Source organism: Nonomuraea sp. NPDC005650 (assembly GCF_040605375.1).
Lineage (GTDB): Bacteria > Actinomycetota > Actinomycetes > Streptosporangiales > Streptosporangiaceae > Nonomuraea.
Window position 1 is genome coordinate 56,989 of record NZ_JBEXCR010000013.1, and the last position, 115,343, is coordinate 172,331.

At 71.1% G+C, this 115,343-nt stretch carries 97 protein-coding genes and 3 pseudogenes (1 of these 100 running past the window's edge); 49 read left to right on the forward strand and 51 right to left on the reverse strand.

Annotation, left to right across the window (positions count from 1 at the left end):
• Nucleotides 1-224: 224 nt before the first annotated feature.
• Together ABZS69_RS23035 and ABZS69_RS23040 are read right to left on the reverse strand one after the other, a co-directional pair.
• Nucleotides 225-650 carry a spore-associated protein A gene (locus tag ABZS69_RS23035; RefSeq protein WP_355375828.1) on the reverse strand — a complete coding sequence of 142 codons (426 nt, stop codon included), beginning with the start codon at nt 648-650 and terminating at the stop codon, nt 225-227.
• Nucleotides 651-863: 213 nt separating this feature from the next.
• The gene (locus ABZS69_RS23040; RefSeq protein WP_355375831.1) at nt 864-1,331 is read right to left on the reverse strand and encodes a peptidase inhibitor family I36 protein; all 468 of its coding nucleotides are present in this window, start codon (nt 1,329-1,331) and stop codon (nt 864-866) included.
• 210 nt (nt 1,332-1,541) lie between these two features.
• On the opposite strand from ABZS69_RS23040, the gene ABZS69_RS23045 reads away from it, so the two are divergent.
• On the forward strand, nt 1,542-2,543 hold the full coding sequence (locus ABZS69_RS23045) for a winged helix-turn-helix domain-containing protein (protein ID WP_355375834.1): 1,002 nt from the start codon (nt 1,542-1,544) through the stop codon (nt 2,541-2,543).
• 110 nt (nt 2,544-2,653) lie between these two features.
• Here the strand turns inward: ABZS69_RS23045 and ABZS69_RS23050 are convergent, their stop codons facing one another.
• Nucleotides 2,654-2,902, reverse strand: a complete 249-nt coding sequence (locus tag ABZS69_RS23050) for a helix-turn-helix transcriptional regulator (protein ID WP_355375837.1) — start codon at nt 2,900-2,902, stop codon at nt 2,654-2,656.
• Entirely contained in the window at nt 2,895-3,323 is a 429-nt protein-coding gene (locus tag ABZS69_RS23055; protein ID WP_355375840.1) for a GntR family transcriptional regulator, read from the reverse strand. Before ABZS69_RS23055 ends, ABZS69_RS23050 begins: the two co-directional genes overlap by 8 nt.
• Before the next feature lie 763 nt (nt 3,324-4,086).
• Between ABZS69_RS23055 and ABZS69_RS23060 the strand changes: the two are divergent.
• Nucleotides 4,087-4,404: pseudogene (locus ABZS69_RS23060) on the forward strand (methyltransferase domain-containing protein); the annotation flags it as partial.
• A gap of 13 nt (nt 4,405-4,417) precedes the next feature.
• Here the strand turns inward: ABZS69_RS23060 and ABZS69_RS23065 are convergent.
• A complete protein-coding gene (locus ABZS69_RS23065) occupies nt 4,418-5,446 on the reverse strand; it encodes an NAD-dependent epimerase (protein ID WP_355375843.1) in 1,029 nt (342 codons plus the stop codon).
• A gap of 88 nt (nt 5,447-5,534) precedes the next feature.
• On the opposite strand from ABZS69_RS23065, the gene ABZS69_RS23070 reads away from it, so the two are divergent.
• The 4 genes from ABZS69_RS23070 (at nt 5,535) to ABZS69_RS23085 (ending at nt 8,690) form a co-directional block, all read left to right on the forward strand.
• Nucleotides 5,535-6,377 (forward strand): hypothetical protein, encoded by an 843-nt coding sequence (locus tag ABZS69_RS23070; protein WP_355375846.1) that lies wholly within the window; start codon nt 5,535-5,537, stop codon nt 6,375-6,377.
• A 152-nt stretch (nt 6,378-6,529) separates the two neighbouring features.
• On the forward strand, nt 6,530-7,102 hold the full coding sequence (locus ABZS69_RS23075) for a GNAT family N-acetyltransferase (RefSeq protein ID WP_355375849.1): 573 nt from the start codon (nt 6,530-6,532) through the stop codon (nt 7,100-7,102).
• Nucleotides 7,103-7,260: 158 nt separating this feature from the next.
• The gene (locus ABZS69_RS23080; RefSeq protein ID WP_355375852.1) at nt 7,261-7,854 is read left to right on the forward strand and encodes a putative immunity protein; all 594 of its coding nucleotides are present in this window, start codon (nt 7,261-7,263) and stop codon (nt 7,852-7,854) included.
• Between the two features lie 23 nt (nt 7,855-7,877).
• Nucleotides 7,878-8,690 carry a class I SAM-dependent methyltransferase gene (locus ABZS69_RS23085; RefSeq protein WP_355375855.1) on the forward strand — a complete coding sequence of 271 codons (813 nt, stop codon included), beginning with the start codon at nt 7,878-7,880 and terminating at the stop codon, nt 8,688-8,690.
• A 51-nt stretch (nt 8,691-8,741) separates the two neighbouring features.
• On the opposite strand, the gene ABZS69_RS23090 is transcribed toward ABZS69_RS23085, so the two are convergent.
• The 4 genes from ABZS69_RS23090 to ABZS69_RS23105 all read right to left on the reverse strand — a co-directional run bounded on the left by ABZS69_RS23090 (nt 8,742) and on the right by ABZS69_RS23105 (nt 11,913).
• Nucleotides 8,742-9,890 (reverse strand): CU044_5270 family protein, encoded by a 1,149-nt coding sequence (locus ABZS69_RS23090; RefSeq protein WP_355375858.1) that lies wholly within the window; start codon nt 9,888-9,890, stop codon nt 8,742-8,744.
• Complete coding sequence (locus ABZS69_RS23095) at nt 9,883-10,434, reverse strand: RNA polymerase sigma factor (RefSeq protein WP_355375861.1); 552 nt, start codon at nt 10,432-10,434, stop codon at nt 9,883-9,885. Before ABZS69_RS23095 ends, ABZS69_RS23090 begins: the two co-directional genes overlap by 8 nt.
• A gap of 430 nt (nt 10,435-10,864) precedes the next feature.
• Nucleotides 10,865-11,248, reverse strand: a complete 384-nt coding sequence (locus ABZS69_RS23100; RefSeq protein WP_355375864.1) for a PPOX class F420-dependent oxidoreductase — start codon at nt 11,246-11,248, stop codon at nt 10,865-10,867.
• A 71-nt stretch (nt 11,249-11,319) separates the two neighbouring features.
• Complete coding sequence (locus ABZS69_RS23105) at nt 11,320-11,913, reverse strand: dihydrofolate reductase family protein (protein ID WP_355375867.1); 594 nt, start codon at nt 11,911-11,913, stop codon at nt 11,320-11,322.
• A gap of 90 nt (nt 11,914-12,003) precedes the next feature.
• On the opposite strand from ABZS69_RS23105, the gene ABZS69_RS23110 reads away from it, so the two are divergent.
• Complete coding sequence (locus ABZS69_RS23110; RefSeq protein ID WP_355375870.1) at nt 12,004-12,456, forward strand: helix-turn-helix domain-containing protein; 453 nt, start codon at nt 12,004-12,006, stop codon at nt 12,454-12,456.
• 165 nt (nt 12,457-12,621) lie between these two features.
• Here the strand turns inward: ABZS69_RS23110 and ABZS69_RS23115 are convergent, their stop codons facing one another.
• Nucleotides 12,622-12,747, reverse strand: coding sequence for a hypothetical protein (locus ABZS69_RS23115; RefSeq protein WP_355375873.1), 126 nt, complete (start codon nt 12,745-12,747; stop codon nt 12,622-12,624).
• 266 nt (nt 12,748-13,013) lie between these two features.
• Between ABZS69_RS23115 and ABZS69_RS23120 the strand changes: the two genes are divergently transcribed.
• Nucleotides 13,014-13,169, forward strand: coding sequence for a DUF6131 family protein (locus ABZS69_RS23120; protein WP_355375876.1), 156 nt, complete (start codon nt 13,014-13,016; stop codon nt 13,167-13,169).
• 277 nt (nt 13,170-13,446) lie between these two features.
• Nucleotides 13,447-14,010: a hemerythrin domain-containing protein gene (locus tag ABZS69_RS23125; RefSeq protein ID WP_355375879.1), complete on the forward strand. Its 564-nt coding sequence runs from the start codon at nt 13,447-13,449 to the stop codon at nt 14,008-14,010.
• Between the two features lie 223 nt (nt 14,011-14,233).
• On the opposite strand, the pseudogene ABZS69_RS23130 reads toward ABZS69_RS23125, so the two are convergent.
• Nucleotides 14,234-14,717, reverse strand: a pseudogene (locus tag ABZS69_RS23130) (ArsI/CadI family heavy metal resistance metalloenzyme).
• 84 nt (nt 14,718-14,801) lie between these two features.
• Here ABZS69_RS23130 and ABZS69_RS23135 point away from each other — a divergent pair.
• The 3 genes from ABZS69_RS23135 (at nt 14,802) to ABZS69_RS23145 (ending at nt 16,140) form a co-directional block, all read left to right on the forward strand.
• Nucleotides 14,802-15,185 carry a metalloregulator ArsR/SmtB family transcription factor gene (locus tag ABZS69_RS23135; RefSeq protein WP_355375882.1) on the forward strand — a complete coding sequence of 128 codons (384 nt, stop codon included), beginning with the start codon at nt 14,802-14,804 and terminating at the stop codon, nt 15,183-15,185.
• A gap of 215 nt (nt 15,186-15,400) precedes the next feature.
• Nucleotides 15,401-15,535, forward strand: coding sequence for a hypothetical protein (locus tag ABZS69_RS23140; RefSeq protein ID WP_355375885.1), 135 nt, complete (start codon nt 15,401-15,403; stop codon nt 15,533-15,535).
• 125 nt (nt 15,536-15,660) lie between these two features.
• Nucleotides 15,661-16,140 (forward strand): hypothetical protein, encoded by a 480-nt coding sequence (locus ABZS69_RS23145; protein ID WP_355375888.1) that lies wholly within the window; start codon nt 15,661-15,663, stop codon nt 16,138-16,140.
• Between the two features lie 16 nt (nt 16,141-16,156).
• Here ABZS69_RS23145 and ABZS69_RS23150 read toward each other — a convergent pair whose 3' ends face one another.
• The 3 genes from ABZS69_RS23150 to ABZS69_RS23160 form a co-directional block, all read right to left on the reverse strand.
• Nucleotides 16,157-16,300: a hypothetical protein gene (locus tag ABZS69_RS23150; RefSeq protein ID WP_355375891.1), complete on the reverse strand. Its 144-nt coding sequence runs from the start codon at nt 16,298-16,300 to the stop codon at nt 16,157-16,159.
• Nucleotides 16,301-16,539: 239 nt separating this feature from the next.
• Nucleotides 16,540-17,763 (reverse strand): SMI1/KNR4 family protein, encoded by a 1,224-nt coding sequence (locus ABZS69_RS23155; RefSeq protein WP_355375894.1) that lies wholly within the window; start codon nt 17,761-17,763, stop codon nt 16,540-16,542.
• A 179-nt stretch (nt 17,764-17,942) separates the two neighbouring features.
• Entirely contained in the window at nt 17,943-23,930 is a 5,988-nt protein-coding gene (locus ABZS69_RS23160) for an RHS repeat-associated core domain-containing protein (protein ID WP_355375897.1), read from the reverse strand.
• 349 nt (nt 23,931-24,279) lie between these two features.
• Here ABZS69_RS23160 and ABZS69_RS23165 point away from each other — a divergent pair, with 349 nt between their 5' ends.
• Nucleotides 24,280-24,723, forward strand: coding sequence for an ester cyclase (locus tag ABZS69_RS23165; protein WP_355375899.1), 444 nt, complete (start codon nt 24,280-24,282; stop codon nt 24,721-24,723).
• A 59-nt stretch (nt 24,724-24,782) separates the two neighbouring features.
• On the opposite strand, the gene ABZS69_RS23170 is transcribed toward ABZS69_RS23165, so the two are convergent.
• Nucleotides 24,783-25,436 (reverse strand): response regulator transcription factor, encoded by a 654-nt coding sequence (locus ABZS69_RS23170; protein WP_355375902.1) that lies wholly within the window; start codon nt 25,434-25,436, stop codon nt 24,783-24,785.
• Nucleotides 25,411-26,562 (reverse strand): histidine kinase, encoded by a 1,152-nt coding sequence (locus ABZS69_RS23175; RefSeq protein ID WP_355375905.1) that lies wholly within the window; start codon nt 26,560-26,562, stop codon nt 25,411-25,413. Before ABZS69_RS23175 ends, ABZS69_RS23170 begins: the two co-directional genes overlap by 26 nt.
• A gap of 168 nt (nt 26,563-26,730) precedes the next feature.
• Between ABZS69_RS23175 and ABZS69_RS23180 the strand changes: the two genes are divergently transcribed.
• Both ABZS69_RS23180 and ABZS69_RS23185 read left to right on the forward strand, forming a co-directional pair.
• Complete coding sequence (locus tag ABZS69_RS23180) at nt 26,731-28,590, forward strand: serine hydrolase domain-containing protein (RefSeq protein WP_355375908.1); 1,860 nt, start codon at nt 26,731-26,733, stop codon at nt 28,588-28,590.
• Between the two features lie 197 nt (nt 28,591-28,787).
• Nucleotides 28,788-30,617: an RICIN domain-containing protein gene (locus ABZS69_RS23185; protein ID WP_355375911.1), complete on the forward strand. Its 1,830-nt coding sequence runs from the start codon at nt 28,788-28,790 to the stop codon at nt 30,615-30,617.
• Between the two features lie 3 nt (nt 30,618-30,620).
• Here the strand turns inward: ABZS69_RS23185 and ABZS69_RS23190 are convergent, their stop codons facing one another.
• The 4 genes from ABZS69_RS23190 to ABZS69_RS23205 are packed head-to-tail and all read right to left on the reverse strand — an operon-like array spanning nt 30,621 to nt 35,299.
• Nucleotides 30,621-32,279, reverse strand: a complete 1,659-nt coding sequence (locus ABZS69_RS23190) for a hypothetical protein (RefSeq protein WP_355375914.1) — start codon at nt 32,277-32,279, stop codon at nt 30,621-30,623.
• Between the two features lie 17 nt (nt 32,280-32,296).
• A complete protein-coding gene (locus ABZS69_RS23195; protein WP_355375917.1) occupies nt 32,297-33,103 on the reverse strand; it encodes a carbohydrate ABC transporter permease in 807 nt (268 codons plus the stop codon).
• Entirely contained in the window at nt 33,100-34,041 is a 942-nt protein-coding gene (locus ABZS69_RS23200) for a sugar ABC transporter permease (RefSeq protein ID WP_355375920.1), read from the reverse strand. Before ABZS69_RS23200 ends, ABZS69_RS23195 begins: the two co-directional genes overlap by 4 nt.
• A 4-nt stretch (nt 34,042-34,045) precedes the next feature.
• Nucleotides 34,046-35,299, reverse strand: a complete 1,254-nt coding sequence (locus ABZS69_RS23205; protein ID WP_355375923.1) for an extracellular solute-binding protein — start codon at nt 35,297-35,299, stop codon at nt 34,046-34,048.
• 213 nt (nt 35,300-35,512) lie between these two features.
• Between ABZS69_RS23205 and ABZS69_RS23210 the strand changes: the two genes are divergently transcribed.
• A complete protein-coding gene (locus tag ABZS69_RS23210; RefSeq protein ID WP_355375926.1) occupies nt 35,513-36,529 on the forward strand; it encodes a LacI family DNA-binding transcriptional regulator in 1,017 nt (338 codons plus the stop codon).
• Nucleotides 36,530-36,684: 155 nt separating this feature from the next.
• Complete coding sequence (locus ABZS69_RS23215) at nt 36,685-40,290, forward strand: LamG-like jellyroll fold domain-containing protein (RefSeq protein WP_355375929.1); 3,606 nt, start codon at nt 36,685-36,687, stop codon at nt 40,288-40,290.
• Nucleotides 40,291-40,359: 69 nt separating this feature from the next.
• Here the strand turns inward: ABZS69_RS23215 and ABZS69_RS23220 are convergent, their stop codons facing one another.
• A complete protein-coding gene (locus tag ABZS69_RS23220; RefSeq protein WP_355375932.1) occupies nt 40,360-40,818 on the reverse strand; it encodes a LuxR C-terminal-related transcriptional regulator in 459 nt (152 codons plus the stop codon).
• Nucleotides 40,819-41,027: 209 nt separating this feature from the next.
• Between ABZS69_RS23220 and ABZS69_RS23225 the strand changes: the two genes are divergently transcribed.
• The 5 genes from ABZS69_RS23225 to ABZS69_RS23245 all read left to right on the forward strand — a co-directional run bounded on the left by ABZS69_RS23225 (nt 41,028) and on the right by ABZS69_RS23245 (nt 45,079).
• Complete coding sequence (locus ABZS69_RS23225; protein ID WP_355375935.1) at nt 41,028-41,405, forward strand: YbaB/EbfC family nucleoid-associated protein; 378 nt, start codon at nt 41,028-41,030, stop codon at nt 41,403-41,405.
• A gap of 39 nt (nt 41,406-41,444) precedes the next feature.
• A complete protein-coding gene (locus ABZS69_RS23230; RefSeq protein WP_355375938.1) occupies nt 41,445-41,786 on the forward strand; it encodes a hypothetical protein in 342 nt (113 codons plus the stop codon).
• Nucleotides 41,783-42,949 (forward strand): hypothetical protein, encoded by a 1,167-nt coding sequence (locus ABZS69_RS23235; RefSeq protein ID WP_355375941.1) that lies wholly within the window; start codon nt 41,783-41,785, stop codon nt 42,947-42,949. Before ABZS69_RS23230 ends, ABZS69_RS23235 begins: the two co-directional genes overlap by 4 nt.
• A 115-nt stretch (nt 42,950-43,064) precedes the next feature.
• A complete protein-coding gene (locus ABZS69_RS23240) occupies nt 43,065-44,156 on the forward strand; it encodes a winged helix DNA-binding domain-containing protein (RefSeq protein WP_355376398.1) in 1,092 nt (363 codons plus the stop codon).
• Between the two features lie 20 nt (nt 44,157-44,176).
• A complete protein-coding gene (locus ABZS69_RS23245) occupies nt 44,177-45,079 on the forward strand; it encodes a dihydrodipicolinate synthase family protein (protein ID WP_355375943.1) in 903 nt (300 codons plus the stop codon).
• A 15-nt stretch (nt 45,080-45,094) separates the two neighbouring features.
• Here the strand turns inward: ABZS69_RS23245 and ABZS69_RS23250 are convergent, their stop codons facing one another.
• Complete coding sequence (locus tag ABZS69_RS23250) at nt 45,095-45,982, reverse strand: LysR family transcriptional regulator (protein WP_355375946.1); 888 nt, start codon at nt 45,980-45,982, stop codon at nt 45,095-45,097.
• Entirely contained in the window at nt 45,979-46,674 is a 696-nt protein-coding gene (locus tag ABZS69_RS23255; RefSeq protein WP_355375949.1) for a hypothetical protein, read from the reverse strand. Before ABZS69_RS23255 ends, ABZS69_RS23250 begins: the two co-directional genes overlap by 4 nt.
• Nucleotides 46,675-46,832: 158 nt before the next feature.
• Here ABZS69_RS23255 and ABZS69_RS23260 point away from each other — a divergent pair, with 158 nt between their 5' ends.
• Nucleotides 46,833-47,159, forward strand: coding sequence for a hypothetical protein (locus ABZS69_RS23260; protein ID WP_355375952.1), 327 nt, complete (start codon nt 46,833-46,835; stop codon nt 47,157-47,159).
• 404 nt (nt 47,160-47,563) lie between these two features.
• Entirely contained in the window at nt 47,564-49,864 is a 2,301-nt protein-coding gene (locus ABZS69_RS23265) for a rhamnogalacturonan lyase (RefSeq protein ID WP_355375955.1), read from the forward strand.
• A 37-nt stretch (nt 49,865-49,901) separates the two neighbouring features.
• On the opposite strand, the pseudogene ABZS69_RS23270 reads toward ABZS69_RS23265, so the two are convergent.
• A pseudogene (locus ABZS69_RS23270) lies at nt 49,902-50,675 on the reverse strand (AraC family transcriptional regulator); the annotation flags it as partial.
• Nucleotides 50,676-50,761: 86 nt separating this feature from the next.
• On the opposite strand from ABZS69_RS23270, the gene ABZS69_RS23275 reads away from it, so the two are divergent.
• Both ABZS69_RS23275 and ABZS69_RS23280 read left to right on the forward strand, forming a co-directional pair.
• Nucleotides 50,762-52,132 (forward strand): pyridoxal-dependent decarboxylase, encoded by a 1,371-nt coding sequence (locus tag ABZS69_RS23275; RefSeq protein ID WP_355375958.1) that lies wholly within the window; start codon nt 50,762-50,764, stop codon nt 52,130-52,132.
• A gap of 94 nt (nt 52,133-52,226) precedes the next feature.
• On the forward strand, nt 52,227-52,511 hold the full coding sequence (locus ABZS69_RS23280; RefSeq protein WP_355375960.1) for a helix-turn-helix transcriptional regulator: 285 nt from the start codon (nt 52,227-52,229) through the stop codon (nt 52,509-52,511).
• 176 nt (nt 52,512-52,687) lie between these two features.
• Here the strand turns inward: ABZS69_RS23280 and ABZS69_RS23285 are convergent, their stop codons facing one another.
• Both ABZS69_RS23285 and ABZS69_RS23290 read right to left on the reverse strand, forming a co-directional pair.
• Nucleotides 52,688-54,064, reverse strand: a complete 1,377-nt coding sequence (locus ABZS69_RS23285; protein WP_355375963.1) for a HAMP domain-containing sensor histidine kinase — start codon at nt 54,062-54,064, stop codon at nt 52,688-52,690.
• A 542-nt stretch (nt 54,065-54,606) separates the two neighbouring features.
• Nucleotides 54,607-55,548: a LacI family DNA-binding transcriptional regulator gene (locus tag ABZS69_RS23290; protein WP_355375966.1), complete on the reverse strand. Its 942-nt coding sequence runs from the start codon at nt 55,546-55,548 to the stop codon at nt 54,607-54,609.
• 164 nt (nt 55,549-55,712) lie between these two features.
• Between ABZS69_RS23290 and ABZS69_RS23295 the strand changes: the two genes are divergently transcribed.
• Genes ABZS69_RS23295 through ABZS69_RS23315 form a run of 5 tightly spaced genes read left to right on the forward strand, consistent with a single transcriptional unit; the run spans nt 55,713 to nt 60,405 of the window.
• Nucleotides 55,713-56,504, forward strand: a complete 792-nt coding sequence (locus tag ABZS69_RS23295; RefSeq protein ID WP_355375968.1) for an ABC transporter permease — start codon at nt 55,713-55,715, stop codon at nt 56,502-56,504.
• On the forward strand, nt 56,501-57,292 hold the full coding sequence (locus tag ABZS69_RS23300) for an ABC transporter permease (RefSeq protein WP_355375971.1): 792 nt from the start codon (nt 56,501-56,503) through the stop codon (nt 57,290-57,292). The genes ABZS69_RS23295 and ABZS69_RS23300 overlap by 4 nt, the downstream gene beginning before the upstream one ends.
• On the forward strand, nt 57,289-58,266 hold the full coding sequence (locus ABZS69_RS23305) for an ABC transporter ATP-binding protein (RefSeq protein WP_355375974.1): 978 nt from the start codon (nt 57,289-57,291) through the stop codon (nt 58,264-58,266). The genes ABZS69_RS23300 and ABZS69_RS23305 overlap by 4 nt, the downstream gene beginning before the upstream one ends.
• Nucleotides 58,267-58,282: 16 nt before the next feature.
• Nucleotides 58,283-59,341, forward strand: coding sequence for a polyamine ABC transporter substrate-binding protein (locus tag ABZS69_RS23310; protein ID WP_355375977.1), 1,059 nt, complete (start codon nt 58,283-58,285; stop codon nt 59,339-59,341).
• Nucleotides 59,338-60,405, forward strand: coding sequence for a hypothetical protein (locus tag ABZS69_RS23315; RefSeq protein ID WP_355375980.1), 1,068 nt, complete (start codon nt 59,338-59,340; stop codon nt 60,403-60,405). The genes ABZS69_RS23310 and ABZS69_RS23315 overlap by 4 nt, the downstream gene beginning before the upstream one ends.
• A 7-nt stretch (nt 60,406-60,412) precedes the next feature.
• Here ABZS69_RS23315 and ABZS69_RS23320 read toward each other — a convergent pair whose 3' ends face one another.
• The 3 genes from ABZS69_RS23320 to ABZS69_RS23330 form a co-directional block, all read right to left on the reverse strand.
• Nucleotides 60,413-62,704 (reverse strand): polysaccharide lyase 8 family protein, encoded by a 2,292-nt coding sequence (locus ABZS69_RS23320; protein WP_355375982.1) that lies wholly within the window; start codon nt 62,702-62,704, stop codon nt 60,413-60,415.
• A gap of 92 nt (nt 62,705-62,796) precedes the next feature.
• Nucleotides 62,797-64,257 carry a class II fumarate hydratase gene (locus ABZS69_RS23325; RefSeq protein ID WP_355375985.1) on the reverse strand — a complete coding sequence of 487 codons (1,461 nt, stop codon included), beginning with the start codon at nt 64,255-64,257 and terminating at the stop codon, nt 62,797-62,799.
• Entirely contained in the window at nt 64,254-65,990 is a 1,737-nt protein-coding gene (locus ABZS69_RS23330) for an NAD-dependent malic enzyme (protein ID WP_355375988.1), read from the reverse strand. Before ABZS69_RS23330 ends, ABZS69_RS23325 begins: the two co-directional genes overlap by 4 nt.
• A gap of 199 nt (nt 65,991-66,189) precedes the next feature.
• Between ABZS69_RS23330 and ABZS69_RS23335 the strand changes: the two genes are divergently transcribed.
• On the forward strand, nt 66,190-66,798 hold the full coding sequence (locus ABZS69_RS23335; RefSeq protein WP_355375991.1) for an SAM-dependent methyltransferase: 609 nt from the start codon (nt 66,190-66,192) through the stop codon (nt 66,796-66,798).
• 12 nt (nt 66,799-66,810) lie between these two features.
• Here the strand turns inward: ABZS69_RS23335 and ABZS69_RS23340 are convergent, their stop codons facing one another.
• The 8 genes from ABZS69_RS23340 to ABZS69_RS23375 form a co-directional block, all read right to left on the reverse strand.
• On the reverse strand, nt 66,811-67,641 hold the full coding sequence (locus ABZS69_RS23340; protein ID WP_355375993.1) for a ChbG/HpnK family deacetylase: 831 nt from the start codon (nt 67,639-67,641) through the stop codon (nt 66,811-66,813).
• Nucleotides 67,638-69,029, reverse strand: coding sequence for an MFS transporter (locus tag ABZS69_RS23345; RefSeq protein WP_355375996.1), 1,392 nt, complete (start codon nt 69,027-69,029; stop codon nt 67,638-67,640). The genes ABZS69_RS23340 and ABZS69_RS23345 overlap by 4 nt, the downstream gene beginning before the upstream one ends.
• A 139-nt stretch (nt 69,030-69,168) precedes the next feature.
• The gene (locus ABZS69_RS23350; protein ID WP_355375999.1) at nt 69,169-69,666 is read right to left on the reverse strand and encodes a YbjN domain-containing protein; all 498 of its coding nucleotides are present in this window, start codon (nt 69,664-69,666) and stop codon (nt 69,169-69,171) included.
• A gap of 75 nt (nt 69,667-69,741) precedes the next feature.
• Complete coding sequence (locus ABZS69_RS23355) at nt 69,742-70,416, reverse strand: carbonic anhydrase (protein ID WP_355376002.1); 675 nt, start codon at nt 70,414-70,416, stop codon at nt 69,742-69,744.
• Nucleotides 70,417-70,494: 78 nt separating this feature from the next.
• Nucleotides 70,495-72,468, reverse strand: a complete 1,974-nt coding sequence (locus tag ABZS69_RS23360; RefSeq protein WP_355376005.1) for a potassium transporter Kup — start codon at nt 72,466-72,468, stop codon at nt 70,495-70,497.
• A 174-nt stretch (nt 72,469-72,642) separates the two neighbouring features.
• On the reverse strand, nt 72,643-72,903 hold the full coding sequence (locus tag ABZS69_RS23365; RefSeq protein ID WP_355376008.1) for an SAV_915 family protein: 261 nt from the start codon (nt 72,901-72,903) through the stop codon (nt 72,643-72,645).
• A 219-nt stretch (nt 72,904-73,122) separates the two neighbouring features.
• Entirely contained in the window at nt 73,123-73,596 is a 474-nt protein-coding gene (locus tag ABZS69_RS23370; RefSeq protein WP_355376011.1) for a hypothetical protein, read from the reverse strand.
• Nucleotides 73,593-75,386, reverse strand: coding sequence for an APC family permease (locus ABZS69_RS23375; protein ID WP_355376014.1), 1,794 nt, complete (start codon nt 75,384-75,386; stop codon nt 73,593-73,595). The genes ABZS69_RS23370 and ABZS69_RS23375 overlap by 4 nt, the downstream gene beginning before the upstream one ends.
• Nucleotides 75,387-75,769: 383 nt before the next feature.
• On the opposite strand from ABZS69_RS23375, the gene kdpF reads away from it, so the two are divergent.
• Genes kdpF through ABZS69_RS23405 form a run of 6 tightly spaced genes read left to right on the forward strand, consistent with a single transcriptional unit; the run spans nt 75,770 to nt 83,654 of the window.
• Nucleotides 75,770-75,859 carry a K(+)-transporting ATPase subunit F gene (kdpF, locus tag ABZS69_RS23380; protein ID WP_355376016.1) on the forward strand — a complete coding sequence of 30 codons (90 nt, stop codon included), beginning with the start codon at nt 75,770-75,772 and terminating at the stop codon, nt 75,857-75,859.
• Entirely contained in the window at nt 75,859-77,520 is a 1,662-nt protein-coding gene (gene kdpA, locus ABZS69_RS23385) for a potassium-transporting ATPase subunit KdpA (protein ID WP_355376018.1), read from the forward strand. Before kdpF ends, kdpA begins: the two co-directional genes overlap by 1 nt.
• A 1-nt stretch (nt 77,521) precedes the next feature.
• Complete coding sequence (kdpB, locus tag ABZS69_RS23390; protein WP_355376021.1) at nt 77,522-79,618, forward strand: potassium-transporting ATPase subunit KdpB; 2,097 nt, start codon at nt 77,522-77,524, stop codon at nt 79,616-79,618.
• 1 nt (nt 79,619) lies between these two features.
• Nucleotides 79,620-80,450, forward strand: coding sequence for a potassium-transporting ATPase subunit C (locus ABZS69_RS23395; protein WP_355376023.1), 831 nt, complete (start codon nt 79,620-79,622; stop codon nt 80,448-80,450).
• Nucleotide 80,451: 1 nt separating this feature from the next.
• Complete coding sequence (locus tag ABZS69_RS23400; RefSeq protein ID WP_355376027.1) at nt 80,452-82,989, forward strand: DUF4118 domain-containing protein; 2,538 nt, start codon at nt 80,452-80,454, stop codon at nt 82,987-82,989.
• Nucleotides 82,986-83,654: a response regulator gene (locus tag ABZS69_RS23405; RefSeq protein WP_355376030.1), complete on the forward strand. Its 669-nt coding sequence runs from the start codon at nt 82,986-82,988 to the stop codon at nt 83,652-83,654. The genes ABZS69_RS23400 and ABZS69_RS23405 overlap by 4 nt, the downstream gene beginning before the upstream one ends.
• A 48-nt stretch (nt 83,655-83,702) precedes the next feature.
• On the opposite strand, the gene ABZS69_RS23410 is transcribed toward ABZS69_RS23405, so the two are convergent.
• A complete protein-coding gene (locus ABZS69_RS23410) occupies nt 83,703-84,221 on the reverse strand; it encodes a helix-turn-helix transcriptional regulator (RefSeq protein WP_355376033.1) in 519 nt (172 codons plus the stop codon).
• Nucleotides 84,222-84,348: 127 nt separating this feature from the next.
• Here ABZS69_RS23410 and ABZS69_RS23415 point away from each other — a divergent pair, with 127 nt between their 5' ends.
• The gene (locus ABZS69_RS23415; protein ID WP_355376036.1) at nt 84,349-84,570 is read left to right on the forward strand and encodes a hypothetical protein; all 222 of its coding nucleotides are present in this window, start codon (nt 84,349-84,351) and stop codon (nt 84,568-84,570) included.
• Nucleotides 84,571-84,706: 136 nt separating this feature from the next.
• Here ABZS69_RS23415 and ABZS69_RS23420 read toward each other — a convergent pair whose 3' ends face one another.
• Nucleotides 84,707-86,194, reverse strand: coding sequence for an aldehyde dehydrogenase family protein (locus ABZS69_RS23420; protein ID WP_355376038.1), 1,488 nt, complete (start codon nt 86,192-86,194; stop codon nt 84,707-84,709).
• A 154-nt stretch (nt 86,195-86,348) separates the two neighbouring features.
• The gene (locus ABZS69_RS23425; protein ID WP_355376041.1) at nt 86,349-86,558 is read right to left on the reverse strand and encodes a TOBE domain-containing protein; all 210 of its coding nucleotides are present in this window, start codon (nt 86,556-86,558) and stop codon (nt 86,349-86,351) included.
• Nucleotides 86,559-86,765: 207 nt separating this feature from the next.
• On the opposite strand from ABZS69_RS23425, the gene ABZS69_RS23430 reads away from it, so the two are divergent.
• Nucleotides 86,766-87,956 carry an FAD-dependent oxidoreductase gene (locus ABZS69_RS23430; RefSeq protein ID WP_355376043.1) on the forward strand — a complete coding sequence of 397 codons (1,191 nt, stop codon included), beginning with the start codon at nt 86,766-86,768 and terminating at the stop codon, nt 87,954-87,956.
• 117 nt (nt 87,957-88,073) lie between these two features.
• Here the strand turns inward: ABZS69_RS23430 and ABZS69_RS23435 are convergent, their stop codons facing one another.
• Nucleotides 88,074-88,826 carry an FCD domain-containing protein gene (locus tag ABZS69_RS23435; protein ID WP_355376045.1) on the reverse strand — a complete coding sequence of 251 codons (753 nt, stop codon included), beginning with the start codon at nt 88,824-88,826 and terminating at the stop codon, nt 88,074-88,076.
• 170 nt (nt 88,827-88,996) lie between these two features.
• On the opposite strand from ABZS69_RS23435, the gene ABZS69_RS23440 reads away from it, so the two are divergent.
• The 6 genes from ABZS69_RS23440 to ABZS69_RS23465 are packed head-to-tail and all read left to right on the forward strand — an operon-like array spanning nt 88,997 to nt 94,982.
• Nucleotides 88,997-90,244, forward strand: a complete 1,248-nt coding sequence (locus ABZS69_RS23440) for a sugar ABC transporter substrate-binding protein (RefSeq protein WP_355376047.1) — start codon at nt 88,997-88,999, stop codon at nt 90,242-90,244.
• Between the two features lie 35 nt (nt 90,245-90,279).
• Nucleotides 90,280-91,224, forward strand: coding sequence for a sugar ABC transporter permease (locus ABZS69_RS23445; protein ID WP_355376050.1), 945 nt, complete (start codon nt 90,280-90,282; stop codon nt 91,222-91,224).
• On the forward strand, nt 91,221-92,036 hold the full coding sequence (locus ABZS69_RS23450; protein WP_355376053.1) for a carbohydrate ABC transporter permease: 816 nt from the start codon (nt 91,221-91,223) through the stop codon (nt 92,034-92,036). Before ABZS69_RS23445 ends, ABZS69_RS23450 begins: the two co-directional genes overlap by 4 nt.
• Nucleotides 92,037-92,041: 5 nt before the next feature.
• On the forward strand, nt 92,042-93,190 hold the full coding sequence (gene dgoD / locus ABZS69_RS23455; protein WP_355376056.1) for a galactonate dehydratase: 1,149 nt from the start codon (nt 92,042-92,044) through the stop codon (nt 93,188-93,190).
• A gap of 45 nt (nt 93,191-93,235) precedes the next feature.
• On the forward strand, nt 93,236-94,465 hold the full coding sequence (gene manD / locus ABZS69_RS23460; RefSeq protein ID WP_355376059.1) for a D-mannonate dehydratase ManD: 1,230 nt from the start codon (nt 93,236-93,238) through the stop codon (nt 94,463-94,465).
• Nucleotides 94,455-94,982 carry a gluconokinase gene (locus ABZS69_RS23465; RefSeq protein WP_355376062.1) on the forward strand — a complete coding sequence of 176 codons (528 nt, stop codon included), beginning with the start codon at nt 94,455-94,457 and terminating at the stop codon, nt 94,980-94,982. The genes manD and ABZS69_RS23465 overlap by 11 nt, the downstream gene beginning before the upstream one ends.
• Before the next feature lie 25 nt (nt 94,983-95,007).
• On the opposite strand, the gene ABZS69_RS23470 is transcribed toward ABZS69_RS23465, so the two are convergent.
• Together ABZS69_RS23470 and ABZS69_RS23475 are read right to left on the reverse strand one after the other, a co-directional pair.
• Nucleotides 95,008-96,297, reverse strand: a complete 1,290-nt coding sequence (locus tag ABZS69_RS23470) for a condensation domain-containing protein (protein WP_355376065.1) — start codon at nt 96,295-96,297, stop codon at nt 95,008-95,010.
• Nucleotides 96,298-96,304: 7 nt separating this feature from the next.
• Complete coding sequence (locus ABZS69_RS23475) at nt 96,305-97,723, reverse strand: condensation domain-containing protein (protein ID WP_355376068.1); 1,419 nt, start codon at nt 97,721-97,723, stop codon at nt 96,305-96,307.
• 328 nt (nt 97,724-98,051) lie between these two features.
• Between ABZS69_RS23475 and ABZS69_RS23480 the strand changes: the two genes are divergently transcribed.
• The 3 genes from ABZS69_RS23480 to ABZS69_RS23490 are packed head-to-tail and all read left to right on the forward strand — an operon-like array spanning nt 98,052 to nt 101,067.
• Nucleotides 98,052-98,969: a thiamine pyrophosphate-dependent dehydrogenase E1 component subunit alpha gene (locus ABZS69_RS23480; RefSeq protein WP_355376071.1), complete on the forward strand. Its 918-nt coding sequence runs from the start codon at nt 98,052-98,054 to the stop codon at nt 98,967-98,969.
• Nucleotides 98,970-98,974: 5 nt separating this feature from the next.
• Nucleotides 98,975-99,976 (forward strand): transketolase C-terminal domain-containing protein, encoded by a 1,002-nt coding sequence (locus tag ABZS69_RS23485; RefSeq protein ID WP_355376074.1) that lies wholly within the window; start codon nt 98,975-98,977, stop codon nt 99,974-99,976.
• Entirely contained in the window at nt 99,973-101,067 is a 1,095-nt protein-coding gene (locus tag ABZS69_RS23490; protein WP_355376076.1) for a 2-oxo acid dehydrogenase subunit E2, read from the forward strand. Before ABZS69_RS23485 ends, ABZS69_RS23490 begins: the two co-directional genes overlap by 4 nt.
• Here the strand turns inward: ABZS69_RS23490 and ABZS69_RS23495 are convergent.
• The 8 genes in view from ABZS69_RS23495 to ABZS69_RS23530 are tightly spaced (at most 15 nt apart) and all read right to left on the reverse strand, a layout consistent with a single transcriptional unit that may run on beyond the window.
• Entirely contained in the window at nt 101,057-104,077 is a 3,021-nt protein-coding gene (locus tag ABZS69_RS23495) for a condensation domain-containing protein (RefSeq protein WP_355376079.1), read from the reverse strand. The two genes, ABZS69_RS23490 and ABZS69_RS23495, sit on opposite strands and share 11 nt — an antisense overlap.
• On the reverse strand, nt 104,074-105,936 hold the full coding sequence (locus ABZS69_RS23500; protein ID WP_355376082.1) for an amino acid adenylation domain-containing protein: 1,863 nt from the start codon (nt 105,934-105,936) through the stop codon (nt 104,074-104,076). The genes ABZS69_RS23495 and ABZS69_RS23500 overlap by 4 nt, the downstream gene beginning before the upstream one ends.
• A 15-nt stretch (nt 105,937-105,951) precedes the next feature.
• Nucleotides 105,952-106,128 carry an MbtH family NRPS accessory protein gene (locus ABZS69_RS23505; RefSeq protein ID WP_355376085.1) on the reverse strand — a complete coding sequence of 59 codons (177 nt, stop codon included), beginning with the start codon at nt 106,126-106,128 and terminating at the stop codon, nt 105,952-105,954.
• On the reverse strand, nt 106,125-107,417 hold the full coding sequence (locus ABZS69_RS23510) for a condensation domain-containing protein (protein WP_355376088.1): 1,293 nt from the start codon (nt 107,415-107,417) through the stop codon (nt 106,125-106,127). Before ABZS69_RS23510 ends, ABZS69_RS23505 begins: the two co-directional genes overlap by 4 nt.
• The gene (locus tag ABZS69_RS23515) at nt 107,414-107,653 is read right to left on the reverse strand and encodes a phosphopantetheine-binding protein (RefSeq protein WP_355376091.1); all 240 of its coding nucleotides are present in this window, start codon (nt 107,651-107,653) and stop codon (nt 107,414-107,416) included. Before ABZS69_RS23515 ends, ABZS69_RS23510 begins: the two co-directional genes overlap by 4 nt.
• The gene (locus tag ABZS69_RS23520; RefSeq protein WP_355376094.1) at nt 107,647-109,155 is read right to left on the reverse strand and encodes a condensation domain-containing protein; all 1,509 of its coding nucleotides are present in this window, start codon (nt 109,153-109,155) and stop codon (nt 107,647-107,649) included. The genes ABZS69_RS23515 and ABZS69_RS23520 overlap by 7 nt, the downstream gene beginning before the upstream one ends.
• A complete protein-coding gene (locus ABZS69_RS23525; protein WP_355376097.1) occupies nt 109,152-110,714 on the reverse strand; it encodes an AMP-binding protein in 1,563 nt (520 codons plus the stop codon). The genes ABZS69_RS23520 and ABZS69_RS23525 overlap by 4 nt, the downstream gene beginning before the upstream one ends.
• Nucleotides 110,711-115,343: the 3' portion of an amino acid adenylation domain-containing protein gene (locus ABZS69_RS23530; RefSeq protein ID WP_355376099.1), read on the reverse strand. 731 nt of this gene lie beyond the right edge of the window; the window shows 4,633 of its 5,364 coding nt (coding positions 732-5,364); the start codon falls outside the window, past its right edge — the gene reads right to left on this strand; it ends in the stop codon at nt 110,711-110,713. The genes ABZS69_RS23525 and ABZS69_RS23530 overlap by 4 nt, the downstream gene beginning before the upstream one ends.

Sequence of the window (115,343 nt, forward strand, 5' to 3'; positions counted from 1 at the left end):
GACGTGGATAGTCATGAGCGCCGGGCCGGCGCCGCCGCCGTCGAGGACGCCGTCGAGGTCGTTGAGTAGACCCGAACCCTCTGAGGCAGACAGGCCCGTCGCGCGATGCTGCGCGGCGGGCCTGTCTTCATGCCCGGGAGTCAGGCATGGATGTGCTCAGCGACCTTCGCGGAGATGCCCTCCACGCTCCCTCTGGAGGGCACCCCGGTCTGGTCAGAAGAGGTTCAGCCGCAGTGCACGTTGTTGAGCTTGACGCTCGTCCACGCGGGGGAGATTCCTTCCACGTCAATACACCCGCCACGCGCCGAGACGTACACCGGGCCGGCGTAGTACTTGTATTCTTTGGCGTCGGTGACTTCCCCGCTGCCATCGCCTCTCGATATCGTGACGCCCTTCCAGCTCACGGTGTTGGCGTAGGGGCCGTCACCGTAGGTCAGGGCGCAGTTCTTTCCGGCGCTGGAGCTGTAGTACACCTCCAGAATGCCCGTACGGTAGCCGTACTTTTCGATGCCGATGCTGTAGACGCCGACCCTGGAGTAGCCGCTGCCGCAGGGTCCAGCCGCGCTGGCCGGAGCGGCGCCCGCCACCAGCGTGGTGGAGGCAGCCAGGGCCGCGCCGGCCAGGAGGGTCGCCAGCTTACGTGTGCGCACGAATATCCTTTCGATCGCCATTGATGCGATCATCGATATCAGTGGCTCACGACCGCCGCCCACGAGTCGGGCTCAATGTGACGGTTCGCACATTGTTACCTCTATGGTCTGTTTCGTGCCGATATGTGCTCGGCGGCCTTCGCCTGGAACGACTCCACGGTCTCCTCTCGCCGGCCTGCTCTCGAAGGAGAACGTCCGGCATCCCGGTTGAGGCTACGAATCGATGCAGATGCGGTCGGTCTTGTTATCGCTCGCGTTCAAGTTCACCCGTTCGCCGGGCGCGATGGTGATGAGGTGTTCCCAGTAGCCGACCCAGTTGTAGAGGTGGACGTAGGCGGTGCTGTGGCCGCGGTTGCGGACGGAGCTGATGTTGTCTTGAAGCCAGGACGGCAGGGGATGGTGGCAGCCGCCGGTTGGAGCTACCCACCTGGAGCCAGTTCCGTTGCGTTCCGTGTAGAAGCACGAGTAAGTCGCGTCGCACTCCCAAGATGCCGCCGCCTGCGCGGGCGTACTGGCGACGCATGAGGTGGCGGCCATGAGCAGACCTAAGACGATTGACGAGTAGCGGCGCATATTCGGGTGCCCTTCCTGTCTGATGCTGCGCTGTTCGACGGGGTGCTGATCTGGCACCAGCATCAGCGGAGCAGCACAGGCGCGTCCACGACCTTCGACCGCAGTCAAAACCCCCTGATCGCAGGCGTTCAGCCTGTGCCGTCACGCGCGTCTGCCGCGTCGGCGCTCCTTTACTGGGCCGACAACCGGGTGATCGTTCGACGTGCCGGCCGAGCTGCGCGGGGTCGCGCCTTGAGGAACGAACGGGCTGATCCGGCGATATTCCTGATGGGGAAGCGTCGGTCCTCAACGGGGAGGCCAGACAATCTTGGAGGGCGGATGCGCATTCATTTCACGCGCGCTGATCTAGCGCGCACGCATATCGCGGACGGGCCGGACGTGATGTGGGAGGTGGTCGGTAGTCTGCAGGCCCTGCAGGGCAGCAACGCAAGGCAGGCGTTCGGACTGTGGCGACGGCAGGTGCGCCACGACCTGCATCGCGCGGGCCTGGCGCGGCCGGTGCGCGGCTGGCTCTTCCCGGTCGCGCCTGATGCTGCTTACTATCCTGACCTGCTCACGCCTCCTGAGAGCGCGCTCGGTCTGGAGGAAGCCCTGGAAGCGATCCAGAACACCTCCCGGCGCCGATTACGCGAGGAGATCGCCCTGCTCGGCGGTGGGCCCGGCCATGGCGCCTGGCTGGACGACCTGCGCGCGGCCCGAACGGGTGCGCTGACCGAACTCGGCGACACCGTGCGCGCCTACCATCGACTCTCGGTAGGGCCGTACTGGCCGACCATCCGCGCCATTGTCGACAGTGACGTCGCCCGGCGCCGCCAAACCCTGCGCGAGGGCGGCGTGAACCGTCTGCTGGAAAGCTTCCGCCCGATGATGCGCTGGCGATTCCCCGTGCTGGAGATTCCTGAGCATCCCTCGGGCCGCGACATCCACCTGAACGGACGCGGGCTGCTGCTGATCCCCTCCTACTTCACTCACCGGCATCCGGCGACCATCTTCAACCCCGAACTGCCGCAGGCCGTCATCTACCCGGCGGACCACGTCCCATACGCAGGCCGGGCCCAGTCTGGGAGCGCTCTCGATCAGTTGCTCGGCGAGACCCGCGCCGCGGTGCTGCGGGCCATCGTCATCGGCGGTACGACGAGCGACCTGGCCCAGCGCGTCGGCGTGTCCCCGGCCACGATCAGTCATCACACCGGAATCCTGCGCGAGGCGGGACTGATCATCAGTCGGCGCGACGCCACCACGATGCTGCACACGCTGACCCCGCTGGGTAGGGCCCTTGTGGCCGGCCACGTACCGATGGGGTCGTCGAGACAACCGTAAAGATCACTGTGGCCGAAGGGGCGCTCCCCCATAAGGCATGGACGAGGTCGGTGATCGCTGTTTTCGACCAGCCCAAGACTCGTGACCTTCCGGTACGTGTGTCGGCCAGCTCACGGGCGGCTTCCCGCGCTCTGCCAGCGTGCGTCTTCGTTGGCGTCGTACAGGTCGAGCAACGACCTCACATCGCCGGGGGTGACGTAGCTGTTCTTCCCACATTCCAGCCGCGACAGCGCGGACGGCGTGACCCCGGTCTGCTCAGCGACCTGTGGTCCGGTCAGGCCCCGCTCCTCGCGTAGCTGAGAGAGGAGCATCCCCGGCTGGAGCCGTCGAACGGGTGGGCTGATCCGAGATTCAGGCATACGGACGATTCCTCCGCCGATCGTCCCTGGGCTGTAGATGCAATCTAGGCCCGGACCGGTAGCTTTTCATCGGCTGGTACGGCGATCTTGGCTCTTGCGCGGGGCCGGGGCCGGCGAACCGGCCCCGGCCGGGGAAGTGGTGGATGAGCCCTTCTTCGCGGAGTTTTCGCAGCGCGATGGTGTTGGTGATGGCGGCCAGCCCGTAGCGGTCCATCAGCTCCTGCTCCAGCGGGAGCGGGTCGCCGGGTTTGAGGCTGCCGGAGGTGATGGCGTCGCGCAGGTCCTGGACCAGGCGGCGGGACGGGGCCACGGGGGCGCTCGTCTTGTCGCCGGTCACGTACGTGCCCTTGGCGTGAACGCTCTGGACGCGGCCCTGCTCGCGCAGCAGCTTGATCGCGTCCCGCACAGTGTTGCGGCTCACCTGAAGCGGGCGCCGAGCTCCACCTCGGACGGCAGCTTGGCGCCTGGCTTCAACCTTCCCTTGTCGGCGGCGATGGCTGCGGCAACCAGGCCAAGGCGGCCAGGCACTACCAGCGGGTCAAAGCCCGGAGGATGCCACCGTCACAGCGGTGATGGTTGTCCCTCCGAACCCACGACCGCCATCCTTATCAGTAGTCGCCTGGTCGCTACAGGTCTTTCGCAGTTGAGTGCTGCTACTTCTCACCGACACTCCAGGCTGAGCCGGCCCCCGAGTGCTGTCGAAACCGACCGGCAAACGCTGCTGCTGGTCACCAGCAAAGCCACGCGACCGCAGCAGTGGCGAGGAGGATGCGACTTCCACGACGGAAATCGCACCCGCAACTCGTAGGCGCAACCGCCAACATTCCCCCGACCTTCGCCAGCTCTTTGTGCTCGGCCAGCCGCCGCTAGTAGTACCTGCCGGACGTCCAACACGCGGGTGCTCGGATGGGCGCGCTCCCGCTGGCTCGGCGCAACGTGGTGTGCCGAGCTGGGACTGTCGTGGGCGGCCCGCGTCGGCCGCCCACATCACGGCACCATGGTTCGGACCGACGACGACACGGGCGGCAAGATCATTCCGCGTGTACTCCGCAACCAACGGCACTCGCGGGCCACGGCTGACACACAGTGGCACACGCGGAGCGGCGTCGCGCAGACGTTACCCCTCGACCACGCCACCCGGCGCGCTCCGGGCAACTGCGCCTACGTGAAAAAGCGAGGGCCAGGACTTGCCGTTCCCCGACGGCTCGTTCGACCTGGTGGTCTCCAGCCTCGCCGTCCACCACATCCCCGCCGACGCGCGAGCGGAAGCGCTGCGTCAGATGTTCCGCGTGCTGCGGCCCGGCGGCCGCCTGCTCATCTCCGAGTTCCGCCCGCCGGCCAACCGCGTGGCCAGACACCTCATAGGCACCCTGAGCGGCCCGGCCATGCGGCGCGCCCCCCGCGACCTGCTCGGCACCCTGATCCCCGACGCCAGTTTCCGGGTGGAGGCCGAGGGCGACCTGCCCTACCTGCTCTACTTCGTCCGCGCCACGCGGCTGTAGAACTGGGGGAAGATCAACCCTCCCCGGCGGGCCGGGAATCCCATGCGGCCAGCACCCGGTGCTCCTTCTCGCCGGCGAGACCGAGCGGCGGGACGCCAGGTGCGGTCCGCACCGCGCCACCTGACCGCAACCACTCCCAGGTGTCCCGTACGGATTCGCCGAACGGGCGGGTACGCAGTCCTGCCGCTCTCGCCGAAGCGCCGGACACGGCCCAGAAACCGGCGGCGTCCGGCACGTCCGGGATCCACAGGGGAAGCTCCGCCCATGGTTGTACCCCTTGAGACAGCAGGAAGCCCTCGTCCATCCACACGGGAGTGGCCTCCGACACCGTCGCCCGCACGCAGTCGTCGACCAGCCGGCCCATCGTGGTGTTCGGCCCGTCCGGGACGACGTTGTGGATGCCGCCCGCCTGCGCCTCGACCTGGTCCAGCACGAATGCCGAGAGGTCACGCACGTCGATCAGCTGCAGGCCGCGCGCCGGGGCGCCGGGCGCGATCACCCGGCCGCCCTCGGCGATCCTGGTGAGCCACCACGGCAACTGTCCCAGGTTGTCGTACGGCCCCACGATCGACCCGGCGCGCGCGACCAGGCAGGCGCCAAGCCCGTAGGTCTGCTCGACCGCCAGTTCGCAGCCGCGTTTGTGAACGCGCAAGTTCTCCAGGTCCGCCGGGTCGCCGTCCTGGTCGGCCGCACCGGGCCAGGTCGCGGCCGACTCGTCCGTCGACGCGGTGTCCCAGGTCCGGTAGACGGCCGTGGTCGAGACGAACGCGTAGAAGGGGGCCGACCCGGCCGTCGCCCGCGCGGTGCGCAGGACGTGGGCCGGTATCAGGCCGCCCGGGTCGATGACCGCGTCGAACCCACGGCCGGCGAGCGGCCGGATGCCCTCGTCCGTGGACCTGTCGCCGCGAAGCGCCTCGACGCCGTCGACGTCCTTGCCGGTCAGCCCACGGTTGAAGGTGGTGACCTCGTGCCCCCTGCCGAGTGCGTCGCCCACGATGGCGCGGCCGACGAACGACGTTCCGCCGATGATTAACAGCTTCATGTTCCCACCCAGGTGATCGCCGTTGACAACAGATGTTGTCGCACGCATCATGGTGAGGTCGTAAACAAGTGTTGTCAAGGGAGTCGCCGTGGGGAGCGTGTCCGACGAGGTGACCACCGCCGTCGAGCAACTGGCGTGGAGAATGGCGCGGGAAATGCTGCAGCTCGAACCGGACGCAGGGCCTCGATCGGGCCTGCCGGACGCGGACGCGCGGCAGTTGTGGCTGGCCGCGCTGACCTCGTTGCTGGCGATCCGGGACAGCGCGGAGGTACTGGCGGCCTCCGCCGCGCTGTCCGCGGCACAGCGCGGCGCCGACTATCCCGCGATCGGCGACGCGGCCGGGATGACCAGGCAAGGCGCCCGGCGCAAGTGGCCGGGTCTGGCGGGGCTCAGCGACGAACGGCAGCGCAAGCTCCGATGGTGGAGCCGCCGCGGGGACCAGTTCACGCAGTGTGCCCGTGCCGTGCTGGCGACGTCGGGCGAAGGGCCGCGCCTGGCCATCCTCCGCGAACGGCTCGACGACATCGAGCAGGCGTCTCCTGCGCAGCGAATCGACGCGTTCGACCTGGCGCTGGTGGACGCGCACACGGTGGCGGTGAGCGCTCCCGCGCCTGCCGAGCCCATCGCGGAGCGCGCGAGCGGGCTGCTCGCCGCGTTGACCGCGGACGCGTATGCCGCCATGAGCAGCCATTCGGCCCTGGCGATCCGTGAGGACCTCGCCTGCGGGACGGCCGGCTGTCCTTCTGAGCCGATCGTGGAGCTGTGGCGCCCCGACTTCGGTCACCGGCCCGTACCGGCCTGCCGTGAGCACGCCGTGGAGGCCCTGGGGCAGCCGGGCACCAGGCTCGTGGCCGCGTACCAGCCGGACGTGGCGCTCTCGGTGTTCGCCGAAGCGCACCCGAACACTAGGAGGCGGCGAGGACGGCCATGATTGTCGAGGTGCAATTCTCTACAGAGAGCGTGACAGGTGGAGTTACGTCAGCTCGGGCCGTCAGCTGAGGCATCAGGATCTGCGGATGGGCGGGCAGCGGCATCGGGTGTTCGGTGCTCTGGCCGCCCTCATGACGAGGCAAGATCGTACGCATGACTTTGGCCATCCCCATGTTGCACACCGCCCGCCTGCGACTGCGACCCTTCACCGACGCCGACGCGGCCCCCCTCTTCGCGCTGCACAGCAGCACCTACGTGCTGCGCTACTGGGACTCCCCGCCGTGGAACGAACGGGCCCGCGCCGAGCGCTTCATCGCGGCCTGCCGGAAGATGGCGGACGAAGGCACCGGGGCGCGGGTGGCCATCGACCGTGTTTCTGACGGTGCCTTCATCGGCTGGTGCAGCCTGACCCTATGGAACCCGGACCATCGCAGCGCGCGGTTGGGCTACTGCCTCGACGATGCGGTGTGGGGCCACGGCTACGCGACGGAGGCCGCGCGCGCCTTGCTGCAGTGGGCGTTCGACTCACTGGACCTGAATCGAGTTCAGGCCGAGACCGATACGCGCAACGGGGCATCTGCCCGGGTCCTGGAGAAGATCGGATTCGTGCGTGAAGGTACGTTGCGGGAGGACTGCGTGGTGAACGGCGAGGTATCCGACTCGTGGGTGTTCGGGTTGCTCAGGCGAGAGTGGCGGCCGTCGGCCGTGCCGATCCCCGGCCACTGAGGCTTCCTCGACAGCGCCGCCGTAGGGCGAGCTCGATGGTCACAGGGAGTCTTTAAGGTCCATTATCACCAGTAAGCGGAAATATCGTCAAAAGTCTCCACTGAGGGTTCAACGATACGGTTGAAGGGATTGCGCCCCCTACATAGAAGGACGACTCCGTGACGATCGAACTCAGCCGGTCCGAACTCCGCGCAGTCACCGCCTACGCGGTGGCGTGCGCGCGGCCCGTACTGGCGATCTTCGAACGTGAACGCCCCGACGATCCGCGCCCACGAGCCGCGATCGACTCAGCGCAGGCGTTCGCGGACGGAGCCGAGCGGACCAAGGTGCTCCGTGACAACGCTTGGGCGGCGCACCGGGCGGCGCAGGAGACCCGCGACGCGGGACAGGCCGCGGCGAGCGACGCCGCGCGGGCGGCCGCCAACGCGTGCGGCGCGGCGTTCCTCCACCCCCTGGCAAAAGCCACCCAGGTCAAGCACATCCTCGGATCGGCCGCTCATGCCGCACGAGCAGCCGAGCTCTCCGCCGGAGACGATCCCACCGTCGCAGCCGACCACATCACGCGATCGCGGACCCTTGCCGATCCCGTCGTGACGGACGTCCTGAGGCGTTACCCGGCCGCCCCGCCCGGCGGTGGACGCGTCGGTGAGCTGATCCGCCGGCTGGATGCGTCGCTCCGGTGCACGGAGGGACGTCAGCCGCAGTCGGCAGGTGGCCGGCCCCCCGGCAGAAAATCAGACGACACCTCATGATCGGCGACAGTAGGGTGCTTGCTGTGCGGGACGAGGTCTACGACTACAACCAGGAACGCTGGGAAGCCCTCGTGGCGGCGGACGCCCTGTTCACCCGTCCCATGCTCGACCTGGACGCGGAGAAGGCCCGGGCTTACCTGGGCCTGGAGAGGCTGGGCGTCCCAGGCGACCTGGCGGGCCGGAAAGTGCTCTGCCTGGCGGGAGGGGGAGGCCAGCAGTCCGCGGCCTTCGCTCTGCTCGGAGCCGACGTGACGGTTCTCGACATCTCGTCCGGGCAGTTGGAGCGCGACCGCCTGGCCGCCGAGCACTACGGCGTCGACGTGCGCACGGTCCAGGGAGACATGCGGGACCTGTCGGCCCTGGATGGCGCTTCGTTCGACCTGGTCTGGCATCCGTACTCGCTGACGTTCGTCCCGGATTCCCGGGTCGTCTTCCGCGAGTTCGCGAAAGTCGTCGCAACAGGCGGCCACTATTACGTGATGTGCGCCAACCCGTTCTTCTCGGGGCTCACTCACGACTCGTGGAACGGGGAGGGCTACCCGCTCAAGCAGCCGTACACGGACGAGGCCGCGACCTCTTATCCCGACCAGCACTGGGTTTACGACCGGAAGCCGTCCGGCCACCAGATCTGCGAACCCAGGGAATACAGGCAGACGCTGAGCCGAATCGTCAACAGCCTCATTCAGGCGGGCTTCGTGCTGACCTACATTTCCGAAGTCCGAAACGGCCACCCCGATGCGGAACCGGGGAGCTGGGTGCACTTCACGTCGGTAGCCCCGCCGTGGCTGGAATTCGTCTGGCAGTTCCACCCCGGCATCCTCGAAAGGCGAGGGTGATTTACAGCGGCTTGGTAGGGGCGGCCGGAGGCGGGATGCCTCCGGCCGTGATCACGGGATGGGCCGGTCGCTGAGCTTGCAGCCGCGCGGCCGCTCCGGTCTGTCGCCGGTCCAGCCCGCCTCGGACGTCCATGCCGCGTAGTACAGGTACGTGCCCTTCGTGAGTCCTTCGGCGCTCTCGGCCGCGATCGCCGCATTTTGCGCCAGGACGGTACCGGTCCTGGGGTCGAGGATGGTGGTGTACCGCTCGGCCACCTCGTCGTCCGCGCCGAACTCGGCGGTGAATCCCTCGCTTTTGATGAAGGCGACCGCGAGGCCTGGACGCCCGAGCGGGTCGATGGTCGTTCCGCCTACCTTGGTGGTCGGCAGTCCGGCCAGGAGACGGAGGGCGGCCGCCCGTACCGCGGGGCTGACCGGCATCTCCAGCAGCACCGACGTACGAGACAGGAATTCTTCGAAGCTCTGGCGACCCGAGTCCGCCTGCCATTGGCCGCGCAGCTTCTCCCGCAGCCCGTCGACGTCGGCGGGCAGTGCCGCGAGGTCGGCCAACGTGAGGTCGCCCAACCGCCGGTCGCCGAACACGCCACCCGGCTCGACGGCACGCGTATACACGCACTTGGCGGGCTCGCTGCTCACCCGCATCTTCTTGCAGTCCTTGGCAGCCCTGCCCGGAGTGCATACCTGCTGGACCACCGACGGGGAGCCGGCCGCCTTCCAGCTGCGCTCGTCGGCGGGGGTGGCGGGACGCACGTACTCCTCTCGCCTCCGCACCTGGACAGGATTGCGTGGATCGCGAGGCTGCCAGAGGTCGATGCGGGAGCCGGACAGCACGTTGAACGACTCCTTCCCGGCCTTCACCCGAATCAGCGTGCTGTTGAGCAGCGGTCTGCGCCAGTACGCGCCGGTCTGGGCAGGGAGCCTGGCGACATCGTCCGCGAGCCGGAGCAGGGCGTCGTTGCCGCGGGCAGGAGTGATCACCGGTGCGGGAGCCGGCGTCAGGATCGACACCAAGGCGATGACGGCGGTGATGACGGCGACGGTCGCCACAGCCGTCCAACCCCAGAAGAGGTGGCGGCGCCGGACGCGCCGCACGGGCTCGTGCATGATCGCCAACAGCCGGGTGTGTGCCCTGTCGACCACCTCCGGGGAGGGCGGCGACGTCTTGGGGAGGGACCTGGCCAGCAGGTCGAACTCATCCATGATTGTCCTCCAGAGGGTTGACGTCGCCGAGCGCCTTACGGAGTTGTTTGCGGGCACGGTTGAGGCGGGACGCGACCGTGCCGGCCGGGATGTTCAGGGCGGTGGAGACCTCGGCGTGGCTGAGGCCGCCCAACGCGTGGAGCAGGACGACGTCGCGGTCCCTGCGGTTGAGCCCGGCCAGTGCTCCGGCCAGCCTGCCGGTCAGCTCGCTCGCCGCCACCCGCGTCAAGGTGGCGTCCTCGTGGCTGTGTTCCGGGCGCTCCGCCGTCCGGCTGAGTGCCTTCCACTTGCGCAGCTCGCTCCGGTGGTGCCGCGCGATGAGATGGGTGGCGATCCCGTACAGCCAGGGCCGCACCGCGCCGCGCGAGGCGTCGTAGCCTCCCCGGTACGCCGCCAGGAACACCTCGGCGGCCAGATCGTCGGCGAGGTCTTCGGATAACCGCCCGGCGATGTAACGATGGATTCCCGCGAAGTGCGCGGTGAAGATCTCCTCCCATTCGGCCCGGAGATCAGGCGGGTCGGTGAGGTCGGACGGTATGGCCATGCAGGCATCTCCGCTGGGGTCGAGTGAACGCAGAACACCTCTTGTTGCCCGAAGCCCCGCGGTGCTTTCACGCGACGGCCACCACGACCCGCTGTTCGGGAATGGAACGCCCTGCGCCTGCACGACGTCGCCTCCCGGCCGGTCGTAAGCAGAAGGCCCGGCGCCCCTGCCCCGCCTATCGTCCTGCGCATGCTCTGCGACCACGGCGAAACCGCCGGCTCCCGGCACAAGCGATTTCGGCCTCTCGCGGTAACCTCTTCGAGATCAGCTGAAGGGCGGATTCTCGCCTGAGCCTCCGCGGGCTGCTTGGCCAAGATGGCCGCCGTGGCGGGCGTGCGCGGCAGCTCGGCGCGGCGGTGGCGGGCGTGCGCGGTGTGATCGGCAGCGGTGTGATCGGCGAGCGTGAGGACGCGGCCGGCGGCGGGGCGGCTCAGCTCATGCCGACGGTCTGCCGCTCGGGCTCGACGACGGCGACGACTCGGTCCTGGTCTCGCGAATAGGGCTGGCCGATGTACTTCGTGGAGATCTGGTCGATGATCTCCCAGGCCGCGTCGCCTTCGAGCCATTCGATGACCCGGCCGCGGATGATGACGGGCTGGAACGGGTTGTCGGCGGGCGTCAAGGAGAGCGCCACCCGCGGGTCGCGGCGCAGGTTGCGGGCCTTGCGCGAGTGCGGACCTGTGAGGAAGACGATGTGGTCGCCGTGGGTGCCGACCCAGAGCGGGACGCTGTGGGGTGAGCCGTCCGGCAGGACGGTGGCAAGGTGGGCCAGCGCAGTGCTGTCGAGAACGCGGCGTACGTCGGGGTTGAGCATCTTCTTCTCCTGGCTGGGTTGTCGGTGAGCCATGCGACATGGTCGGCGGTCGGGCGGGCACCGCCAGAGGATCAGCGCTGGACCTCGTAGTGGAGGTGAGTCACGCCGGGTGCCGGGACGGCTTCGATCAGGCGCAGGCGTACGTGCTCGGGCAGCGACTGGAAGAAGGGGCGGCCGGCGCCGAGCAGGACGGGCACCTGGTGGAGGATCACCTCGTCGACGAGCCCCGCCTTCAGGGCCTCGGTCGCGATGCCGCCGCCCATGAGGCCGACGTCCTTGCCGTCGGCGGCCTGGCGAGCCGCCGCGATCGCGTCCTGGATGCCGGTGGTGATGAGGGTCTGGCGTTCGGTCAGCTCCGGCGCGGGCCGGTGGCTGAGGACGAACAGCCGGGCCGCCGGGTGGGGGCTGCCGCCGCCGAAGTGGTCGGAGTCCTCGTAAGTGTTGCGTCCCGCCACGATCGCGCCCACGCGTGCGGCGAGGGCGTCGAAGACGTGGGCGCTGGGCTTGCTGAGCCGGAACCCGTCGAACACCTGGCTGGGGGTGTCGCCGTCGAAGTACCAGTCGAAGAGGGTCGTTGCGTCGCCGAGTCCGTGGCCTGGGCCGGGGTTGCGGCCGGTGAGGTAGCCGTCGACCGATACCGCGTGGGCGCTGAGGACTTTGCTCATCTGCGCGATCCTTTCGGGGTTCCTTGAGGAGACTCCATGACCGTAACACTCGGAGTTCCGTAAGGGAACCCCAACGGGTAGACTGCCCCCATGCAACGCACGAACTTCGGGGACATGGCCTGCTCCATCGCCCGCACCCTCGACGTGATCGGAGAGCCCTGGTCACCGCTGATCCTGCGCGACATCTGGGCCGGCATGACCCGCTTCGACCAGCTCCAGGCCGATCTCGGGATCTCCCGCAAGGTGCTGACCGAGCGGCTTCACTACCTCGTCGACCAGGGCGTGCTCGAACGCCGCCCCTACGACAACCGGCCGCGTTACGAGTACCACCTGACGACCAAGGGTGCCGAGCTGGTCGATCTGCTCATGGTCATGGCCGGCTGGGGTGACAAGTGGCTGGCCGGCGAGGCCGGGCCGCCGGTGCTGTACCGCCATCACGCGTGCGGCGAGATCAGCCGGGTCGATCTACGCTGCGCCCACTGCGGCGAGCCGATGCACGCGGGCGACGTCGACCTGCTGCCGGGCCCAGGCGCAGCTGTCTGACCGAGGGGGCTCAGAGTTTCCCGGCAGCCTTGCCCGCCCCGGGGCGCCCACGGCAGTTGAGGCCGGGGACTGCGGAGATCCAGCCTGCCCGGATCCCCCGGCGGGCGGGGTGCGGCAGCTGTTCGCCGACAGTTGTGACCTTGTCGCGGCGGCAGGCGAGGTAGGTCAGAGGGTGATGGTGCCGCGGATGTAGCCGCCACGCGCGTCAGGATCGCGGCAGATCCACACCTGCCGCCATGGGAGCGGGATCATCGGAGCGCGAATCCTGGCCAGGACATGGGGATCTCGCACCTGACGACCGGTGGAGACGGTTCATGCGAGCGGTCTTTACGCGCCAAAAACGCCGGCCCGGCTCGGTCGCGGCGCCGGCCTGCTCGCCGCCTGCGGCGTGTACGGCATGAAGGCTGCAGGCCGGGCCGACCACGGCCGTCGCCTGGCGGCGCGCCTGCCTGCTCCCGCTCCTCGCCGTGAAAGCTCTACCGTACGGACCGTTTACCGCGAACACGTCGGGTAGCCGAACCGTGTAACAGATGTTCGATTCTTTCAGAGAGGACATCATGATCATCGTTGGGATCATCCTCCTGCTGCTGGGGTGGCTGCTCGGCATCTCGTTGCTGTACACGATCGGCATCATCCTCCTCGTCATCGGCCTGATCTTCCTCGTCCTGGGCTACGTCGGCCGTCCGGTCGGCGGCCGGAAACACTGGTTCTGACGGCCGGCGGTCCGAGGACGTCCGCGAGGTCCTCGGCCTGTGCCCGGTCTGCGAGGGATGCCGTGGCGACTGCCCGGTGAAGATGGATGGCGCTCTACGCGGACCCGCTCGCCGGCCGAGTTCCTCCTCGGTCGGGCGCCGCTGGTGATCCGCGTCCCCGGCCCTGTCGAAAGCCTTCCGCCGCAGACCTGATGGCTTTGTGCATGTTTCGGTTGCTGTCGGCGGGAACGGGGTTTGAGAGGCCCGTCGGTGCCGGCCACGACTGGGGGAGGCTGTCATGGGCACGCGGCAAGACGTGATCTCGGTCCTGGTCACCGATCATCGTGCGGTCGAGCAGATGTTCTCCGAGCTCGACGGTATGAGGGGCGAGATCGGTGAGGAGGCCAAGATACCGGCCGAGCAGGTGGTCATCGAGTTCGTCCGGCACTCTATCGCCGAGGAGGCGTACCTGTATCCGGCCGTGCGCGAGCACGTTCAGGGCGGCGGCAAGCTGGCTGATCAGGAGATCGCCGAGCACACGGACGCCGAACAGACCATGAGGCGGCTCGAGGGGCTGGAGCCCGGTGACGCCGGCTTCTGGCCTACCGTTGACCTGCTGATGAGCCAGATCCGTGCCCACGTCCGGGAAGAGGAGAACGATCTGTTCCCACGGCTGCGTGAGTCCTGCCCGCCCGAGGAACTGAGGGAGTTGGGAGCCAAGGTGGAGCGGGCCAAGAAGATCGCCCCCACCCGCCCACGTCCGGCCGCACCCGGCACCTCGCCGGCCGGCAAACTGACGGCGCTGAGGGCAGGGCTCGTGGATCGGATCCGCGATGCGCTGACCGGCCGCGGGCGCCTCTAGCCGGCAGACGGTCTCCGGCCCGGCGAGCCCCGCGACCGATGTCGGCACGCGGGCCCCGTCGACGCCACGTGATGCGAGGCGGCCGTTGACGCCACGTGGTGCGAGGCGGCCGTCGATGGGACGTGGTGCGAGGCATGGTTTGCGGACTATGGACCCTCCTGAGCACCTACTGAGAGCGCGCGACGCGCTCCACCGCACCCGCGCCCCCGCGAGCCGGGGCCTCTCAGCAGCAGGTCGACGTCCGGGGCTGCCCGGCGCCGGTCTCGACCAGGGACTGCTCCTCGACCGTCTGCGCCGCTGTGGTGCCGCAGGCCGGCCCGGTCTGCCTGGTCAGGGTGTCGGCGTCGGCCTTGACCACGTACACCTCCCCACGGCTCGGCTCCCGGGCCGGTGACCCAGACCTTGTCCTGCAGGGCGTAGCAGCAGGAGGTGTCGTTCTCCTCGAAGGTGACCAGCCCGGCGTCCTTGAGCCGCTGGGTGGCAGCGTTGACCTGAGCGGTGTCCTCGACCTCGACGCCGAGGTGGTCGATGCGGGTCGCCTCGTCCGCCTCCCCTTCGATGAGCACCAGCTTGAGCGGGGGCTCGGCGATGGCGGAGTTGGCGTAGCCGGGGCGGAGCTTGGCCGGTTCGACGCCGAACAGCTTGGAGTAGAAGGCGATCGAGCTCTCCAAGTCGGCGACGCGAAGGGCGAGCTGGACGCGTGACATGCCGGTCTCCCATCTGGTTGTTTCGATGAACATCTAATCAGCTCGAGTTTGCGCCCCTGCTTAGAAGTCTGTCAAATTAGACGTATGTCGAAGCAGGAGTTGCCACTGCTCACCTCCGAGTGCTGCACGCCACTGGTCGCCGAGCCGGTCGCGGAGGACGAGGCGGCCGAGTTGGCGCGGGTGTTCAAGGCTCTGGGCGACCCGATCCGGGTGCGGCTGCTGTCGCTGATCGGTGCGCACGAGGGTGGCCGCGTCACTGGTACGGGGGTGTGCGTGTGCGAGCTGACCGGCGCGTTCGCGGTGACCGCGCCGACGATCTCCCACCATCTCAAGGTGCTGCGTGAGGCCGGCCTGATCGACAGCGAACGGCGTGGCACCTGGGTCTACTACTGGATCATCCCGGCCGCGCTCAAGCGTCCGACCTGCATGCTCGCCCTGCCCGAGACGCTCACTGCGGACGCCGGGTGAGCCTGGCGCGCCGGGGCCGGCCGAGTTCGCCGACACCACAGCGCTGACCACCACAGCGCTGGTCACCACAGCGCTGGTCACCACAGCGCTGGTCACCACAGCGCTGGTCACCACGGCACCGCCTACTGGTTCAGCTCTTCGACGTCCTTCGCAAACCCGACGTTACGGTTGGCCGGGCCGTCACTCACACTTTCGCGGGGAGCCCGCCCACCTCGGTGCCCGGATTCATCGCCGCCCGACTGGTCGGGGTCGCGCTCGGCGCCCTGCTGCTGGCCGCCCTCTACCTGAACGTCAGTGCGCCCAGCCCTGGCCCCGTACACCAGGCAACCGCCGCCGACTTTGCTCGCTAGGAGAAACGTCGTCGGGTGTGCACGACGCCGGTCGCTCCCAGATGACCGACCGGGAAGGCCGGGCGCGGGACCGGTCCCGGGACGGGTGCGTTACGGTCGCGGCAGCCGACGATCTTGGAGGGGCCATGCCGGCCTGCTGGGCACGTTCCGCGCTGCTCGTACTGATCCCCGCCCTCGTGTCCTGCGGCGGCGGGCAGCCCGCCGCCGGACCTTCGCCTGCCGCTGCCCAGACCAGCGTGCCCGCCGCCCCCGAGTCGACCCCCACGACGACGACCCCATCGCCATCGGCGTTCTGCCTCGATCTGAACACCTTCAACGTGGCGCTGGTGATGTACGCCTCCACAGTGGGCAAGGCGATCGAGAACCAGCCGGTCGACTTCAAGGAGGCGCGCCGGCTCGCCGGGATCATCGCCGACTACGCGAAGTCGATGGAGCGCAGCGTGCCCCCCGACATCGCCGACGCCTTTCACAACCAGGTGAAGGCGGTTCGTGGGTCGTCGCGCAAGTTGTCCACCCGCAACAGGGTTTTCGAGATCGTCGACCCGATGTACAACGACAAGGCGGTGGCCGCGCGTAAGGCGCTCAGCGCGTACGAGTGCGACTGACGACTGCCGGGAGGGATCACGAAGGCGGGCGTCCTTCGGCGGGCGTCAGCGGGTCGTGGTCCGGCCGGGCGAAGAGGTGCTGAAGCTGCCGACGGCGGACGACGACGTTGCCGCCGTCGAACAGCGGGTACGCCGGTGCCTCCTGCAGCAGGCCCGCCAACGGGTGGGTGTCCGGGTAGCTCTCCGCCCGACCAGGCGCATCGCGTCGTACACCACTTGGACGGCCGTCTCCGAGGAGTAGACCTTGGTGGTGATGGCGAGCTCGGCACCGCGCCCGCCGGTGCGGGCGAAGCCGAGCGCCACCGCAAAAGCCGCCCGCGTCACGCCGACGAGTGCCGCCCCTTCGCCCGCTCCGCATCGCCCTCAGCGGACAGTTCGTGCCCTTCGAGGATCGCGGCGTTAGCTGCGCCGGAGGATGGAGGGGCTGAAGCCCTCGCCGTAGGCGCCCTCCAGCCACGCCGTCAGCCACGCGGCGAGGCTCAGGTGCTGAGGCAGCAGCGGCTCGCCCGGCACCGCTCCGGGCGCCACCGGATCCCAGACCCACATCGACCCGGCCGGATCGCGGCAGTCCACCAGGGACCAGATCGTGCTGCCCCAGTCGCACAGCCAGACCATGCCGTCGGGGACCAGGCGGCGCGGCGCGGTGGTGAACAGTTCGCGGCACTCGACGATGTCGGTGCCCAGCCGGGGGCCGGGCGCGTCGGGGACCCCGAGGACCGCGCCACCCGGGCCGAAGCCGCCGTTGGCCACCTCCAGGTACAGCCGCCGCAGGAGCGGGGGCAGCGGATGGCCGAGCGCCTCCTCGGCTTCGGCCACCGCGGCCAGGGGCGCGGGCGGCGGGAGGGCTGCGGTCTCCCGGATCCGTACGACGATCTCGTCGTCGGAAAGCGGCCGGCGGATCCCGTGATCACGCGGGACCTCGTCGGAAAGCGGCCGGCCGGGCCCGTGATCACGCGGGACGTCATCGGAAAGCGGCCCGCCGAGCCCGCGATCACGCGGGACCTCGTCGGAAAGCGGCCGGCCGGGCCCGTGATCACGCGGGACGTCATCGGAAAGCGGCCCGCCGAGCCCGCGATCACGCGGGACCTCGTCGGAAAGCAGCCGGCCATGCCCGGGATCGCGCGGGACGTCGTCGGGCAGCAGGCGGCGGGCGGCGACGGCGGTCAGGCCGCCCGTCTCGTAGGCGTTCTCCAGATTGCCGCCGAGCGAGGCGGCGAGCCATTCCGCGAGCGTCATGTTCTGGGGGAACAGCGACGGCTCGCCGCCGGGGTCCCAGACCCACATCGGGCCCGCCGGGTCCGTGCAGTCCACCAGGGACCAGGTGGCGCAGCCCCAGTCGAACAGCCACACCATCCCGGGGCGGCCCTCCGGCGGCTCAAGGGTCTCGTGGACCTCGACGATGTCGGCCCATTCGTCGTGGTGCTCGTACGCGCTACCGGAGACCCCGAGAACCCCGTCGCGCGGGCCGAAGCCGCCGTTGGCCACCTCCAGGTACAGCCGCCGCAGCAGCGGGGGCAGCGGATGGCCGATGGCCTCCTCCGCCGCCTTGACCGCCGCCGGCGTCGTCGGCGGGGACAGGCCGGGCTCCGCCCGGATCGCCGCGATCAGCTCGTCTTCGGTCACGTGTGCCATCCTGAAGTTCTCGGTGAGCGCAGGTCAAGGACGTCGGCGGCGCCCGGCCGCGATGCCCTCGGCCGGCCTGACGGCCGCCTCGACGATCTCGGCGGCGGCCCGGGCGAGGCCGGCCCGGCCGGCCGCGATGTCCTCGGCCTGCGGGCCGGCCCGCCGCCGACGGGATCGCCCTAGCGTCTGCCCTTGCCCGCGGTCCCCCGGAAGAAGCCGCCCCAGTAGGCCTGGGCCGCCACCCACGTGGCCGCGCCCCTTCCGACCACGCCCCTGAGCCTGCCGAGGTTCTCCGGCGTCAGTTGAGTGCCCTCGATCATGCCGTTGGAACCTTGACCGACCTTCTTGGCCGGGTCGCCGATGAACCTGTTGAGGTTGCCCTCGCACTTGGCGGAGCACACCCGGCTGCTGGAGAAGGCGCTGTGGACGTTGATGATCTTGCCGCCCAGATCCCGGACCTGGCGGCCGACGTCCGCCCGCACGTCGGCCGCGGCCCGTTCGGCGTGACCGTCCCTGGTGTCGCCGCCCTTGGGCACCTTGGGGGCCTGATAGATCGTCACGCCCATTTCCGTCAGCTTGTCCTGCAGCCCCTTCGGCAGGCCGCCCTGGCTGACGAACGCGATGACCCTGGACACCGTGCCGTGCCCCGTGTCCACGGTGACGCGCGACATGACCACCGTGAAGTCCGAGCGCTTGTTCGGGTTCTGGTTCAGGTAGCCCGCGAGCTCGCTCAGCGCGCCGCCGTAGAGGATGATGCCGGCCGCGTCGATGTCCTCGGGCCGCATGTTCTCGGGCGGGTAGGACAGCTCCGGGTCGTTGATCTTCTCGGTCGGTCCCGTGGTGGGCACGGTCGCCTTGGGCTGGTTCGCGTAGAAGGCCGCCCGGCCCCGGTCGTGGCAGGCCCGGGACGCCGCGTCGTCGGTGGGCCGGCAGCCGTGCGGGTCGTGGCCGTCCAGCTCGATCAGGTTGACGGGGTTGCCGGCCGCGAACGCGTAGCGGTTGCTGGTCCACGGGTCGATTTCGAGGGCCAGGTCGTCGAGGGCCCCGTTGTACATGTCACGGCTGAGGAACCGGTTCAGACCCGGGTCGTAGTCGCGGAAGCCCATGTCGTACCTGCCGGATGCGGCGTCCCAGCGTTGGGCGTTGAACCGGTAGGGGTTGTAGGGCTCCTTGGTCGGATCTTGCGGGTCGGGCCTGTCGATGCCCGTCGTCTCGGCGTCCTCGCTCTTTCCGTAGGCGCTGTAGCCGTAGGTCGCCCTGGTGTCGCCCGCGGCGTCGGTCAGGGTCTCGACGTCGCCGTGCGGGTTGTAGCCGTAGTAGGACTCCTCCCTGGCGCCGTTCTCGTCGTGCGTGGCCTGGGCCAGCCGCTCGCCCCACGGGCTGTGCCGGTAGGACTTCGCGATCTTCCCGGCGGTCTCCTCGTCGAGGACCTCGTCGGACAGGGCGAGATAGTTGAAGACCGTGGTCTTCTCCCCCGCGCCGCCCGCGTCCGTGGTCTTGGAGGCGGTCCGGTCGAGGGGGTCGTAGGCGAAGCGCGTGGTGGACGTCGACCCCGGGGCGGTCGTCTTGCGGTTCTCAACGACGTGGTCGAACCCGTCGTAGGTGTTGCGCTCGATGACCTGGCCGCCCGCCACGACGCTGCCGAGACGTCCGAACGGGTCGTAGTCGTACGACGCGGCGGCCCCCGCGGTGACGGCCTTGGCCAGCCGGTTCCGGTCGTAGTCGAACGTCGTGCGCGTGCCCTGCACGACCTGGTCGACGACGTTGCTGTTGGCGTCGTGGACGTAGGTCTCGGTGCCCGCGTTCTGGCCGGTCCTGACCAGCTTCGCGATCCGGTCGCGCGGGTCGTAGGTGTAATCGGCGGTCGTGGTGAGGTACGCCGAGTGGTCGTCGGCGTTCATCTTCCGGGTGACGTCCCGGCTGCGCTGGCCGTTGTCGTCGTACTCCAGCGTGTGCTCGGACACCACCGCGCCGCCGGGCTTCTTCTCCGTCTGCCGGAGCAGGCTGCCGTCGAGGTAGTACTCGTAGTCGACGGTGTTGCCGTTGCCCTTGACCTCGTGCAGCCGCTGGCCCCTTGCGGTGTAGGCGAACGTGGTGACCGTCGGGGCCAGGTCCGAGGCCGAACTGCCGTGCGTGATCTTCGAGGGGAGGTCGCGCACGTCGTACTCGAAGGTGGAGTACTCCTTGTCGTGCTGCTGGGTCACGGGCTGGCCGTTCTCGTCGTACGTGAACGAGATGGTGTTCTTCGTGGCCCCGTCGAGCCGCTCCTCAAGCTTGGCGACCTGGTTCAGCTCGTCGTAGGTGATCGCGTAGTCGTCGATCCTGGCACTGGAGCTGGAGTCGGTGATCGACGTGAGGTTGGCGTTCGCGTCGTAGTGGTAGGCGAACCGCCTGCTCTCGGCGTCGGTGTCGCCGGAGTTGTCCCGTACGAGCTTGACCGCGTCCGCCACGACCGTGGACCCGGCCGCCGCCTTGTCGGTCAACGTGACCGCGTGGGTGACGCCCGCGTCGAAGTCGTGGCGGCCGAGGCTGACCCACGTGCCGGGGTCGGCGCTCTGGTCGACCGTCTTGACCGCGGTCCCGGCCTTGTGGTCGATGAGGAACTCGGCGTCCGTGGCCGCGCCCTGGACCTCGGGGTGGCGGACGAAGACCTCGTAGCTGCCGGCCTGCGGGATGTTCAGCCCCCAACGGAACTGGGCTGTTCCGTCGCCCGCCGGTTTGGTGTGGAAGTCCTGGCCGTACAGACCCTCACCGGTGGTCTGGGCGGTCCACTCGCCGGACGGGCGCGCGCTGTTGAGGTCGGAGTTGTCGACCAGCACCGTGTGGGCGCCGACGGGCACGCCGTCGTCCGAGCGGGAGCGCAGCTTCCCGTCCGGGAAGTAGCCGGTCGTCATGGTGCGGCTGACCGACCCGCCCGCGCTCGTCAGCTTGTTCTCGATCTGCTGTCCGAGCGGGTTGTAGTCGTACGAGGCGGCGATGTCCCACGGGTCGGCGGAGGTCTTGATCCAGCCGTTGTCGTAGTGGGTGTAGACGGTGTCGTTGCGGACGGACTCCCCGCTGGACGGCGGCGCGCTGATCCTGGTCAGGTTGCCGACGGCGTCGTACGTCCGGATGGTCCGGTCGGGCCGGTTGTAGCGGGGGTCGTCCTTGTCGTACGGGGCGATCTCCTCCTTGACCCGGTTGAGCTCGTCGTACACGACCTGGTACACGAAGTCGTCGGGGTCGTCGGCGGTCGCCACGCCGCGTGGCGTGATCACCTTGGTCCGGTTGCCGACCTGGTCGTACTCGAACCGCATGGTCCGCCGGACGACCGTGCCGCCGTCGCTCCGGTACGGCGCGGCGGCCTCGACCGGCAGGCCCCGGGCGTCCAGGGTGACCGTGGTCGTGTTGCCGTCCTCATCGGTCGTCGACTTGACCAGCCCGTCCCGGTCGAACACGGTGGAGCGCGTCCTACCGGCGGCGTCGGTGGACCTGACGGCCCGGTGCGCCAGGTCGTAGAGGTACGCGGTGGTGAAGTCGGCCGGGTCGGGGGTCGCGTTCTTGCGCGCGTCCGTCACGGTCGTCACGTTGCCGACCGGGTCGTAGGCGTAGGCCAGGCGGTGGCCCTTGGCGTTGGCGACCGAGGTGAGCTGGTAGATCTCGTCGTAGCCGTAGGTGGTGGTGTAGTCCCCCGCCGCGGCCGTCAGGTTGCCCTTGGGCTCGGTCACGGTCCTGACGTTGCCGACCCGGTCGTAGGTGTAGGACGTCTTCCGCTCCGGGTCGCCCGGCTCGTCCTTCGGCTCCAGCAGGTGGGAGAGCTGGTCGGCGGCGTCGTAGGCGGCCGTCGCCACCGCGCCGTTGGGGGCGGTGATCCGGGTGGCGTTGTCGTTGGCGTCGTACTCGGGGGCGGGGGTGACGACGAACTGCCCCTCCGCCTGGTCCTTGGGGACCCGCTTCTCCAACGGGCGGGCGAAGACGTCGTACTCCTGCGACGTGGCCTTGCCGTTGGCGTCGACGACCTCGGTGACGTTGCCGCGCGCGTCGTACACGTACGCCGTGGCCTTGCCCAGCGGGTCGACGATCTCGCGGGGGTAGCCGCTGGGGTCGAAGCCGGCGTTGGTGACGGTGTGGCCGTTGGCGTCCTTGACGGTGAGCGGCTGGCCCCACGTGTCGTAGGTGTAGGTCGTGGTGTAGTCGCCGGCGGCCGGGGTCGTGGTGCCCGCCGGGTCGGTGGCGGTGGCGAGGTCCCCTTCGGGGGTGTAGGTGAAGGTCCAGGTGCGGCCCTCGGGGCTGCGCTTGGCGATGAGGTCGGCGACGTGGCCGTTCAGGCCGGTCTGGTACGTCAGCGTGATGCCGGGCCACCTGTTCTTGGTGACCTCGGCGTCCGCGATCTCCCGCGGATAGCCGGTCTTCGGGTCGTAGGACCAGGTGGAGGCCGCCCCGTCGGCCTCTTCGAGCCGGGTGACGTTGTTGTCGCCGTCCCAGGTGAGCTTCGTCGTCCGGGCCTTGGCGTCCGTGGTCCGGAGGGCGCGGCCCCTGCCGTCCAGGAGGTAGGTGGTGGAGCGCCGCTCCGCGTCCGTCACGACCGTGCGGACCTGCCGCCCGGTGTGGTCGTGGGAGTCGCCGTAGGCGAACGAGGTCGGCTGGCCGAGCCGGTCGGTGATGGTCTCGGCCGCGCCGATGAAGGCGTCCAACCGGGAGTGGTACTCCAGCCGGGTGGCCTTGCCGCGCGGATCGGTGACCTTGGTCAGGTCGTTCCCGTCGTAGGCGAACCTGAACTTCTTGGGCTGCTCCGAACCCGCCCCGTCGATCAGCTCGCCCAGCAGGCCCTTGTGGGTGTACGTGAAGGTCAGGGTGCGGCCGGAGATGTCCTTGATCGTCTTGACGTGGTCGATGATGAGCGGATTGAGGAGCTTGTCGCCGCTCTTCCGTTCCCACGTCCTGTCGTCGATGTAGTCGTACGCGTCGCCCTTGGCGTAGTAGTCGATCGTGAGCGTTTGCCGCCCGGTCGGGTCGGTCAACCGGCGCAGGAACTTGACCGGCCCCAGCAGGGTCTTGCGCACGTCGTAGCCGAGGGTCAGCTCGTTGCCGTTGTTGTCGGCGATCGAGCTCGGGTAGCCCTGGCAGTCGAAGAAGAACCTGGTGCGGTCGGGCGAGGTCATGACCCAGGCGCGGGGCTCCTCTTCCCAGAGATGACAGTCCTTCAGCCGTTGCAGGTACAGGTGCACGCCCGGGGGGTTGACGTACTCGTCGTCGGACTTGTCCCAGGTGCCCTTGTCGTCGAGCGTGAAGGTGTGCGTGGTCCCGTCGCCGTCCGTGAAGGCGACGGCCTGGGTGAGCAGGTGCGGGTCGAGGGTCGTACCCAGCCGGGTGAGCGAGGTGGCCTGCAGCGACCACCCGTGCCCGGCCCCCGCGTCGGAGAAGTCCTTGGAGTTGTAGGCCAGCCGGACGAACGTGCTCAGACCACGGGAGGGGTTGGAGAAGGCGTTGTACTGCCAGACCGCGTTCCCGGAGTACAGGTTGGTCAGCAGGGTCGACCCCGCGCCGGTGTTCACCCCGCCGTAGGAGTAGAACTTCTCCAGGCCGAGCTGGTCGCTCGTGGCGTCCTCCACCGAGAGCGGCTGCGCGAGGGCGGCCACCTTGGTCCCGTTCGTGTCCGCGTCGGCGCCGGAAAGCCAGGTTCCGCCGGTCCTGTTCCACAGATCCCAGGTCAGGAGGTAGTCGGTGCGCTGGTCGCCGTCGGCGGCGGCGGGTGGCGTCCGCACCCGGGCCTGCACGGTCACGGCGGCCTCCGGCGCGAGGTCCCCGGGTAAGGCCGTGTGGAGCTGCTCGACGGTGACCGGCGTGCCGTCCGGCCTGCTCCACCTGTACGACAGCACCCAGTCGGCCATGGCCCAGGTCGCCGTGGTGGTGTTGGTCAGCGTGACGGGGATGGCCTGGGTGGAATCGGGCGGCACGCGGCCGGGCGTCTCAGGGGCGTAGAACATGGTGCCGGGCGGGACCTCGGGACCCTGGGCGGCCCCCTTCCGCCCCCTCTCCAAGGCCCGGACCGGCACGACGCGGGGCTGCGGCAGGCCGTCCCCGGTGAGCCACGCCTTCGCCCGATCCCAGATGGTGCGTTCACTCTCGGGAATCCAGCCGCCGGTGGTCTGAGAAGAAGCGGCTGAAGCCTCGGGAATGAACGTCACGAGGAGCATGAGAACCAGAAAGCTCGCGAGGAGCCTCGATAAACGAACCACGACATTTCCCTTCCGACCGCCGTGATTGCGTGGCGACATGATCAGTCCGTTCGATGGGGACCTCACGCTCTCATGGGGAAAGCACGCAAAACAGGTCAACAACCGGACATTTACCGGACTTGTTGACAGCAAGGGGCCGGGTCGAATTCACATTCCAAGCGGGCCGGTAATTGGGGCGCCGAAAGCGGTTGTCAGAGGACGGCCTTGGCCCTTATCTCACGAGGTCATGACCTGCGGCTGACCTGCCCCTCGGTAGCCTGGATGGTCAAAACTACGACTCGACCCACTTAGAGGCCCCTTGTCCACCTTCTGGGAGCTCAAACACCAGCTCGCCGACGCGGTCAATGCCCACGACCTGCCGAGGGTGATGGCCTGCTACAGCCCGGACGCCGTCTACGTCTCGCCGGCGGGCGTCGCGGAAGGACATGACCAGATCGCGTGGCTCCACAAGCAGATTCTCGTGGCGTTCCCCGACTTCCACATGACGGCGTGGTACGAACTCGGCGACTGTGAGAACCCCGCCGTCACGGAATGGACGTACACCGGCACCCACACGGGCCCTTTCCTGCTGCCAGACGGGCGGGAGATCGCGGGAACGGGCCGCCGCATCACCGTCCGGGCCACCTGCGCCACGTTCGTCGAGAACGGGAAGATCGTCTCGCACCGCGAGTACTACGACCAACTGGAGCTGTACAGCCACCTCGGCTTCGGCTTGGTGGAGCTCGGCCAAGGCTCCGCGTAGCGGGCCGTCAGGCCCGGAGCCGCAGGGCCGTGGTCCCGCGTGTTCACGTGCGGAAAGGCTCAGTCCACCAGGCCCGCGCGGTAGGCCGCGATGGCCACTTGAACGCGGTTGGTGACGGCGAGCTTGTCGAACAGGTGGGAGATGTGGCTTTTGACCGTTGCCTCGCTCATGTGCAGGCCGGCCGCGATCTCGGTGTTGGAGCGGCCGAGCCCCACCTCGGTGAGCACCTCACGCTCGCGGCCGGTGAGGGTCTCCAGCCGGGCGAGCGCGTCGCGGCGGCGCCCGATGGGCGCGTCGGTGGTGACCCGGTGGATCAACCGCCGCGTCACCTGCGGGGACAGCATCGAGTCACCGCCGTGCGCGACGCGTACGGCCTGGATCAGGTCGTGCGGCGAGGTGTCCTTGAGGAGGAATCCGCAGGCCCCGGCCTCCAGCGCGGTGAAGACGTGCTCGTCGCTGTCGAACGTGGTGAGGATCACGACCGCGGGCGCACGGACGAGCCGGCGGATGGCCTCGGTGGCGGCCAGACCGTCGGTCCGCGGCATCCTGATGTCCATGAGGATGACGTCCGGCCCCAGGCGGTGAACGGCGTCGACCGCCTCGTCCCCGTCCGCGGCCTCCCCCACGATCTCCACGTCGGGTGCGGATTCGAGGATGAACCGCAGCCCGGCGCGGATCAGCGACTCGTCATCCACCAGCAGTGTCCTGATCATGTGTGTCCCTCGCGGACGCGTCCCACGGCAACCGGCCCTCAAGACGCCAGCCTCCCGCATCGTCGGGCGCGCTGCGAACCGATCCGCCGATCAGCCGGAACCGTTCTGCCAGGCCCACGAGACCGGCCCGCGCGCCGGAAGGGCGTACGGCGGGCCGGAGTGATCGCTCGTTGGTGACCGTGATCGTGACGCCGCCCTCCGGGCTCCCGGTCACCGAGACGGTGACGGGCGCTCCGGCGGCGTGCTTGTGCGCGTTGGTCAGCCCTTCCTGCACGAGCCGGTAGGCGGCCCTGGCCGTCGCCACCGGCAACGGGCCGAGGTCGCCGCGCAGCGTGACGGCGTTGCCGGCCGACGCCCAGGACTCCACCAATCGCCGCAGGTCGGGCAGGCTGTCGTCGTGTCCGGCCCGCAATACGCCCACGATCTTCCGCAGCTCTTCGAGGGCCTCCTGCGCGGTGCCCCTGATCAGCGCCGCCTCCCGCTCGATCCGGGCCGGTCCCGCGCCGGGGTTGACCTCCAGGCCGCCGGCGTGCAGCGAGATGAGGGTGACCTTGTGCGCGAGCACGTCGTGCATCTCCCGCGCGATCCGGCCGCGTTCGGCGGTCTTCGCCTGTTCGTCGCGCAGGTGCTGTTCGGCCTCGGCGCGCTCCGCGCGTTCCCGCAGTGATCTGGTGAGCTCGCGGCGGGTGGCGACGTACCCGCCCGTCACCAGCACGGCGGCGGTGGCGACCGTCGCGGGGACCAGCGCGTCCGCGCCCAACCTGCCGCTGTCGACCCACTGCTGTGCCAGGAATCCCGCCACGCCGATCACCGCCAGCGCCGCGAACCGCGAGCCCAGCCGCGATCCCGCGCCGGAGAACAGGCCGATCAGCAACGGCCCGGGGTTGCCCGACAGCGCGTACGCGCCCGCCCCGACGGCGGCGACCGCGGTCGGCCACCGATCGCGGAACCACACGGCACCCGTGGCGACCAGCCCGGCGACGGCGATGACCACGCGCGGCAGCGGCGCCCACGGCGTCTTGACCGCCAGGACGGTCAGGAACAGGCAGACCGTCACGGAGGCCACGTTGATCGCATGCGGGCCCGGTGTGAGAACCCGCCGCAACGCCTTCCGGTACGCCACCATCGGCCCAGCGTAGGCCAGGGCGGCGGCGCGTCACCTCCTACGAGCGTCGGTGCCGACCGTCCGAAAATCTCCAACTTTAGTGTGATGCGGCGATGGCCATGATGGCGATGTGGCCGCACCCCCGCAGGCGCGAGCGTTGATCTCCCCGACCACGTCAGGAGTCACGCCATGCGACCGATGCCCTTCCCGCGCCTGCTGCTCATCGCCGTACTGTCACTCGCGGCTTTCTGCTCCCCCGCCGCGGCGGCCTCGGCGCGCGTTCCGGACACCCGTGAGCTGACGGACTTCTTCGACACCGCACTGGCGAAGGGGCTGGCGGCCAACCACGTGCCGGGCGCGGTGGTTTCGGTGGTGGGCGCCGGAAAGACCCTGTTCAGCAAGGGGTACGGCCTGGCCGACCGCGAGAACGGGACGCCGTTCGACCCCGGCACCTCGTTGGTGCGGATCGCCTCGATCACCAAGCTGTTCACCTGGACCGCGGTGATGCAACAGGTGCAGCAGGGGAGGCTGGACCTGGACGCGGACGTGAACCGCTACCTCACCGCATTCCGCATCCCCGCGACGTACCCGCAGCCGGTCACGCTGGGGCACCTGATGAACCACACCGCCGGGTTCGAGGACCGCGCCATCGGCATAGGCGCGCGGAGCAAGGCCGACGTGCCGCCGCTGGGCACGTATCTCGCCGAGAACGTGCCGGCGCGGGTGCGCCCGCCCGGAGAGGTGTCGGCCTATTCGAACTACGGCGCGGCGCTGGCCGGATACATCGTGTCGCGGGTGAGCGGACAGCCGTACGACCAGTATGTGAAGGACCGCATACTGGACCCGCTCGGCATGCGGCACAGCACGGCCTCCGAGCCGGTCCCCGCTCCCCTGGCCGCCGGCCAGGCACGCAGCTATGACTACGAGGAGGGGACCTATCGGCGCAAGCCTTTCGTCTTCGACAACCTCCCGCCCGACGGATCGATCAGCACCACCGCGGACGACGTGGCCCGCTTCATGATCGCCCATCTCCAGGACGGGCCGATCCTGGACGAGCCCACCGCCCGTCTCATGCACCGGCGGTCCTTCGCCGCCGACCCCCGCATCGACGGGTACGCCCACGGGTTCAAGGAGCAGACCGTGAACGGGAATCGCGTGATCATGCACGACGGCAGCTGGGAAGGCTTCCAGAGCGTGCTGCTGCTGGTGCCCGACGCCGATCTCGGCCTGTTCGTCTCCACCAACAGCCTCGGCGGCATCGATGCCGTCACCGAGCTCCTGCCCGCCTTCTTCGACCGCTTCCTCCCCGGCGAGCGCACCGCGCCCTCCGCCTCTCCCGCCAAGGCGGCCGCGCCCGTGGCGGGCTTCTACAAGCCGGCCCGCACCGTCGAGTCGACCATCGAAAAGGTGCTCACCCTCACCAACTCCTTCCGGCTGCGGGTCGAGGACGACGGGAAACTCGCCTTCAAGGGCATGACGTGGAGCCCGCTGGCACCGGGGCTCTATCAGCAGGACGGCGGCTCCCAGCGGCTGGCGTTCGTCACGAGCGGCGCCGGCGTCACGTACGCGGCCACCGACGGGCCCGCCTACGAACTCATCCCCTGGTGGGACACCCCTCCGGCCAACGTCATCGTCGTCCTGGCGTTCGCCGTCACCGCCCTGACGGCCGTGCTCGGCCTGCCGCTGACCGCCGCGGTCCGGCGGCTGCGCAACCGTCCCTCTCGAACGTCTCGCGCCTGGCGCGCCGGCCGCCTCCTCGCCGCCCTGGCCGGCGCCGTCGGGCTGGTGTTCACCGTCCTGTTCGTGCTGACTCTGACCGGCGACACGAGCATCCTGTACGGCGTGCCGACGTCCCTCCGGCTGCTGCTGCTCCTCCCGCCGCTGTTCCTCGCCCTCACCATCGCCGCGATCACCACCACCGTGATCGGCTGGAGACACCGGCACGTCGGCGTCCTGGCCCGCGGTCACCAGGTGACCCTGCTGGCCGGAATGCTGGCCCTCGTCTGGTTCTGCCTGCACTGGAACCTGCTCGGCTGGCAGTTCGGCTGACGGCGGGCGACCCGGCCTCACTCCATTGACACGTCTCCGTGAGGAGATCTACGATCCGATCGAATCGATTCGCTAACCACCGTGTCGAAATCCTATCGGACCAGGTGCCATATTCGCCGAATCGATTCACCATCACGAGCTCGACCAGTCCATCCGTGGTCCTTCCCACCCCCCGACTCCCGAAGGAGCCACCCACGATGACGACCACCCGACGGCAACCCAGGAGACGCCGCGCGCTCGCCGCCCGGCTCCTGGCCGTGATGCTCATCGGCGTCAGCCTCCCGGCAATCCCGGCGCACGCCGCGGACGAGTCCATCAGCGTCGACTTCTCCGTGGCCGGCGGCGCCCCGGCCTACCGCGCGTCCGGCTGGATCTACGGCATGACGGAGAACGCGTCGGCGCCGGCGGACCACTTCTTCCGCGACGTGAAGTTCCGGTACATGCGCGCCGGCGGCGCGCAGCTCGGCTCGCCCGGCGGCTGGGTGTCGGGCGCCTACGAGCGCAGATGGAACGCCACGCTGGCCCAGGCCCGCCGGACGATCGCGCTCGGCGGCCAGTTCATCATCCTCCCGCACGACCTGTGGGGAGCGGACGGGTATCCGATCTCCCGCTTCCCCGGCGACAACGGCGACTGGTCCGACTACGACGCCTTCCTCACCCGCCTGATCAACGACGTACGGGCCGCCGGGATCACCGTGCAGTGGGACATCTGGAACGAGCCGAACCTCAACCTGTTCTGGAACCGCCCGCAGGCCCAGTACTTCGAGCTGTGGCGCCGCAGCTACCAGCGCATCCGCGCCGCGTTCCCGAACCACCTGATCGTCGGCCCCAGCTGCGCCTGCGTGCCCTCCACCACGCACGCCTTCTGGAACGCCTACCTCGACTTCGTCCGCGCGAACAATGTCGTCCCCGACCTCGTCAGCTGGCACTCCCTGCCCGGCGACCCGGTGGCGAACGTGGCGGCCGCCAACGCCACGCTCGACGCGCGCGGCATCCCGCATCCGCGCCCCTACCAGATCAACGAGTACGCCGCGCCCGACGAGCAGAACCCGGGAGACGGCGCGTGGTACATCGCCCGGCTGGAGCGGGCGGGCGCCGACGGGCTGCGCGCGAACTGGGCGAGCGCCGGCAACCTGCACAACGATCTGGCGAGCCTGCTCGTCCGCAACAGCGCGGGGCAGCACCTGCCCAAGGGCGAATGGTGGGTCTACCGCTTCTACGGCTCCCAGACCGGCCAGATCGTCTCGGTGACCCCGAGCCCGGCGTACGACGCCTTCGCCACCAAGACGACCGGGGTGGCCAAGATCCTGGTGGGCGGCGGCGGGACGACCGGCAACCTCGCCGTCGGGCTCCGGCGGCTCGACACCGCCGGCGGCATCGTGCAGAACAACCAGGTCCGCGCGGTCGTGCAGCGCATCCCGTACAACGGCGGCGGCGCGGTCCAGGGGCCGATCACCGTCCAGAACACGGTCCTGACGCTGTCCGGCAACGGCGCCACGCTGAACCTGCCGCACACCAATGCCGACGACACGTTCACCGTCACCCTGCTGCCGCCGTCGGACGACGGCTTCCAGTCCGTCGCCGTCGCACAGCACTCCCAGCAGTGCCTGGACAACACCGACCTCGGCACGGCCGACGGCAACGCGCAGCAGCAGTTCTACTGCGAGGGCGGCGACCAGCAGCTGTGGAACTTCCGGCCGGTCGCCGGCGTGGCCGCCACCTACACGCTGGTCAACCAGCAGAGCGGCAAGTGCCTCGAGGTGAGCGGATCGTCCACGGCCGACGGCGCGCCGGTACGCCAGTGGACGTGCGCCAGCGGGGCGCAGAACCAGCAGTTCGCCTTGCGCAGGGTCACCTACGCGGGCAACGATCCCCGGGACCACCAGCTCGTCGCCCGCCACAGCGGCAAGTGCGTCGACGTCAGCACCATCTCGACCGCTCCGAGGGCTCCCGTCCACCAGTGGACCTGCAACCCGGCCGGCCAGGCCAGTCCGCTCAACCAGACGTGGCGGCTCTGGGGCCGCTGAGCGTCACGTCCCGCGCCTCTCGCAGGCGGCGGCCAGGTGGAGATAAGCACTGGCCGTCCAGGTGTAGGCGCGATCGCGCAGCCCCTCCCCCGTGCGGGCGTCGAAGTTCTCGGCGAACCCCGACGCCTCGCACAGCGCGCGGAAGCGGGCGCTGATCTCGTCGGCCAGGTCCGGGTAGCCGGCCCGGCGCAGCCCGTCCTCGATCAGGACCGTCGAGGGCGCCCAGATGGGGCCGCGCCAGTAGCCGTCGTCCAGGTAGTGCGGCGAGCCGGGCAGCTCGGTGGCCGGCCCGAACGCGGTCAGGTGCCGCTCGATCCGGGCGGCCAGCGCCGCGCGGACGGGGTGCGGCAGCTCCTCCCCCAGGACGATCGGCATGAGGTCGAGCAGGCTGGAGCTGGACCAGGTACGTCCCGAGAGCACGCCGCGGGCGACGAACCGTTCACCGTCCCACAGCTCGGCGAGGAGGGCGTCGCGCATCCGGTCGGCCCGCGCGTTCCACCGGGCGGACGCGCCCGGGTCGGGGGCCAGGCGGGCCAGCTCGCGCAGCTGCAGCACGAGGAACGCGGCCAGGTCGGCGGTCTCGACGACGCGCTCGGGGTCGAAGGTGGTGGCGTTGTCCCAGCCGCTGTCGTTGCCGTGCTGGTAGTGCGGCAGCTCGCGGCCGGGGGCGCGGCGGGCCTCCAGCCAGAAGGTGGTCCAGCGTTCCAGCAGCGGGTAGACGTCCGCGGCCGGAGGGAGGTGGCGCAGGGCCCAGCCGTGGATGGGGGGTTTGACGAAGTTGTAGAGGATCTCGGAGTGCGTGACGGAGTCGGGCAGCGCGCCGGCGGCGTCCTGGTGGTCGAACGGCAGCCGGAACTGGTCCCAGGCCAGGCCGGGCAGCCCCTCGGCGAGGGCGAGGGCGTTGAAGCAGTGGTCCCAGCTCCACACCTTGTCCATCCAGTGCTTGGACATGAGCACGGCGGGACGGGTGACGAACCCGGCGGGGCGCACGGTGGCCGACCACAGCACGTAGCAGGCCAGTTCGGCGGCGGGCGTGCGGTCGCCGCGCCAGGGCGCGACCGCCTCGGTGAACGCGTCGAACTCGGCCCGCGCCGCCTTGACCACCTGGTCGAAGGGGTCCGTGGCGGCGTAGGGGGCGCGGGCGGTCTCGTACTCCTCGATGGCGATCTCCCACTCGCCGCTCAGGCCGACGCCCCGCTCGGCGGTGCCGAGCGCCTGCGCGCCGACGTGCTCGGCCTGCCCGGTCAGGAGGGTGATCCGGTAGCGGCGGCCGGTCTGGTAGACGGTGAGGACGTAGGAGCCGTCGACGGGGTCCTGGTAGAAGTACGGGCCGCTGAACGGCGTCAGGACCGGGTCGGCGGCCAGCAGGCGGAGCCCGAGGCCGCGGCCGCGCACGCGTACGGTGTCGGCGCTCTCGTAGGCGAGGTCGATCCGGCCGCCGACGCCGCTCCAGGTGAGCTGGTGCGGGGTGGCCGTGATCGCGGCGGCGGTCGCGGGGACCAGCTTCAGGATCGGGTGCATGCCGGTCTGGTGGGAGACCAGGTGCACGTCCTGGGCGTAGGTCTTCTCGGCCACCACGGGCGAGAACCCGAACCACGATCCGCGGTGGCTGAACGGGATTTCCCGCAGGGAGAACACCGGGCCCGAAGCGGCGACGGTCATGAAGCGAAGGTCCCTTCTCAATCTTTGACGGCGCCCGCGGTGACGCCGGCGGCGACGTAGCGCTGTGCGACGACGAGCAGGATGGTCGCCGGGACGGAGGCGATCACGGCGGTGGCCATGATGGCGTTCCACTCCTGGTTGTTGTTGCCGATGTAGTGGTAGATGCCGAGGGTGATCGGCTGGTGGTCGCCGCCCTGGTCGAGGGTGGAGGCGAAGATGAAGTCCGACCACGCCCACAGGAACGCGAACAGCGACACCGTGATGATCGAGTTGCGGCTGACGGGCAGCACGACGGACCAGAACGTACGCACCACGCCGGCGCCGTCGGTGCGGGCGGCCTGCAGCAGCTCCTCGGGGATGCCGGACATGAACGTGGTCAGGATCAGCACCGCGAACGGCACGGCGAGCGTGGAGTCGGCCACGATCAGCCCGGGAACGGTGTTGAGCACGCCGGTGGACAGGAAGATCGCGTAGAAGCCCATCGCCATGATGATCCCGGGGATCATCTGCGCGATCAGCAGCACGAAGCTCAGCGCCCCGCCGCCGCGCGGGCGCAGCTTGGCCAGCGAGTACGCCGCCGGCGCCGCGAGCAGCAGGGTCAGTGCCACCGTGCCGAGCCCGACGACCAGGCTCACCCCCAGATAGGGCAGCTGCTGGTCCAGCACCGCCCGGTAGCCGTCGAGGGTGCCGTCGGCCGGGAACCAGTTCGGCGGGCTCTTGCGCATGTCGGTGTCCCGGGTGAACGACACGTTGATCATCCAGTAGACCGGGAACAGCATCACGCCGGTCAGCACCAGCCCGACCGCGCTCTTCCAGTGCCTCATGCCAGTGCCTGCCTGCGCTGCACGCGGATGTAGACGAGCCCGAAGGCGAGCGCCGTCACGATCAGCAGGTTCCCCACGGCCGCGCCGGGCCCGAAGGCGGGCACCAGGTTGCCGAAGCCGAGCCGGTAGGACCAGGTGGCGAACGTGGTCGAGGCCCCGCTCGGCCCGCCCTTGGTCATGATCCAGATGATGTCGAACACCTTCAGCGTGTAGACCAGGCCGAGCAGGACGGTGATCGCCGACACCGGCCGCAGCAGCGGGAAGGTCACCTTCCAGAACCGCTGCCAGCCGTTGGCGCCGTCCAGCGCGGCGGCCTCGTAGACGGCCGGCGGGATCGCCTGCAGGCCGCTGTAGAGGACGACGAGGTTGAACGGGATGCCGATCCAGACGTTGGCGATGATGACCGACCACAGCGACCAGTCCGGCGAGGTCAGCCAGTTCACCGGCCCGATCCCGGACCAGGCCAGCACGGCGTTGACCACGCCTGAGTCGCTGTTGAGCATCCACGACCAGGTCGAGGCCGACACGATGAGCGGCAGCAGCCAGGGCACCAGGAACAGCGCCCGCAACGTGGCCGACAGCCGGAAGTGCCGGACGAAGAACAACGCCAGCGCGAGCCCGATGCCGAACTGGAAGACCAGCGACACCAGCGTGAACACCACCGTGTGCCACAGCGCGGGCGCGAACGTCGCGTCGCCGAAGACCTTGGCGTAGTTGCCGAACCCGGCGAACGGCGCGTCCCCCTGCACGAACGAGCGCACCGTGTAATTGCGCAGGCTCAGTTCGACGTTGCGATAGAGCGGATAGGCGTAGAAGACCAGCAGGTACAGCACGACCGGGGCGAGGAACGCCCACGCCGCCCACTGCCCGGATCGGGTGCGGCTCGCCCGGCTCGGTGCCGGGGCGGGCCGCACCTCCGTTTGCGTGATGTCGCCCATGCCGCTACTGGGCCGCGGCGGACTGCGCCGCCGTCATGGCCTCCTGCGGCGACTTCGAGCCGCTCAGCGCCGCCTGCACCGCGCCCCACATCGGCTCGGAGATCTTCGGGTACTTGGTGCCCAGGTCGTCGCTGGTGCGGCCCTTGGCGGCCTTGACCGCGTCCACCCACACCTTCAGCCCGGGGTCGGCCGCCACCTGCCTGTCCTGCACCGCCTCCGTGGGGGCGATGTAGGACAGCGTGGTCGTCGTGGTGAGCGAGTTGCCGGTGCTGGTCAGGCAGGTCACCAGCTTCTGCGAGGTGGCGTAGCGGTCGGTGTCGGCCTGCACGGGGACGCTGACGAACTCGCCGCCGGTCGGAGCGGGCGCGGTGCCGCCGGCCTTGCCCGGAATGGGGATGATGCCGTAGTCGAAGCCGGTTTTCCCGGCGTTGGCCAGTTGCCAGGTGCCGTTCTCGGCGAAGGCGTAGTCGCCGCCGGCGAACTCCTGCCAGCTCGTGGTCTGGGTGTTGTTGATGACGGAGTTGGGGGCGTACCCCTTCTTCAGCCAGTCCGTCCACAGCGCGACCGCGGACACGCCCTCGGGCGAGTCGAGCTTGGTGAGATTCGCGCCGGAGCCCCAGAACCAGGGCAGGAACTGGAAGCTGCCCTCCTCGGTGCCGATGGCCGAGAACGTGATGCCCTTCTTGCCGGACGCCTTCACCTTCTCCAGCGCCGCGGTCAGCGACGCCCAGTCCTTCACCGAGGCGACGTCCACCCCGGCCTTCTTCAGGACGTCCTTGTTGTAGTACAGCGCCAGGGTGTTGGCGCCGATCGGAACGCCGTAGGTCTTGCCGCCGCTCTGGCCCGCGGCCAGCAGGTTCGGCGCGATCGCGGAGACGTCGAGCTTGTTCTCCTCGGTCGCCGTCAGCACCCCGGCCTCGGCCAGCGTCGAGACCACCGGGTTGTCCACGATTAGCACGTCAGGCGAGTTGCCCTGCTGGGCGGCCAGCAGCGCCTTGTTGGTCAGGTCGCTGGTGTCGTAGCCGGTGCGCTCGACCTTGACCCCGGCGTCGGTGCCGCATTTGTCCAGCAGCTTCACCCACTCCGAGCTCTTGTCGTACTGCGGGTAGGGGTCCCAGATCGTGTGCGTCCCGCCTCCGGTGGCGGTCGCCGGGGCGCCGCCGGACGGTGACGGCGAGCAGGCGACCAGCCCGCCCACGGCGGCCAGGGCCGCCAGACTCGCGCCGGCCGCACGCCGGCTCCTTGCCGCTGATCTCATCGAGCTGACCTCCGCTGACAGGCGTTACGAGGCGGTTTCGGAACGAAGTCGAATCGATTCGCCGAATCGGTTCGACCGAAGATAGGCCCGCTCCGCCGCAGGCGTCAATGGGCGATGTCGAACGGCATCGGCGCGGAATCCCGCGACGTGCCACGTCATGAACCGATTCGACCTACGATGGTCGCCGACCGGCGGATCGGACGAGGAGCACGGGTGAACATCGGAGAGATCGCCAAGCGGGCGGGCGTGTCGCGCAGCACCGTCTCGTACGCGCTCACCGGCAAGCGCCCGGTGTCGGAGGGGACCAAGCGCCGCATCCAGGCGGTCATCGACGAGCTGGGCTACCGGCCCAACGCCTCCGCCAGGGCGCTGAAGGAGGGCCGCACCCGCACGATCGGCCTGGTCATCCCCCCGGCCAGCCAGCGCCTGACCGACATGCAGCTCGGCTTCGTGGCCAGCGTGGTCGACGCCGCCGCGCGCGCCGACCTGGACGTCCTGCTGTCGCCCTCCGGCGGCGAGCACGACCGCTCCTTCGAGCGCGTCGTCACCGGGCGGCGCGTGGACGGCGTCGTCCTCATGGAGATCCGGCTGGCGGACGACCGGGTCGACCGGCTGCTGGCGGCCGGCCTGCCGTTCGTCGGCATCGGCCGCACCCGGCACCCGGAGGGCATGTCCTGGGTGGACATCGACTACGAGACGCTGATCGCCAAGTGCGTCCACCACCTGGCCGATCTCGGCCACCGGCACCTGGCGCTGGTCAACCGCAACGCCGAGCTGGTCGCGGCCGGCTACGGCCCGGGCCACCGGGCGCAGGCCGGCTTCGACCGCGCCATCACCGAACGCGGCCTGCACGGCGTGCGGGTCTGCTGCGCCGACGACGCCCAGGCCGGGCAGTCCTGCCTCCAGCAGCTCCTCGCCGAGCACCCGGGGCTGACCGCCATCGCCACCATCAACGAGGCCGCCGTCGCCGGCGTCTACCGGGGGCTGGCCGAGGCGGGGTTGAGCGTGCCCGGCGACTTCTCCATCGCCGGCGTCGCGGCCCAGCACTGGGCCGAGAACCTGCACCCGCCGCTCACCGCCGCCGACGTCCCCGCCGACGAGATGGGCGCCCGCGCCGTCGAGCTGCTCATCCAGCGCATCGCCGACCCCGGCACCCCGCAGCGCCACCTCCTGCTGGCCCCGCCCATCTCGCTCCGCAGCACCACCGGGCCCGCCCGGCCGCGCGGCTGATCCCCCGGGCACCCGAGCCGGCCGCGCGGCCGATCCGCCGGGGCGCCCGAGCCGGGCGCCCTCTGCGGGCCTTGACCGCCACGCCGGGAGACGCTTATGGTCGCGTCGAATCGATTCGACCCATCCCTCAAGCACTCCCCGAACGGGAAAGGCGCATGGCTGAACCCCTGTCCCGGCGGGCACGCGGACTCGTGTCGCACGCCGTCCTCATCGCCACGCTCGCGCTGACCGCGATCCCGCTGAACGCCCTACCCGCGCTCGGCGCGGCGGCCCCGAACCTGATCCTGCACTACGACTTCGAAGGGGATCTGTCCGGCGGCGCCGTCGCCGACCGCACCTCCTCCCACCTCGACGGCACCCTGGCCAACCCCGGCTCGGCGACCGCCGTCCCCGGCGCCGACGGCACGCAGGCGCTGTCCCTGCCCGGCGGCGCGGCCGGCTCGGCCACCGCCCCGTACGTGACCATCCCGAACGGCCTGTTCCGCGACCGCCGCGCCATGACCATCTCGACCTGGCTGAAGTGGGCGGGTGGCCCCGACTTCCAGTGGGTCTACAACCTCGGCAGGGACGCCGCCACCGCCACCTTCGTCACCCCCTCCTACGCCGGCGACGCGACCACCCGCTCGTCCATCAAGCCGGTCAACGGCACCGGCGAGGTGGGCGTGCCCGGCGCGCAGAAGCTGCCGACCGGCCAGTGGGTCAACCTCGTCACCACCGTCGACGGAAGAACCATCACCTACTACGTCAACGGCGCCGCCGTCGGCAGCGCCGCCGCCCAGATCGACCTGGCCGCGGTCATGCACGCCGACGGCAACACCACCTCCGGCTTCCTCGGCAAGCCCTTCTGGAGCGGGCACCCGTTCCTGGCCGGCGCCCTGGACGACTTCCGCGTGTACGACGCCGCCATGACCGCCGAGCAGGTCGCCGGCCTGGCCGGGGACCACCTGGCCACCCTGACGAAGGTCGAGCGGACCTCCTTCGAGGTGACCACGTTCAGGGAGGTCGCCCCGGACCTGCCGAAGACCGCCGACGCGCAGTTCTCCGACGGCATCCGCCGCAGCGTCCCGATCACCTGGGACGCCGTCGATCCGGACCGGTACGCCAGGATCGGCCGGTTCACCGTCCAGGGCACCGCGCACGGCACCCCGGTCCAGGCCACCGTCCGCGTCACCGCGAACGAGCTGGCCGTCGACCTCGGCTCCGAGACCGGCCCCTTCCACGGCGGCGCCTCCGGCACGTTGTACGGCGTGTACGGCGAGGGCGTCCCGACCGGCAACCTCCTCGAAGGCATCAATCTGCGAACGGTGTCCACCAAGGCGCAGGACGGCCCCCAGCACCCGGGCGCCGACGCCCTCGAAGTCGTCAAGCCCCTGGCCGACGCCACGGACGGCGACGTGTACATCTACATGACCGACATCTACCGCGGCTTCCCCTACCAGTGGCCCGGCGACACCCCCGAGGCCAGGCTGGACGACTTCAAGGCCAAGATCGCCAAGCAGGTCGACCAGGTCCTGAAGCTCGACCCGAAATATCAGGACAACATCGTCTTCGTGCCGTTCAACGAGCCCGAAGGCAACATGTTCGGCACCGGCGAGTGGAGCTACAACCGGATCAGCTGGCTCGCCGACCCGCAGTACTACTTCAAGGCGTGGGACGAGGTCCACGCCCTGATCAAGGGCAGGATGCCGCGCGCCCGCATCGCCGGGCCCAACACGAGCGTGCTGTATTCCCAGGTGGAGGGCTTCCTGCGGCACACGGCCGCGGCGAAGACCGTCCCCGACGTCGTCACCTGGCACGAGCTCGGCGATCCCGCGCGCATCCGCACCAACGTGGCGAAGTATCGTGAGTGGGAGCGGGCCATCCTCGGCGACCGGCGGCTGCCGATCAACCTCAACGAGTACGCCTACAACTACCACACCTCCGTGCCCGGCCAGATGATCCAGTGGGCCTCGGCCATCGAGGAGTCGAAGGTCGACGCCGACATCGCGTACTGGAACATCGACGGCAACCTGTCCGACTCCGCGGTCCAGGCCAACCGGGGCAACGGCCAGTGGTGGCTGCTCAACGCCTACGGCGGCATGAGCGGCGACACGGTCAAGGTCACCCCGCCGCGCCCCGACGTCAGCTACACCCTGCAGGGCGTCGCCACCCTCGACAAGGCCAAGGCGCAGGCCCGCGTGCTGTTCGGCGGCGCGCCCGGCAAGGTCGACGTCCGGTTCGACGACGTGGACGCCGCCCTGTTCGGCCGTACGGTGCACGCGCTGGTCCAGGAGATCCCGTGGACCGGCCAGCTCGGCGACTCCGCCCAGCCGCAGGTCCTCGCCGAGCTCGACCGGCCGGTGCGGGACGGCTCCGTGACCTTCGCCTTCGGCGACGCGCTGCCGCAGCTCAAGGAGGCGTCGGCGTACCAGATCATCCTCACCCCGGGAGGCGGCGGCACCTCGCCCGCGCGGGCGACCAAGCTGTGGCAGGCCACGTACGAGGCCGAGAACGCCGCCCACACCGGCGCCCCCTACTACCGCAACGGCCCGGAAGGCTCACCCTCGAACGTCGCCAAGTTCTACACCTCGGGCGGTTACGACATCGGCGGCCTGCGCACCGGCTCCGACCTGGCGCTCGACTTCAAGGTCTCGGTGCCGCAGGACGGAACCTACGACCTGTCGGTCTTCGCCAACTCCCTCAACACCTTCGACGCCGTACGCGAGCAGGGTCCCACCAACGTCTTCCTCCGCGTGGACGGCGGCGCCGAGCAGGAGCTGCACCTGCCCCTGGGGTACAAGTGGGTGGTCTGGGACCACGCCGACACGAAGGTCGCGCTGACCAAGGGCGACCACGTGCTGACCCTGGCCGCGCGCGGCCTCGACGGCACCCGCGCCACCAAGGGCGACGCCCTCGTCGACAAGATCGACCTCTCCCTCGCCAACCCCGCGGCGGCCGAGACGATCTACGAGGCCGAGTACGCCACCCTCAAGGGCGCGCGCACCGACTACACGGGCAAGAAGGTCTCTGGCCACGCCGCCATCGGAAAGGACCAGACCGCGACCTTCTGGGTCTACTCCCCCGACGACGGCGAATCCACCCTCGCCATCGACACCCTCGGCGGCGGCCGGGCCTGGCTCGACGTCGACGGCCGGCGCCTGACCGGCGTCAGCGCCTCCGCGACGCGCAAGGTCTTCCTGTCCGGCGGCATCAACAAGATCACCGTCACCGGCCGGTCCGGCACGCTCCGCCTCGACCGCCTCCGCGTCGCCGACACCTCCGGCACCCTCGAACCCACCTGGTACGAGGCCGAAGCCGCCCGCCTCACCGGCACCGCCAAGGTCGCCGCCTACCCGCTGGCCGGCGGCGGCAAGGCCGTCACCGACATCGGCGGCGCCCCCGGCAACGCCGGCACCCTCACCTTCGACGTCACCGCGCCCGAGGACGGCGCCTACGCCATGACCCTCCGCTACTCCAACCCTGAGCAGTCCCCCGCCTCCCACTACAACCCCGACCCGCTGGCCCGCCACGCCGACATCTCCGTCAACGGCGCCCGGCCCCACCGAGCCTGGTTCCCCCACTCCTTCCACGCCGGCAACTTCTGGGAGCTGACCGTCCCGGTCCAGCTCAGGAAGGGAGCCAACACCGTCGCCTTCGCCTCGCGGGAGCTGCCGGACTTCGACGGCGACACCTACATCTCCGACACCTTCCCCGACATCCTGCTCCGATCGAAGTACGCCCCCATCGTGGACAAGATCGCCCTGACGCCGCTCGCCGGCTGACCCGGGGCCAGCGGGTTCGGCATGACCCCTGCCGCGGTCACACCGGAAGATCGGCGTGACCGCGGCCGGTCACCCGGTGAGCCGGTGCACCAAGGCGGCCCGGGTCTTCACCCCGAGCTTCCTGAACACGCTGGCCAGGTGCGTCTCCACCGTCCTGGGGCTGAGGAACAGGCGCTCGCCGATCTCCCGGTTCGTCAGGCCGTACGCGACCAGCTCCGCGATCTCGCGCTCCCGCTCCGACAACGAGCCCCCGGCGCCGGGCCGGTGGGCCGCCATCCGGCGCTGCTCGACGCCCACCTGGGCCGCCAGCCACGGCGCGCCGCACGACAGGAACAGCTCCTTGGCCTGCCCGCGCCGCGCCGGCTCGATCAGCGGCATCGCCGCTTCCGGGCCGCTCAGCCACAGCAGCGGCACCATGTGGTTGCGCCCGTGGTCGCGGGCCACCCGCAGCCCGCGGGCCAGGTGCCGCAGCGCGTCGGCGTTGCGGTCGGCCAGGAGCCCGAGCGCGAGCGAGGCGTTCTCCGTCAAGGATGACGCGGTTTCCCCGAGGTTTCCGGCTCCCTGATCCTTCCGCCGGGCAGGGGACGCCGCCGACGCGGAGGGTAGCCGCGATAAAACGGACGGTGAACTGCCCGTGAATCTTCTTGATCATCCACAGGACCCTTCTGCGGCTTCTGCTTGGATCATCCCTGGCCGTAAATGACCGGAAATAGCGTCAAAAATTGGGAGAGATGCGCATGGCAGCCCCGGATCAGCCCGATTTCCTCGACCAGTTCGCCGCCCTGCGGGAGACGGCGGTAGCGGCGAACGGCCTGGTCGAGGTGGCGGTCGACGGCACGAGCGACCTGGTCGGGCTGGAGATCGATCCGAGGGCGATGCGCCTTTCCTCGCGCGAACTGGCGGCCGCGATCAGGGACGCGTTCGGGCGGGCGCGCGACGCCGCGCAGGAGCGGGCCACGCAGGCCATCCCCGAGGCGCTGCACCAGGAGACCCCCGAGCTGACCGCCCTGCTTCAGGACGTCAAGTCCGACGCCCACGCCCGGATGGACGAGATCCTCGTCGTCGCGAACGAGCTGACCGCGCGGCTTGATCGGCTGATGCAGCCCAGGTCGTGAGCTCGGAGACGTCAGGCACACCGAGGTGAAAGTTCGAAGATGAGCGACACCAACAGGGAGACCCAGGTCGTCTACGGCACCCGGCTGGCCTCGGCCGACCGGCTGTCGGAGGCCGCCGACGGCCTCGAACGCGCACTCCACGGCTCTCTCGGCCGGGCCCGCAACGCGGGGAGCACCGGCGACCCCGATGACCTCAGCGAACAGTTCGACGCCGAGTTCGCCGAGCTGCCCGGACTGGCGCGGGACGCCTACGCCGCCACGGCCAGACTCCTGCGCGAACGCGCGGACAAGGTCGGCCTGTCCGAGCGGAACTACGTGAAAGCCGAGCACGCCAACGTGCAGTCCGCCCGCCACCTGAGCACCGCCGTGGAGAAGCTATGACCTGGGAACTGCCCCCCTCGCTCCAGTGGGTGCACAGCCTGGTCGCGGACGAGGCCCCCTGGCCCCGCGACGAGATGACCCGCCTCGACGGGGCCGGCGGGCTGATGGATCTCGCCGCCGCCAACCAGGGCACCCAGTCGCAGGCCGGGTCGGCCGTCGCCGGCGTCCGGGCGGCCGGCAACGTCGGCTCCGACGTCGACGTCTTCGAGGACTCCTACACCTTCGAAGAGCCACGGATGAACGACGGGGCCCTGGCCAGCCTGATAGCGGGCGCCGCGACGACCGTCCACGTGGTGCTCAAGACCATCTGGAAGTGGCTCGTCGTCATCGCCCTCATCGTCTTGCTGCTCAACCTCATCCGCGCCTTCACGCTGAACCCGGGGCTGGGCGCGCTGCTCGGCAGGCTGCGCGTGATGGCGACGCGCAAGGAGCTCGCGGCCGCGCGGGGCCAGGTGAAGAAGAACATCGCCACCAGCGCGGTCCACCCCATCCGGGCCGCGAAGGCCCTGCTGAACTCGCTGCTGGACTTCCTGCTGGCCAGGCCGGGCACGCTGCTGATCGCGAGCGGCACGGCGCTGCAGACGCTCTTCGTGACGGCCGGCGCGCTCGCCCTCGATCCCTTCGACGACAACCCGCAAGCACGCCGGGACGCCGAGCGCGTGCTGGAGCAGACCCCCGAGGGCCGGGCGGCGCTCGCCTACGCCAGGGAACACGGCATCACCACCCTGTATCAGAGCGACCGCAACATGGCGTGGTCCGCCTACAACCCGCAGCTCAACGTCATCCGCATCGGCGGATCAGAAACTGCCAGCCCCGAGGCCCTCGCGGGAGAGTTCGTCCGCCAGGTCACGATCGCCAAGGACAGGTGGGACACGCAACCGGAGGGGGACAACTACGACGCCTGGAACAACGCCCGCGAGAAGGAGGAACGGGCGGCCAACGAGGCGGCGTACCGCATGGGCAGCCAGCTCGGCCACGAGGAGGCGGCTCGCGAGAGGTACCTCGAGGACAACGACGACCCCTACCGCAACTACGGCTCGGGCAGCTACGAACGCGGGAGCGAGTACACGTACCAGAACGGTCTGGGGGCGGCGATCCTCGAATGGCCTTACAGGAAGGTCGAAGGACTGTTCAACGACGGCCCCCTCGACTGGAAGCCCTGACCCCGGTAGTGCTCGGAGAAGCGGCCACATCCTGACCGCTTCTCCTGGCAGAGTGGTCCGCGAGCGAAGCGGACGACCGGCGAAGGAGCACATCATGTCCGTACGGCCTGAACCGATGACCGTACTCGACACCCGGACACTCAACCGCGCGACGCTGGCGCGGCAGTTGCTGCTCGATCGCGCCGGCATGCCGGTGCGGGACGCCGTCGCGCACCTGTGCGGCCTGCAGGCGCAGGAGCCGCAGGAGCCGTTCGTGGGGCTCTGGTCGCGGCTGCGCGCGTTCGACCCGGCGGCGCTCTCGGACCTGCTGACCAAGCGGCGCCTGGTGCGGACCATTCTCATGCGCCGTACCGTCCACCTCCTCACCGCGGAGGACGCGCTGGCCTGGCGCGCCCGCCACGAGGCCATGCTGCGACAGCGGGTGCTCGGGGTCTACCGCCGCGAGCTCGACGGGGTGGACCTCGACGAGCTGCTGGCGGCGGGCCGGGCGCTGATGGCCGACGGGGAGCCGCGCACGATGTCCGAGCTCGGGCGGGCGGTCGCCGGCCGCTGGCCGGCGACGGGGCCGCGCGTGCTGGGCGAGACGCTGGTCGCCGCCCTCATCCCGATGGTGCAGCTGCCGCCGCGCGGGTTGTGGCGGACGAAGGCGGGCGTACGCAACGCGCTGCTGTCCTCCTGGCTCGGGCGCGAGATCGACCCGCCCGCCGCGAACGGCTCCGACCCGGTCGGCGAGGCGCTGGTGCGGCGCTACCTGGCCGCCTACGGCCCGGCGGCCTCGGCTGACCTGCGCGCCTGGTGCGGCCTGGCCGGGCTCCCTGGCGCGGTGGCCGCCGTACGCCACGAGCTCGTCTCCTTCCGCGACGAGCGCGGCCGGGAGCTGCTGGACCTGCCCGACGCGCCGCGCCCCCACGCCGACACGCCCGCGCCGGTCCGGTTCCTGCCCGCCTTCGACAACGCGATCCTCGGCTACCACGACCGCGGCCGGATCATCGACGACGCCCACCGGGGCTTGTCGGTCGCCGGCGCCCGCGTGGTCCTGGTCGACGGCCGGGTGTCCGCGACCTGGACCGTCGAGGCCGGCACGGTGGTCGTCACCCCGCTGGGCCGCCTGTCCCGGGCAGACCGCGACGAGGTCGCCGAGCAGGGGCGGGAGCTGGCGGCGTTCCTGTCCGACCACGACGGCCACGGGGTGCGGATCGACGACTGAGGTCTGGGTAGACTCCTGGGATGCCGTCCACCCTCCGGCGAAATACGCTCCGCGGCACGTGGGGCACCGTCCTGCTGCCGTTGCGAGAAGACGACTCGATCGACTTCGCCCGCCTCGCCGACGAGATCGACGTGCTGGCCGGGGCCGGCCTCGACGGCGTCTACGCCCACGGCACGGCCGGTGAGTTCCACGAGCTCACCGACGAGGAATACGCGCGGGTCAACGAGGTGCTCGCGGGGCGCAGCGGCGGCCTGCCGTACCAGATCGGCGCGAGTCACATGAGCGCTGCCACGACGCTGCGCCGGGTCGGGCTGGCTCGCGGGCTCGAACCGGCGGCCATCCAGGTGACCCTGCCCGACTGGGTGCCGATGTCGCGCGAGGAGGTGCTGCGGTTCGTCGAACGGGTCGCCAAGGCGGCCGATCCGGTCCCGCTCGTGCTGTACAACCCGCCGCACGCCAAGACCCGCCTCGGGCCCGGCGACTTCGCCGCGCTCGCCGCCGGGGTGCCGGCGTTGATCGGGGTGAAGGTGGCCTCGTGGGAGGCGGTCGGGGAGTCGGAGCTCGCGGTGTTCGTGGCCGGCCATCACTACGCCGGCGGGGTGCGGCAGGGGGCGAAGGGGTCGTACTCCAACATCGCGGCGTTCAGCCCCCGGGGCGCGATGGCCTGGCAGCGGCTCATCAGGGACGACCCCGAGGCGGCGCTCGACGTCGAACGGCGCATCGCCGGATTCTTCGCGGCGCACGTGGAGCCGCTGGCCAGGCAGGGATATGCCAATCCCGCGCTGGACAAGTTCCTGGCGCACGTCGGAGGGTGGGCCGACATCGGCACCCGGGTGCGCTGGCCCTACCGCTCCGTCGACGCCGCCCACGCCGCGGCCCTGCGCCCCGCGGCCCGTCGCGACCTGCCCGAGCTGTTCCCGTGACAGCGGGCCTCCCGCTCAGCCGACGAGGCCGGGACGGGGTGTGAGGGCGACGGCCAGTTCGGCGAAGGCGGTGGCCGTGGGGAGGGGGTCGGCGGGCAGGGCGAGGAGGATGGTGCGCTCGGCGGCCGGGTCCAGCGGGATCGCGTGCACGCCCGGGCGGTGGGCGGGCAGCGACAGCTCGGGGACGATGCTCACCCCGAGCCCTTCGGCGACCATGGCCAGGATGCTGTTGGTGTCGCGTACGCGGTAGTGGCACTTCAGGCTCGCCCCCGCCGCCCGCGCGAGCGCCGTGATCAGCGGCTCGCAGCCGCCCGTGGACATGATGAACGGGTGCCGGGACAGCTCGGCCACCGGCACCGAGTCGCGGACTCCCAGCTCGTGGCCGCTGGGCAGGACGGCCAGCAGGCGGTCGGCGGCGAACGGCCGCGCCACCGAACCGGCGGGGATCGCGGCGGCCCCGGCCGACACGGTCGCGAGGTCCGCCGCCCCCGTTTCGAGCCACTCCAGCACCTCGTCGTCCGAGCCCTCCATCACCGTCAGCCGCACCTGCGGACAGGCCTCCCCGAACCGCCGCAGGATCGGCGGCAGCAGCCGGACGTTCGCGCTGGGGATGACCCCGACGCGCAGGGTGCCGCGATCGTGCCTCCGGGCCGCGGCCACCTCCTGCTCCAGCGCTTCCACCTGGGTGAGGATGAGCGTGGCGCGGCGGCACACGGCCCGCCCGGCCGCCGTCAGGCTCACCCCGTGGTTGCCCCGCACCAGCAGCGCGACCCCGAGCTCGCTCTCCAGGGCGCGCAGCGCGTGGCTGACCGCGGACTGGGTGGTGGCCAGTTCCTCGGCGGCCCGGGTCATGTTGCCGGTCCGGGCGACCGCCTGCAGGATCCGCAACTGGGTGAACGTCACAGCGCCGCCCGCAGCAGGCCCACGACCAGGGGGTGCGGGGCGCCGGGGCGCGAGCGGGCCTGCGGCACGAACAGCGTCGCCACGTAGTAGGGGTGGCCGGGGATCTCCAGCACCCGGGCCTCGCCGTCGCCGTCCACGCCGGTGACCGCGAAGCCGCCGTCGTGCAGGGTCCCCTGCCGGCGAGGGTCGAGGCCGAAGTTGCAGTAGTACTGCTCCTCGACCTCGGCCCGCCCGTACAGCGCGGCCACCCGGGAGCCGGGGACCAGGGTGACGGGCATGGTCCTGCCCGCCAGGGAGCAGGTCAGCTCCGACACGAACAGGGTGGAGGCGTACGGGTCGTACTCGGCGTGCTGCGCGTCCGCGTAGCCGAGCACGTGGCGGGCGTACTCGATGATCATGTGCTGGCAGCCGCCGCACGTCCCCAGGGTGGGCACGCCGTGCTCGCGGCCGTGCTTCAGCGCGGCGAGCGCGCCGCGCAGGCTCCGGTACGGGCTGCCGGGCGCGCACCACAACACGTCGGCGGCCTTGACCTCGGCCAGGTCGGATTCGAGCGGTTCGGTGGCCAGCCAGCGCACGTCCACCCCGATGCCGAGGTACGCGGCGGCGTGGCGCAGCGCGTCGTCGGTGGCCACGTGCGGGGGAAACGCGGGGTCGCGGTCGCCGATGACCGCGACGCGCAGGGATCTGTCCATGGGCCCCCACTATGCGGGGGCCCGGCCATGAACGCCAATGCCGGACCACGCGCACGCCATGAGCGATCGCTCATGTCCGTACCGACCTGCTGTTTCAACGCCGTTTAAGCGCCATTTCAGAGCGGGCTGAGAGCTTGTGCTCAAACGGAAGGATCCAAATGTCACTGAAGAAACGTGCCGCGAGTGTACTGATCGGCGGATCGCTCGTTCTGGGAGGAGCGGCGGTAATCGCGCCCCCGGCTTCCGCGGACCCGTGTTGCGCCCCCTGTTACGGCAGCAACGGCGTGCACATCGTCGATCATGGCGAGACGCCTTACGGCCTGATCTGGGCGAAGGTGCTCAACTGCAGCTACGGCCGAGAGGTCACGGTCGACGTCTCCAACGCGGTGGACCCGCCCTGCGAATATGTGGGCAAGGGCAAGACGAAGAACTTCTATACGAAAACCTACCTGTGGTCAGACGTGCGGAAGGCGAAATTCTGCTGAACGCCGTTTCGCTGTTCTGACTCCCGGCCGGGCGCCGCCGGCGCCGGGCCGGGGCGTCATTTGCTGTGGCGGTTGGCCGTCCGTACGGCGGTGTAGATGACGACCCAGAGCACCGCCAGGTAGATGAGCTGGCTGACTATTTCGACGATACCGATGTTGGCCATGCCCGCACCGTACGGGGCCGTGGTTGAGGAACTGTTGAGGATCAGTTAAAGCGCCAGGAGGGCGGCGGCTTCCCGCAGGAACCGGTCGGGCCGGCCTCCCGCCCATATGCGTCGCCCGTCAATCACGCGAAAGGCGATTCACGCCGCGGATTCCCAGGAAACCCCGCCCTTGACAGACCTGACAGAGTGCCCATAGCCTCCCCGTGTTTATATCGATTTAATACGGCGGAGGCCGAGAAGATGAGACCCCCCGGCGGCTTCCGCCGCGCCCTCACCACCGCCCTGGCCGCGCTCCTCGCCCTGCCGCTGACGGCGTTACCCGCCGCCGCGGAGCCGTACGGCCGGATCCGGCTCGAGCACCTCGACCGCGGGCTGGTCGCGGCCACGACCGGCGACGGCGTGTACCTGAGCTGGCGCCTGCTCGGCGACGAGGTGACCGGGCACGGCGCGACCGGCATGACGGGCGCCGACTTCAAGGTCTACAGGGACGGCCGCCCCATCGCGACCGTCACCGACAGCACCAACTACCTCGACCGCGGCGCGACGGCGGGCTCCGAGTACCGCGTGGCGCCGATCGTCAAGGGCAGGGAGGGCCGCCGCAGCCCCGCGGCCACGCCTTGGGCTAAATCGTTTTACGACCTGCCGCTGAAGAAGCCGGCCGACGGCGTCACCCCGGCCGGGGAGGCGTACACGTACGCGGCCAACGACGTGAGCGTCGGCGACGTGGACGGCGACGGCCAGTACGAGTACGTCGTCAAATGGGACCCCTCCAACTCCAAGGACGTCTCCCAGCGCGGCTACACCGGCAACACCTACGTCGACACCTACGAGCTCGACGGCACCCTGCGCTGGCGGCTCGACCTGGGCGTGAACATCCGCTCCGGCGCCCACTACACCCAGTTCCTGGTCTACGACTTCGACGGCGACGGCCGTTCGGAGATGATGCTGAAGACCGCCCCCGGCACGAAGGCCATCCGGTACGGGGCGGACGGCCGGGTCGTCTCCGAGCACTACGTCACCATGCCGCGCCAGGACGTCAAGGCCGGATATTCGCACCGCGACGACTATCGCAAGAGCGCCGCGGACTATTTCGACTATCTCGTCGAGACTTTCGCGAAATGGCAGGAGCATCCCGAGGTGGTCGCCGGGCGCTGGCCCAAGACCCTGGAGGAGGCCTTCGGCATCGAGCCGGCCCACAGCTATCCGCTCTCCCATGAGGACGCCGTCGAGCTCGCCACGTACTTCGTCGACGTCTACGCGCCCAAGCGCAGCGGCAACAACCGGCTGCGGGAGTTCGCCGGGTTCGTCATCACCGGTCCCGAATACCTGACGGTGTTCGACGGCGGCTCGGGCAAGGAGCTGCAGACGATCTCGTACAAGCCGGGACGCGGCGACGACGGGCTGCTGTGGGGCGACTACGCGATGGCCAGGATCGAGCCGGGCAACCGGGTGGACCGGTTCCTGTCGTCGGTCGCCTACCTCGACGGCCGCCGCCCTTCGGCGATCTTCGCCCGCGGCTACTACACCCGCACCACGCTCGTGGCCTACGACTGGGACGGCCGGCGGCTGAAGGAGGTCTGGTACGTCGACAGCGGCCACGTGCCGATGTCCAACCCGTTCAACGGCGCGCCGCACGGCGTCCCGGGCAGCAACCCGGAATATGCCGACCTGACCACGCAGGGCTTCCACTCGATGAGCGTGGCCGACGTGGACGCCGACGGCCGCCAGGAGATCGTCTACGGCTCGGCGACCATCGACGACGACGGCGACCTGCTGTACTCCTCGTTCGCGACGGCGCCGCCGCAGAGCAACGTGCCGGGGCAGAACGTCCGGCTCGGCCACGGCGACGCCATGCACGTCGGTGACTTCGACCCCGATCGTCCCGGCCTGGAGATCTGGACGGTGCACGAGGGCGGCCCGTACGCCCCGTACGGATGGGCGCTGCGCGACGCGGCCACCGGCGAGGTGATCCACGGCGGCTACAGCGGCGTCGACACCGGCCGCGGCATGGTCGGCGACATCGACCCGGCGGTCCGCGGCCTGGAGACGTGGTCCTCGATGCCGCCGAACCAGGCGATCGAGGCCGGGCTGTGGTCGGCGCGCGGCGACTTCCTGGGCCGTTCCGCGCCCGGCACGAACATGAGCATCCGCTGGGCGGCCGACATGACGACCCAGTTCGTCAACGGCACCGCCACCACGGTCCTGCAGACGCCGACGATCGACGACTGGAAGCGCGGCACGCTGCTGACCGCCGAGGGCACGCTGGCCAACAACTGGACGAAGGGCAACCCCGGGCTGGTCGCGGACGTGTTCGGCGACTGGCGGGAGGAGCTGCTGGTCCGTACGGCCGACAGCGGCGCGCTGCGGATCTACCTCAGCACCGAGGTGACCGGGCGCAAGCTCTACACCCTCATGCACGACCCGCAGTACCGGGTGGAGGTGGCCAGGCAGCAGACGGGCTACAACCAGCCGGCGTACCCGAGCTTCTACTTCGGCTCGGACATCGACTGGTCCCGCGTCCCCCTGCCCCGTCTGCGGTGACGCCGGCCGGCCCCCGGCCCAGGTCTTTGACGTACCGGCCGGGGGTCAGACCGAGGATGCGTTTGAAGTGGCGGGTGAGGTGGGCCTGGTCGTAGAAGCCCGCCTCCGTCGCGGCCAGCGGGATGGGCAGGCCCGCGCGGAGCAACGACTTGGCGTGCCGTACTCGTGCCTGGGTCTGATAGGCGTGCGGCGTCATCCCGACGCTCTCGTGGAAGACCCGGCACAGGTGGAAGGCGCTGAGACCGGCGTGGGCGGCCAAGGCGCGCAGGGTGACGTTCTCCTGGGCGTGTTCGTCGAGGTATTGCCTGCTGACGCGGACGGACCGGCGTTCACGGCCGGGCGAGCGGGGATCCCGTGGTGGGGCCGCGTGCCGGGAGACCAGGAGCACCAGGGCCTGGGCCAGGTGCGACTCGCGTTCGAGCGGGGTGGAGGCGGACGGCTCGGACAGGCGGTGGTAGCGGCGCAGCAGGGCCGCGAGCTCGTCGTCGCGTACGGCCCGGCCGCCGAACCTCGGCATCGCGGGTCCGGGGAACTCCGCCATGATCTCGCGCATGAGCGCCTGCCCCGGGTACAGGGCCCGGTAGGTCCAGGTCACCTCCGGAGGCGGGCCGCCGGCGTGGGCCTCCTCGGGGTTGAGCACGATGAGCTCGCCGGGGCCGACCAGGTGCCGGTCGCCGCGGTAGGTGGGGGTGACCAGGCCGTGCTCGGTCAGGGCGATGAAGTACTCCTCGTGCGCGTGCGCGTGGAAGGCGAACTCGGTGAGGCTGGCGCTGAACAGCTCCAGCCCGCCGAGGTCGTGCGCCCGCCACATCCGGGACGTGGATGCCACGACACCACCCTACGGGGGCAGCAATCCCGTACAAGACGGGTGTTTTCCCGGCTGCCTAGGGTCCTCGCATGGACACACAACTGAACGAGGTGCTGGCCCGCACGGCCGAGCTCGCGACCGGATGGCTGGGGTCGATGGAGGAGCGGCCGGTCGGCGAGACGGCGTCGGTGGCGGAGTTGCGTGACAGGCTCGGCGGGCCGCTGCCCGAGGAGCCCGTCGAGGCGGTGAAGGTCGTGGAGGAGCTGGCCCGGGCGGCCGAGCCGGGGCTGGTGGCGATCCCGTCGGGCCGGTATTTCGGGTTCGTCATCGGCGGCGGGCTGCCGGCGGCGGTCGCGGCCGACTGGCTGACCTCGGTGTGGGATCAGTGCCCGGCCCTGTACGCGTGCGGCCCGGCCGCGTCGGTGACCGAGGAGGTGGCGGGCGCGTGGCTGGCGGAGCTGCTCGGGCTGCCGCGGGAGGCGTCGTTCGCGTTCGTGCCCGGTTGCCAGACCGCTCACCTGACGTGCCTGGCCGCGGCCCGCCACCAGGTGCTCTCGCGGGTGGGCTGGGACGTGGAGGAGCTGGGCCTGGCCGGGGCGCCGCCGGTACGGGTGCTGGTGGGTGAGCGGCGGCATGTGAGCGTGGATCGGGCCCTGCGGTTCCTGGGCGTCGGGCGGGCGTCGCTGACCGTCGTGCCGTCCGACTCCCGGACGCGCATGGACGTGACCCGACTGCGTGAGCTGCTCGGGGACGGCCCGGCGATCGTCTGCGCGCAGGCCGGCGAGATCAACACCGGCGCCTTCGACGACCTGGACGCCGTCGCCGGCCTCACCACGCGGGCGGGCGCGTGGCTGCACGTGGACGGCGCGTTCGGCCTGTGGGCGGCGGCCAGCCCGCGCCTGCGCCACCTGGTCGGCGGGCTGGAGCGGGCCGACTCGTGGGCGTTCGACACCCACAAGTGGCTGAACGTCCCCTACGACTCCGGCCTGGCCTACTGCGCCCACCCGGACGCGCACCGGGCCGCGATGAGCGTCACCGCCGACTACCTGGTGCAAGGCGGCCCGGGCCGGCCTCGCGAGCCCATGGACTGGACGCCGGCCTTCTCGCGGCGGGCCCGCGGGTTCGCCGTCTACGCCGCGCTGCGGTCGCTGGGGCGCCAGGGCGTGGCCGACCTGGTGGAGCGCTGCTGCGCGCACGCCCGGGCGTTCGCCGAGGGGCTGGCGGACGTGCCCGGCTGCCGGGTGCTGAACGACGTGGTGCTGAACCAGGTGCTGTTCCGCTTCGAGGACGACGCCACGACCGAACGGGTGCTGCGGCGGGTGGTGGAAGGCGGGCAGGCGTGGATGAGCGGGACGGCGTTCGAGGGGCGCCGGGCCATCCGCCTGTCGGTGTCGAACTGGCAGACGAGCGACCGGGACATCGCCCTGACGCTGGAGGCGTTCAGGAAGGCGGCGGCCTAGACCCGGCGGTGTGGCATACCCTCATCCGGGGCAGGTGACCGGAAAGAGGTACGCATGCCGCCAGGAGCCCGCGACAGCGCCGAGCCGTCCGTCCTTGGGCGCGTTGTCACGGTCGTGGCGTGAGCGGGCGCTGCTGACCCAGGAGGAGCTGGTGGGGCTGAGCGTCCGGACCGTCCGCCGGTGGGAGTCAGGCGAGCTGCGGCAGCCGCAGAGCGCGTCGTTGCGGCTGTACGCCGAGGCGCTCGGCCTGGACGCGGCGGAGCCGGCGACCCTGACCCAGGCCGCGAGCGGAGCCGCCCACCCGGACGCGCGCGTCGTCGCCCTGGCCGGCACCCGTATCACCGACGCGGCGCTCCTCGTCCGCCGCGCCAGGCGATGAACGGCCCCACGGGCACCCGGCCGGTGCGGCGATCTGCCCAGCGGCCGGAGAAATTACTCATTTCGCAGAACTTACGGCAGAAACCCCAGTACTTGCCATTCTTGATGCCGTAAATCCGATACAGCCATAAAAGATACAGCTCGCACTTATACCGAACCTTGACCTCACGTTTGCGCCTACGGACGCGTGCTGAGCGGGAGGTAGAGGACGAGACGGGCCCCGTGGGTTCCGGGAGCGGGGTCCTGGGCTGTCAGGGTGCCACCGTGGCCCTCGGCGATCAGGCGGGCGATCGGCAGCCCGAGCCCGAACCCGCCGGCGTCCCTGCTGCGCGCGCTGTCCAGCCGGGCGAACCGTTCGAAGACGGCCGCACGCTGGTCCGGCGGGATGCCGTCTCCGTCGTCGGCGACCTCCAGCACCGCGGTGCCCGAGGCGAACCCGCCGTCCTGCACGCCGAGCTCGTACTCGCGCCGGACGACCAAGGTGATCGTGCTGTCGGCGTGTCGCTCGGCGTTGTCAAGCAACCTGGTAACCAGTTCGCGCAGCCGCGACGGCTGGCCGGTGACCAGGACACCCGGCGCCAGGTGGTCGACGACGGTCTTGGTCCAGGGCCGGCTGCTCCGCGCCATCGACGTGATCTCCGCCAGGTCCACCAGTTGGAGCTCTTCGCCCGTGCCGCGGTCCTGCCCGCTGAGAAGCAGCAGGCCGGAGGCGATCGCTTCCAGCCGGTCCACGCTGGACAGAACGGCGTTCGACAGCGTGGGCACATCGGTGTCCTCAGGCGCGATCAGCGCGTCCTCGATCTGGACCCGCATCGCGGCCAGCGGGGTGCGCAGTTCGTGGGAGGCGTCGGTGCTGAAGCGCCGCTGCTCCTCCAGCGCCCGCTCCAGCCGGTTCAGGTAGTGGTTCACGGTGCCGGCCAGGTAGTGGATCTCGTCCTTCGCCTCGGGGACCGGCACCCGGACGCTCATGTCGGCGTTGCGGATGTTGTCGAGGCGTCGTTGGATGTGGGCCACCGGCGCCAGGGAGCGGGCCACGATGTGCCGCGCGCCCAGCGCGGCACCGCCGGTCAGCAGCACCGTCATGACGACGAGCAGCGGCAGCAGCCCCGGGTGGACGTAGAACGGCACCGTCGGCGCCGCGGTGTAGACGGTCCAGTCGCCGTCGCTGCGATGCACCCGCTGCGCGACCACGACGTCGCACGTGTCGGAGGCGAACACGGTCCCGCAGATCACCGTGCTGGCCGTGCGCCGCGGCGGCTCCGGCACCAGCCGGGTCATCGCGGGCTTGCCCCGCAGGTCGCTGCTGGCGGCGACGACCTTTCCGCGAGAGTCGACCACCTGGACGGGGCGGATGAGGGCCGGCGGGATGGCGGGCAGCGGATCCACGCCGTCACCGTGCTCGACGTAGTACGCGGTCACCTCCCCATCTGCCGTCACTTCGTCGATGAGGCCGAGCGTGGCCGCGTGATGGGCCACGTTCAGCAGCACCAGGGAGAAGACACCGCAGAGCAGGCAGACCGCGATGCCCGTGAAGAGCGCCAAACGGGTCCGCATGCTCATTCCGTTGCCTAGTCTCACGTTCAGTCCTCGTATTCATCCCCGCACAGGTTCTCCTTGCCGATGGCCGGTGCGCCAATCACCCAGCTCGGCAACTGTTCTTCCACGTGCGGCACCTGACCCCGGAGGGACAGGGCCCTCAGCTTCGCGCCTGTCCCTCCGGCAGGATCTCCGTACGAACCGGATCCGCGTTTTCCGGAGGCATTCCCGGAAAGGCTCCGGTAAGCAATGCGGCGACAGAGTAAAGGCTCCAGGCCAGGGCGCCGGCTCTTTTCGAGCACGAATTCACCGAGCGGTTTCGACAAATGAGGCCCCGATCCGGAAACGCCGGGGCTTTCCGTCGAGCTCGATCTCGGACTCGAGGCGCGACTGCCCGGTCCTTGATCCTTTCGGCCCTGCTCGGGACCCATCCGCCGCGGCTGCCCGTGCGGGCGCTCGTCGCGCTGAGCTCGTTGTTCGGCATCCGGAACGCGGCGCCGCGCGCCCCGGGCGCCACCGGAGGCGGGGGATCCGGTCCGTTCCCGCGTCTGCCGGTCCGCTCAGCTGATCGGGACGGTGAGCCGGCGGCTGGTGGGCGGCGGCTCCTTGCGCTCGCCGAGGAGGGTCATCAGCTGGTCCATGGCCACCTGGCCGAGCTTCTCGCCGTCCACGTCGATCGCGGGGACGTCGTTCAGGCCGAGGCTGTCGACGATCATGCGCTCCGAGCTGACCACGACATCGTGGATTCCCCGGCGGAGCAGGGCGAACATGAGGCCGAGGCCGATCGAGGTCGCGTACGGGACCACGGCGGTGGCGCGGGCGGCCACCACGGCCTCCGCCGTCTCCACCCCGGCGGCGAACGTCGAGGGGTAGGGGCCGAGCATGGTCAGCGTCGCGCCGCTCGACTCCGCCGCGGCGCGGATGGCCGCCTGGCGCTGGCGATCCTGCCAGGAGCCGGCCGGGCCGCCGACGTACACGATGCGCTCGTGGCCCTTCTCGGCGAACCAGCCGACGAGCGAGCCGAAGGCGGTCGCCGTGTCGGCGACCGCCGAGGTCATGCCCTCGATCTCGCGGTCGATGAGCACGGTCGGCTTGAACGACGCCGCGGCGCGGACGATCTCGTCGGAGCCTCGGGGCGCGGTGAGCAGGAAGCCGTCGACCTGGTGCGCGAGCTGCTCGACCGCGGCGAGCTGGGCCGCGTGCTCCAGGGAGTGCACCGCGATGGTCAGCTGCATGCCCGAGTCGGCCGCGCGCGCCTGGGCGCCGCCGATGATCGGGGTGAAGAAGGTGTTGTCGAGCGTGGGCACCACGACGGCGACCACCCCGGTCCGCCCGCGGGCAAGCTGGGTGGCCGCCCGGTTGGGAACGAATCCGAGCTGCTCAGCGGCTGCGCGGACGCGGGCCACCGTTTCCGGGGCGGCCAGGTCCGGCCGGCCCAGGGCGCGGGAGGCCGTCGTCTTGGAAACCCCGGCCAGCGCGGCGACGTCCGCGAGTGTTGGCAATGATCCTCCTTGGGTCGTTACACGGAATTCACGTGGGGGTTTGTGCGCGAGGCCGCTCATAATCTATGGTCAGGCTCCTGGAACCGGTTCCGCAACCGGTTCCAAACAAGCGTACGCCACGGAGAAAGGACGCCGACATCTCCCGCAAATCGGCCCTTCTGCTGGTGCCTGGTCTCGTCCTGCTCGTGGCGGGTTTCCTCATCCCCTCCGCCGCGATGCTCTTCGCGCCGCCGGACGTGCCGACCAGCGAGATCTTCGCGCGCCTGGGCAAGATGCTCACCGATCCCTACGACCTGGAGGTGATCGGGCGCACGGTCGGGCTGGCCCTGGCCGTCACGGTCATCTGCGTCGTCCTCGGCTTTCCCATCGCCTACTGGCTCGCCCGCTCGCCGTCACGCTGGAGCGGCGTCTTCCTGGCAGTGGCGATCTTCCCATTGATGCTGAGCAACGTGGTGCGGACGTTCGGCTGGCTGGTGATCCTCGGCTCCAAGGGGGCGCTCGGCCAGCTGCTCGTCCAGCTTGGCATCGTCGACGTGGCGCCGCAGTTGCTCTACACCAAGCTGGCGATCGTCCTCGGCCTCACCCAGCTGTTCCTGCCGCTGGCGATCATCTCCTGCTACTCGGCCGTCGCCCAGGTCGACCCCGGTCTGGACGACGCCTCGCGCGGCCTCGGCGCGGGCAGGATCCGCACGATGTGGAACGTCGTCATCCCGCTGACCATGCCGGGCATCGTGGTGGCCGCCACCCTGGTCTTCGCGGGGTCCGTCACCGCCTACACCACGCCCTATCTGCTCGGCGGGTCCAGCCAGCGGATGCTGTCCACCCAGCTCTTCAACTACGCCAGCACCACGCTCGACTGGGCCTCCGCCTCGGCGACAGCGCTCATCATGACGGTCCTGGTCTTCCTGGTCTCCGGGCTGTCCTCGCTGATCGGGCGGAAGGGGGCCACCTCATGAAGCGGCCGATCACGGCGGCGCTCGCGGTCATCGGCTACGTCATCATGATCGTGCCGATCATCTTCGTGGTCGCCACCGCCTTCACCGCGGGAAGCACCCTGAGGTTCCCGCCCGACGGGGTCTCGCTGCGCTGGTTCGGCGAGGCGCTCGGCTACGAGCCGTTCATCGAGGCCGCGATCTCCAGCCTGGAGCTCGCCGTGCTCGCCACCGCGCTCGCGCTGCTGATCGGCGTGCCGGTCACGCTCGCCGTCCATCGGGGAAAGCTGCCGGGCAAGGGCCTGGTCGAGGGCCTGTTCCTGTCGCCGCTCATCGTCCCCGAGCTGGTCGTCGGCCTCGCGCTGTTCCAGCAGCTGATGGTCGGCCTGGGCCTGGACAACTTCAGCACCCTGCTGGTCGGGCACACCGCGCTGATGCTCCCCTACGCGGTACGCGTGACCGGCGCCTCGCTCGCGCTGGCCGACCCCGTGCTGGAGGAGGCCGCCCGGGGGCTCGGCGCCTCGCCGCTGCGGGCGTTCTTCAACGTGACGCTGCCCGTCCTGCGTCCGGGAATCTTCTCCGCCGGGCTGCTCAGCGTGGTCACGTCCTTCAACAACGTGCCGCTGTCGCTGCTGCTGCAGGGACGCGACTTCCGGACGCTGCCGGTGACGATGCTCGACTACGTGCAGCAGTCCTATGACCCGATGGTCGCCGCCGCTTCCACCCTCATCCTGGCCGCCACCGTGGTCATCGCGGTGATCGCCGAGCGCACGGTCGGATTCGCCAAGATCTTCGGAGGGATCAACCAATGACCGCCGCCGCCGAGTTGATCGGAGTCACCCAGAGGTTCGGCTCCTTCACCGCCGTCGATCAGATCGACCTCGCCGTACCGTCCGGGAAGCTGACGACGCTGCTGGGCCCGAGCGGCTGCGGCAAGACCACCACGCTCAGGATGATCGCGGGCTACTCGGCGCCGACGTCGGGGACGATCCGCATCGACGGGGTCGACAGCACGCGCACGCCGCCGGAGAAGCGGGATCTCGGGATGGTCTTCCAGTCGTACGCGCTGTTCCCGCACATGACGGTGGCCGAGAACGTCGGTTACGGGCTCAAGCTGCGCAAGGTGCCGTCCGCGGAGAGACGGTCGCGGGTCATGGAGACGCTCGACCTCGTCGGGCTCGCGCACCTGGCCGACCGCAAGCCGAAGAAGCTGTCCGGCGGGCAGCAGCAGCGGGTGGCGCTGGCCAGGGCGATCGCGATCAGGCCCAAGCTCCTGCTGCTCGACGAGCCGCTGTCCAACCTCGACGCCCGCCTGCGCGTCCAGATGCGCGCCGAGATCAGGCGCATCCAGGCCGAGACCAGGCTGACCGTCATCCTCGTCACCCATGACCAGGACGAGGCGCTGGAGATGTCCGACGAGATGGTCATCATGAACGAGGGCAGGATCGTGCAGCAGGGCTCGCCCCAGCAGGTCTTCCCCCGTCCGGCTGACCGGTTCGTCGCCGAGTTCCTCGGCTACGAGAACTTCCTCACCGCGGCCGACGGCACCCCTCTGACCATCAGGCCCGAGCATCTGCGCATCGCCGGGAACGGCCCCGGCCTCGACGCGAAGGTCGTCGACGTGGCCTTCCGCGGCGTCGATCTGCTGGTCTCGCTCGACGTGGTCGACCCGTCGGGCGCGACCGTCCGGCTGCTCGCCGACGTGCGCAGCGGCCAGGCCCCGGCACCCGGATCGAGCGTCACGGTGATCGCGCCGGACGACCGTCTGATCTCACTCCCCCGCTGAAAGAAGGAACGCTCCCATGCCCACCCGCCGTGCCATACTGGCCGCCGCCCTGACGGTGCTCGCCGCAGCCGGATGCTCCGCCTCCGGCTCGGGCTCCGACGCGAAGCAGGCCGATCAGAACACCATCGTCGTCAGCACCTTCCCCTTCGGCGTGAAGGAGTTCGAGCAGGCGGTCGTCGCCCCGTTCACCAAGCAGACGGGGATCAAGGTCGAGCTGGACACCGGGTCCAACGCCGACCGGCTGTCGAAGCTGAAGCTCGCCAAGGGCAAGCCGGAGGCGGACGTGGTCCTGATCTCCGACTACTTCGCCGCGCTCGGGCAGAAGGACGGCCTCTTCCAGAAGGTCGACGTGCCCAACATGAAGACGCTCGCGCCGTTCGCGACCGAGGGCACCTACGAGGGGCCGGCGTACACGCACCAGCTCAACGGGATCATCTACAACACCGGCAAGCTCAGCCAGCAGCAGGCCGCCGATTGGGAGCTGTTCGCGAACGCGGCGAACAAGGGGAAGGTCGCGCTGCCCGACATTTCGGTGACCGCCGGACAACTCATGATCTCAGGGGTGGGCGAGTCGTACGGCAAGGGCCCGTACGACATCGACACCTCGCTGAAGACCCTGGCCGGCTGGGCGCCGAACGTCCTGCAGTTCTACACCTCCTCGACCGAGGTCACGAACCTGCTGACCCAGGGCGAGATCGTCGCCGCCGACGCGCTGAGCGGCTTCGCCACCAAGCTCGTCACCTCGGGCGAGCCGATCGCCTGGACGGCTCCCGCCAAGGGCCGCTACATGGCGACCAACCGGGCGATGATCCCCAAGGGCGCGCGCAACCAGCAGGGGGCGGCGAAGTTCATCGACTACATGCTGTCGGCCGAGGCGCAGAGCGCCATGGCGAAGGCCGCCGGTGACCTGCCCACGAACCCGAAGGCCGAGATCCCGGCCGACATCGCCAAGGTGACGGGCGAAGCGGCGAAGGACCCCATAGCCGCCGGGTTCAAGACCCTCGACCCCGCCCAGCTCGTCGACACCCGCACCACCTGGGTCGACCGCTTCACCCGCGAGGTGGCCGGCAAGTGAACCTGGACCTGATGCCCAAGGTCGACCTGCACTGCCATCTCATCGGCACCGTACGCGGCTCGACCTTCGCCGAGCTGGCCAGGCGGGAGCGGCTCGACCTGCCCGACACTCCCGAGCGGATCTACGCGGGCGTGAACTCGCGGCCCCCGGACCCGGCGCTCTACCTGAACACCCGGATCCCGGTGCCGCAGGGCAGGAGCGCGGACGAGCCCGAGGTCTCCTACTCGCTGTTCCAGGTGTCCTCGTGGGTTCTCGACGTCCTGCGCGACGCCGACGACCTCACCAGGATCACCTACGAGGCGTTCGAGGAGGCCCACCGGACCAGCGCGACCAGGCATCTAGAGGTCTCCTTCGACGCGCTGACCGAGCATCAGGAGAAGCTCGGCTACGCCACGGTGGTCGAGGCGTACGCCGAGGGCATCAGGATGGCGGAGCGCGACTTCGGCATGTCGGGCAGGCTCATCGCGGCCGTCGACCGGAGCAGGTCGGGCGAGGAGGCGCTCTCCTGGGTCCGCACGGTCGTGGACAACCCGCACGACTACGTGGCGGGGATCGGGCTGGACAACCTGGAGACCGCCGGGCCGCCCGAGCGGTTCGAGGCCGCCTTCCGGCTCGCCGGCGAGGCCGGGCTGCGCCGCACCGCCCACTCCTCCGAGCACGCGCCCGTCGCCGTCAACACGCTCACCTGCCTCGACGTGCTCGGGTGCGACCGGATCGACCACGGCTACTTCGTGCTCGAGGACGACGAGGTCGTCGCCAGGGTCAGGGACGAGCAGATCCCGTTCACCGTCATCTCGACCACCTCGCGGCGCTCGTGGCGGCCGTGGCGGCGGGCGTCGATCGCGGCGATGATCGAGGCCGGGCTCAACGTCATCCCCGCTTCCGACGACCCCGGGATGTTCCCGACGTCGCTGGCGCAGGAGTACCGGATCCTCTCCGATCAGCTCGGCGTACCGGACGAGCGGTTGCGGGCGATGGCGCTGGCCGGGGTGGAGGCGTGCTGGCTGCCCGAGCCCGAGAAGGCCGCGCTGCGCGAGCGCTTCGAGAGCGAGCTCGCGCAGTAGGCGCGTCTCAGAGGTGCACCACCGCGGTGTGGGCGTGGCCGCGGCTGCCGCCGACCTCCACCTTGACCGCGTCCTTGGACCTGCGCACGCTGCGGTCGTTCTCCTTGACCGATCTCACCCGCCAGGGCAGCTTGATCCGCACCTCGTCGGCGGTTCTGGACGGGTCGGAGACCGCGAGCCGCACCCGCTCGCTGTGGCGGTGGAGCAGCAGCGTGCAGGGGCCGTCGGCGGCGAGCGGCCCGTCCGCGGTCTCGACGGTCCCCGCGCGCCAGAAGACGGCGGCGAGCACGTTGTCGCGGGAGATGGCCTGCACGGCTCCGGAGTTGGCGAGGATCTCGACCCGGCCGCGGTAGGCCGCGGTCTGGGTGACGGAGGCGTCGGGCAGCACGGCGTACGCGTAGCGCGCCTTGCGCGGGTCGACGCCGTGGTCGATGAGGATCGTCGTGTAGTGCCTGGTGACGGCGGTCCTGTCGCCTCCGGTGGTGGCGCCCTTGTCGATGTCGCGCCAGCGGCCGGTGCGCTTCTTGCGGATCACCTTCGCGTCGGCGCCGCCGAGCAGCGCGTAGCCGGCCACGCCGGACAGGTGGACCCAGCCGTCGCCCCGGGTCAGCGGCGGATGCGTGTCGTGGGTGTTGCGGTTCTCCACGACGGTCTCGATGCGGCGGCCGTCGGAGGCGGTGATGCCGGTGCCGAGAGCGATCACCGCGTCGTCGAGGAGGAACCACGCCTTCTTGGCCCGCAGCGAGGAGCCGTCGGCGATCAGCTTCATGGCCGCCACGCCGTACTCGCCGTCGAGTGCCACGCCGCCCGCCCACGGGGTGGGCGGTAAGCGGCGCTTGCCGTGCCGGAGATCGCCACGTCTGCGGGTGTCGACCGTCGTGCCCGGCAGCCGGTACGGGTCGATCGTGGGCCACAGCTCGTCGTTCCAGTGGGTGAGGTCGCCGGTGTAGAGGTAGGTCATGCCGTCGCCGGTGTGCCAGCCGCGCAGGTTCTCCCGGTTCATGGCCTCGGCCGCGCCGATGCGCTCCGAGCTCATCGCGATCGCGTAGGCCCAGGTGGGGCGGCGGTGCACGACCCGGTCCATGTCGGCGAAGACGTACGTGCCCGTCATGCGCGGGCCGACCGGCACCGACGGGTCCGCCAGCAGGGCCCTGGCCTCCGCGATGCTCGGCAGCGGCGCGAGCGTGTCGTAGGGGATGGCCTGGTTGCGGGTGAGCCAGCCCTTCACCAGCGGTCGCCAGCGCTCGGCATAGCGCTCGGGCGCCGCCTCCAGCAGGTTGAGAACGGCCTCGACCGTCTTCTGCCCCGAGTGGTAGTCGCGGTGGCCCTGCACCGAGATCTGCCGGCCGCGGACGCAGTCCATCATCAGCCCGTCGAAGACGAACGGCACGAACGAGCGGTCCACGAGGTCGTAGACGTTCCCGATCCCGGTGATCTCCCACGGTGACCTCGCGAGCATGGCGATCAGCTTGGCCACGCTCTCCAGGTAGTCCACGCCGTAGCTGCCGTTGTAGGGGTACACGTCGTGCTGGATGAACGACCCGTCACGGTAGAACCCGTCGCCCGGACCCCTGGTCGGCCGTAACAGGTCGGAGACCGCGTCCCTGGCCCGCTTGATCAGGCGCGCGTCGTGGGTGAGCAGCCCGCGCATCGCCACCGCCATGGCCTTGCCCGCCCGGTTGGCGCCGGTCTCGACGACGCCGGGGTGGCTGACGCGGCGCTCCGGGTCGGGGCACCAGCGGCGTAACGGGCGCAGCCAGCGCGCCAGGCGGTCCTTGGGCAGGCCGTCGTACAGCAGGGCGCAGGTGTCGGTCAGCGCGCGGGGGACGCCGATCTCCCACCAGTACCAGTTGCTGCCCCGCCGGTCGAGCTTCTCGTGGTAGGCGTGCTCGTACAGGAAGTCCAGGGCGCGGGCCGCGGTCTCGGCGACCTGCCCGTCCCGGTGCATGGCCGTGCCCGGCGTGGCCCAGCCCAGCGCCAATGTGCGCAGGCGGTTGTAGGAGCGGTTGAAGTTGCCCGTACGGGGGTCCGCGAGCGGCAGGTCGGGCCACAGGCTCGGGCGGCCGGGGGTGGGCTTCAGCTTGCGCAGCACCGCGGAGGCCGAGCCCTCGACCGCCTGCGTCTTGTCGGTGTAGGCGGCGTTGTACGACCCGCCGGCCAGCATGCTCACCCACCGCTCGCGCGCGGCGTCGAACGCGGCGGCGCCGACCGCCTCGGCCGGTCTCTCCCACAGGGCGAGGCCGCCTACGGCCGCGGCACCCAGCAGGGCGGACCGCCGGCTGAGGGGGTGGTGGGTCATGACCGCCTTCCGGTGACCGGGCAAATCTCCGACGAAAGGATCATATGTCGAGGTGGCACGGGCCCGACGCGGCCGGGTCGCGCCCCGCACGTTCAGCGTCGGCCGCCGCCGTCCGGGCTGGGCACTCCGGGCTTGGTGAGGCTTTCGGGTCTGACGATCCGGTCGTAGAGGTCCGCCGCGATGCCGCACTGGAGCGCGGCGTCCCTGAGCGGGAGGTCGTTGTCCAGGGCGTGGTGGGCGATGCGGGCGGCCTGGTCGTAGCCCACGACGGGGCTGAGCGCGGTCACCATCATGATCGAGTGGTCGACGTAGTGGCGCAGCCTCTCGGTGTTGAGCTTGGCCCCCTCGACCAGGTAGGTGCGGAAGTGATCCATCATGTCGGCCAGGATGCGCGCCGAGTGCAGGACGTTCTTGATGATGACCGGGCGGAAGGCGTTCAGCTCGAAGTTGCCCTCGGCGCCGGCCATCGAGACGGCGATGTCGTTGCCGGCCACCTGGATGGCGACCATCAGCATGGCCTCGGCCTGGGTCGGGTTGACCTTGCCCGGCATGATCGACGAGCCGGGCTCGTTGGCCGGCAGGATCAGCTCGTGCAGGCCGGTACGCGGCCCGGAGCCGAGCCAGCGCAGGTCGTTGGCGAACTTGAACAGCGGCACGGCCAGGGTGCGCAGCGCCGCCGAGGCCCGTACCAGGTCGTCGCAGGAGGCCTGGGCGGCGAACTTGCTCGGCGCGCTGACGAAGGGGCGCCCCGTGAGCCCGGCGATCTGCTCGGCCACCTCCTCGCCGAACCCCGGCGGCGCGTTCAGCCCGGTGCCGACCGCGGTGCCGCCGATGGCCAGCCGGTACAGCCCGATGCGGGTGCGTTCGAGATGGTCGATGGCGTCGCCGAGCTGGGCGACGTAACCCGACCACTCCTGGCCGACGGTCAGCGGCGTGGCGTCCTCCAGATGCGTACGCCCGATCTTGACCTCGTGCTCCCACCGCCGGCTCTTGGCCTCGGCGGTCTCGCGCAGCCGGGTCGCGGCGGGCAGCACGTGGTCGTCGACGGCCTCCGCGGCGGCGATGTGCATGGCGGTGATGAAGGTGTCGTTGGACGACTGACCCATGTTCACGTGGTCGTTCGGGTGGACGGGGTCCTTGCTGCCCAGCCTCCCGCCGACGAGCTGGATCGCCCGGTTGGAGATCACCTCGTTGACGTTCATGTTCGACTGCGTGCCCGAGCCGGTCTGCCACACGTACAGCGGGAACTCGCCGTCCAGCTCGCCGCTGATGACCTCGTCGGCGACCCGGCTGATCAGGTCGGCCTGCCACCGGGGCAGCCGGCCGGCGCGGGCGTTGACGATCGCGGCGGCCTTCTTGATGTAACCGTAGGCGCGGTAGACGGCCTTGGGCATGCGATCGTCGCCGATGCTGAAGTGGATCAGCGACCGCTGGGTCTGCGCGCCCCAGTAGTGCCCGGCCGGGACCTCCACCTCGCCGAGCGAGTCGCTCTCCGTCCGGGTGCCGGTGGCCCGCAGCCCGATCGGCACGTCGCGGACCCGTGGCGCGCTCACTGCCCGTTCCCGTGGACCCGGCGGTAGGCGGGCCGCCACATGGTCTCCAGGACCCGCTGCACGGGGTCGCGCAGGTCGACGCGGGCCAGGTGTTCCTCGACGGCCCGGTTCGCGACCGCGACGGCCACGGTGGCGGAGACTTCGCGCAGGTTGTCCACCTGGGGCAGCAGGGACGCGCCCGGGGCGGAGACGTCGACCAGGTCGCCGACCGCCTCGGCGGCGGCCTGCAGCATGCCGGGGCTGACCCGGCGGGCCCGCGCGACCACCACGCCCAGCCCCAGCCCGGGGTAGAGCAGGGCGTTGTTGGCCTGGCCGATGGCATGGGTGACGCCCTTGTACGTGATCGGCTCGATCGGGATGCCGGTGGCGATCAGGGCCCGGCCGTCGCTCCAGCGGATCAGGTCGGCGGGCATGGCCTCGATGCGCTCGGTCGGGTTGGAGATCGGGAAGATGATCGGGCGGTCCACGCCCGCCGCCATCGTGCGCACGATCTTCTCGGTGAACGCGCCGTGCGCGGTGGAGGTGCCCAGCAGCATGGTCGGCTTGACGCGCTCGACGACCTCGGCCAGCGAGATGCCGTGCCCGTCGCGGGCCCAGCCGGCGACCTCGTCCCGCGGGCGGGCGTAAGGCCGCTGGTAGTCGCGCAGATCCGGCATGTCGTCGGTGAGCAGGCCCTGCTTGTCGATCGGCCAGATCCGCCGGGTCGCGGTGTCGGGGTCCAGGCCGTCGCGGACCATCGCGTCGCGCAGCTGGTCGGCGATGCCGATGCCGGCGGTGCCCGCGCCGAAGATGACGATCCGCTGCTCGCGCATCGGGGTCCGGGACACCCGGACGGCGCTGAGCATGGCGGCCAGCACGATGGCGCCGGTGCCCTGCATGTCGTCGTTGAAGGTGCAGACGCGGCCGGTGTACTTCTCCAGGATCCGGCGGGCGTTGGACGGGCCGAAGTCCTCCCAGTGCAGCAGGGCGCCGGGGAACAACCGGGTGGCGGTGGTGACGTAGGCGTCGATGAAGTCGTCGTAGCGCTTCCCGCGCACCCGCGCGTGCCGGTTGCCGACGTAGGCCGGGTCGTTCAGCAGCGCCTCGTTGTCGGTGCCCACGTCCAGGGCGACCGGGATGACGCGGCCGGGGTCGATGCCCGCGGCGGCGGTGTAGACGGCCAGCTTGCCGGTGGCGATGCCGATGCCGCCGCCCACCCCCCAGTCGCCGATCCCCAGGATCTCCTCGGCGTCGGAGGCCACGATCAGGTCGACGTCGTCCGGGCCCAGCCTGGTGTTCGTCAACGCACGTTCGATCCCTGCGGGGTCCTCGACGGACAGGTAGACGCCCCTTGGGCGGCGGTACTCGTGGCTGTAGCCCTTGATCGCCGCGGCGACGGTCGGGTCGTACACGACGGGCAGCATCTCCCGCAGATGATCGACCAGCAGCCGGTAGTAGAGCACCTCGTTGCGGTCCCGCAGCGCCTCCAGGTAGACGTTCTTGAGCAGGTCGCTCGACTGCGCGCGGTACTGCAGGTACATCCGCCGCACCTGCTCGTCCAGCGACTCGACCACCGGCGGCAGCAGACCTTCCAGGCCCAGCTCGGCGCGCTCCTCCCGCGAGAACGCCGTGCCCTTGTTCAGCAGCGGCTCGTGCAGCACCGCCTGGCCCCGCAGGGACGTCACATAACTCCCGTCCGGCTGTTCGGCGAACATGAAGCTCACCAGATCCGGCTTCCTCTTCCCCGGTGACATCGTGGTCATCCCCCTGTCAGCACGGCGTCCGGTCACGGCTGAGCCGCCCCTCTCGCGGATGCTGCCCCGGCCAGGCGGGTGAACGCTGAGCCGCACCTCATGAATGCCTCAAATCACAACAATCGGGGCGCTCAGATGTTCACCAACGAGCCTTCTGGGCGTTATGTCGCGCCAGCCCTCGTTCGGCAGGATCTCAGGGGTGACAACCGATCAAGAGCATCGCGGCCTCGACAGGGGACAGTTCCTGTGGGAGTTCGTCAGGTCTCCCCTGCGGACGGCTTCGGCGGTGCCGAGCTCGGCGTGGCTGGCCGAGCGGATGGTGGTGGGGGTCCCGGAGCGCGGGGAGCCGGTGGTGGTGGAGCTCGGCGCGGGGACGGGCGCCTTCACCTCCGCCATCCAGCGGCGGCTGGCCGGCCGGGGCAGGCACGTCGTGGTCGAGCTCAACGACAGGTTCGCCGCGGGGATCGCGCGGGCGTACCCGTCGGTCGAGGTGATCTGCGAGGACGCCGTACGGCTGCCCGAGCTGCTCGCCGAGCGCGGCGTCGGGCCGGCGGACGCCATCGTCAGCGGACTGCCGTGGGTCGCCTACGCCGGCGAGCCTTCCCTGATCGAGTCGGTCGCCCGGGCGCTCGCCTCGTCCGGGGTCTACGCGCAGTTCGCCTACAACTGGACGCGCTGGGCGCCTCCGGCCAGGCGGCTGCTCGACGGCCTGCGGACGGAGTTCGAAGAGGTCATGACGAGCCGGACCGTCTGGCGCAACCTGCCGCCCGCGGTGGTCTACCTCGCCCGGCGCCCCCGGCGGGTGTGACCGGCTCCCGGGTCAGCTCCACCAGTCTCCGACGACCTCGACGCCCTCCCGCTCCAGGGCCTCGTGCCACACCGGGTCGCGCAGCAGCCGCGCCTCCCAGGTCCGTACGATGCCGTCCGGTCCCGTGACCGCGTCCTCGCGGGACGGGTGCAGGAACAGCTCGCTGGTGCCCTCGGGGAGGGCCGCGAGCCGGCGGAGGTAGTCGTCGCGCAGCCGCTCGTAGGCGCCGAGCTCGTGTGCCGTGCGCCGGTTGGTCGCGATCGTCTCCGGGATGGCCACGCCGAGCGCGTCGGCGAGCGCGACGGCCTGCTCGTGCGCCGCCGCGAACCGCGGCGGGAGCGGCCCGCCCATGTACGGCTCCGGGTCGCGGGGCAGCCGGAAGGCGAGGCCGTGGCGCGCGCACCACCGAAGGGTCTCGGCGAGCCACGATCTGCCGTGCAGGCCGTAGAGGGTGCCGGCGTGGGAGTCGGCCGCCTCGGGCACGAGGCCCCGCTCGCGCATCCAGCGCAGCTGCGCGTCCGCCTCCCGTACGACGTCCTCGGCCTCGCCGCGGGCTCCGAGGACGAACGGGTCGTCGCTCAACGTTCCGTCCTCATCGACGAGGCTCGCCGCGCGGTCGAGCGGCCGCCAGCGCGGGACCCCGCGCTCGCTCGTGAGCGTCACGTGCAGCCGGGGCACGACGCCGAGCTCCCGGACCTGGTTCGCGGCTCGCCGCCCGGCCGGCGAGACGCAGATGAGCGTCGTCGCGCTGACGTGCCCCTCGGCGAGCAGCGCGACGACGACCTCGGTCGTCCCGGGCTCCCGGCCGAGATCGTCGGCCGTGATCACGACCCGGCGGGTCATCGGGGGCGCTCCGCGGCGGACTCGTCCGCGGGACCGGAGGGCGGCGGCTCGGCCGCCGCGGCCTGCCCGGGGGGCGTCTCCAGCGGGACCGAGACGAACCGCGCCGCGACCGCGCCGATCGCCGTCAGCACGAACGGATACGCGCATAAGTACACGCGGAACGCGAGCCCGGGGTCGGCGCCGGGGTCGTCGCCCGAGTTGTAGCCGAAGAACACGCCCAGCGAGGTGAGCGCGAGCCCGGTCACGATCCCGTTGAGCCGGGTGAAGAAGCCGAACGCGGACAGGAAGAGCCCTTCGCGGTGCTCCCCGTTGCGCGCGGCGTCGGCGTCCAGCACCCGCGCGACGATGAGGTCGTTCGTCGCGAGCATCCCCGACCATCCCGCCCCGACGAGCACCCCGGCGGCGATCGCGGTGACGAGGTCGGTGGCGAAGAACAGGGCCGCGAAGCCGGCCGCGAGGACCGCGAAGGCGAGCCGCCAGGTCCACAGGGCCCCGCGGCGGGCGACGACGCGCGTCCACACCACGAGGCCGCCCGCCGTGACGAGGATGACGACGCCCTGAAGGTAGAGCGCGTTCCCGACCGGGAGCCCGAGCGAGTAGCGGACGTACAGCTGGATGCCCGCGAGCACGAGCGCCATGGCCGTCCCGTAGCAGGCGCCGGTGAGCCCGACCGTCCAGAACATCGGGTTGCGCACGATCGACCACACGCTGGGCAGCAGTCGCGGCCGCTCGCGCGTGGAGTAGCGGGGACTCTCGCGCGCTCCGAGCGCCATGAACACGATCACGACGAGCGCCACCGCGCCGTAGATGATCGCCGTGATCTGGAAGCCCCGGGTGGACTCCTCGGTGCCGAACACGCCCGTCGTGAGCAGCGGGGTGACCGCGAGCGAGATCACCAGCGCCACGAGCTGGAAGCCCTGGCGCAGCCCGTTGGCGACGGCCCGGTCACGCTCGCGCGGGTAGAGCTCCGGCAGCAGCGCGCCGTAGTTGGCGTTGAGCATGGAGTCGAACGCCTCGCACAGGATCGCGAACACCGCGAACCAGAGCACGAGGCCGACGCCGCGCAGCGAGGTCGGCGCGGAGAAGAACGCGATCATGCAGGCCGTGAGCATCGGCGCGCCCACGAGCAGCCACGGCCGGCGCCGGCCGAACCGGCTGCGGGTGCGGTCGGAGAGGTGGCCGAGCAGCGGGTTGTCCAGCGCGTCGATGACCGCGCAGATCACCATGACCACGCCGTAGGCGCGGACGTCGAGCCCGAGGATGTCGACGTAGAAAAGGATCATCGATCCTTTGATCATGTTGATCGGGATGGACGTGCCGAACATCCCGACGGCATAGCGCCACGCCGGAGTCCGCCCCTGGGCGGTGGCCGTACCGGACTGGGACACGCGATCACCTTCCTTGGCGCGCGGGACGTCGATCGCCGATCCCGAGCATGCCAAGAACCTGCCGGCCGCACAAAGGGCCGGTGCCACCCGGTGCGGCCTGCCGGGTGACCTGCACGACCGACCGCCGGCCGACGGCGGGCTACCCCTGGCCGCCGTCCCGAGGCTCGGATCCCGCGTCCGTCGCCAGATCGAGCGTCTCGACGATCCACGCGTCGAACTCCATCGACGCCCGCACCCAGCTCACCGTGCTGGCCACGAAGTGCTCCAGTGCCACGCCCTCGCCCACCAGCATCTGCATCTCGCCGACCAGCCGGACCGAACCCTCGTCGCTGGTGTGGGTGTAGACCTTGGGCCACAGCGTGCGGCGGTTCCAGTCGTCGATCGTCTCGTGCAGCCGCGGCTTGTCCTCGATGCCGTACGGACGATCGTAGAAGGTGCGGACCGAGTAGACCTGCTGGTTCCCCTCACCGCGGAACATGAAGTACGTGCGGAAGTCCTCCCAGGGCGCCGCGAGATCGCCCTCGTCATCCACGACGTACTTCAGGTCCATCTGCTCCAGCAACTGCTTGACCATGTCCTGGTCGGGCACGATCACCGGCCCGGCGGGCTCGGACGGGTTGGGTTCGACGCTCATCATGAAGATCCTTTCCTGGGTTCCCGCCATCCTTCCCTATCTCGGGCGGTGAGGAGGAACGCACAGGAAACCCCGCTCCTAGACCAGGCGGGTGATCTGCCCGGTGTCGAGGGAGTAGTACGCGCCCACGATCTTGAGCTGCCCGCGCGCGACGCGCGGGGCGAGCAGCTTGCCGGCCTTCAGCCCGGCCACGGTCCTGGCGGTGTTGACCCTGATCATCCTGTCCACGTCGCCCCGGGCGCTCCGGTACGCGGGGCGGAGGGCCTCGACGATGCGCTGGAGGTCGCCGGGAAGCGTGGTGCCCTCGTCCAGCGCGTGCGCGGCGGCCGTCACCGCCCCGCACCGCTGGTGGCCGAGCACCACGACCAAGGGGGTGTCCAGTTCGACGGGCCCGTACTCGACGGCCCCCGACACGAGCGGGTCGATCGTCTGCGCGGCGCTGCGCACGCTGAGCAGGTCGCCGAGCCCCGCGTCGAAGACCAGCTCCGGAGGCACCCGGGAGTCGATGCAGGAGAAGACCACCGCGTACGGCTCCTGCTTCCGGCCGACCTCGGCCCGCCTGGCGAGGTCCTGGTGGGGGTGGATCGCGGCATCGGCGGCCCAGCGCCGATTGCCCTCCCTGAGCTTGGCCCAGGCCGCGTCGGGGGCGGCGGGGCGCGCGAGGCCGTGCGCCGCCCCGCCGTCCAACAGCAGCCCTCCGGCCACCAGCCCGGCGGTGCCTAACAGGGCGCGACGGTTCATGATCTTAGGCATGCATACAGTATGCAGTATGGAATCAGAAGCACAACGGCCGCACGTGGAGGGTCTGTGCCCTGAATTCTCCCTCAGTAGCTAGATCTCGACCTGCGAGCCCATGATGACGGTGCGGTCGCGGGGCAGGCCGAAGTACTCGGCGGCGTCGGCGGTCACGTACGAGGTGGCGATGAACAGCCGCTTGCGCCACGGCGCCATGGTCGGAGCCGCCCCGCGCCGGATCTCGATCTTCGACAGGAAGTAGGACGCCTGGTCGAGCCGCAGCCGCCCCTCGGTCATGGCCGGGTCGAGCAGCGCCAGCGCGCCGCGCACGTCCGGGGTCTCCATGTAGCCGAAGCGGGCGGTGACGTGGAAGATCCCGTCGTCGGCGTAGCCGAGGTCGTCGACGGCGATGCGCCGGTCGGCCGGAACGCGGGGCACGGGCTCGGTCTCGATCGACATGATCAGGACGTGGTCGTGCCGCACGTGGTTGTGCTCGACGTTGGCCCGCATGGCCAGCGGCGCGGTCTCCTTGCCCCGGTTGAGGAAGACGGCCGTGCCCGGGACCCGCCGCGTCCACGCCTTCCCGGTGCGGAGCCGGCCGACGAACTCGCGCAGCGAACCTTCGCGCCGTTCGCGCTCCGCACTGATGATCTCGCGGCCCCGTTGCCAGGTGGTCATGACGGTGAACGCGGTCAGGCCGATCAGCAGCGGCAGCCACGCGCCGTGGACGAGCTTGGTCAGGTTGGCCGCGACGAACAGCAGGTCCACCGCCAGCAGCACGGTCGCGCCGAGGCCGATGATCCACACCGGGGTGCCCCACTTCGCGCGGGCCACGTAGAAGAACAGCAGGGTGGTGATGGTGATCGTCCCGGTCACCGCCATGCCGAACGCGAAGGCCAGCGCCGTGGAGCTGCGGAAGGCGAAGACCAGGGTGAGCACCGAGACCATCAGCAGCCAGTTGATCCAGGGGACGTAGACCTGGCCCACGGTGGACTCGGAGGTGTGCGCGATCCGCAGCCGCGGCAGGTAGCCGAGCTGCGCGGCCTGGGAGGCGACCGAGTACGCGCCCGTGATCACCGCCTGGGAGGCGATCACGGTCGCCGCCGTGGCCAGCAGGACCATCGGCAGCCGCCCCCAGCCGGGAACGAGCAGGAAGAACGGGCTGCTGATGTTGGCCGGATCGGCGAGGATCAGCGCACCCTGGCCGAGGTAGCTGAGAACGCACGCGGGGAACACGAGGATCAGCCAGGCGCGGTTGATCGACCGGCGGCCGAAGTGGCCCATGTCGGCGTACAACGCCTCGGCGCCGGTCACCGCGAGCACGACCGCCGCCAACGAGAAGAAGGCGACGCCGAAATGACCGGTCAGGAAGCCGACCGCGTAGGTCGGCGACAGCGCCTTGAGGATGTCCGGGTGCCCGGCGATGCCGGCCACGCCGCACGCGCCGATGGTCACGAACCAGACGATCATCACGGGCCCGAACACCCGCCCGACCGCCGCGGTCCCCCGGCGCTGCACCAGGAACAGCAGCACGATGATCAGCGCGGTGATCGGCACGACGAGGTCCTTCAGCGACGGCTCGACGACCTTGAGCCCTTCGACCGCGGACAGCACCGAGATCGCCGGGGTGATCATGCTGTCCCCGAAGAACAGCGAAGCGCCGAAGATGCCCAGCGCCGCCAGCACGGCGGCGGCCCGCCGGCCCCGCTGCGTGCTCCACCGCCGCAACAGCGTGATCAGCGCCATGATGCCGCCCTCACCGTCGTTGTCGGCGCGCATCGCCAGCAGCACGTACGTGACCGTGACGATGATCATTACGGCCCAGAACACCAGCGACACCACGCCGAACACGTTCTCCGTGCTGACCGGGACGGGATGCGGGTCGCTCGGGTTGAACACCGTCTGCAGGGTGTAGATGGGACTGGTCCCGATGTCGCCGAACACCACACCGAGGGCACCGACCACCAGCGCGAGCCGCACCGCGTCGTGCGCGCCCGGACCACGAGCCGCCGACGACCCCTGTGCCGCGGATCCGCCGTCCGGCGCGGGCACGTGCTGGCCATCGGTCACGACGCTTCTCCTCCGCGCGGGCTGCTGTGCCGGACGATACCGCTTCCCCAACATAACCGCCGGTAGCCCAAATCACCCGCACCGGTCACGATTCAACACAAGGCATCCGCACATTTCGCCGTTCCTTTCAGTGGGACGGCATTTCGCGCGCCTTATCCTGCCGCGAGAGGAATATCAGGCCACCCGCTTCGCGGGCCTGGTCATCGTGCCCGCGGGATCGAGGACGATGCCGATGACGTCCAGGCCGGCGACCATGCCGCGCAGCGCCGGGGCGGTGAGCGGTACCCATCGCTGGTCGGGTCCGAGCACTGTGGCCAGCTTGGACGGCGAGGAGAACGCGACCGCCGTCCGCTTGCCCGAGGCCGTGCGGAACAACCGAAGGGTCAAGGCGCACGTGCCCACCGTGACGGGAACGCACAATCGGGGCTCTGACATCTGCTTCCTTCCAGCGAAGAGTCGTACCCGGCAGACGCTAGAACCGTCACCGGCCACAATCCGCGATCGTTACGAAATTCGGACGCCGGCCGTGGAAATACTGACGCGCCGTTGACGGCGCACACCACGTTTACTGGCATTCATTCATTTCATAGGCCGAAACCATCAAGGAGCCGTAAAGATCGCCGCTCCCATCCCGCCGACCGAGCGCACGCCCGGCTACGGCCCCGACGAGCCGTACTCGCGCCACTCCCGATCCAGCCGGAGGGCGGCCCTGCGGGCGGTCCACCACGGCAGTAGCGCCCCCACGACCAGCCACCCCAGCGCCCCGGCGGGGACGGCGGCCACCAAGGCGCCGAAGACGACCTCCACCGCCCCGATCGGCCGCGGCGCCGGACGACCCCGGTCGTCCAGCCACACCCGGGCCGTCGTGTCCGAAACCCGTTCCAACGGCCCGCGAACCCAGCCGCCGTGCCGCCCACCGTCCCAGACCACCCGCGAGACGATGGGCCGCTCCTCGACGATCCGCGCGATGACCGGCCGGTGCGCGACCTCGTACGCGTCCAGCTCGCGCATGAGCGAGCCGGCCGCCAGCAGCCCGGCCAGACAGCCGGCCAGCAGCGCGACCAGCGCCGTCAGACCGTGCGGCCGGTGGCCGCCGGCCGCCCACGCCCACTCGCCCGCGGCGCTCATGAGACGCGGAACCGCATCCGGCACACCACCGCATCAGTACGCCGCCGCAACGCCCTGGCCAGCACCGCGCCACGCTGGTTCTGCAACAGCCGCTGCCAGGCGTGCTCCGGCTCGACCTCGGCGATGAGCACGAACACGTGCGGCTCGGGCACTTCGGCCAGATACGCCAGCAACGGCTCGTCGAGACGCCGGTGCGCGTCGAACACCTGCACCAGCTCCACGCCCGGATCCCAGCGATCCCAGTCCTCGACGAACGCCCGCGCCTGCCGCTCGTCCTCCGGATGGGTGACATTGACGGCCACCACCCGATCGCCCAGCGACAGCGCCGCCGACAACGCATCGCGCGTCAACCGCGTGACCGCGTGCACCGGCACCACCACCAGCGAACGGCGCGGCCGCGGCGGCTCAGGGGTCCTGCCCAGTTCCAGCCGCCCGCCGATCCGCGCGTACGAACGATGGACCCACTCCATCCCGGCCACCATCAGCGGCAGCGCCACCACGATCAACCAGCCGCCCTCACCGAACTTCGAGCCCGTCACCACGATCGCGGCCACGAAGGTCAGCAACGCGCCGAACCCGTTCAGCCCGGCCCGCCACCGCCACCCGGCAGGCCGCTCCCCCGCCCAGTGCCGCACCATGCCGGCCTGCGACAGCGTGAACCCGACGAACACCCCGATCGCGAACAACGGCACCAGCAGATTCATCTCACCACCCGCCACGACCAGCAGCAGCCCGCTCGCGACGGCCAGGAACGCGATGCCATAACGGTGCACCTGCCGATCGGCACGCAGAGCGAAGAAATGCGGCAGGTTGTTGTCACGGGCCAGCAACTCGGCCAGCACCGGCAGGCCCCCGAAAGAGGTGTTGGCGGCCAGCGCCAGCAGCACCACCGTGGCGAACTGCACCACATAGAACAACGGCCCATCCCCGACCGAAGCTCGCGTGACCTGGGCGAGCACAGTCACCCCGTCCGCCGGAACGATCGCGAACTTCTCGATCAGCGCCGCGATGCCCACCAGCATGACCGCCAGCAGCGCGCCCAGGGCGACCTCGGCCCGCTGCGCCCGCCGCACCCGGGGCCTCCTGAAGGACGGCACGGCGTTGGCGATGGCCTCCACCCCGGTCAGCGAGGCGCAACCGTTCGCGAACGCCTTCAGCAACAGCAGCACCCCGACCGTCTGCAGGCCGCTCACCTGATGGGAGACCTCGACTGCGGGCCCACCGCGGATCAGCCCGGCCACGACGACGAGCAGGATCGCACCCACGTAGATCACGGTCGGGGCGATGAACGCGCGGGCGCTGTGCGCGATCCCGCGCAGGTTGACCGCCGTCACCAGCGCCAGCGCGGCCAGGCACAACCACACCGTGTACGGCAGCAACTCGGGAAAGGCCGAGGTGAGCGCCGCCACCCCGGCGGCGACCGAGACCGCGACGTTGAGCACGTAATCGATGACCAGCGACGCCCCGGCCACCAGACCGGCCCGGCGGCCCAGATAGGTCCTGGCCACCCCGTAGGCGCCGCCGCCCTCGGGGAAGGCCGCGATGACCTGGCGGTAGGAGAGGGTGAGCACGGCCAGCAGGCCCGCGATGGTCAGCGTGACCGGGATGGTGAAGCCGAGCCCGGCGCCGCCCGCCAGGGCGAGCACCAGCACGATCGCCTCGGGCCCGTACGCCACCGACGCCATCGCGTCCAGGGACAACGCCGCCAGCCCGCCGACCACGCTCAGCCGATGCCGTTCACCGGTATCGGCGGGCTCCTTGGCAGCAGCGGGCGATTTCACAATCGACATGGAGAATGCTCCTGAATGAGGGTTTCGTCCTCATGTTGGGCCCGACGCGAGCCTAGGGGCCCTCATCCATACGCGTTCCTGACACGATCAGCGCGAATAACTACGCGAAACGTACGAGAGCGGCCAGCCGACGTGGATGCGCGGCCCGGCCCGTACGCCGCGTAGAGATGCCGTTAAAAATCAGGCCTCAGCCGTATGGAACCCGTCAAGAACGGCAAAACGCCCAAAATCTCGGGGTTTGCTTGCCATGGAGCCGCCCGAGATGGGCGGGACCCAACCAACTTTCCAGATTGAGGAGTGGGGATGGCGGACGTCATCTTCGTCGCCCTGACGATCGCGATTTTCGTGATCTTCGGGCTGGTGGTCAAGGCGGTGGAGCGGCTGTGAGCGCCGTCAATGCCACCGGCCTGATCGTGGTCGTCGGCCTGGTGATCTTCATGATCGCGGCCCTGCTGTTCCCGGAGCGCTTCTGATGAGCACGACCGCCGCAGGGATGATCTTCATTGTCTCCCTGATCGCCGCGCTGGCCCTGGCCTACAAGCCGCTCGGCGACTACATGCACCGCGCCTACACCAGCGCCAAGCACAACACCGTCGAGCGCGGCATCTACCGGCTGCTCGGCGTGCGCGCCGACGCCGAGCAGTCCTGGAGCCTGTACGCGCGCAGCCTGCTCGCCTTCTCGCTGATCTCGATCCTCTTCGTGTACGCGATCCAGCGACTGCAGGACAAACTGCCGCTCAGCATCGGCATGAAGCCGGTCACCGACCACATCGCCTGGAACACCGCGGTCAGCTTCGTCACCAACACCAACTGGCAGGCCTACTCGGGCGAGTCCACGATGGGCCACCTGACCCAGATGGGCGCGCTGGCCGTGCAGAACTTCGTCTCCGCGGCGGTCGGCATGGCCGTGGCCATCGCCCTGATCCGCGGGTTCGCCCGCCGCACGTCCGACACGATCGGCAACTTCTGGGTGGACCTGGTGCGCGGCTCGGTGCGGATCCTGCTGCCGATCGCCTTCGTCGGCGCGCTGGTGCTGGTCGCGGGCGGGCTGATCCAGAACTTCGCCGGCCCGCACGAGGTCACCACCCTGACCGGCGGCACGCAGGCGATCACCGGCGGCCCGGTCGCCTCACAAGAGGTGATCAAGGAGCTGGGCACCAACGGCGGCGGCTTCTACAACGCCAACTCCGCCCACCCCTTCGAGAACGCCACCACCTGGACCAACTGGTTCGAGATCTTCCTGATCCTGGTGATCCCGTTCGCGCTGACCCGCACCTTCGGCAAACTGGTCGGGCAGGTGCGGCAGGGGTATGCGATCCTCGCCGTGATGGGCGTCATCGCCCTGGCCAGCGTGCTGCTCACCAACGCCTTCGAGCTGGGCGGGCACGCGACCGTGCCGCAGGCCGTCGGCGCCGCGATGGAGGGCAAGGAGGCCCGCTTCGGCGTCTCGAACTCCGCCACCTTCGCCGCCGCCACCACCCTGACCAGCACCGGCGCGGTCAACTCCTTCCACGACTCCTACACGCCGTTCGGCGGCATGATGACGCTGTTCAACATGATGCTGGGCGAGGTCGCGCCGGGCGGGGTCGGCTCCGGCCTGTACGGCATGCTGATCCTGGCCGTGATCACGGTGTTCGTGGCAGGCCTGATGGTCGGCCGCACCCCCGAATACCTGGGCAAGAAGATCGGCGCCCGCCAGATCAAGCTGGCCTCGATGTACTTCCTCATCACCCCGGTACTCGTGCTGATCGGCACCGCGGCCGCGATGGGCTCGGCCCAGCAGCGGGCGAGCATGCTGAACTCCGGCCCACACGGCCTGTCCGAGGTCCTCTACGCCTTCACCAGCGCCTCCAACAACAACGGCTCGGCCTTCGCCGGGATCACCGTGAACACGCCCTGGTATGACGTGGCACTCGGCCTGTGCATGGCGTTCGGCCGGTTCCTGCCGATCATCGTGGTGCTGGCGCTGGCCGGTTCGCTGGCCGCCCAGGCGCCGGTGCCCGAGAGCGCGGGCACGCTGCCGACGCACCGGCCGCAGTTCGTCGGCATGGTCGTCGGCGTGACGATCATCCTGGTCGCGCTCACCTTCCTCCCGGCCCTCGCGCTCGGCCCCATCGCAGAAGGACTTTCGTAACATGTCAACCCCCGCGCTTGAGGCATCCAAGCGGAACGGCCGCGTGGGCGGCGGTCTGCTCGACCCCAAACAGATGCTGGCCTCGCTGCCGGACGCGTTGAAGAAGCTCAACCCGGCCACGCTGTGGCGCAATCCGGTGATGTTGATCGTCGAGGTCGGCGCCGCCTTCACCACCGTCCTGGCCATCGTCGATCCGTCGTTCTTCGCCTGGGCCATCGTGGCCTGGCTCTGGCTGACCGTCCTCTTCGCCAACCTCGCCGAGGCCGTCGCCGAAGGCCGCGGCAAGGCCCAGGCGGCGACCTTGCGCAAGGCCAAGACCGACACCCAGGCCCGCCGGCTCACCAGCCGCACGGCCACGGACTGGGAGGTGGTCCGCGCCCCCGAACTGCAGCAGGGCGACTTCGTCATCGTCGAAGCCGGCGAGATCATCCCCGGCGACGGCGACGTGGTCGAGGGCATCGCCTCGGTGGACGAATCAGCCATCACTGGCGAGTCCGCCCCCGTGATCCGCGAGTCCGGCGGCGACCGCTCGGCCGTCACCGGCGGCACCAAGGTGCTGTCGGACCAGATCATCGTGCAGATCACCCAGAAGCCCGGCGAAAGCTTCATCGACCGCATGATCGCCCTGGTCGAAGGTGCCAACCGGCAGAAAACCCCCAACGAGATCGCCCTCAACATCCTGCTCGCCGCCCTGACCATCATCTTCCTGGTGGCCACCGCGACCATGCAGCCGCTGGCCATCTACTCCAAGGCCATCAACCCGGGCGTGGCCGACTCGATCGCGCTGAACGCCGACGGCGTCACCGGCATCGTGCTGGTCTCGCTGCTGGTCTGCCTGATCCCGACCACGATCGGCGCGCTCCTGTCCGCCATCGGCATCGCCGGCATGGACCGCCTGATCCAGCGCAACGTCCTGGCCATGTCGGGGCGTGCGGTGGAGGCCGCCGGGGACGTGTCCACGCTGCTGCTGGACAAGACCGGCACCATCACCCTGGGCAACCGGCAGGCCTCCGAATTCGTCCCGGTCGCCGGTGTCACCGAGGCCGAGCTGGCCGAGGCGGCCCAGTTGTCCAGCCTGGCGGACGAGACCCCCGAAGGGCGTTCGATCGTCGTGTTCGCCAAGGAACGTCACGGGCTGCGCGAGCGGGAGATCCACGGCGCCGAATGGGTGCAGTTCACCGCCCAGACCCGAATGTCCGGGGTGAACCTGGGCGAGCGGCAGGTCCGCAAGGGCGCCGCCACCGCGGTGATGAAGTGGGTACGCGATCAGGGCGGCCACCCCACCGACGAGGTCGGCCACCTCGTGGACGGCATCTCCGCCTCCGGCGGCACCCCGCTGGTCGTCGCCGAGCAGGGCCGCGTCCTCGGGGTGATCCACCTCAAGGACGTGGTCAAGCAGGGCATGCGCGAGCGCTTCGACGAGATGCGCCGCATGGGCATCCGCACCGTCATGATCACCGGTGACAACCCGCTGACCGCCAAGGCCATCGCGGACGAGGCCGGCGTGGACGACTTCCTGGCCGAGGCCACCCCCGAGGACAAACTCGCCCTCATCCGCAAGGAACAGCAGGGCGGCCGGCTGGTCGCGATGACCGGGGACGGCACCAACGACGCCCCCGCCCTGGCCCAGTCGGACGTCGGCGTCGCGATGAACACCGGTACCAGCGCCGCCAAAGAGGCCGGGAACATGGTCGACCTCGACTCCAACCCGACCAAGCTGATCGAGATCGTCGAGATCGGCAAGCAACTCCTCATCACGAGAGGCGCGCTGACCACGTTCTCCATCGCCAACGACATCGCGAAGTACTTCGCGATCATCCCGGCCATGTTCGCCGCCGTCTACCCGGGCCTGGACGCCCTGAACGTCATGCGCCTGGCCAGCCCGCAGTCGGCGATCCTGTCCGCGGTCGTCTTCAACGCCCTGGTCATCATCGCGCTGATCCCGCTGGCGCTGCGCGGGGTGCGGTACCGGCCCTCCAGCGCCTCCACGCTGCTCTCCCGCAACCTCTACGTCTACGGCCTGGGCGGCATCATCGCGCCGTTCATCGGCATCAAGCTCATCGATCTGTTCATCCAATTCCTTCCGGGGATGTCGTGACATGGAACGTCTACCTAGCTGGCTGCGCCGGCATCTGGCCGCGATCAGAGCGGTGGCCGTCCTGACCGTGCTGCTCGGCCTGATCTACCCGCTGGCGGTGACCGGCCTCGCCCAAGTGCTGTTCAACCACAAAGCCAACGGCTCGATCGTGCAGGCCGGCGGCAAGGACGTGGGCAGCGCGCTCATCGGCCAGTCCTTCACCGACACCGACGGCAAGGCGGTCGGGAAGTACTTCCAGTCCCGCCCGTCGGCCGGCGGCTACGATCCGGCCTCGACCGGCGCCAGCAACCTCGGCCCCGAAGACATCATCGACGTGCTGGCGGTGCCCGGCGCCGAGGGCAAGCAGTCGCTGCTCACCCAGGTCTGCGCCCGCTCCAAAGCGGTCGGCGAGCTGGAGGGCGTCAGCGGCGCCCGCCCGTACTGCACCTCCGACGGGGTCGGCGCGGTGCTGAAGGTCTTCCCCGGCCGGGCGGTCAGCGTCAACCAGGCCTGCCCCGCCACCCCCTTCATCGCCGGCTACCAGGGGTTGAAAGTGGAGTGCGCCAAGCCGGGCGAGGACTACGCCGCGGGCCGGACCGTGCCCGTGCGCGGCGACGTGAAGCAGCTGCGGGTGCCCGCCGACGCGGTGACCGCCAGTGGCTCCGGCCTGGACCCGCACATCTCCACCGCCTACGCCGAACTCCAGGCCCCCCGCGTGGCCAAGGAACGCGGCCTGCCCCTGGACCAGGTCAAGACGCTCATCGACGAGAACACCACCGGCCGGGCACTCGGCTTCATGGGCGAACCCGCCGTCAACGTGCTCGAACTCAACCTCGCACTCGACAGGAGGTGACATGAGGGGGCGGCTGAGGGTCTACCTGGGCGCCGCGCCCGGGGTGGGAAAGACGTACGCGATGCTCAGCGAGGGCCGCCGCGGACTGGAACGCGGCCGGGACGTGGTCGTGGGCTTCGTCGAGACCCACGGCCGCCCCCGCACCGCGGCCCTCCTGGGCGGGATGGAGGTGATCCCCCGCCAGACGCTGGTCTATCGCGGGGCCACCTTCACCGAGCTGGACGTGGACGCCCTCATCCAGCGCAAACCGAAGACCGCGCTCATCGACGAGCTGGCCCACACCAACGTGCCCGGCTCCAGGAACGTCAAGCGCTGGCAGGACATCGACGACATCCTCGACGCCGGGATCGACGTCATCTCCACGGTCAACATCCAGCATCTGGAGTCCGTCAACGACGTCGTCCAGGAGATCACCGGCATCCCGCAGCGCGAGACCGTCCCCGACGAGGTCGTACGCCGGGCCGACCAGGTCGAGCTGGTCGACATGTCGCCGGAGGCGCTGCGCCGCCGAATGGCCCACGGCAACGTGTACATGCCGGAAAAGGTCGACGCGGCCCTGTCGAACTACTTCCGCGTCGGCAACCTCACCGCCCTGCGCGAGCTGGCCCTGCTCTGGGTCGCGGGAAAAGTCGACGACCAGCTCGACCACTACCGCGCCGAGCACGGCATCGCCACCACCTGGGAGACCCGCGAACGCGTCGTCGTCGCCCTGACCGGCGGCCCGGAAGGCGACACCCTGGTACGCCGGGCCGCGCGCATCGCCGCCCGCACCAAGGGCGCCGACCTGCTGGCCGTCCACGTCACCAGCTCCGACGGGCTCACCGGCGCCGACCCGGCCAACCTGGCTCGCCAGCGCACGCTGGTCGAGAGCATGGGCGGCACCTACCACCAGGTCGTCGGCGACGACATCCCCCAGGCCCTGCTCGACTTCGCCCGCGGCGTCAACGCCACCCAACTCGTCCTCGGAGCCTCCAGAAGGGGCCGCTTCGCCCAGATCCTCTCCCGCGGCGTCGGAGTGGAGACCACGGCCCTGTCCGGCTCCATCGACGTCCACATGATCACCCACGAGGAGGCCAAACAGGGGCGCAGGCGTCCCGAACGCTCCCGGGCCGCGTTGACCAGGAAGCGCCGCCTGACCGGCTGGGTGCTGGCGGTGGCCGGGATGCCGCTGCTCACCGCCCTGCTCGCGCCGTTCAGGGATGTGCTGTCGCTGCCCAGCGAGATCCTGTTCTTCCTCAGCCTGACCGTCGGGGTCGCCCTGGCCGGCGGCATGTGGCCGGCCATCACCGCCGCCATCGGCGGGTCGCTGCTGCTCAACTACTACTTCACGCCGCCGATCGGCGAGTTCACCATCAACGACCCGGAGAACCTGTTCGCCCTGGTCGTGTTCGTGCTGGTCGCCGCCGCGGTCAGCACGATCGTGGACATCGCCGCCCGCCGTACCAGACAGGCCGCCCGCGCCAGCGCGGACGCCGAGGCGCTGTCCACGCTGGCCGGGCACGTGCTGCGCGGCGAGGCCGCGCTGCCCTCGCTGCTCGGCCGCCTGCGCGAGACGTTCGGACTGGATTCGGTCACCCTGCTCGAACGCCTCGGCGAGCCCACCCCGGACGACCAGTCCGAGCCCGCCGCCTGGCGCATCATCGCCACCACCGGCCACGCCCCGTGCACCAACCCCGGCACGGCCGACACCGACGTGCAGATCAGCGACCGGCTCGTCCTGGCCGCCCGCGGCCGGCTGCTGGACGCCAGCGACCGGCGCGTGCTGGAGGCGTTCGCCGCCGAGGCCGCCGTCGCGCTGCGGCAGGAGCGCCTGGAGGCGGAGGCCGAACAGGCCAAGCCGCTGGCCGAGGCCGACAAGATGCGCACCGCCCTGCTCGCCGCCGTCAGCCACGACCTGCGCACCCCGCTGGCCGCCGCCAAGGCCTCCGTCGAGAGCCTGCGCAGCCCCGACATCGACTGGTCTCCCCAAGACCGCGACGAACTGCTCGACACCGCCCACGAATCCCTGGCCCGGCTCGACCGGCTGGTGGAGAACCTGCTCGACATGAGCCGCCTGCAGGCCGGCGTGCTCGGCCTGGCGCTCCAGCCCGTCGCCCTGGAAGAGGTCGTGCCCCGGGCGATCGACGACCTCGGGCCGGTACGCGACCGCATCGAGGGCGACATCTCCATCGAGCTCCCCGAGATCGTCGCCGACCCCGCGCTGCTGGAACGCGTCCTGGTCAACCTGATGACCAACGCCGTCCGCTACAGCCCCGCCGGCCAGAAGGTGCTCATCACCGCCAGCTGGCACGACGCCCAGGTCGAGATCCGCGTCGTCGACCGCGGTCCCGGCATCCCGCCCGAGGCCCGCGACCGGGTCTTCCAGCCGTTCCAGCGACTCGGCGACCGCGACAACGGCACCGGTGTCGGCCTCGGGCTCGCGCTCTCCCGAGGGCTGACCGAGGCCATGGGCGGCACGCTCGTACCGGAAGAGACACCAGGGGGAGGTCTGACCATGACCGTCCAGATGCCCATCTCATCCCAGGCGGTGACCGCATGACCAAGATCCTCGTCGTCGACGACGAACCGCAGATCCTGCGCGCCCTGCGCATCAACCTGGCCGCCCGCCAGTACGAGGTCGCCGTCGCCGAGAACGGCTCCTCCGCGCTGCGCCAAGCCGCCGAATGGCATCCCGACCTCGTCGTGCTCGACCTCGGCCTGCCCGACATCGACGGCGTCGACGTCATCCACGGCCTGCGCGGCTGGACCCGGATCCCGATCGTGGTGCTGTCCGGCCGGGCCGGGAACCAGGACAAGATCGACGCCCTGGACGCCGGCGCCGACGACTACGTGACGAAACCGTTCAGCATCGAGGAGTTCCTGGCCCGCATCCGCGCCGTCTCCCGCCGCGCCGCCATCCACGAGGCCGAACTCGCCAGCATCCAGATCGGCGAGCACACGGTCGACCTCGTCGGCAAGACCGTCTCCGGCGGCCAGCGGCTCACCCCCACCGAATGGCACATCCTGGAGATCCTGCTGCGCAACCCCGGCAAGCTCATCCCCCAGCGCTACCTGCTGACCGAGGTGTGGGGCAGCAAGCACGTCAAGGAGACCCACTACCTGCGCCAGTACCTGGCCCAGCTCCGCAAGAAGTTCGAACGCGACCCGGCCCACCCGGTCCACCTGATCACCGAACCGGGCATGGGCTACCGCTTCACGCCGTGACCGCCACGGCAAGGGCGGGTTCGCGAGGTGTTCGTGTCAGGTCCGGGTTCAGTGCCGGGCCGTCTGCATCAGGCGCAGTGCCGCCTCGGCCGTCTCATACCGCCAGGCGGCCACGACGTGGTCGAAGCCCTGCGCCTGGTCGCGTTGCGCCCTCAGGCGGACGATGATCGGCTCGATGCGCTCGGCCTGCGCGTCCAGCAGCGGGCGCGGGTCCGCGCCGGATCGCTGGAGCAGGGCGAACTTGGTCAGGAACTCGGTGCGGATGTCGCGGATGTGCTCGACCGGGCACATCAGCCACCCGTCCACGGCCGACCTCCCGGCCGCCGTCGTGGTGAAAACCGTACGCCGCGGACCGCCCTGCCCCGGCTCCTCGCCGCACGGCTCGATGAGGGCCAGGTCGGCGAGCCGATCGAGCGCCCGGTAGACCCGGGGCCGCGGCACCTGCCAGATCGCGCCGACGGCACCGGTGGGAGCCGTGAGCCTCGCCACGGCGAAGCCGTGCGTGGGCCCCTCCGCCACGAGCGTGAGCACGACCCACTCGGTGAGTGACAACGCGCGAGAATCCACACACTCAAGGGTAGGGCCAGTCGCGGCGTTCAGGAGGCCACCAAGTAGTCTCAGACGGACTAGCCACGGCTGCGGAGGGCTGCTTTGTGAGGGACGAGGAGGCCGGCGCCTTGATGCGTGGCCCCGGATGAAGCCCGCCCCGAACGCCATCTGCGTCGGCGGCCCCTACGACGGCATGCTGACCCACATCGACCAGGACGTCGGCATCGTGGAGGTCGTCGTCTTCGAGCCGGACAGCCCGACGCGCAGCGCCCCCTACCGGGTCACGACGGGCCGGGTCCACCATCCGTCGTGCGCCGCCCCGTTCGTCGTGTTGAGCTGGGTCGAGACCGCCGACGGCCGGCCCTGACCCTTTCCGGGCGCGCGCCCACCCGGCAGAAGAGGTGGGCGCGGCCGGCGGCCTGCAGGTTCCCGCCTGGCGGCACGCCGCCCGCGCCCACCCCTCGTTTCCCGGGTCCGCCAATCCCGAGCCCGGGAGGCTCCTTCTACAGCTGCGTGCACACCGCCTTGACCTCGGTGTACGCCTCCAGCACCTCGTGACCCATCTCCCGCCCCCAGCCGGACTGCTTGTAGCCGCCGAACGGCAGAGCCGCGTCGAAGACGTTGTAGCAGTTGATCCAGACGGTGCCCGCCCGGAGCTTGCCCGCCAGGGCGTGCGCCTTGGAGATGTCGCGGGTCCAGATGCCCGCGCCCAGCCCGTAGGTCGTGTCGTTGGCCTGGGCGGCGATCTCGTCCAGATCCGAGAACGGCGAGGCCACCACGACCGGGCCGAAGATCTCCTCACGGACGATCTTCATGTCGGGGCGGGTGTCGGTGATCACCGTGGGCTGCACGAAGTAGCCCTCCTCGCCGTGGCGGGCCCCGCCGACGACCGTACGGGCCCCCTCGCTGCGCCCGGAGTCCAGGTAGCCGGTCACGCGCCGCAGCTGCTCGTCGGAGACCAGCGGACCCATCTGCGTGTCCGGCTCCAGCCCGGAGCCCAGCCTGATGCCGCGGGCGATGTCGGCCACGCCTTCCACGACCTGCTCGAAGTGGCTGCGCTGGACGAACAGCCGGGAGCCGGCCACGCAGCACTGGCCGTGGTTGAAGAAGATCGCGTTGGCCGCGCCCTGCACGGCGAGCTCGGGGTCGGCGTCGTCGAAGACGATGTTGGGGCTCTTGCCGCCCAGTTCCAGGCTGACCTTCTTCAGGTTGCCCGCCGCCGCGTGCACGATCAGCTTGCCGACCTCGGTGGAGCCGGTGAAGGCCACCTTGTCCACGCCGTCGTGGGCGGCCAGCGCCGCTCCGGCCGTCTCGCCGTACCCGGGCAGGACGTTGACCACGCCGTCGGGGATGCCGGCCGCGGCGATCAGCTCGGCCAGCCGCAGCGCCGTGAGCGGGGTCTGCTCGGCCGGCTTGAGGATCACGGTGTTGCCGGTGGCCAGCGCGGGCGCGAGCTTCCAGGCGGCCATGAGCAGCGGGAAGTTCCACGGGATGATCTGGCCGACGACGCCGACGGGCTCGCGCAGGGTGTAGGCGTGGAAGGCGGCGCCGGGCATGTACGGCACCGACGGCGTGATCGTGTTGCCCTCGATCTTCGTCGCCCACCCGGCCATGTAGTGGAACATGTCGGCGGACAGGGGGATGTCCGCGGCCCGGGCCACGGCCAGCGGTTTGCCGTTGTCGAGCGATTCGAGCTGGGCCAGCTCCTCGGCGTGCTCCAGGATCAGATCGCCGATCTTCCAGATCAGCCGGCCGCGCTCGGACGGGGTCAGCCGCGACCACGGGCCGTCGAAGGCGCGGCGGGCGGCCCGCACGGCGCGTTCGACGTCCTCGGCGTCGGCCTCGGCCACGTGGGCGAGCGGCCGGCCGGTGGCGGGGTTCGGGGTGGCGAAGGTCCTGCCGGAGGCGGCGTCCACCCACCGGCCGTCGATGAAGAGCTGCCGAGGCGTCGCCACGAAGTCTTCGACGCTCTTGTCCAAGGTCACCGTCATCAGCGTCGGCTTCCTCTCGATGAACGTGCGCCCGCCCGGGACCGGCCTGGCCTGGCCCGGTCGACCGAGCTGGCGCTTGGTAGTCCCTATGAGACTACTGACGGCGGCAGAAGGCAAGGGGCACGCCGGCGGCGCCGAGGCGGGATGTCCCGGTTCAGTCTCCGACGGCCAAGATCACGTCGGACGCCTTGATCACCGCGACCAGCTCGCTGCCCGGCCGCAGTCCGAGCTCTTCGACGGCCTCCACCGTGATGGTCGCCACCAGCCGCACGCCGCCGGCGTCCAACTCCACGTTCGCCGCCGCCTCGCCCTTGGTGATCCCCGTCACCCGGGCCGGAATCCTGTTACGCGCGCTCAACCGCATGATGCGCCCCTCTCTCGTCCTTCACCTGTCAGCCGTCTGCCCGCGAGCGGCGCGGTCAAGTCCAGTCAGCGGGATTCTTCTCAGGCGCGGGCGGCGGTGGCCGGGTGACGGGCCGGCAGATCGCCGAGCATCACTTGACAGTGACTTTTAGTGGTCAGGAATTTACCATGAGTCACTGACGCGTTGGTGTACCCCCACGGAGGACGCGTGACGGAAAATCATGACTACGACCTCGTCGTGGTCGGCGCGGGGCCCGTCGGGCTCGCCGCCGCGTACCACGCCACCAGGGCCGGCCGCTCCGTCCTGGTCCTGGAACGCTTCAACCTCTTCAACCAGTCGGGCAGCTCCAACGACCTGACCCGCATGTTCCGCACCATGTACACCGAGGATTTCATGGCCGACCTGGCCAAGACCTCGATCCGGAGCTGGCAGGACCTGGAGCTCGACGCGGGCGAGCGGCTCATCCTGATGTCGGGCCTGCTGAACTTCGGCGACCCGACGTACGCGATGGGCCCGGAGGGCAACCTGCTCGACCCGATCAAGAACCTCAAGCGGCTGAAGATGGAATACCGCGTCCTGGCCGCCGCGCAGATCCAGCGGGAATACCCGTTCATGCGGCTGCCCGAGACCTTCGTCGGGCTGTACGCGCCGGACAACGGCTGCATCGACGTACCCCTGGTGCTGCGCACCCTGCGCCGGCTGACCGTCGAACGCGGCGGGCAGGTGCGCCCCCACGCCCGCGTCACCGCGCTGGCCGGCCGCGCCGGCGGGGTGGTCGTCACGATCGGGCAGGACGAGAAGGTCACCGCCCGCAAGTGCGTCGTCGCCTGCGGCGCCTACACCAACGACGTGCTCGCCAGTCTCGACCTGCGGCTGCGGCTCGGCATCTGGGAGATGGGCTACGGCTACTTCGCGAGCGACCCCGGCCCGCCCGGCACGCGCTTCCCCAGCATGTGGTTCCAGTTCCGCGCTCCGACCTACGGCGACCCGGCCCTGTCGAACCTGTTCTACGGCTTCCCCGCCCTGCCGTGGGGACCGCCGGACGCGGTGCGGATCGCGGTGGACAACGCGGTCAACGTGATCACCGACCCCGACCGGCGGCGGCTGCTCCCGGCCGGCAGCGAGCTGGAGCGCACCGCCGAGTTCGTCGCCGGCCACTGCGTCGGCGTGGACACGCGCCCCAACTTCACCGGCACGTGCCTGCAGACCAACGCCGTCGACAACATGTACATCCTGGACCAGCTCCCCTGCCACCCGGACATCGCGGTGTTCACCGCCGGGTGGGCGTTCAAGATGGTGCCGCTGATCGGCGAGATCCTCTACCAGCTCCTCTTCGAAGGCGGGACGCCGCACGACATCTCACGCTTCTCGATCACCCGGAAGGGAATGCTGGCGTGACGTCCCCGCGCGAGCTGCGCCTCAACCCCGGCCACCAGGACGGTCCAGCTCGAAGACGTTGACGCCGGGGGCGAGGGCCCGCACTCCGGAGATGTCGCGCCGTCCGGCGCGTGGGCGTCACAGCTCGGCGGTCCGCTCCCAGATCGACTTCATCTCGGCGAACCCCTGCTCCATGATGCTCACCATGGCCTCCCTGGCCCGCTCCCCGTCGCGCCGCTGGATCGCCTGGGCCACGTCGGTGTGCAGCTGCAACGCCTGCTCGTCCGGGTGGTGGGGCATCAGGTGGTAGTGGTGCCGGCCGGCGAGCACCTCGGCGACGATCAGCTGCAGTTTCGCGAACATCTCGTTGCCGGAGGCGGCCAGCACGCGCCGGTGGAACTCGATGTCCAGAGTGAGGAAGCGCGCCTCGTCGCCGGCCTTCCCGGCGGCCCACATCTTGGCCGCGAGCCCGACCAGCTCGCTCGCCTCGTCGTCGTCGATCCGCTCGGCGGCCAGCCAGGCGGCGTACGGCTCGATCGCGGTCCGCAGCTCGGTGATCGAGCGCAGCTGCGCCATCCGCCCGTCCGAGGCGAGCCGCCAGCGGATCACCTGCGGATCGAAGACGCTCCACACCCCGGCGGCCTGGATCATGATCCCGACCCGGCGCCGGGTCTCGACGAGCCCCATGGACGCGAGCACCCGCAGCACCTCGCGGATCACCGAGCGGGAGACCTGGTAGCGGTCGACCAGGTCTTCGATGCTCAGGACGGAACCGGCGGGCACGTCGCCGCTGCAGATGGCGGTGCCGAGGTGGTCGAGGACGCGTGCGTGCAGCCCAGCCTCGGCAGGGGCGTGCCGGGTGGGGGCGCCCCCCGCGGTGGACTGATTCACAAATAGAGCATATCAGTCGGAGCCAACTCTTGAATAAGTCAGCTTTTTTGGCCTAGCATCCCGGCACTAAGCAGATGTTACGAGCGTGTGTCGCTCTTCCGGGGGCGACGGCCATGACAGGAAGGCGGGATGACGTGCGACGTCAATCGATATTCGGTACATCTCTGGCCGTGGTTGTCGCCATGGGCCTGTCCGCCTGTGGCGGCGGTGGCGACAGCGGGTCCAAGACGATCCGCGTCACCCTGGCCAACCACGTGTGGACCGAGAACATCAAGCAGGCGCTGCCCGAGTTCGAGAAGCAGACGGGGCTCAAGGCCGAGATCACCCAGCTCGGCGAGGACCAGCTCTCCGACCAGTACAACGTCAAGCTGAACGCCGGCTCGTCGGACATCGACGTGATGATGTACCGCCCCCTGCAGGAGGGCAGGCTCTTCGCCAAGAACAAGTACCTGGCCGACCTGTCGGACCAGGTGAAGGCCGGCAAGGACTGGGACTTCGCCGACTTCCAGGCCGGCCCGGTGGAGGCCACCACGTACGAGGGCAAGCCGGTCGGCGTCCCGATCATCACCGAGCAGGAAGTCCTCTACTACCGCAAGGACCTGCTCGCCAAGGCCGGGCTGAGCGCCCCGCCGAAGACCCTCGACGAGCTGAAGGCCGCCGCCGCCAAGGTCAAGGCGGCCGAGCCGGACGTCGCCGGCTTCGTCGCCCGTACCGGCAAGTCGGCGGCGGTCACCCAGTTCTCCAGCTTCCTCTACAGCTTCGGCGGCGACTTCGTCGACGGCGGCGGCAAGGCCGCGGTCAACAGCGACGCGGCCAAGCAGGCGTACGCCTTCTACGGTGGCCTGATCAAGGACTCCGGCCCGGCGAACGTCAGCACCGACATGGGCTGGCCCGAGGCGATGGCCATCTTCACCCAGGGCAAGGCCGCCTTCTACACCGAGGCCAACTCGCTCTACAAGAACGCCACCGACCCGGCCAAGTCCAAGGTCTCCGACCAGGTCGGCTTCGCGCCGTTCCCGGCCGGCCCGGCCGGGTCGAAGCCGTACAACATCCCGTCGTGGGCGCTGGGCATCAACTCCAGCTCGGAGAACGCGGGCAACTCCTGGAAGTTCATCGAGTGGGCCACCAGCAAGGCGCAGACGCTCGCCCAGCAGAAGTCCGGCGTGCCGGGCGCCCGCAGCTCCGTCTGGGCCGACCCGGAGAGCACCTCGACCTTCCCGAAGGACCTGGTGGAGGCCATCGCGGCCAGCACCAAGGCCGGGGTGGGCCATGACCGGCCGCTGGTCGTGAAGGTCGCCGAGTCCCGCGAGATCGTCGGCCAGCCGATCGTCGACGCGATCACCGGCAAGGACGCCGCCGCGGCCACAGACACGGCCAACGCCGCGTTCCAGAAGTTCCTGGACGACGAGGCCAAGTAAGCGGCACCCGCGGCCCGCCCACCCCTGGAGACCTCATGGCAACGATCACCACCACCGAGCCGCCGCGCAGCGCCTCCGCCGGCCCGGACACGCCCGGCTGGGTGCGCTGGGTCGACGAGCACCGCAAGTGGCTCTTCGCCGCGCCCGCGATGGCCTTCGTCGCCGCGCTGCTCGTGTTCCCGCTGGCCTGGACCGGCTACCTCAGCCTGACCGACGCCGAGGGGTCCGTGCGCGCGGAGAGCGAGTTCGTGGGCCTGCGGAACTACCTCGACGTCTTCTCCGACACCGACCGGTTCTGGCCGGCCGTCGGACGGACCGCCGCGTTCACGGTGGTGGCGCTGCTGTTCGAGGTGGTGCTCGGGATGGCGATCGCGCTGCTGCTCTGGCGGCCGTTCAAAGGGCAGCGGTGGGTCCGCGTCGCCATCCTGATGCCGCTCGTCGCCACCCCGGTCGCGGTCGGCATGATGTGGCGGCTCATCTTCGACCCGAACATCGGCCTGGCCAACCAGGTGCTCGGCTGGGTCGGCATCGGGCCCCAGCCGTGGCTCGCCGGCCCGCACACCGCCCTGCCCACCACGATCTTCATCGACGTGTGGCAGTGGACGCCGATGGTGGTGCTGATCCTGCTCGCCGGGCTCACCTCGCTGTCGGAGGAGCCGCAGGAGGCGGCGCGCATCGACGGCGCCAGCACCTGGCAGCGCTTCCGGCACGTCACCCTGCCGCTGCTGATGCCCACGCTGACCGTGGCGGTGCTGCTGCGCGGCATCGACGCGCTGAAGACCTTCGACATCCTCTACGCCACCAAGGGCCGCGGCGGCGGCTCGTTCCACGAGGTGGAGACCTTGAACGTGTACGCCTACGGCCTCAGCTTCGACTACAACGAGTACGGCGTCTCCTCCACGGTCCTCATCCTCTTCTTCCTCATCATCATCGGGGCGATGTGGGCCCTGACCGCCCGGCGCAAGGAGGCGCAGCGATGAAGCCCCGGCCCGCGTACCAGGTGTTCCGGGTGGTGGCGCTCGCCTTCGTGGTGCTCGCCCTGCTCGCGCCGCTGCTCTGGATGGTCGCCGCGTCGTTCAAGACCAACGTCGACATCTACGACCCCGGCAAGGCGCTGGTCTTCTCCCCCACCATGGACAACTACGCCAAGGTGCTCCAGCAGGCGAACTACGTCGAGTTCATCGTCAACAGCCTCTGGGTCGCCTTCGCCGCCACCGTGGCGTCGCTGATCCTCGGCGTGCCGGCCGCGTACTCGATGAGCCGGTTCAACATGCGGAAGTCCGCGCTGGTGGTGCTGATGGCCCGGGTCATCCCCGGCGTCTCGCTGCTGGTGCCGTGGTACTACGTCTTCTCCAACCTGAAGATGGTCGGGGGCTTCGGGGTGCTGATCATCAGCCACATGTTCGTCTCGCTGCCGCTGGTGGTCTACATCATGATGGGCTACTTCGACAGCCTGCCCGAGGAGTTGGAGGAGGCGGCGCTGGTCGACGGGCTGACCCACGTGGGCGCGTTCCGGCGCATCACGCTGCCGCTGTCGGTGCCGGGCATCGCCACCGCCGGGATCCTGTCGTTCATCTTCTCCTGGAACAACTTCATGTTCGCGCTCGTGCTCTCCGACGCGGACACCAAGACCCTGCCCGTGGCGATCTTCGACTTCGTCGGCTACGCCAGCATCGACTGGGGCGGCCTGATGGCCGCGACCACCGTGGTCACCCTGCCGATCATGGTGATCGCCCTGTTCGTACAGAAGTACGTGGTCTCGGGCCTCACCGCCGGCGCGACGAAGGGCTGACCGGGATGACGACCATCGCGCGCATCGAGACCTTCCTCGTCGCCCCCCGCTGGCTCTTCGTCCGGGTGGAGACCGGCTCCGGGATCGTGGGCTGGGGCGAGGCCACCTGCGAGGGGCGCTCCGAGACCGTCCGCGCGGCCGTCGACCAGCTCGCGGAGCTGCTGATCGGCCGGGACGCGCTGCGCATCGAGGACCACTGGCAGGTGCTGACCAAGGGCTCGTTCTACCGGGGCGGCCCGATCCTGGCCAGCGCCGTGGCGGGTCTCGACCAGGCCCTCTGGGACATCGCCGGCAAACACTTCGGCGCCCCGGTGCACCAACTGCTCGGCGGCCCGGTCCGGGACCGGATCCGGGTGTACGGCTGGGTCGGCGGCGACGAGCCCGGCGAGGTCCGCGACCACGTCGCCGCCCAGATCGACGCCGGGCTCACCGCGGTGAAGATGAACGCCTCCGGCAGGATGAGCCCGGTCGCCTCGGTCGCCGAGCTGAACGGCGTGGTCGCCCGGGTGGCCGCCGCCCGCGAGGTGCTCGGCGACGACCGCGACGTCGCCGTCGACTTCCACGGGCGGTTCACGCTGGCCAATGCCCGCCGGGTGGCGCCGCTGCTGGAGCCGTACCGGCCGCTGTTCCTGGAGGAGCCGGTCGTCCCGGAGAACTCGCACCTCATCGGCGAGTTCGTCCGCTCGACGACCGTCCCGGTGTCGACCGGGGAACGGCTCTACAGCCGGCAGGAGTTCCTGCCCGTCCTCCAGGCCGGCATCGCGGTCGCCCAGCCGGACCTGTCGCACGCCGGCGGCATCACCGAGGTACGCAAGATCGCCGCGCTCGCCGAGGTGTACGACGTGCAGCTCGCCCCGCACTGCCCGCTCGGCCCGATCGCCCTCGCGGCCTGCCTGCAGATCGGCTTCGCCACGCCGAACTACCTGATCCAGGAGCAGAGCATCGGCATCCACTACAACCGCGGCGCCGAGGTGCTCGACTACTGCCTGGACAAGGCCCCGCTGACGTTCGCGGACGGACACGTCGAACGGCTCACGGCGCCCGGCCTGGGCATCGAGATCGACGAGCAGGCGGTCCGCTCCGCCGACAGAAAGGGACACGCCTGGCGCAGCCCCATCTGGCGGCACCCGGACGGTTCGTACGCGGAATGGTAACCATGTCCCTCGAACGCACCGCCGACGCCAGAAAGGCACACCCGCGTGAAGATCACCGCAGCGGACGTCATCGTCACCAGCCCTGACCGCAACTTCGTCACCCTCAAGATCACGACGAACGACGGGATCACCGGGCTGGGGGACGCCACCCTCAACGGGCGTGAGCTGGCGGTCGCGTCGTACCTGTCGGACCACGTCGTCCCCCTGCTGATCGGGCGGGACCCGCATCGCATCGAGGACACCTGGCAGTTCCTCTACCGCTCGGCGTACTGGCGGCGGGGGCCCGTCACCATGGCGGCCATCGCGGCCGTGGACGTGGCGCTGTGGGACATCAAGGCCAAAGCCGCCGGGATGCCGCTTTACCAGCTGCTCGGCGGAGCCTCCAGGAACGGGATCATGGCGTACGGGCACGCCTCCGGCCGCGATCTGCAGGAGCTGTTCGACTCGATCCGCGAGCACCTGGAGCTGGGCTACCGGTCGCTGCGGGTGCAGACCTCCGTGCCGGGCATCAACGCCGTGTACGGCGTGGCCGCCCAGCCCAGCACCGGCGGCACGCGGTACGACTACGAGCCGGCCCAGCGCACCCCGCTGCCCGCCGAGGAGGACTGGGACACCCGCGCCTACCTGCGCCACCTGCCCGGCGTCTTCGAGGCGGTGCGCAACGAGTTCGGCCCCGAGCTGCCGCTGCTGCACGACGGGCACCACCGGATGACCCCCATCCAGGCCGCCAGGCTCGGCAAGGCCCTGGAGCCGTACGACCTGTTCTGGCTGGAGGACTGCACCCCGGCGGAGAACCAGGAGGCGCTGCGCCTGGTCCGCCGGCACACCACCACCCCGCTGGCCATCGGGGAGGTCTTCAACACCGTGTGGGACTACCAGACGCTGATCCGCGAGCAGCTCATCGACTACGTGCGCTCCGCCGTCACCCACACCGGGGGGATCACGGCCATGCGGAAGCTGCTCGACTACGCCGCCCAGTACCAGATCAAGTCCGGCATCCACGGCCCGACCGACATCTCGCCAGTCGGCATGGCCGCCGCGCTGCACCTGGACCTGGCGATCCACAACTTCGGCATCCAGGAGTACATGCAGCACGGCCCGGCGACCAACGAGGTGTTCCGGCAGTCGTTCGGCTTCGCCGACGGCTACCTGCACCCCGGTGAGCTGCCGGGGCTCGGGGTGGAGCTCGACGAGGAGGCCGCGGCGCGGTTCCCGTACCGGCCGGCGTACCTGCCGTTCAACCGGCTCAAGGACGGCACCGTCCATGACTGGTGAGCACCGGCCCACCCGGCACCTCGTGGTGATGGGCGTGTCGGGCGTGGGCAAGACGACCGTGGCCCGCAGGATCAGCGAGCTGACCGGGCTGCGGTTCGCCGAGGCGGACGAGTTCCACCCGGAGGCGAACGTGGCGCGGATGCGCGCCGGCGTCCCGCTCGACGACGCGGACCGCTGGCCGTGGCTCCGTGACCTGGCGGCCTGGATGGCCGCCCGGCACGCCGAGGGCGTCTCCACGGTGCTGGCCTGCTCGGCGCTCAAGCGCTCCTACCGGGACGTCCTCCGGCAGGGCCCGCCGGACGTGGAGTTCGTCCATCTGCACGGGTCGGCGAAGCTGATCCGGGACCGGTTGAACCGCCGCACCGGCCACTACATGCCGGCCGCGCTGCTCGACTCGCAGCGGGCGGCCCTGGAACACCTCGGCCCGGAGGAGTCCGGGCTGGTGCTGGAGGCGACGCTGCCGCCGGACGAGCTGGCGGCGACGGTGCGGACCCGGCTCGGCCTGCCGCAGGCGTGACCCGCTCCAGCGGGGCGTGAGCCGTTCACCCGCCCCTGACCTCAGCGGGCACGAAGGACTCCAGCCGGTGCAGGAGGGCGGCCATCTCGGACTCGGGCAGGCGGGTGGTGTCGGCGCTCAGGGCCACGCCGAGCGTGCCCTTCCAGCGCATCAGGTCCACGCAGAAGGCGCAGCTGCGCCGGTCCACGCCGGGCAGCCACTCCAGCTCGGACTCCCCGTCCGCGCCGCCCGGGTCCTCGCCCGGGCGCAGGTCGTTGAAGCAGCACGACGGGAACATGGGGACGCCCCGGTCGGCGCTCATCCGGTCGACCATCGCGCGCAGGGCCAGCGAGTCGTAGCGGGCGCGCCGGTAGGAGGCGAGAACCGCCGGGTACGCGCTCGCCAGGGTCTCGGTGAGGGTGCCGCCCGGGCCCAGGGTGAACAGTCCGAGCTGGTCCAGGCTGGTGACCAGGTCCCGGGTCCGGCCGTCGAAGCGGTTGTGCACGATCGGGGTGATCGCGCACACCTCGTGCCCGGTCAGCTCGCGCAGCAGCATGGCGACCGCCACCAGCAGGACCGTGGCGGTGCTGACGCGCGTACGGCGGGCCAGCGCCCGGGCGGCCCGGTCGAGCCGGGGCGAGGACAGCACGGCCCGCGCGAACCTCGGCGTCGCGCCGCTCCCGACCACGGCGGGGAACACGGCGGACGGCACGGTCCGCAGCAGCGCCTCCCACTGCGCGATCGACCGGTCGGAACGGGCCGAGGCCGCCTGCTCCTCCCGTACGAGGTCGAGCAGCTGCGCCGACGGCGGTCGCGCGATCGCGCCGCGGAGCAGCAGCATCCGCAGGTCGCGCAGCACCACGTCCGCCGCGCGCCAGTCCGCGACGACATGGCTGATCACCAGCGCCACGCGGGTGGCGACGCCGTCGCGGACCACGAATCCGGCGCGCAGCGGCAGCTCGCCGTCGCCGAAGGGCCGTCCGGCCAGGCGGGCGACGATCTCGGCCGCGGCGTCGTCCGCCTCGCCGCGGGCGGCCTCGACCAGCTCGATCGGCAGGGTCCCGGCCGCCGCCACCTCCTGGTAAGGCCCGTCCGCGCCGTGCCGTACCAGGGATCGGAGCGCGTCGTGCCGGGCCACCACCTCGGCCAGGGCGGCGGCCACGGCCCCGGGGTGGCGCGGGCCGCCCGCGCGCGGGACGGCGAGCAGCCGGGGCACGTTGAAGTAGTGGGCGCTGTCCGGCCCCACCTCGTGGATCGCCCCCCAGACGTCCCGCTGACCCCACGCGAGCTCCGCCGTGCCGGAACGGTCGGAGGCGAAGTCCACCGAAAGCCGCATGGCCCTCCTAGCTCGGCAATCTCCGGGCCGCGGCGCCCAGCTCGGACAGCCGCAGACTCGGGTCCTCGCCCGCGAGCGACACCACGCGGGCGAACGCCTGCGCCAGGCGGTGCGCGGTGGCGGCGTCGAACAGGTCGGTCGAGTACTCCAGCCAGCCGCCGATCCCCTCGGGCCCCCGGTAGACGTCGAGGGAGACCTCCACCCGGGCCCGGCCCAGGTCCGGCTGCGGGTAGACCTCCACGGCCAGGTCCCCCAGCTCGGTACGGAGCATGTCGCCGGTGGGCAGGTTGTGGGTGAGGTTGAACATCGCCTGGCACAGCGGCGGGCGGCTCAGGTCGCGCGGCACCCGGAGCGCGCCCAGGATGCGGTCCAGGGAGGTCCCGGCGTGGGCGAGGGCCTTCAGGGTGCTGATCCGGGTACGCCGCAGCAGCTCGGCGAAGGGCGGGTCCCCCGACAGGTCGGCCCGCGCGACGAGCGTGGTGGAGAAGTAGCCGATCAGCGGGGCCAGCTCGGGCCGGTCCCGGCCGGCCACGGGCACGCCCACGCAGAAGTCGTCCTGCCCGGCGGCCGTACCCAGCGTGACCTGCCACGCGGCGAGCAACGCCATGAACGGGGTGGCCCGGTGGGCGCGCGCGAGGAGTTCCAGGCGGGTGACGTCCGCGTCCGGCACGGCCACGCCGGCCTTCGCGCCGCGGCCGGTCCAGCGGGCCGGGCGGGGGCGGTCCAGGGGCAGGTCGAGCGGCGGCGCCCCGGCGAGCCGCCCGGCCCAGAAGTCCAGGTGGTCCCGGCCCTCCTCGGCCCGCCGCCGCTCCGCCACGGCGAAGTCGCGGTACTGTGCGGGCAGCTCGTCCAGCAGGGGCGAACGGCCTTCCCGGTGGGCGCGGTAGCACTCGCCGAGCTCGCGCATGAGCACGTCGAGCGACCAGTGGTCGACCACGATGTGGTGCAGCACGATGCACAGGACGGCGTCGTCGGCGGCCAGGCGCAACAGGCCCGCCCGCCACGCGGGGGCCGCCGCGAGGTCGAACGGCCGCCCCGCGTAGCCGACGATCGCCTGCCCGGTGCCGGAGGCGGCGGGGTCCAGCCGGTCCAGCCGCACCTCGCGGGGTTCGTCCACGACCTGCGCGGGCAGGTCGCCGTCCAGCACGAAGCGGGTGCGCAGCACCTCGTGCCGGGCGGCGATCGCGGTGAACGCCGCGCCGAGCGCGGCCTCGTCGACGGGGCCGCGCAGGCGTACCGGCCAGGTGATGTGGTACGCGCAGTCGCCGGGGTCGAAGCGTTGCAGGAACCACAGCCGCTCCTGCCCGGTGGACAGCGGCCAGGTGCGCTCCTCCGGGTCGCCGAGCAGCGACCTGCGCAGCGCGGCGCGGCGTTCGGGAGGTAGCGTGGCCAGGCGCCGCAGCAGTCTCTCGCGCTCGGTGGTCAACGGCCCCCACCCCGCAGACCGCGCGGGCGCGAGTGGTTCGTCTCGGGGCTCACGAGCCCTCCTCGTTGATCGGACAGCCAACGTGGGAACGCTCCCAAAAAGGCTAGGTTTCCACCTCAGGAAAGGTCAAGATCTTCCGCGGCGACTCGACGTGAAGCGAACGGGACGGAACGCGATCAGCGCACGTGGCGGGGGCTTTTCCCAGCGCTTCATGCTCGGCGTTTGACAGTCTGGAAAGCTCTCCGTCGACCATTGTCGGGCCTCCCGGTGATCGATAGACTGCGTGGGAGCGCTCCCAAAATGCTGCCCTCCTCAAGGAGTGCCGATCGTGCCAGAAGGACTGCTGGAAGAGATCACGGAGGACCTGTCCGAGGACGACCTCGGGCTGCTCCTGCTGATCAGGCACTTCGAACGCAAGCTGCTCGACCTGTTCGGCCAGGGGCTCGTCCAGGGGACCACCCACACCTGCCTGGGGCAGGAGTACGTACCGGTCGCGCTGGCCCCGCTGCTGGGCGAGCGGGACTTCGTCTTCAGCAACCATCGCGGCCACGGCCACTACCTGGCGCGCTTCCGCGACCCGTACGGGCTGCTCGCGGAGATCACCGGACGCGAGGGCGCGGTCTGCGGGGGCGTGGGCGGCAGCCAGCACATCCTGTCCGGCCGCTACCTGTCCACCGGGATCCAGGGCGAGAGCCTGCCGGTCGCCACGGGCGCGGCCCTGCAGTTGCGGGACGCCGAGCCGGGCACGCTGGCGCTGGCCTACATCGGCGACGGGACGTGGGGCGAGGGCGCCGTGTACGAGGCGCTCAACATGGCCGCGCTCTGGCGGCTGCCGCTGGTCGTGGTGACCGAGAACAACGGGATCGCGCAGAGCACGCCGACGTCGGCGCAGCTGGCGGGCACGATCGGGGATCGGGCGCGGGCGTTCGGGTGCAGGTTCCTGCACGTCGGCTCGCGGCGCCTCCACGAGATCCGGGACGCGCTGCGGCCGCTGTTCGAGCGGACCAGGCAGGGCGCGGGGCCGCTGGTGGTGGAGTTCGCCACGCACCGGCTCGGGCCGCACAGCAAGGGCGACGACACCCGCTCCCCCGAGGAGCTGCGGCACGTCCGCGAGCACGACTGGTACCCGCGCGAGGGCGCCCCCGTCTCCCCCCGCTTCGCCCGCCTGGACGCGGAGGCGCGCGCGTTCGCCGAGGTGGTGGCCGGCGAGGTGCTCGCGCGGCCGCTGTCGGTGCGGGAGGGCTGAGGGCGGTGCGGGTCGCGGAGAGCCTCAACCGGGCGCTGCACGAGGTGCTCGCCGGCGACTCGTCCGTGCGGGTGCTCGGCGAGGACGTGCTCGACCCGTACGGCGGGGCGTTCAAGATCACGAAGGGGCTGTCCAGCCGTTTCCCCGGCCAGGTGCTGGCCACCCCGATCAGCGAGAACGGCATCGTCGGCGTGGCGGGCGGCCTGGCCCTCGCGGGCGGCAAGGCCATCGTCGAGATCATGTTCGCCGACTTCGTGGCCCTGGCCTTCGACCAGCTCGTGAACTTCGCCGGCAAGTCCGTCTCCATGTACGGCAGGCCGCTGCGGCTGCCGCTCGTCGTGCGCTGCCCGTCCGGTGGCGGTCGCGGCTACGGCCCCACGCACAGCCAGAGCCTGCAGAAGCACTTCATCGGCGTGCCCGGTCTCGCGGTGTACGAGGTGTCCCCCTTCGACGACCATCGCGAGCTGTTCGGCGAGATGCTCGCCCGCGGCGAGCCGTGCCTGCTGTTCGAGGACAAGATCCTCTACACCCGGCAGGTCTTCGGCGGCGGGGTCGTGGACGACCTTTTCCGGTACGACGTGCTGCCGGGGTCCGGCGGGGTGACCAGGGCGTACCTGGACGATCCTGAGCAGGCCGACTGCGTGATCATCGCGCCGGGCGGGGTGGCGCACCGGGCCCTGGCCGCGATGCGCACGCTGCTGCTGGAACGGGAGATCACCTGCCTGCTGCTCGTGCCGCGGCGCCTGTACCCCTTCGACGTGGCCCCGCTGTCGCCGCTGCTGGAGCGGGCCGGCGCCGTGGTCGTCGCCGAGGAGAGCACCGCCGGCGGCACCTGGGGGGCCGAGGTGGCGCACCAGGTGCACGGCCGGCTCTGGGGGCGCCTGCGGCGTCCCGTGTCCCTCGTCCACTCGGCGGCCGGCGTGATCCCGGCGGCCGCCCACCTCGAGCGTGACGTGCTGGTGCAGGACACCGCGATCGTCCGCGCCGTACGGGAGCTCCTGCCTTGACCGAACTGCGCGTGCCCAAGCTCAACAACAACGACACCGAGTACCTGCTGGTCGAGTGGCTGGCCGAGGACGGCGCCGGGGTGCTGAAGGGCGATCCGGTGGTGGTGCTGGAGACCTCCAAGGCGGCCGAGGAGCTGGCGGCCGAGAGCGACGGCGTCCTGCGGCGGACGGCGGAGACCGGCGCGACGTGCAGGCCCGGTGAGGTGATCGCGTACGTTTCGGACGGCTCGGCGCCCCCGCCGGCGGCCGCCGATCCCGGTGCGGCGGCCGGTGCCGGGGGACCGCTCGTCACCGCGCCCGCCCAGGCGCTGATCGACGAGCACGGCGTGGACCCGGCGCGGATCCGCGCGCTGGGGAAGAAGGTGATCAAGCGCGCCGACGTGGCGGCGCTGCTGGACGACGGCTCCCCGTCCAAGGCGCAGGCGCTGCCGGCCGTTCAGCGGGCCGTGGCCGCCGCCGTGACGCGTTCCCACCACACGATCCCGGCCGCCTTCACCGCCGTGAAGCTGGACGCCGGCCCCGCGATCGCCCGGGCCCGCGCCCTCGGCAAGGAGGCCAGGGCCCTGATCGGCCTGCCCGAGCTGCTGGTCTCCGCGGTCGCGTCGCTGCACGGGCGGTTCCCGATGTGCTTCGCCGAGCCGGTGGTGGCGGACGGGCCCGGCGGCGAGCTGGCCGTACGCCCCTCGCCGGCCCCGAACGTCGGCGTCACCGTGGACGTCGGCACCGGCCTGTACGTCCCGGTGCTGCGCGACGCCGGCCGCCTGTCCGTCAAGGAGATCGCGGAGCGGCTGGCGGAGTACCGGACGAAGGCGTCGCGGGAGGCGTTCCGCGAGGACGACCTGGCGGGCGGGAACATCGTCGTCACCCTGCACACCGACACGGCGGTGCTCCTCGCCGTGCCGATCGTGTTCCCCGGGCAGACCTGCGCGCTGTCGCTGTGCGCGCCGCAGCACGAGTTCGCCCTCGACGCGGCCGGAAATATCGTGAAACGCACCACGGTCACCCTCGGGCTCGCGTTCGATCACCGCCTCGTCAACGGGCGCGAGGCGGCGATGTTCCTGAACGCCGTACGGAAGACCATCACCCCCTGAGCAGGGCGCGCCGCGCCTCCTCCTCGCTCATCGCGTCGATCTCCTCGATCAGCAGGTCCTCGACCGCCTCGGCGAGCTCGGCCACGGTGGCGCAGCCGAACACGACCCGGATCGGCACCTCCACCTCCAGCATCGCCCGCAGCCGCGCCGCGACCCGGGTCGTCATCAGCGAATGCCCGCCCAGCTCCAGCAGGTCGTCCAGCACGCCGACCCGTTCGAGGCCGAGCACCTCGGCCCAGATCTCGGCGACCAGCGTCTCGCCGTCGGTGCGCGGCGCGGTGTAGTCCGTACCGGTGACCCGGTCCGGCTCGGGCAGCGCGGCCCGGTCGAGCTTGCCCCGGGAGGTGAGCGGCAGCTCCGCCAGCCGGGACCACCGGGTCGGGACGAAGCCCCTCGGCAGCCTGCCCGCGGCGTGCGCGCGCAGCTCGGCGGGGGCGGCGGGGCCGGTGTAGTACGCCACCAGGTCCTCGCCGCGCGCGGCCACGGCCACCTGACCGGCGCCGGGGTGCTCGCGCAGGGCGGCCTCCACGTCGCCGGGCTCGATGCGCACGCCGCGCACCTTGACCTGGTCGTCCAGGCGGCCCAGGAACTCCAGCAGCCCGTCCGAGCGCCACCGCGCCCGGTCGCCGGTGCGCAGGCGCCGGGCGCCGGCGTCGCCGTACGGGTCGGGCTCGAAGACGGCGGCGGTGCGGCCGGGCAGCCCGGCGTACCCGCGGGCGACCCCGGCGCCGCCGATCGCCAGCTCGCCCGCCGCGCCCGGTGGCACCGGCTCCCCCCGGGCGTCCAGCACCCGCGCCGACGTGGCCGACAGCGGCCGGCCGATCGGCGGGCGCCCGCCCGGGTCGGTGCCGTGCAGCTCGGCCCAGGTGGCGATGACCGTGGCCTCGGTCGGCCCGTACGTGTTGACCAGCCGGACCCCGGGCCCCTCGCGGTGCCATCGCGCGACGGCCGCCCCGTCGGCCTGCTCACCGCCGAGGATCACCAGCCGCAGCGCGGGCGGCCACGCCACCTCGCCCGGCGACTCGACGAGCCGGTGCCAGTACGCGGTCGGGAGATCCAGCACGGTGATCCGGCGTCCGTCCGGCCCGGCCAGCAGGTCGGGCAGGCTCGCGGGGCCGTCCGGCAGCGGCACCACCGCCGCCCCGGACGCCAGCGCCGGGAAGATCTCCTCGACGTGGGTGTCGAAGCTCAGCGACGCGAACTGCACCACGTGGTCCCCGGGCCCCAGGCCGTACTCCCGCCGCATCCAGGCGACCCTGGCCGCCACCGAACCGTGCTCGACGAGCACCGCCTTGGGCAGCCCGGCGGACCCCGAGGTGGTCAGCACATAGGCGATTCCCGTGGCCGCGCACCCCTCGGCCACGGCGCGCACCCGGTCCTCGCCGACCAGCCAGGCGGCACCCGCGGCGGCCATGGAGTCGGCGTGCCGGGCGGGCGGGTCGGCCGGGTCCAGGGGCAGGTACGCGGCGCCCGCCCGCCACACGCCCAGCAGCGTGGCGATCACGTCGGCGGACGGGGCCAGCCGCACGGCCACCACGTCGCCCTCCCGGACACCGCTGTCCCGCAGGGTGCCGGCGACCGTGCCGGCCCGCTCCCAGAGGGCCGCATACGAGACCGCCCGATCGCCGCAGCGCACGGCGACGGCGTCCGGAGTCCGGCGCACCACGCCCGCCACCAGCTCCAGCACGCCGTCCGCGACCGGCTCTGCGGGCCCGGCGGCCAGCTCGGCCATCGTCCTCCCGTCTTGCGCGGTCCACGCGGGAAGCCGCGAGATCGGCGTGTCCGGCCTGGCCACGGCTCCGGCCAGCAGCGTCAGGTAGCGCTCGGCGATCGTGGCCACCTCGCCGGCCTCGAACACCGCGCCGTCGTACCCGAAGCAGATCGCCAGCTCGTCCCCCGCCGGCCAGACCTCCACGAGCAGGTCCACCACGATCTGCTCGTGGCGTCCCGCGAAGTCCGACACCCGGACTCCCCCGTACACCCGGTCCTGCCCGGCGGCGTAGTCCTGCATGATGAACACGGTCGGCAGCAGCGTCTCGACTCCGCGCGCCAGCCGCTCCAGCAGCGGCGCGGGCCGGCCCATCGCCTCCAGCGCCACCCCTTTGACCCGCCCGAGCAGCTCGGCGAACGTCGGATCGCCCGTCAGGTCGCCGCGCAGCGGCAGGGTCTGGGTGAGGTAGCCGACCATCCGCTCCAGCTCGACCCGGTCCCGCCCGGCGACCACGGTGCCGACGACCAGGTCGTGCTGCCCGCTGTGGCGGGACAGCAGCGCCTGGTACGCCGCCATGAGCACCATGAACGGGGTCGCCCGATGGGCCACGGCCAGCCGCTCGACCTCGGCCAGGCGCCGCGCGTCCAGCCGTACCCAGTGGTATCCGCCCTCCCGGACGGCCGCGCGCGGCCCGGGGCGGGCGAAGGGCAGCTCGGTGACCGGCGGCGCGGCCAGCTTCCCGGTCCAGTACGGCATGGCCTTGTCCGCCCTGCGACGCTGCCAGCGCGCGTAGTCGCTGGAGCGGATGGGCAGGTCGGGCAGGCTCGCGGGGCGGCGCTCCACGGCGGCGGCGTAGTGTTCGCCCAGGTCGTCGAGCATGATCTCCAGGGAGTGCCCGTCGGCCAGGATGTGGTGCAGCGTCAGGCACAGTACGTGATCGTCCGGGGCGAGCTCGATGACGGCGACCCGCAGCGGCACGCCCGCGGCCAGGTCGAAGGCGGCGTTGGTGCGCTCGGCGACCAGCGTGTCCACCTGCTCCCCGGCCGCCGCCAGCCACTCTATCGGCGGCGCCCAGCCGGCCGGCCCGGCCACCGCCCAGGGCGTGCCGTCCTCCTCCGCGAAGGCGGTCCGCAGGCTCTCGTGCCTGGCCACGAGCGCCCCGACGGCATCGGTGAAGGCGTCGCGGTCGAGCGGGCCGCGCAGCCGGCGCACCAGGTACATCGTGTACGAGGCGTCACCGGGCTCCAGCCGCTGGAGCATCCAGAGCCGTTCCTGCGCGGGCGACAGCGGCGCCCTCATGACCCGGCCGCCAGATCGTCGAACAGCCCCTGGAGCTCCTCGGCGCTGAGGCCGTCGAGCTGGTCGCGCAGCGCGGCCACGTCGGCCAGGCTGAGCTCGGCGTCGTCCAGGTCGTCGAGCCGGGCGGCGAACCCGGCGATCGTCGGACGCTCGAACAGCACGACGATGGGCACCTCCAGGCCGTACCTGGCCTGGACCCTGGCGATGATCTGGGTCGCGGCGAGGGAGTGGCCGCCGAGCTCGAAGAAGTCGTCGTCGGCGCCGATGGGCTCGGTGGCGCCGAGCACGTCCGCCCAGATCTCGGCCAGGTCGGACTCGACCGGGGTGGCCGGGGCGCGGAAGGCGGCGGTGCCGGGGCGCGTCCACGACGGGGTGGGCAGGGCGGCGCGGTCGAGCTTGCCGTTGGGGGTGAGGGGCAGGGCGGTGAGGGTCGTGTGCCGGACCGGGATCATGTGGTCGGGGAGCGACGCGCGCAGCCGTTCGCGCAGCGCGGCCCAGTCCACGGCCTGCGCCCGCAGGACCAGGTAGGCCACCAGCCGCCCGTCGCGGACGGCGACCGCGGCCTCCTTGACCTCGGCGGACGCGCGCAGGACGGTCTCGATCTCGCCCAGTTCGATGCGGAATCCGTGGATCTTGACCTGCTGGTCGGCGCGGCCGAGATATTCCAACCGGCCGTCGGGCGTGATCCTGGCCAGGTCGCCCGTGGCGTACAGGCGGGCGCCGGGGGTGCCGGCGTACGGGTCGGGCAGGAAGCGCGCGGCCGTCTGAGCGGGCAGCCCGTGGTATCCCCGGGCGACCCCCGCGCCGCCGATGTGCAGCTCGCCGACCTCCCCGCCGGCGACCGGCGTCCCGTTCCCGTCCAGCAGGTGGAGCGAGGTCCGCCCGATGGGCGAGCCGAGGTCCACGGCCTCGGGTCCCGGCCGCACCCTGCCGGCCGTGGACCACACGGTGGTCTCCGTGGGGCCGTACACGTTCCACAGCTCGGCGCCGTCGGCCAGCAGCGCGTCCGCGAGATCGCGGGGCAGCGCCTCGCCGCCGCACAGGCGGGTCCTGATCGTCGCGGGGACTCCGCCGGACTCCAGCAGGATGCGCCAGCCCGCCGGTGTGGCCTGCATGATCGTGACGCCCTCGGCGGCGGCCCGCTCGCGCAGCGCCCACCCGTCGGAGACCTCGGCGGTGGCCGCGATCACCACCCGGCCTCCCGTGAACAGGGGCAGCAGCAGCTCCAGGACCGAGATGTCGAACGACAGCGTGGTGACGGCCAGCCACCGGTCCCGCGGCCCGATCGGCAGCAGTTCGGCGAACGACTCCAGCAGGTTCGCCACGGCCCGGTGCGGCACCGCCACCCCCTTCGGGCGGCCGGTGGACCCCGAGGTGAACATCAGGTACGCCAGCTGATCCCCGTCGGCCGGAACCTCCGCGGACCGGGCGGCGGCGCCGTCCGGCGGCCGGCCCCCTGGTGAGAGCGTGATGACGGCGGGAACGCCCGCCAGCGGCGCGGGATCGACGCCCGCCTGCGTCAGCACCACTCCGATGCCCGCGTCCTGCCGCATCATCCGCAGCCGTTCGGCCGGGAAGGCCGGATCGAGCGGCACATAGGCCCCGCCCGCCGCCCACACGGCGAGCATCGCCACGAGCATCCCGGTGGTCCGCTCCACGCACAGCCCGACGGGCACCCCGGGGCCGACGCCGTGCCCGCGCAGCACGGCGGCGAGGTCTTCGACGCGCCGGTGCAGCTCCCGGTAGGTCACCTGACCGTCGGAGCCGGTCACGGCCACCGCGTCGGGCGCCTTGTCCAGCCACCGCCAGATCGTGCCCGCTCCGCCGTTCGCGGGGGGCGGCGTCGTGTCGTCACTCAACGTCGGTATCGCCTTTCAGTCTCGCAGGCTGAGCGGGCGCATGTCCGTCCAGACGGTCTCGATGTGCGCCAGGCACTCCTCCCGGGTGCCCGCGAACCCGGCCTCCGACCAGCCGGGCGGCAGCTCGCGATCGGCGGCCCAGATGGAGTACTGCTCCTCGTGGTTGACGACCACCCGCGTCTCAGCACTCACGTGTTCTCCTCGCTGACCAGTAGCGTCTCGACCTCGCGCAGCGTCGCCTCGATCGCCTCCCGGGGCAGGAGGGCGGTGTCGGCGAGCAGGTCCAGGCGGCAGGTGTGGGTGGCGGGCCCGACGGTGCAGAACACCTCGGCGTCCACCTCCGGCCAGGCCCCCACCGGGAAGATCCGGCCGGGGCCCGCGGGCGGGCGCAGCGGGAGGTTGGGCCAGCCCACGGCGACCCGGACGTCGTTGAAGTAGGCGGTGGGCGGCGGCCCGGTCTCCCCGATCAGCGCCCGCTGGGCGGCCGGGTCGTAGCGGGCGTGCCGGTACGACGCCAGCACCCCCCGGTGCGCGGCCCGCACCACCTCGGCGAGCGGCGCGCCCGGGGCCACGTCCAGGACGAGGATCCCGTCCTGGACGAGGGTGGCCACCATGGGCGCGAGCCGGGGATCGTGCCGGTTGCCCACGATGAGCTGCAGCGCGACCGTGCCGCGGCCGGTCAGCCGGGACAGCAGCGCCGCGTACGCCCCGAGCAGCACGCTGCTGGTGCTCACCCCCCAGCGCACGGCCAGCCGGGTGGCCGCCGCGCCGAGCGCGGCCGACTCCATGCCGAGCTTGACGAACCTGGGCTCCTCGGGCACTCCCGGCGGCGCGGCGAACAGCGGGCGCGGCATCCGTTCCAGCGCCGCCCGCCAGTATCTGAGCGCCCGCTCGCCGCGCGCCGCGCCCTCGGGGGAGCGTTCCTCGGCGGCCAGGTCGAGCGGCTGGGGCACGGCCGGCGGCAGCGGCTCACCGGACAGCAGCCGCGGCCACTCGCCGGCGATGACGTCGAGCGCCAGCCCGTCCACGGCCAGGTGCGTGAACGCGAACGCCACCGCGCGCGGACGGCCGCCGTCCAGGACGACGGAGCAGCGTACGGGCAGCTCGTTCGCGTAGTCGAAGCCCTTGCCGGCGAGCTCGGCGGCGATCTCGCCGGCCAGCGTCCTGGGCCGGGCCCCGGCGGCGTCGACCAGCTCGACCGTCAGCCGCCCCTCCCCCGCGACCCGCTGCACCATGCCGCCCTGGGCCCGCGGCCCGGCGAGCCAGTTCGTGCGCAGGCTCTCGTGCCGTCCGATCAGCCGCGACAGGGCGGCGAGGACGGCCGGCAGGTCGGGCTTGCCGTGCACCGGCAGGGCCCAGGGCATGTTGAAGTAGGGGTCGCCGGGCGGCAGCCATTCGGTGAGCCGCCAGATCGCCCGCTGGCCCCAGGTGAGCGGTCCCTGGCCGGACCTGGCGCCGCTGAACTCGGCCGGCACGATCATGACGGGCGGCCCGCCAGCCGGGACAGGTGGCCGACCAGCCCGTCGAGGGTGTCGAGGCTGCCGTCGAACTCGATGTCGAAGCCGAACGCCTCCTCGATCGCGTCGATCAGCCGGATGTAGCCCAGCGAGGTGAGGCCGAGCGCCGTCAGCGAGCAGTCGGCCGCCAGCACCTCCGCCGTGGTGAGCGCGCCGTCGCTGGCCCGGGCCACCAGCGCGGCCACGCGCTCCCTCAGCATGCCTGCTCCCGCAGGCGGGCGACCTCCGCCGCGACGCGCGTCGCGGTGGCGTCGTCGATGAACACCTCGAAGGAGAGCTCCACGCCGAACCGCTCCCTGGCCCTGGCCATGATCTGGGTGATCGTGAGGGAGTGGCCGCCGAGGTCGAACAGGTCGTCGTCGGCTTCCACGTCGTCCAGTTCGAGCTCCTTGGCGAAGATCGCCTGGATCTCCCGTACGAGGTCGGCGGGCACCGGCCCGTCCTCGACGGCGCCGGGGCCGCCACCGGCCGTGACGGACGCCGCCGGAACGGGACCGGGCAGCGGCAGCCGGTCCAGCGGCGCCTCCGGATCCGCGGCGACCGCCGCCAGCAGCGCGGCGAGGTCCTGCCGGATCCGCTCGGCCCCCGCCCGGTCGAGGAGCGCCGGGTTGTACTGCAGCCGCGCCGCCGTGCCCGCCTGGTCGTCGACGATCTGCAGGTGGAGCGTGTTGCGCACCCAGCCGTTGAACATCATCCACTCCACCGACGCGCCCAGCCCCGGGAAGAGCGGGCTCGTCTCCGGCCGCCGCCGGTAGCTGAGCGACACGGGGGTGAGCGCGGCGCGCGGGCCGATCCCGTCCACGGCCCTGGCCAGCGGGACCTCGCGATGCCGGTACAACCGCCGCAGCTCGACCCGCAGGCTCCGGGCGAACTCGCCGAACGTGCCTGCCTCGGGCGCCCCGATCACGGGCAGCTCGTTGACGAAGGCTCCCACGTGGTCCCGGCTCAGCTCGGTCCGCGTCGACAGGTCGACGCCGACGGCGGGCCGCGCGTTGCCGTACGCGTGCAGCAGCGCGACGAACGCGGCCAGCACCGCCTCGAACCGGGTGACCTCCAGCCGCTCGGCGAGCCCGGCGAGGTCCTCGACGACGAAGTCGAGGGCGGAGCCGGGCGCCGCCGCCACGGACACCCCGCTCAGGCCGGGCAGGCACAGCTCCCGCTGCTCCTGCCACCGGGCCGCCCAGTACCCCTGCGCGGCCGGCAGCGCGTCCGCCAGCCTGGCCCGCTGCCGCACCGCCACCTCCGGGTACACCGCCCCCAGCGGCGCGGGCGCGGCGCCCCCGTACCGGGCGGCCAGATCCCGCAGCAGGATGTCCTTGGACTCCCCGTCGAACACCGCGTGATGGGCCTGGAACAGCAGCACGTGCCGCTTGGCGTCCTCCCGGATCAGCGTGAACAGCGCGGCGGGCCCTTCGACCGGATCGACCGGCCCGGCCAGCACCTCGGGAAGGTCGCCGCCGTCGCGCATCGGCGGCACCGCGCGGGCGAGCACCCGCAGCTCACCACCGTCCTCGGCGAGCACGCCGCCCAGCACGGGATGCCTGCGCGCCACCTCCGCACACGCCTCCCGCAGGGCCTCCACGTCGAGCGGCCCGTCCAGCCACACGGCCAGCGGCATGTGAAAGGCCCGCCCGGCGACTCCGGCCCGCTCGGTGAGCCACATCCCCTGCTGCGCAGGGGAGGCCGGCCACGATCCGGTCATCTCCCGCCTTCTTTCTCCACAGCGCCCACCTTGGGGCCCGTTTCCATCACGGAGTCCGCCTGCTTCAGCAGGTCGCGCAGGTCGGACTTGACGACCTTGCCCGAGTGGTTCCTGGGCAGGCGGTCCACGAAGATCACTTGTGCCGGCAGCTCGTGCGCGGCCAGCCGGGTCAGGAGGAAGGCCCGCAGCTCCGTCACGCGCGGCGCCCGCGAGCGGGGCACGACGGCGGCGGCCAGCACGGTGCCCAGCACGGGGTGCGGCACGCCGGCGACCGCCGCCTCGGCCACGTCAGGGTGCTCGTGCAGCGCCGACTCCACCTGCACGGTCGACACCTTGAACGCCCCGGACTTGACGACGTCGCTCTCCCGGTCGACGAGATAGAGGTAGCCGTCCGCGTCGAGGTAGCCCACATCGCCCATCCGCACCCATCCGTCGCGGAAGGTGTGCGCGCTGGCCTGCTCGTCCCGGTAGTACGAGCGCGCCGCGGCGGGAGAGCGCAGCCAGATCTCCCCCGTCTCCCCGGCCGCCAACTGCGCGCCGTCGGGACCGGTGACCCTCAGGCCGCTGCCGAGCGCCGGCCGGCCCAGGGCGGCGGGCCGCGTCGGGTCGTAGATCATGACGGTCTGGGCGGGCGCCGCCTCGGTCGAGGTGTAGTAGTTCGTCACGGTCGCCTTGGGGAAGGCCGCCGCCAGCCGCGCGCACAGCGCCGCCGGCAGCGCCGAGGCCGCCGAGCCGAGCAGGACCACGCCGGAGAAGTCGTGCCGTTCGTGCAGCCCGGCGTTGAGCAGTTCGAGGGCCATCGCGGGCACCAGGAACACGGTTCCCACCCGCCGCGACTCGATCAGCCTGGCGAACCTGCCCGGGGTGAACCGCGCCAGGGTGAGCACCGCCGGCCGCGCGTCCAGCGCGTTGAGCAGCATGGCCTGGCCGGCGTTGGTGCCGATCGGGAACGCGTGCAGCAGGAGCCGCGAATGCCCGAACCTGCGGCGGTTGGCCCGGGTGGCGCTGCCGTAGGTGAGGTTGACGTGGGTGGCCGCCACCGCCTTGGGCCGGCCCGTGGTGCCGGAGGTGTAGAGGATCTGCGCCAGATCCCCCGGCTCCGGCGGCTCGGGCTCCCGCGAACCGGGCTCCAGCTCGTCCGGCACGGCGCTCCAGTACGCGCCGTCCGGCGGGACGACCGGCCCCTTGCCCGCGTGCAGCACGCCGCTCGCGGGCGGGACGGCCGGCCCTTTGCCCGCGTGCAGCACGCCGGTCGCCGAGCAGTGTTCCAGCATGTACGCCACCTCGGCCGGGGCGAGCCGGTCGGAGATCGGCACGGCCACCCCGCCGGCCAGCTGCGCGGCGCAGTAGGCCACGGCGAAGTCGGTCCAGCTCTCGGCCCCGAACAGCAGCCCGATCCGGTCGCCCCGCTGCACCCCGCGCCGGACCAGCCCGCGCGCCAGCGCGTCCGCCCGCGCCCGCCATTGCGCGAACGTCAGCGTCGCGCCCCCTGCGACCTCCAGCGCGACCCGCTCGGGCTCCTCCGCCGCCCGCCTTGCCAGCAACTCCGGAACGATCATGACTCTCCCCCGGCTCGCCGCCGCAGCTCCTGGACACCGACCAGATCGTCGGGCAGCGCGTCGGGCACCTCGCTGTCGAAGCGCGCCAGCACCCGCACCCGCAGGGCGGAGACCGCGATCAGCGCGATGGCCAGCCCGAAGGCCACGTACATCAGCCCGATCCCGCGCCCGTCCCCCGTCCCGAGCAGCGCGCCCGCCGTCGCGGCCAGCGGCCCGTCCGGCGCCATCAGCGGCTCGAACACCGCCGTCCCGTACGGCGCCACCAGCCCGAACCCGATCGGCAGCGTGGACCAGGCGACGAGCGTGTTGAGCGCGATGACCCGCCCGTGGAACCGCTGCGGCACCTTGACCTGGATGATCGTCGCGTACACCCCGTTGAGCAGCGTCAGGCACAGCGACATCCCGAACGCCCCCGCGGCGATCGCCACCAGATCCGCCCGTACGCCGACGACCACGCAGAACACCGCCAGCGCGAGCGTGAACAGCAGCACCCCGCGCAGCCGCCGCCGGCTCGGCCCGCCCCACACGGCCATCAGCAGCCCGCCGGCCAGCACGCCGACCCCGCCCGCCAGCGACACCCTCCCGACGTCCTGCAGCGTCGCGAACGACAACACCAGCGGCGAGATCATCAGGAACAGCGGCGACAGGAACACGTTCAGGACGGCGAAGAACACCAGCATCCCGCGGAAGCCCCGGTTCCCCCAGGTCAGCCGCCAGCCGCCGGCGATCTCCGCCATGACCGTCTCGCGCCGCCGCCACGCCATGCTCCGGGGGAAGCGGACCGCCAGCACGACCGCGATCGCGAACACGTACGACAGCACGTCGACGGCCAGGATCCCCTCCAGCCCGACGACCGCCATCAGCCCGACCGCCAGCAGCGGCACCACCACCTGGGCCGTGCCGGTGACGAGCTGCACGACGCCGTTGGCGTGGCCCAGGAACCGTTTGGGGACGAGCTGCGGGATCGCCGAGGCGTACGCGAACCGCTGGAAGGTCAGCGCGACCGACAGCAGCGCGAGCAGCGGGTAGATGTGCCAGATCGCCAGGTTGCCGGTCCACAGCAGCACCCCGAGGATCAGCTGCACGCCGCCCGCGGTGACGTCCCCCGCGAGCATCACCGCGCGCCGGTCGTACCGGTCCACGATGGCCCCGGCCAGCGGGGCGACCAGCATGCCCGGCAGCAGGCCGAGCACCGCGAACAGCGCGAAGTCCGCCAGCGAGCCGGTGGTCGTGTAGATCCACAGCGGCACGGCGAACTCGGTCAGCGCCGACCCCACGATCGAGACCAGCTGCCCGGCCGCGACCAGCGCGAACCGTCCCATACCCGGCCGCACCCGGCGGGCCTCGGAGCTGTCCGGCGCCGCCGCGGAGCCGTGCGGCGTGTCCGCGGCGCTGTCCGGCGTGGCTGTGGAGGACACGCCCTCCAGCCACCACGTCGACCTTGCTGTACGCGCCAGCCGCTCGGCGTGGCCCTCGGCGATGGCGAGGTGCGTGCCGGTCACGATGGCCGCGAGTTCCTCCGCCCGATATTTCAGGAAAAAGTGCCCAGCCTCATCCAGCACGACCAGGGCCGTCAGCTTCGACAGCACGTGCCACTCGCGGTACCGCTCCTGGTAGAACTCCATCGCCGGGTCGCGCTCGCCGGCCAGCGCGATGACCGGCGCCCGCAGCGGGGCCCCGTCCGGCCCCGCCGTGGAATCCTCGAACATGCGGGTGAAGTACCGCTCCGCTTGCCGGGTGCCGCGCCGCCGGTTGCGGACCATGAGGTCGAGCTGGTCGCGGCCGACCTCCTCCACGTCCAGGCCGGCGGAGCGCAGGTCGTCGATCCACGCCTGGTCGCCGCGGATGCGCTCCATGAGCCCGGTCAGGCGCGCGAGGCGGCCGCGGGGGCGGGCGAAGGGGAAGACGCCGCCGAGGTACACCGCCTCGACCTCGCGCCCGGCGTCCTCCAGCCGGCGGGCGATCTCCGCGGCCAGCATCACGCCGAGGCCGCAGTGGCCGTACAGGGTGACGGGGCCCTCGATGTCGTCGAGGATCTCTCGCACGCACCCGTCGGCGACCTCGTCCAGCGGCCGGGCCTCCTCGCCAAGTTCGTGGCCGGGCACGGCGATCGAGTACAGCGCCCAGTCGGCCGGCAGCACGTCCGCGAGCGGCTGGTAGATGACCGCGCTGCCGCCCCCGTACGGCGCGCAGACCAGCGTCGAGGTGGCCGTCCTGGCGGGGGTGAGCCGGTGCAGCAGGCGGCGCGGGCCCCCGCCGCCCGACTCCAGCAGCGCGGCCAGCGCCCGCACGGTGCGGTGCTTGAACAGGTCGAGCACGGTGACGCCGCGCTCCGGCGCCTCCTGCCTGAGCCGGGCCACCACCCGCATGGCCAGCAGGGAATGCCCGCCGAGCTCGAAGAAGTCGTCCGTGGCGCCGACCTCGGTGACGCCGAGCAACTCGCTCCACACCTCGGCGACCGTCTGTTCGGCGGGGGTCCGCAGCGGCTCGAACCGGCCGGTCGTCTCCGGCGCCGGGTCGGGCAGGGCGCCGCGATCCACCTTGCCGTGCGACTTCAGCGGCGGCGGCTCGTCCAGCCACACGTACCTGGCGGGGATCATGTAGTCGGGCAGCCGCTCGGCCAGCCACGCCCGCACCTCGGCGGCCTCCGGCCGGACCTCGGGATCAGCTGCCAGGTACGCCACCAGCAGGCCGCCGCGCAGGTCGGCGATCGCCGACGTCACCCCGGGATGACGGCCGAGCACCGACTCGACCTCGGCCAGCTCCACCCGGTAGCCGCGGATCTTCACCTGCAGGTCGCGGCGGCCGAGGAACTCCAGGTTCCCGTCGGGAAGGTGACGGGCCTGGTCGCCGGTGCGGTACATGCGAGCGCCTGGCGGACCGTACGGGTCGGGCAGGAAGCGTTCCGCGGTCAGGGCGGGACGGTCGAGATATCCCCTGGCCAGCCGGTCCCCGCCGAGGTAGAGCTCCCCTGCGACGCCGATCGGCACCGGCTCCAGCCGCTCGTCCAGCACGTACGCCCGCGCCCCCGGCAGGGGCCTGCCGATGGGCAGCGTCGTGGTCGTGCCGCCGGCGCCCTCGACCGCGTAGGTGGTGACGCCCACTGTCGCCTCGGTCGGGCCGTAGTGGTTGACGACCCGGCAGCGCCCGGACGCGGCCAGCTCCTCGGCCCAGTCGCGCGGCGCCGCCTCGCCGCCGAGGATCAGCAGCTTGCGCGGCAGCACGTCGGCCTGCAACGCGGCCAGATGGGACGGAGTGATCTTGAGGTAGTCGATGCCCGCGTCCCGGACGTACTCGGCCAGCTCGTGCCCTGCGGTGCGCGACGGGATGATGTGCAGCGTGCCGCTGGTCATCAGGCACGCGTAGAACACCGTCACCCCGAAGTCGAAGGCCAGAGCCTGCGGCAGCGCGTACGCCCCGCCGGGTTCGATCTCCAGCCGCTCGCGCAGGCCCGCGAGGTAGACGAGCGCCTGCCGGTGCTGGATCTCGACGCCCTTGGGCCTGCCGGTGGTGCCGGAGGTGTAGATGACATAGGCCAGGTCGTCGGGGGTCACGTCCTGAGGGACCGGCGCCTCGTCGCCGCCCGGCTCGTCGATGCCGACCGTGAGCAGCCCGCCGGGCAACCGCCCCCTGGAGGGCGCGTCGGTCACCGCGATCCGCACCCCGGCGTCCTCCAGCACGTACGCCAGCCGCTCGCCCGGATGCTCCGGATCCAGCGGCAGGTACGCGGCCCCTGACTTGAGCACGCCGAGCACCGCCACGGCCAGTCCGGCCGACTGCTCCAGGCACACCGCCACCCGTTCCCCGGGTCCGGCGCCGAGCGCCCGCAGCCGCCGGGCCAGCCGATCGGCGCGGGCACCGAGCTCGCCGTACGTGAGCGAGACCTCCCCCGCGACCACCGCGACCGCCCCGGGATCCTGCCCGGCGACGACCTCGTGCAGCAGCCGGATCCCGGCGGGCGGCGCCGGTTCGGCGACCCCGAGGGCCAGCACGCGCCGCCGCTCGTGCGGGTCGAGCAGCGGCAGCCGGGAGATCGGCCGGTCGGGGTCGGCGACCGCCGCCCGCAGGAGCGTCTCCAGGCATCCCGCCAGCCGCCGCGCCGTGTCCTCCCGGAACAGCGCGGTGCTGTACGCGAGTTGCCCGTGCAGCCCGCCGCCGCCCTCGAAGAGATAGAGCGCCAGGTCGAACCGGCTGGCCACGGTTGGGATCGGATACGGCTCCGCGCCCAGGCCAGAGGTGTCCAGGGTGCGGCCGCGATAGTTCTGCAGCGCGAACATGGTCTGGTAGACCGGCGTGCGGCTGACGTCCCGCTCGACGGCCAGCTCGGTGACGAGCCGGTCGAACGGCAGCGCCTGGTGCGCGAACGCGTCCAGGGTGGTGTCGCGGACCCGGCCGAGCAGTTCGCGGAAGGTCGGGTCGCCGCGCAGGTCGGCCCGGATGGCCAGGGTGTTGATGAACGGCCCGACGACCGGCTCCAGCTCGGGCAGCTCCCGCCCGGACACCGGCGACCCCACCGCGAAGTCGTCCTGCCCGGCGAACCGGCCGAGCAGCACCTGGAAGGCGGCGAGCAGCGTCATGTACGGCGTGGCCCGGTGCGCCTTGCCCAGCTCCGCGATCGAGGCGGTGAGT

Bases quoted from the DNA above. Each gene is read 5' to 3' on its own strand.
- ABZS69_RS23045 (WP_355375834.1), top strand. From the start codon at position 1,542: ATGCGCATTCATTTCACGCGCGCTGATCTAGCGCGCACGCATATCGCG.
- ABZS69_RS23050 (WP_355375837.1), bottom strand. From the start codon at position 2,902: ATGCCTGAATCTCGGATCAGCCCACCCGTTCGACGGCTCCAGCCGGGG.
- ABZS69_RS23065 (WP_355375843.1), bottom strand. From the start codon at position 5,446: ATGAAGCTGTTAATCATCGGCGGAACGTCGTTCGTCGGCCGCGCCATC.
- ABZS69_RS23075 (WP_355375849.1), top strand. From the start codon at position 6,530: ATGACTTTGGCCATCCCCATGTTGCACACCGCCCGCCTGCGACTGCGA.
- ABZS69_RS23090 (WP_355375858.1), bottom strand. From the start codon at position 9,890: ATGGATGAGTTCGACCTGCTGGCCAGGTCCCTCCCCAAGACGTCGCCG.
- ABZS69_RS23095 (WP_355375861.1), bottom strand. From the start codon at position 10,434: ATGGCCATACCGTCCGACCTCACCGACCCGCCTGATCTCCGGGCCGAA.
- ABZS69_RS23100 (WP_355375864.1), bottom strand. From the start codon at position 11,248: ATGCTCAACCCCGACGTACGCCGCGTTCTCGACAGCACTGCGCTGGCC.
- ABZS69_RS23105 (WP_355375867.1), bottom strand. From the start codon at position 11,913: ATGAGCAAAGTCCTCAGCGCCCACGCGGTATCGGTCGACGGCTACCTC.
- ABZS69_RS23110 (WP_355375870.1), top strand. From the start codon at position 12,004: ATGCAACGCACGAACTTCGGGGACATGGCCTGCTCCATCGCCCGCACC.
- ABZS69_RS23120 (WP_355375876.1), top strand. From the start codon at position 13,014: ATGATCATCGTTGGGATCATCCTCCTGCTGCTGGGGTGGCTGCTCGGC.
- ABZS69_RS23125 (WP_355375879.1), top strand. From the start codon at position 13,447: ATGGGCACGCGGCAAGACGTGATCTCGGTCCTGGTCACCGATCATCGT.
- ABZS69_RS23135 (WP_355375882.1), top strand. From the start codon at position 14,802: ATGTCGAAGCAGGAGTTGCCACTGCTCACCTCCGAGTGCTGCACGCCA.
- ABZS69_RS23145 (WP_355375888.1), top strand. From the start codon at position 15,661: ATGCCGGCCTGCTGGGCACGTTCCGCGCTGCTCGTACTGATCCCCGCC.
- ABZS69_RS23170 (WP_355375902.1), bottom strand. From the start codon at position 25,436: ATGATCAGGACACTGCTGGTGGATGACGAGTCGCTGATCCGCGCCGGG.
- ABZS69_RS23175 (WP_355375905.1), bottom strand. From the start codon at position 26,562: ATGGTGGCGTACCGGAAGGCGTTGCGGCGGGTTCTCACACCGGGCCCG.
- ABZS69_RS23180 (WP_355375908.1), top strand. From the start codon at position 26,731: ATGCGACCGATGCCCTTCCCGCGCCTGCTGCTCATCGCCGTACTGTCA.
- ABZS69_RS23185 (WP_355375911.1), top strand. From the start codon at position 28,788: ATGACGACCACCCGACGGCAACCCAGGAGACGCCGCGCGCTCGCCGCC.
- ABZS69_RS23190 (WP_355375914.1), bottom strand. From the start codon at position 32,279: ATGACCGTCGCCGCTTCGGGCCCGGTGTTCTCCCTGCGGGAAATCCCG.
- ABZS69_RS23195 (WP_355375917.1), bottom strand. From the start codon at position 33,103: ATGAGGCACTGGAAGAGCGCGGTCGGGCTGGTGCTGACCGGCGTGATG.
- ABZS69_RS23200 (WP_355375920.1), bottom strand. From the start codon at position 34,041: ATGGGCGACATCACGCAAACGGAGGTGCGGCCCGCCCCGGCACCGAGC.
- ABZS69_RS23205 (WP_355375923.1), bottom strand. From the start codon at position 35,299: ATGAGATCAGCGGCAAGGAGCCGGCGTGCGGCCGGCGCGAGTCTGGCG.
- ABZS69_RS23215 (WP_355375929.1), top strand. From the start codon at position 36,685: ATGGCTGAACCCCTGTCCCGGCGGGCACGCGGACTCGTGTCGCACGCC.
- ABZS69_RS23225 (WP_355375935.1), top strand. From the start codon at position 41,028: ATGGCAGCCCCGGATCAGCCCGATTTCCTCGACCAGTTCGCCGCCCTG.
- ABZS69_RS23230 (WP_355375938.1), top strand. From the start codon at position 41,445: ATGAGCGACACCAACAGGGAGACCCAGGTCGTCTACGGCACCCGGCTG.
- ABZS69_RS23235 (WP_355375941.1), top strand. From the start codon at position 41,783: ATGACCTGGGAACTGCCCCCCTCGCTCCAGTGGGTGCACAGCCTGGTC.
- ABZS69_RS23240 (WP_355376398.1), top strand. From the start codon at position 43,065: ATGACCGTACTCGACACCCGGACACTCAACCGCGCGACGCTGGCGCGG.
- ABZS69_RS23245 (WP_355375943.1), top strand. From the start codon at position 44,177: ATGCCGTCCACCCTCCGGCGAAATACGCTCCGCGGCACGTGGGGCACC.
- ABZS69_RS23255 (WP_355375949.1), bottom strand. From the start codon at position 46,674: ATGGACAGATCCCTGCGCGTCGCGGTCATCGGCGACCGCGACCCCGCG.
- ABZS69_RS23260 (WP_355375952.1), top strand. From the start codon at position 46,833: ATGTCACTGAAGAAACGTGCCGCGAGTGTACTGATCGGCGGATCGCTC.
- ABZS69_RS23265 (WP_355375955.1), top strand. From the start codon at position 47,564: ATGAGACCCCCCGGCGGCTTCCGCCGCGCCCTCACCACCGCCCTGGCC.
- ABZS69_RS23275 (WP_355375958.1), top strand. From the start codon at position 50,762: ATGGACACACAACTGAACGAGGTGCTGGCCCGCACGGCCGAGCTCGCG.
- ABZS69_RS23285 (WP_355375963.1), bottom strand. From the start codon at position 54,064: ATGCGGACCCGTTTGGCGCTCTTCACGGGCATCGCGGTCTGCCTGCTC.
- ABZS69_RS23300 (WP_355375971.1), top strand. From the start codon at position 56,501: ATGAAGCGGCCGATCACGGCGGCGCTCGCGGTCATCGGCTACGTCATC.
- ABZS69_RS23305 (WP_355375974.1), top strand. From the start codon at position 57,289: ATGACCGCCGCCGCCGAGTTGATCGGAGTCACCCAGAGGTTCGGCTCC.
- ABZS69_RS23310 (WP_355375977.1), top strand. From the start codon at position 58,283: ATGCCCACCCGCCGTGCCATACTGGCCGCCGCCCTGACGGTGCTCGCC.
- ABZS69_RS23320 (WP_355375982.1), bottom strand. From the start codon at position 62,704: ATGACCCACCACCCCCTCAGCCGGCGGTCCGCCCTGCTGGGTGCCGCG.
- ABZS69_RS23330 (WP_355375988.1), bottom strand. From the start codon at position 65,990: ATGTCACCGGGGAAGAGGAAGCCGGATCTGGTGAGCTTCATGTTCGCC.
- ABZS69_RS23340 (WP_355375993.1), bottom strand. From the start codon at position 67,641: ATGACCCGCCGGGTCGTGATCACGGCCGACGATCTCGGCCGGGAGCCC.
- ABZS69_RS23350 (WP_355375999.1), bottom strand. From the start codon at position 69,666: ATGATGAGCGTCGAACCCAACCCGTCCGAGCCCGCCGGGCCGGTGATC.
- ABZS69_RS23355 (WP_355376002.1), bottom strand. From the start codon at position 70,416: ATGCCTAAGATCATGAACCGTCGCGCCCTGTTAGGCACCGCCGGGCTG.
- ABZS69_RS23365 (WP_355376008.1), bottom strand. From the start codon at position 72,903: ATGTCAGAGCCCCGATTGTGCGTTCCCGTCACGGTGGGCACGTGCGCC.
- ABZS69_RS23370 (WP_355376011.1), bottom strand. From the start codon at position 73,596: ATGAGCGCCGCGGGCGAGTGGGCGTGGGCGGCCGGCGGCCACCGGCCG.
- ABZS69_RS23375 (WP_355376014.1), bottom strand. From the start codon at position 75,386: ATGTCGATTGTGAAATCGCCCGCTGCTGCCAAGGAGCCCGCCGATACC.
- kdpA (WP_355376018.1), top strand. From the start codon at position 75,859: ATGAGCACGACCGCCGCAGGGATGATCTTCATTGTCTCCCTGATCGCC.
- kdpB (WP_355376021.1), top strand. From the start codon at position 77,522: ATGTCAACCCCCGCGCTTGAGGCATCCAAGCGGAACGGCCGCGTGGGC.
- ABZS69_RS23395 (WP_355376023.1), top strand. From the start codon at position 79,620: ATGGAACGTCTACCTAGCTGGCTGCGCCGGCATCTGGCCGCGATCAGA.
- ABZS69_RS23400 (WP_355376027.1), top strand. From the start codon at position 80,452: ATGAGGGGGCGGCTGAGGGTCTACCTGGGCGCCGCGCCCGGGGTGGGA.
- ABZS69_RS23405 (WP_355376030.1), top strand. From the start codon at position 82,986: ATGACCAAGATCCTCGTCGTCGACGACGAACCGCAGATCCTGCGCGCC.
- ABZS69_RS23415 (WP_355376036.1), top strand. From the start codon at position 84,349: ATGAAGCCCGCCCCGAACGCCATCTGCGTCGGCGGCCCCTACGACGGC.
- ABZS69_RS23420 (WP_355376038.1), bottom strand. From the start codon at position 86,194: ATGACGGTGACCTTGGACAAGAGCGTCGAAGACTTCGTGGCGACGCCT.
- ABZS69_RS23425 (WP_355376041.1), bottom strand. From the start codon at position 86,558: ATGCGGTTGAGCGCGCGTAACAGGATTCCGGCCCGGGTGACGGGGATC.
- ABZS69_RS23445 (WP_355376050.1), top strand. From the start codon at position 90,280: ATGGCAACGATCACCACCACCGAGCCGCCGCGCAGCGCCTCCGCCGGC.
- ABZS69_RS23450 (WP_355376053.1), top strand. From the start codon at position 91,221: ATGAAGCCCCGGCCCGCGTACCAGGTGTTCCGGGTGGTGGCGCTCGCC.
- dgoD (WP_355376056.1), top strand. From the start codon at position 92,042: ATGACGACCATCGCGCGCATCGAGACCTTCCTCGTCGCCCCCCGCTGG.
- ABZS69_RS23465 (WP_355376062.1), top strand. From the start codon at position 94,455: ATGACTGGTGAGCACCGGCCCACCCGGCACCTCGTGGTGATGGGCGTG.
- ABZS69_RS23470 (WP_355376065.1), bottom strand. From the start codon at position 96,297: ATGCGGCTTTCGGTGGACTTCGCCTCCGACCGTTCCGGCACGGCGGAG.
- ABZS69_RS23495 (WP_355376079.1), bottom strand. From the start codon at position 104,077: ATGAGGGCGCCGCTGTCGCCCGCGCAGGAACGGCTCTGGATGCTCCAG.
- ABZS69_RS23510 (WP_355376088.1), bottom strand. From the start codon at position 107,417: ATGATCGTGCCGGCCGAGTTCAGCGGCGCCAGGTCCGGCCAGGGACCG.
- ABZS69_RS23515 (WP_355376091.1), bottom strand. From the start codon at position 107,653: ATGCTGAGGGAGCGCGTGGCCGCGCTGGTGGCCCGGGCCAGCGACGGC.
- ABZS69_RS23520 (WP_355376094.1), bottom strand. From the start codon at position 109,155: ATGACCGGATCGTGGCCGGCCTCCCCTGCGCAGCAGGGGATGTGGCTC.
- ABZS69_RS23525 (WP_355376097.1), bottom strand. From the start codon at position 110,714: ATGATCGTTCCGGAGTTGCTGGCAAGGCGGGCGGCGGAGGAGCCCGAG.